The sequence below is a fragment of the Paenibacillus sp. J2TS4 genome (genome assembly GCF_018403245.1).
GTDB lineage: Bacteria > Bacillota > Bacilli > Paenibacillales > NBRC-103111 > Paenibacillus_L.
In genome coordinates this window covers 1-115343 of the sequence record NZ_BOSH01000007.1, presented here as the reverse complement: position 1 = coordinate 115343, position 115343 = coordinate 1, and the positions used below count along the sequence as shown (strand labels likewise).

Annotated in this window: 99 protein-coding genes, 2 pseudogenes and 2 riboswitches (1 of these 103 running past the window's edge); of the genes and pseudogenes, 65 read left to right on the top strand and 36 right to left on the bottom strand. The window is 48.2% G+C overall.

The genetic code is table 11. The features are described 5' to 3' along the window. From KJS69_RS16335 to KJS69_RS16320, 4 genes are all read left to right on the top strand, one after another. Nucleotides 1–1748 carry the 3' portion of an ABC transporter ATP-binding protein gene (locus tag KJS69_RS16335; RefSeq protein WP_213584850.1) on the top strand. Its footprint begins 19 nt before the window's first position, so 1748 of the gene's 1767 nt are visible here — the last part of the coding sequence; its start codon lies off the left edge, out of view; it ends in the stop codon at nucleotides 1746–1748. Next, on the top strand, nucleotides 1741–3807 hold the full coding sequence (locus KJS69_RS16330) for an ABC transporter ATP-binding protein (RefSeq protein WP_249730559.1): 2067 nt from the start codon (nucleotides 1741–1743) through the stop codon (nucleotides 3805–3807). The genes KJS69_RS16335 and KJS69_RS16330 overlap by 8 nt, the downstream gene beginning before the upstream one ends. 313 nt (nucleotides 3808–4120) lie before the next feature. After that, nucleotides 4121–5203: a glycoside hydrolase family 172 protein gene (locus KJS69_RS16325; protein ID WP_213584848.1), complete on the top strand. Its 1083-nt coding sequence runs from the start codon at nucleotides 4121–4123 to the stop codon at nucleotides 5201–5203. A 332-nt stretch (nucleotides 5204–5535) separates the two neighbouring features. Then, nucleotides 5536–8199: a DUF4855 domain-containing protein gene (locus tag KJS69_RS16320; RefSeq protein ID WP_213584847.1), complete on the top strand. Its 2664-nt coding sequence runs from the start codon at nucleotides 5536–5538 to the stop codon at nucleotides 8197–8199. 753 nt (nucleotides 8200–8952) lie between these two features. On the opposite strand, the gene KJS69_RS16315 is transcribed toward KJS69_RS16320, so the two are convergent. Next, nucleotides 8953–10071 carry a transposase gene (locus tag KJS69_RS16315; RefSeq protein ID WP_213584846.1) on the bottom strand — a complete coding sequence of 373 codons (1119 nt, stop codon included), beginning with the start codon at nucleotides 10069–10071 and terminating at the stop codon, nucleotides 8953–8955. Nucleotides 10072–10827: 756 nt separating this feature from the next. Beyond that, the gene (locus KJS69_RS16310) at nucleotides 10828–11700 is read right to left on the bottom strand and encodes an AraC family transcriptional regulator (RefSeq protein ID WP_213584845.1); all 873 of its coding nucleotides are present in this window, start codon (nucleotides 11698–11700) and stop codon (nucleotides 10828–10830) included. 222 nt (nucleotides 11701–11922) lie between these two features. On the opposite strand from KJS69_RS16310, the gene KJS69_RS16305 reads away from it, so the two are divergent. Both KJS69_RS16305 and KJS69_RS16300 read left to right on the top strand, forming a co-directional pair. Continuing rightward, nucleotides 11923–13914 carry a glycoside hydrolase family protein gene (locus KJS69_RS16305; RefSeq protein ID WP_213584844.1) on the top strand — a complete coding sequence of 664 codons (1992 nt, stop codon included), beginning with the start codon at nucleotides 11923–11925 and terminating at the stop codon, nucleotides 13912–13914. Between the two features lie 196 nt (nucleotides 13915–14110). Then, nucleotides 14111–14614, top strand: coding sequence for an LURP-one-related family protein (locus tag KJS69_RS16300; protein WP_213584843.1), 504 nt, complete (start codon nucleotides 14111–14113; stop codon nucleotides 14612–14614). 126 nt (nucleotides 14615–14740) lie between these two features. On the opposite strand, the gene KJS69_RS16295 is transcribed toward KJS69_RS16300, so the two are convergent. From KJS69_RS16295 to KJS69_RS16280, 4 genes are all read right to left on the bottom strand, one after another. Further along, nucleotides 14741–14920, bottom strand: a complete 180-nt coding sequence (locus KJS69_RS16295; RefSeq protein WP_213584842.1) for a hypothetical protein — start codon at nucleotides 14918–14920, stop codon at nucleotides 14741–14743. Nucleotides 14921–15243: 323 nt separating this feature from the next. Then, nucleotides 15244–16572, bottom strand: a complete 1329-nt coding sequence (locus tag KJS69_RS16290) for a nucleobase:cation symporter-2 family protein (protein ID WP_213584841.1) — start codon at nucleotides 16570–16572, stop codon at nucleotides 15244–15246. After that, a complete protein-coding gene (locus KJS69_RS16285) occupies nucleotides 16565–17179 on the bottom strand; it encodes a xanthine phosphoribosyltransferase (protein ID WP_213584840.1) in 615 nt (204 codons plus the stop codon). The genes KJS69_RS16290 and KJS69_RS16285 overlap by 8 nt, the downstream gene beginning before the upstream one ends. Before the next feature lie 200 nt (nucleotides 17180–17379). Next, nucleotides 17380–17480, bottom strand: a riboswitch (purine riboswitch). A gap of 253 nt (nucleotides 17481–17733) precedes the next feature. Next, nucleotides 17734–18495 carry an IclR family transcriptional regulator gene (locus tag KJS69_RS16280; RefSeq protein WP_213584839.1) on the bottom strand — a complete coding sequence of 254 codons (762 nt, stop codon included), beginning with the start codon at nucleotides 18493–18495 and terminating at the stop codon, nucleotides 17734–17736. Nucleotides 18496–18728: 233 nt separating this feature from the next. On the opposite strand from KJS69_RS16280, the gene KJS69_RS16275 reads away from it, so the two are divergent. The 9 genes from KJS69_RS16275 to egtB all read left to right on the top strand — a co-directional run bounded on the left by KJS69_RS16275 (nucleotide 18729) and on the right by egtB (nucleotide 29677). Further along, entirely contained in the window at nucleotides 18729–19826 is a 1098-nt protein-coding gene (locus KJS69_RS16275) for an extracellular solute-binding protein (protein ID WP_213584838.1), read from the top strand. 13 nt (nucleotides 19827–19839) lie between these two features. Beyond that, nucleotides 19840–20934 carry an ABC transporter ATP-binding protein gene (locus KJS69_RS16270; RefSeq protein WP_213584837.1) on the top strand — a complete coding sequence of 365 codons (1095 nt, stop codon included), beginning with the start codon at nucleotides 19840–19842 and terminating at the stop codon, nucleotides 20932–20934. 2 nt (nucleotides 20935–20936) lie between these two features. Next, a complete protein-coding gene (locus KJS69_RS16265; protein ID WP_374706649.1) occupies nucleotides 20937–21803 on the top strand; it encodes an ABC transporter permease in 867 nt (288 codons plus the stop codon). After that, a complete protein-coding gene (locus tag KJS69_RS16260; RefSeq protein ID WP_213584836.1) occupies nucleotides 21800–22606 on the top strand; it encodes an ABC transporter permease in 807 nt (268 codons plus the stop codon). Before KJS69_RS16265 ends, KJS69_RS16260 begins: the two co-directional genes overlap by 4 nt. 19 nt (nucleotides 22607–22625) lie before the next feature. After that, nucleotides 22626–23768, top strand: coding sequence for a M20 family metallopeptidase (locus KJS69_RS16255; RefSeq protein WP_213584835.1), 1143 nt, complete (start codon nucleotides 22626–22628; stop codon nucleotides 23766–23768). A 238-nt stretch (nucleotides 23769–24006) separates the two neighbouring features. Next, nucleotides 24007–25434 carry an NAD-dependent malic enzyme gene (locus tag KJS69_RS16250; RefSeq protein ID WP_213584834.1) on the top strand — a complete coding sequence of 476 codons (1428 nt, stop codon included), beginning with the start codon at nucleotides 24007–24009 and terminating at the stop codon, nucleotides 25432–25434. Nucleotides 25435–26650: 1216 nt separating this feature from the next. Beyond that, nucleotides 26651–26866 (top strand): hypothetical protein, encoded by a 216-nt coding sequence (locus tag KJS69_RS16245; protein ID WP_213585032.1) that lies wholly within the window; start codon nucleotides 26651–26653, stop codon nucleotides 26864–26866. A gap of 308 nt (nucleotides 26867–27174) precedes the next feature. Beyond that, on the top strand, nucleotides 27175–28263 hold the full coding sequence (locus KJS69_RS16240) for an FUSC family protein (RefSeq protein WP_213584833.1): 1089 nt from the start codon (nucleotides 27175–27177) through the stop codon (nucleotides 28261–28263). A 130-nt stretch (nucleotides 28264–28393) separates the two neighbouring features. Further along, the gene (egtB, locus tag KJS69_RS16235) at nucleotides 28394–29677 is read left to right on the top strand and encodes an ergothioneine biosynthesis protein EgtB (RefSeq protein WP_213584832.1); all 1284 of its coding nucleotides are present in this window, start codon (nucleotides 28394–28396) and stop codon (nucleotides 29675–29677) included. Nucleotides 29678–29837: 160 nt separating this feature from the next. Here the strand turns inward: egtB and KJS69_RS16230 are convergent, their stop codons facing one another. Further along, a complete protein-coding gene (locus KJS69_RS16230) occupies nucleotides 29838–30344 on the bottom strand; it encodes a GreA/GreB family elongation factor (RefSeq protein WP_213584831.1) in 507 nt (168 codons plus the stop codon). Between the two features lie 750 nt (nucleotides 30345–31094). On the opposite strand from KJS69_RS16230, the gene KJS69_RS16225 reads away from it, so the two are divergent. From KJS69_RS16225 to KJS69_RS16180, 10 genes are all read left to right on the top strand, one after another. Then, nucleotides 31095–32966, top strand: a complete 1872-nt coding sequence (locus tag KJS69_RS16225; RefSeq protein WP_213584830.1) for an SLC13 family permease — start codon at nucleotides 31095–31097, stop codon at nucleotides 32964–32966. 134 nt (nucleotides 32967–33100) lie between these two features. Next, nucleotides 33101–35458 (top strand): helix-turn-helix domain-containing protein, encoded by a 2358-nt coding sequence (locus tag KJS69_RS16220; RefSeq protein WP_213584829.1) that lies wholly within the window; start codon nucleotides 33101–33103, stop codon nucleotides 35456–35458. A 336-nt stretch (nucleotides 35459–35794) separates the two neighbouring features. Beyond that, entirely contained in the window at nucleotides 35795–36772 is a 978-nt protein-coding gene (locus KJS69_RS16215) for an ABC transporter permease (RefSeq protein ID WP_213584828.1), read from the top strand. A 14-nt stretch (nucleotides 36773–36786) separates the two neighbouring features. Next, nucleotides 36787–37671, top strand: coding sequence for a carbohydrate ABC transporter permease (locus tag KJS69_RS16210; RefSeq protein WP_213584827.1), 885 nt, complete (start codon nucleotides 36787–36789; stop codon nucleotides 37669–37671). Nucleotides 37672–37817: 146 nt separating this feature from the next. After that, nucleotides 37818–39341 (top strand): ABC transporter substrate-binding protein, encoded by a 1524-nt coding sequence (locus tag KJS69_RS16205; protein WP_213584826.1) that lies wholly within the window; start codon nucleotides 37818–37820, stop codon nucleotides 39339–39341. A gap of 416 nt (nucleotides 39342–39757) precedes the next feature. Beyond that, nucleotides 39758–41416, top strand: a complete 1659-nt coding sequence (locus KJS69_RS16200) for a cache domain-containing sensor histidine kinase (RefSeq protein WP_213584825.1) — start codon at nucleotides 39758–39760, stop codon at nucleotides 41414–41416. 13 nt (nucleotides 41417–41429) lie between these two features. Next, a complete protein-coding gene (locus tag KJS69_RS16195) occupies nucleotides 41430–42185 on the top strand; it encodes a response regulator transcription factor (protein ID WP_213584824.1) in 756 nt (251 codons plus the stop codon). 122 nt (nucleotides 42186–42307) lie between these two features. Next, complete coding sequence (locus tag KJS69_RS16190; protein ID WP_213584823.1) at nucleotides 42308–43906, top strand: extracellular solute-binding protein; 1599 nt, start codon at nucleotides 42308–42310, stop codon at nucleotides 43904–43906. Nucleotides 43907–43991: 85 nt separating this feature from the next. Next, on the top strand, nucleotides 43992–44891 hold the full coding sequence (locus tag KJS69_RS16185; protein WP_249730558.1) for an ABC transporter permease: 900 nt from the start codon (nucleotides 43992–43994) through the stop codon (nucleotides 44889–44891). 17 nt (nucleotides 44892–44908) lie between these two features. Continuing rightward, nucleotides 44909–45787: a carbohydrate ABC transporter permease gene (locus KJS69_RS16180; protein ID WP_213584822.1), complete on the top strand. Its 879-nt coding sequence runs from the start codon at nucleotides 44909–44911 to the stop codon at nucleotides 45785–45787. A 178-nt stretch (nucleotides 45788–45965) separates the two neighbouring features. Here KJS69_RS16180 and KJS69_RS16175 read toward each other — a convergent pair whose 3' ends face one another. Continuing rightward, nucleotides 45966–47078: a nitric oxide synthase oxygenase gene (locus tag KJS69_RS16175; protein WP_374706648.1), complete on the bottom strand. Its 1113-nt coding sequence runs from the start codon at nucleotides 47076–47078 to the stop codon at nucleotides 45966–45968. 256 nt (nucleotides 47079–47334) lie between these two features. Here KJS69_RS16175 and KJS69_RS16170 point away from each other — a divergent pair, with 256 nt between their 5' ends. Together KJS69_RS16170 and mazF are read left to right on the top strand one after the other, a co-directional pair. Continuing rightward, nucleotides 47335–47568, top strand: a complete 234-nt coding sequence (locus KJS69_RS16170; RefSeq protein WP_306434413.1) for an AbrB/MazE/SpoVT family DNA-binding domain-containing protein — start codon at nucleotides 47335–47337, stop codon at nucleotides 47566–47568. Further along, the gene (gene mazF, locus KJS69_RS16165) at nucleotides 47562–47912 is read left to right on the top strand and encodes an endoribonuclease MazF (RefSeq protein WP_249730557.1); all 351 of its coding nucleotides are present in this window, start codon (nucleotides 47562–47564) and stop codon (nucleotides 47910–47912) included. The genes KJS69_RS16170 and mazF overlap by 7 nt, the downstream gene beginning before the upstream one ends. 470 nt (nucleotides 47913–48382) lie before the next feature. Here the strand turns inward: mazF and serS are convergent, their stop codons facing one another. The 4 genes from serS to KJS69_RS16150 all read right to left on the bottom strand — a co-directional run bounded on the left by serS (nucleotide 48383) and on the right by KJS69_RS16150 (nucleotide 52437). Beyond that, nucleotides 48383–49672, bottom strand: coding sequence for a serine--tRNA ligase (gene serS / locus KJS69_RS16160; protein WP_213584820.1), 1290 nt, complete (start codon nucleotides 49670–49672; stop codon nucleotides 48383–48385). A gap of 203 nt (nucleotides 49673–49875) precedes the next feature. Then, on the bottom strand, nucleotides 49876–50010 hold the full coding sequence (locus KJS69_RS29990) for a hypothetical protein (protein ID WP_283777467.1): 135 nt from the start codon (nucleotides 50008–50010) through the stop codon (nucleotides 49876–49878). Between the two features lie 190 nt (nucleotides 50011–50200). Next, nucleotides 50201–51163, bottom strand: coding sequence for an acetylxylan esterase (locus KJS69_RS16155; protein ID WP_213584819.1), 963 nt, complete (start codon nucleotides 51161–51163; stop codon nucleotides 50201–50203). A 161-nt stretch (nucleotides 51164–51324) separates the two neighbouring features. Next, nucleotides 51325–52437, bottom strand: a complete 1113-nt coding sequence (locus tag KJS69_RS16150; RefSeq protein ID WP_213584818.1) for an RNA-guided endonuclease InsQ/TnpB family protein — start codon at nucleotides 52435–52437, stop codon at nucleotides 51325–51327. A 652-nt stretch (nucleotides 52438–53089) separates the two neighbouring features. On the opposite strand from KJS69_RS16150, the gene KJS69_RS16145 reads away from it, so the two are divergent. The 4 genes from KJS69_RS16145 (at nucleotide 53090) to KJS69_RS16130 (ending at nucleotide 60926) form a co-directional block, all read left to right on the top strand. Beyond that, entirely contained in the window at nucleotides 53090–54229 is a 1140-nt protein-coding gene (locus KJS69_RS16145; RefSeq protein ID WP_213584817.1) for a SpoIIE family protein phosphatase, read from the top strand. A 357-nt stretch (nucleotides 54230–54586) separates the two neighbouring features. Then, nucleotides 54587–58279: a response regulator gene (locus KJS69_RS16140; RefSeq protein WP_213584816.1), complete on the top strand. Its 3693-nt coding sequence runs from the start codon at nucleotides 54587–54589 to the stop codon at nucleotides 58277–58279. A 79-nt stretch (nucleotides 58280–58358) separates the two neighbouring features. Further along, a complete protein-coding gene (locus KJS69_RS16135) occupies nucleotides 58359–59180 on the top strand; it encodes a CheR family methyltransferase (protein WP_213585007.1) in 822 nt (273 codons plus the stop codon). Nucleotides 59181–59312: 132 nt separating this feature from the next. Then, nucleotides 59313–60926, top strand: coding sequence for an ATP-binding protein (locus KJS69_RS16130; RefSeq protein ID WP_213584815.1), 1614 nt, complete (start codon nucleotides 59313–59315; stop codon nucleotides 60924–60926). Here the strand turns inward: KJS69_RS16130 and KJS69_RS16125 are convergent. After that, nucleotides 60893–61684 carry an SDR family oxidoreductase gene (locus KJS69_RS16125; protein WP_213585006.1) on the bottom strand — a complete coding sequence of 264 codons (792 nt, stop codon included), beginning with the start codon at nucleotides 61682–61684 and terminating at the stop codon, nucleotides 60893–60895. The genes KJS69_RS16130 and KJS69_RS16125 overlap by 34 nt on opposite strands. A gap of 324 nt (nucleotides 61685–62008) precedes the next feature. Here KJS69_RS16125 and KJS69_RS16120 point away from each other — a divergent pair, with 324 nt between their 5' ends. Beyond that, a complete protein-coding gene (locus tag KJS69_RS16120) occupies nucleotides 62009–62266 on the top strand; it encodes a GlsB/YeaQ/YmgE family stress response membrane protein (RefSeq protein WP_213584814.1) in 258 nt (85 codons plus the stop codon). A 111-nt stretch (nucleotides 62267–62377) separates the two neighbouring features. After that, nucleotides 62378–62953, top strand: coding sequence for a hypothetical protein (locus KJS69_RS16115; protein ID WP_213584813.1), 576 nt, complete (start codon nucleotides 62378–62380; stop codon nucleotides 62951–62953). On the opposite strand, the gene KJS69_RS16110 is transcribed toward KJS69_RS16115, so the two are convergent. Continuing rightward, on the bottom strand, nucleotides 62935–63075 hold the full coding sequence (locus KJS69_RS16110) for a hypothetical protein (RefSeq protein WP_213584812.1): 141 nt from the start codon (nucleotides 63073–63075) through the stop codon (nucleotides 62935–62937). The two genes, KJS69_RS16115 and KJS69_RS16110, sit on opposite strands and share 19 nt — an antisense overlap. A 421-nt stretch (nucleotides 63076–63496) precedes the next feature. Between KJS69_RS16110 and KJS69_RS16105 the strand changes: the two genes are divergently transcribed. Further along, entirely contained in the window at nucleotides 63497–63739 is a 243-nt protein-coding gene (locus KJS69_RS16105) for a hypothetical protein (protein WP_213584811.1), read from the top strand. Nucleotides 63740–63836: 97 nt separating this feature from the next. On the opposite strand, the pseudogene KJS69_RS16100 reads toward KJS69_RS16105, so the two are convergent. The 3 genes and pseudogenes from KJS69_RS16100 to KJS69_RS16090 form a co-directional block, all read right to left on the bottom strand. Then, a pseudogene (locus KJS69_RS16100) lies at nucleotides 63837–64217 on the bottom strand (NUDIX domain-containing protein); the annotation flags it as partial. Between the two features lie 599 nt (nucleotides 64218–64816). Further along, on the bottom strand, nucleotides 64817–65731 hold the full coding sequence (locus KJS69_RS16095) for a S66 peptidase family protein (RefSeq protein ID WP_213584809.1): 915 nt from the start codon (nucleotides 65729–65731) through the stop codon (nucleotides 64817–64819). A gap of 431 nt (nucleotides 65732–66162) precedes the next feature. Continuing rightward, the gene (locus KJS69_RS16090) at nucleotides 66163–67041 is read right to left on the bottom strand and encodes an alpha/beta fold hydrolase (RefSeq protein ID WP_213584808.1); all 879 of its coding nucleotides are present in this window, start codon (nucleotides 67039–67041) and stop codon (nucleotides 66163–66165) included. A 125-nt stretch (nucleotides 67042–67166) separates the two neighbouring features. Here KJS69_RS16090 and KJS69_RS29705 point away from each other — a divergent pair. Beyond that, nucleotides 67167–67307 (top strand): annotated as a pseudogene (locus KJS69_RS29705) (MerR family transcriptional regulator); the annotation flags it as partial. 6 nt (nucleotides 67308–67313) lie between these two features. On the opposite strand, the gene KJS69_RS16085 reads toward KJS69_RS29705, so the two are convergent. Further along, nucleotides 67314–67622: a DUF2268 domain-containing putative Zn-dependent protease gene (locus KJS69_RS16085; protein ID WP_213584807.1), complete on the bottom strand. Its 309-nt coding sequence runs from the start codon at nucleotides 67620–67622 to the stop codon at nucleotides 67314–67316. Nucleotides 67623–67833: 211 nt separating this feature from the next. Between KJS69_RS16085 and KJS69_RS16080 the strand changes: the two genes are divergently transcribed. After that, nucleotides 67834–68751 carry a helix-turn-helix transcriptional regulator gene (locus KJS69_RS16080; protein WP_213585005.1) on the top strand — a complete coding sequence of 306 codons (918 nt, stop codon included), beginning with the start codon at nucleotides 67834–67836 and terminating at the stop codon, nucleotides 68749–68751. A 48-nt stretch (nucleotides 68752–68799) separates the two neighbouring features. On the opposite strand, the gene KJS69_RS16075 is transcribed toward KJS69_RS16080, so the two are convergent. Next, nucleotides 68800–68967 (bottom strand): hypothetical protein, encoded by a 168-nt coding sequence (locus KJS69_RS16075; protein WP_213584806.1) that lies wholly within the window; start codon nucleotides 68965–68967, stop codon nucleotides 68800–68802. 140 nt (nucleotides 68968–69107) lie between these two features. Between KJS69_RS16075 and KJS69_RS16070 the strand changes: the two genes are divergently transcribed. Continuing rightward, nucleotides 69108–69458: an STAS domain-containing protein gene (locus tag KJS69_RS16070; RefSeq protein ID WP_213584805.1), complete on the top strand. Its 351-nt coding sequence runs from the start codon at nucleotides 69108–69110 to the stop codon at nucleotides 69456–69458. A gap of 263 nt (nucleotides 69459–69721) precedes the next feature. On the opposite strand, the gene KJS69_RS16065 is transcribed toward KJS69_RS16070, so the two are convergent. Continuing rightward, nucleotides 69722–70168, bottom strand: coding sequence for a Dps family protein (locus KJS69_RS16065; RefSeq protein ID WP_249730556.1), 447 nt, complete (start codon nucleotides 70166–70168; stop codon nucleotides 69722–69724). Nucleotides 70169–70410: 242 nt separating this feature from the next. On the opposite strand from KJS69_RS16065, the gene KJS69_RS16060 reads away from it, so the two are divergent. The 4 genes from KJS69_RS16060 to KJS69_RS16045 all read left to right on the top strand — a co-directional run bounded on the left by KJS69_RS16060 (nucleotide 70411) and on the right by KJS69_RS16045 (nucleotide 72468). Continuing rightward, nucleotides 70411–70764, top strand: coding sequence for an STAS domain-containing protein (locus tag KJS69_RS16060; RefSeq protein ID WP_213584804.1), 354 nt, complete (start codon nucleotides 70411–70413; stop codon nucleotides 70762–70764). After that, nucleotides 70761–71213 (top strand): anti-sigma B factor RsbW, encoded by a 453-nt coding sequence (gene rsbW, locus KJS69_RS16055; protein WP_213584803.1) that lies wholly within the window; start codon nucleotides 70761–70763, stop codon nucleotides 71211–71213. The genes KJS69_RS16060 and rsbW overlap by 4 nt, the downstream gene beginning before the upstream one ends. Next, on the top strand, nucleotides 71210–71989 hold the full coding sequence (locus KJS69_RS16050; protein WP_213584802.1) for a sigma-70 family RNA polymerase sigma factor: 780 nt from the start codon (nucleotides 71210–71212) through the stop codon (nucleotides 71987–71989). Before rsbW ends, KJS69_RS16050 begins: the two co-directional genes overlap by 4 nt. 143 nt (nucleotides 71990–72132) lie before the next feature. Further along, nucleotides 72133–72468, top strand: coding sequence for a hypothetical protein (locus KJS69_RS16045; RefSeq protein WP_213584801.1), 336 nt, complete (start codon nucleotides 72133–72135; stop codon nucleotides 72466–72468). A gap of 150 nt (nucleotides 72469–72618) precedes the next feature. On the opposite strand, the gene KJS69_RS16040 is transcribed toward KJS69_RS16045, so the two are convergent. From KJS69_RS16040 to KJS69_RS16030, 3 genes are all read right to left on the bottom strand, one after another. Beyond that, a complete protein-coding gene (locus tag KJS69_RS16040) occupies nucleotides 72619–73182 on the bottom strand; it encodes a DUF1700 domain-containing protein (protein WP_213584800.1) in 564 nt (187 codons plus the stop codon). Then, nucleotides 73179–73526, bottom strand: coding sequence for a PadR family transcriptional regulator (locus KJS69_RS16035; RefSeq protein ID WP_213584799.1), 348 nt, complete (start codon nucleotides 73524–73526; stop codon nucleotides 73179–73181). Before KJS69_RS16035 ends, KJS69_RS16040 begins: the two co-directional genes overlap by 4 nt. Before the next feature lie 554 nt (nucleotides 73527–74080). Continuing rightward, complete coding sequence (locus tag KJS69_RS16030) at nucleotides 74081–74440, bottom strand: YtxH domain-containing protein (protein WP_213584798.1); 360 nt, start codon at nucleotides 74438–74440, stop codon at nucleotides 74081–74083. 761 nt (nucleotides 74441–75201) lie between these two features. Here KJS69_RS16030 and KJS69_RS16025 point away from each other — a divergent pair. Continuing rightward, nucleotides 75202–75495 carry a hypothetical protein gene (locus KJS69_RS16025; RefSeq protein WP_213584797.1) on the top strand — a complete coding sequence of 98 codons (294 nt, stop codon included), beginning with the start codon at nucleotides 75202–75204 and terminating at the stop codon, nucleotides 75493–75495. A gap of 131 nt (nucleotides 75496–75626) precedes the next feature. Here KJS69_RS16025 and KJS69_RS16020 read toward each other — a convergent pair whose 3' ends face one another. Then, nucleotides 75627–76289 carry a thiamine diphosphokinase gene (locus tag KJS69_RS16020; RefSeq protein WP_213584796.1) on the bottom strand — a complete coding sequence of 221 codons (663 nt, stop codon included), beginning with the start codon at nucleotides 76287–76289 and terminating at the stop codon, nucleotides 75627–75629. Between the two features lie 221 nt (nucleotides 76290–76510). Further along, nucleotides 76511–76705: riboswitch (cobalamin riboswitch) on the top strand. A gap of 221 nt (nucleotides 76706–76926) precedes the next feature. Between KJS69_RS16020 and metE the strand changes: the two genes are divergently transcribed. The 4 genes from metE to KJS69_RS16000 all read left to right on the top strand — a co-directional run bounded on the left by metE (nucleotide 76927) and on the right by KJS69_RS16000 (nucleotide 83779). Further along, nucleotides 76927–79221: a 5-methyltetrahydropteroyltriglutamate--homocysteine S-methyltransferase gene (gene metE / locus KJS69_RS16015; RefSeq protein WP_213584795.1), complete on the top strand. Its 2295-nt coding sequence runs from the start codon at nucleotides 76927–76929 to the stop codon at nucleotides 79219–79221. Nucleotides 79222–79358: 137 nt separating this feature from the next. Next, complete coding sequence (locus KJS69_RS16010; protein WP_213584794.1) at nucleotides 79359–79877, top strand: NfeD family membrane protein; 519 nt, start codon at nucleotides 79359–79361, stop codon at nucleotides 79875–79877. Nucleotides 79878–79903: 26 nt separating this feature from the next. Continuing rightward, nucleotides 79904–81469 (top strand): flotillin lipid rafts scaffold protein FloT, encoded by a 1566-nt coding sequence (locus KJS69_RS16005; protein ID WP_213584793.1) that lies wholly within the window; start codon nucleotides 79904–79906, stop codon nucleotides 81467–81469. Between the two features lie 450 nt (nucleotides 81470–81919). Beyond that, a complete protein-coding gene (locus tag KJS69_RS16000) occupies nucleotides 81920–83779 on the top strand; it encodes an ATP-binding protein (RefSeq protein WP_213584792.1) in 1860 nt (619 codons plus the stop codon). A gap of 68 nt (nucleotides 83780–83847) precedes the next feature. Here the strand turns inward: KJS69_RS16000 and KJS69_RS15995 are convergent, their stop codons facing one another. Then, a complete protein-coding gene (locus tag KJS69_RS15995; protein ID WP_213584791.1) occupies nucleotides 83848–85149 on the bottom strand; it encodes a polysaccharide deacetylase family protein in 1302 nt (433 codons plus the stop codon). Between the two features lie 36 nt (nucleotides 85150–85185). Continuing rightward, nucleotides 85186–86367: an MGDG synthase family glycosyltransferase gene (locus KJS69_RS15990; protein WP_213584790.1), complete on the bottom strand. Its 1182-nt coding sequence runs from the start codon at nucleotides 86365–86367 to the stop codon at nucleotides 85186–85188. Between the two features lie 648 nt (nucleotides 86368–87015). Here KJS69_RS15990 and KJS69_RS15985 point away from each other — a divergent pair. Further along, nucleotides 87016–88176: a Gfo/Idh/MocA family protein gene (locus KJS69_RS15985; protein ID WP_213584789.1), complete on the top strand. Its 1161-nt coding sequence runs from the start codon at nucleotides 87016–87018 to the stop codon at nucleotides 88174–88176. 282 nt (nucleotides 88177–88458) lie between these two features. Here KJS69_RS15985 and KJS69_RS15980 read toward each other — a convergent pair whose 3' ends face one another. Beyond that, complete coding sequence (locus tag KJS69_RS15980; RefSeq protein ID WP_249730555.1) at nucleotides 88459–88806, bottom strand: hypothetical protein; 348 nt, start codon at nucleotides 88804–88806, stop codon at nucleotides 88459–88461. 574 nt (nucleotides 88807–89380) lie between these two features. Here KJS69_RS15980 and KJS69_RS15975 point away from each other — a divergent pair. Continuing rightward, nucleotides 89381–90304 (top strand): YhcN/YlaJ family sporulation lipoprotein, encoded by a 924-nt coding sequence (locus KJS69_RS15975; RefSeq protein WP_213584788.1) that lies wholly within the window; start codon nucleotides 89381–89383, stop codon nucleotides 90302–90304. 201 nt (nucleotides 90305–90505) lie between these two features. Next, a complete protein-coding gene (locus KJS69_RS15970) occupies nucleotides 90506–91687 on the top strand; it encodes a class I SAM-dependent methyltransferase (RefSeq protein ID WP_213584787.1) in 1182 nt (393 codons plus the stop codon). A gap of 53 nt (nucleotides 91688–91740) precedes the next feature. Here KJS69_RS15970 and KJS69_RS15965 read toward each other — a convergent pair whose 3' ends face one another. The 6 genes from KJS69_RS15965 to KJS69_RS15940 all read right to left on the bottom strand — a co-directional run bounded on the left by KJS69_RS15965 (nucleotide 91741) and on the right by KJS69_RS15940 (nucleotide 98031). Beyond that, nucleotides 91741–92427: a response regulator transcription factor gene (locus KJS69_RS15965; protein WP_213584786.1), complete on the bottom strand. Its 687-nt coding sequence runs from the start codon at nucleotides 92425–92427 to the stop codon at nucleotides 91741–91743. Nucleotides 92428–92440: 13 nt separating this feature from the next. Next, nucleotides 92441–93646, bottom strand: a complete 1206-nt coding sequence (locus KJS69_RS15960) for a sensor histidine kinase (RefSeq protein WP_213584785.1) — start codon at nucleotides 93644–93646, stop codon at nucleotides 92441–92443. Nucleotides 93647–93793: 147 nt separating this feature from the next. Further along, a complete protein-coding gene (locus tag KJS69_RS15955) occupies nucleotides 93794–95131 on the bottom strand; it encodes a GerAB/ArcD/ProY family transporter (RefSeq protein ID WP_213584784.1) in 1338 nt (445 codons plus the stop codon). Further along, nucleotides 95112–95369 (bottom strand): hypothetical protein, encoded by a 258-nt coding sequence (locus tag KJS69_RS15950; protein WP_213584783.1) that lies wholly within the window; start codon nucleotides 95367–95369, stop codon nucleotides 95112–95114. The genes KJS69_RS15955 and KJS69_RS15950 overlap by 20 nt, the downstream gene beginning before the upstream one ends. A 3-nt stretch (nucleotides 95370–95372) precedes the next feature. After that, nucleotides 95373–96545, bottom strand: coding sequence for a Ger(x)C family spore germination protein (locus KJS69_RS15945; RefSeq protein ID WP_213584782.1), 1173 nt, complete (start codon nucleotides 96543–96545; stop codon nucleotides 95373–95375). Continuing rightward, a complete protein-coding gene (locus KJS69_RS15940; RefSeq protein ID WP_213585003.1) occupies nucleotides 96526–98031 on the bottom strand; it encodes a spore germination protein in 1506 nt (501 codons plus the stop codon). Before KJS69_RS15940 ends, KJS69_RS15945 begins: the two co-directional genes overlap by 20 nt. A 177-nt stretch (nucleotides 98032–98208) precedes the next feature. On the opposite strand from KJS69_RS15940, the gene cls reads away from it, so the two are divergent. The 10 genes from cls to cdaS all read left to right on the top strand — a co-directional run bounded on the left by cls (nucleotide 98209) and on the right by cdaS (nucleotide 107355). Beyond that, nucleotides 98209–99651, top strand: a complete 1443-nt coding sequence (gene cls, locus KJS69_RS15935) for a cardiolipin synthase (protein WP_213584781.1) — start codon at nucleotides 98209–98211, stop codon at nucleotides 99649–99651. Nucleotides 99652–99751: 100 nt separating this feature from the next. Continuing rightward, nucleotides 99752–100198 carry a MarR family winged helix-turn-helix transcriptional regulator gene (locus KJS69_RS15930; RefSeq protein ID WP_213584780.1) on the top strand — a complete coding sequence of 149 codons (447 nt, stop codon included), beginning with the start codon at nucleotides 99752–99754 and terminating at the stop codon, nucleotides 100196–100198. A gap of 311 nt (nucleotides 100199–100509) precedes the next feature. After that, entirely contained in the window at nucleotides 100510–101730 is a 1221-nt protein-coding gene (locus KJS69_RS15925) for a copper amine oxidase N-terminal domain-containing protein (protein WP_213584779.1), read from the top strand. 532 nt (nucleotides 101731–102262) lie between these two features. Continuing rightward, entirely contained in the window at nucleotides 102263–102598 is a 336-nt protein-coding gene (locus tag KJS69_RS15920; protein ID WP_249730554.1) for a MazG nucleotide pyrophosphohydrolase domain-containing protein, read from the top strand. Between the two features lie 53 nt (nucleotides 102599–102651). Then, a complete protein-coding gene (locus KJS69_RS15915; RefSeq protein WP_213584778.1) occupies nucleotides 102652–103542 on the top strand; it encodes a PhzF family phenazine biosynthesis isomerase in 891 nt (296 codons plus the stop codon). Between the two features lie 47 nt (nucleotides 103543–103589). Further along, the gene (locus KJS69_RS15910) at nucleotides 103590–104198 is read left to right on the top strand and encodes a transglutaminase-like domain-containing protein (RefSeq protein ID WP_213584777.1); all 609 of its coding nucleotides are present in this window, start codon (nucleotides 103590–103592) and stop codon (nucleotides 104196–104198) included. A 129-nt stretch (nucleotides 104199–104327) separates the two neighbouring features. Next, nucleotides 104328–104987 (top strand): stalk domain-containing protein, encoded by a 660-nt coding sequence (locus tag KJS69_RS15905; RefSeq protein ID WP_213584776.1) that lies wholly within the window; start codon nucleotides 104328–104330, stop codon nucleotides 104985–104987. A 128-nt stretch (nucleotides 104988–105115) separates the two neighbouring features. Then, on the top strand, nucleotides 105116–105688 hold the full coding sequence (locus KJS69_RS15900) for a DUF6886 family protein (protein WP_374706646.1): 573 nt from the start codon (nucleotides 105116–105118) through the stop codon (nucleotides 105686–105688). A 138-nt stretch (nucleotides 105689–105826) separates the two neighbouring features. Then, nucleotides 105827–106609, top strand: coding sequence for a pirin family protein (locus tag KJS69_RS15895; RefSeq protein WP_213584774.1), 783 nt, complete (start codon nucleotides 105827–105829; stop codon nucleotides 106607–106609). 116 nt (nucleotides 106610–106725) lie between these two features. After that, the gene (gene cdaS, locus KJS69_RS15890; RefSeq protein ID WP_249730552.1) at nucleotides 106726–107355 is read left to right on the top strand and encodes a sporulation-specific diadenylate cyclase CdaS; all 630 of its coding nucleotides are present in this window, start codon (nucleotides 106726–106728) and stop codon (nucleotides 107353–107355) included. A gap of 288 nt (nucleotides 107356–107643) precedes the next feature. Here the strand turns inward: cdaS and ligD are convergent, their stop codons facing one another. From ligD to ku, 3 genes are all read right to left on the bottom strand, one after another. Then, complete coding sequence (ligD, locus tag KJS69_RS15885) at nucleotides 107644–108528, bottom strand: non-homologous end-joining DNA ligase (protein WP_213585000.1); 885 nt, start codon at nucleotides 108526–108528, stop codon at nucleotides 107644–107646. A 122-nt stretch (nucleotides 108529–108650) separates the two neighbouring features. Next, on the bottom strand, nucleotides 108651–109568 hold the full coding sequence (locus tag KJS69_RS15880; protein ID WP_213584773.1) for an ATP-dependent DNA ligase: 918 nt from the start codon (nucleotides 109566–109568) through the stop codon (nucleotides 108651–108653). 2 nt (nucleotides 109569–109570) lie between these two features. Further along, nucleotides 109571–110404 (bottom strand): non-homologous end joining protein Ku, encoded by an 834-nt coding sequence (ku, locus tag KJS69_RS15875; protein WP_213584772.1) that lies wholly within the window; start codon nucleotides 110402–110404, stop codon nucleotides 109571–109573. Nucleotides 110405–110842: 438 nt separating this feature from the next. On the opposite strand from ku, the gene KJS69_RS15870 reads away from it, so the two are divergent. From KJS69_RS15870 to KJS69_RS15845, 6 genes are all read left to right on the top strand, one after another. Then, nucleotides 110843–111025, top strand: coding sequence for a hypothetical protein (locus KJS69_RS15870; protein WP_213584771.1), 183 nt, complete (start codon nucleotides 110843–110845; stop codon nucleotides 111023–111025). Between the two features lie 152 nt (nucleotides 111026–111177). Continuing rightward, nucleotides 111178–111357 (top strand): H-type small acid-soluble spore protein, encoded by a 180-nt coding sequence (locus KJS69_RS15865; protein WP_213584770.1) that lies wholly within the window; start codon nucleotides 111178–111180, stop codon nucleotides 111355–111357. Nucleotides 111358–112299: 942 nt separating this feature from the next. After that, the gene (locus KJS69_RS15860; RefSeq protein ID WP_213584769.1) at nucleotides 112300–112845 is read left to right on the top strand and encodes an RNA polymerase sigma factor; all 546 of its coding nucleotides are present in this window, start codon (nucleotides 112300–112302) and stop codon (nucleotides 112843–112845) included. Then, complete coding sequence (locus tag KJS69_RS15855) at nucleotides 112835–113359, top strand: hypothetical protein (protein WP_213584768.1); 525 nt, start codon at nucleotides 112835–112837, stop codon at nucleotides 113357–113359. The genes KJS69_RS15860 and KJS69_RS15855 overlap by 11 nt, the downstream gene beginning before the upstream one ends. After that, entirely contained in the window at nucleotides 113356–114888 is a 1533-nt protein-coding gene (locus KJS69_RS15850) for a tetratricopeptide repeat protein (protein ID WP_213584767.1), read from the top strand. The genes KJS69_RS15855 and KJS69_RS15850 overlap by 4 nt, the downstream gene beginning before the upstream one ends. 274 nt (nucleotides 114889–115162) lie before the next feature. Further along, nucleotides 115163–115343: DUF6444 domain-containing protein (locus KJS69_RS15845; RefSeq protein WP_213584766.1), on the top strand; the 181-nt coding region annotated here is incomplete at its 3' end.

Here is a 115343-nt window from a genome sequence, read left to right as displayed (position 1 = left end):
TGCAATGGTTTTTTAAGCAGCACTGGATGAAGTATATGTTAGCTATCACCTTAATGGCTTTGGTCAGTCTCGGGAATATGATTCCTCCGAGAGTTATCGGTCAAGTGATCGACTCGATCCGTATCTCCGAACTAACTCAGGCGGGACTGGTCTCTACCGTTAGTCTGCTTGTAGGCCTGGCTGTAGTTACCTACCTAGTTAACTACATATGGATGACTTCTTTGTTCGGCAATTCAATTTTACTGGAGAAAACAATGCGCAGCCGGCTAATGAAGCATTGGACTCGCATGACTCCTTCCTTCTTTCAACGCAACCGGACCGGAGACCTGATGGCGCTGGCTACGAACGATGTGCTGGCCGTAAGCCAGACCGCGGGGTTCGGCGTTCTAACGCTGGTGAATACGGTTGTCGGAATAACGGTCGTACTGGGGACTATGGTCGTGTTCACCAGCTACAAGCTGATGCTGGCGGCACTCATTCCGCTGCCGTTTCTGGCGCTTGCGATCAGCCGCTTGGGCAAGGCGATGAGACAAAGATTTCTGGCTTCACAGGAAGCATTCGGAAGGATGAACGATCAAGCCCTTGAATCGATCTCGGGTATGAGAGTCATCCGATCTTACGTGCAAGAGACAGAGGACGCGGCTTCTTTTCGTGAAGTAACGACGGATGTCATGAATAAAAATAGAAAAGTAGCGATCATCGGCGCCTTGTTCCAACCGGTTATATCGACGATTGTCGGGCTGAGCTATTCGATCGGAATCGGCTACGGCTCTTATCTGGTGTTTCAAGGCGACCTTTCACTTGGACAATTGGTTACGTTCAACATTTACTTGGGGCAATTGGTCTGGCCGATGATTGCGTTTGGAGAGTTCATTAACATTTTGCAGAGAGGCAGTGCTTCGGTTGACCGACTGGAATCTTCCCTCGCTCAGAAAGCCGATGTTCGGGAGCCTGCGCATCCGTTGGAAGCGAGCCATCCGCTAAATATAGAGCTGAAGAATTTGACCTTTCGCTACCCGGGATCCAACGTCAACAGCTTGAATGGAATTTCCGTTCGGGTCAACCAGGGCGAAACTCTCGGTGTAGTAGGTCGGACGGGAAGCGGCAAAAGCACTCTGCTTAAGCAGCTCCTCCGCCTGTATCCCGTGGAGCCTGACAGACTATTCATTAGCGGACATTCTATAGACGCGATCTCCATCGATCAAATCCGCAGTTGGGTCGGCTATGTGCCCCAAGAGCATATGCTGCTCTCCAAGACGATTGCCGAGAATATAGCGTTGGGGAAGACGGAGGCTGGGGAAGAAGAGATCCGTCGGGCGGTAGAGATGGCCTCGTTCACAGGCGATGTGGAACAAATGAAGGACGGGCTCCAAACGATTGTAGGAGAGAATGGGGTTATGCTTTCAGGGGGCCAGAAGCAGCGGCTTGCCATCGCCCGAGCGCTCCTCGTCGCGCCGGAGATATTGTTGCTTGATGACGCCCTGTCAGCCGTTGATGCACGAACCGAGAGTATCATCCTGCGTAATCTGCGCCGGGAGAGAGCGGACAAAACGACCTGGATAGCGACACACCGGCTCTCGGCTGTCAGCCATGCCAACTGGATTCTTGTGCTGGAGGAAGGCCGAGTGATCGAGGAAGGGACGCACGACCAGCTCATGAGGTTGGGCGGTTGGTACAGGCAGCAGTATGACAAGCAGCAATTGGAAGCGAGCTTGCTGGAGAATGGGAAGGAGGCGGAACATGAATAAGTCTAAATCATCTCTTACCGGGAGACTGTTCCGATATGCCCTCCTCTATAAAAAAACAATTATCATCGCATTGCTTATTCTGGTTGCGGCGACAGGCGCTCAATTAGCGGGCCCCTACATTGCAAAAATTATAATCGATCAGCATATCCAGGGGATCGAAAAGCCGTGGTATTCGGCCGATCCGGAAACGGTGCCGGAAGGGATTCAATCCGTACGTTATCAGGATAGGGCCTTTGTCAGGAGCGATTGGCTGAAGAGCGGACAACAGATCCCGGATTCATGGGAAAAAGCGAGCATATCGGTCATTGGCGCTTCCTTCTATCTCATCGTCGGTGAAATACCGGAAGGCGCGGTCTGGAATGTAGTTTCCGATGAAACAGTGGAAATTAGCACGGATGGGGTGACGGAATCCTATTCTGCCGCCAAACTCGGCAAGGATGACATTGCCCGATTCTACAGCTTCGATTTCAAGCCGGTGCTCTGGCTGATCGGTCTTTATATTATTCTTCTGCTGGCAGCCAGCGGGTTCACCTTCATTCAATCTTATTTATTGCAGACCGCTGCGCTCGGCATCATCCAGAAGATGCGTACAGATGTGATGAATCATATTCAGCGCATCCCTATCCGCTATTTTGACAACACTCCGATAGGTGCTGTCGTATCGCGGATTGCCAACGATACCGAGGCGATTAAAGAATTATTCATGAGCTTTATGGCCACGTTTGTCGTCAGCGGTGTCAATATGATCGGAATTATTGTCGCTCTATTTCTTTTGGATACGAAGCTGGCCTTTATCACCTTGTTGCTAATTCCGGTCTTTGTCGTCATTATGGCTGTTCATCTCCGGTTTTCCAAAGTCTACGTTACCATTATGCGCGCCAGATTAAGCGATATGAACGCCAAACTGAACGAATCGATTCATGTTATGCCGATCATCCAGGCTTTTCGCCGAGAGAAGAAGACGATCGAAGAGTTCGAGACACTTAACGAGGATCGATATGTGAATCAGAAGAAGCAATTCCGGGTATTTTCGTTATCGTCACGGAATGCCGTCGGCCTGATCATCAGTCTGGTTACGGCGGGGGTCATTTGGAAATTCGGAGGCGATTCATTACGGGCGGTTATTTCCTTCGGAGTGCTTTATGCCTTCATCGATTATTTGAGCCGATTTGCCCAGCCGATTATCGGCATTTTTGATCAATTGCTCAATGCCCAACGCGCCTTCGTGTCCGCCGAACGGGTATTTCACCTGATGGATCAGCCAGCCGAGAATGAAATCGTGGAGACGAGCAAGGAAACGATCAGGAGACCGGAAGGCCATGTCCAATTCGATGGGGTATCCTTCGCTTACAACGGGGACGATTATGTGCTCAAAAATATTACGTTCGAAGCGAATAAAGGAGAGACCGTTGCTTTAGTTGGACATACCGGCTCGGGCAAAAGCTCGATTATGAACCTGCTGCTCGGCTTTTACGAGACTAGCTTGGGGGCAATCCGCATCGACGGCCGGGATATTCGCGATTATTCCAAGCAGGAGCTGCGTAAGCATATGGGCATTGTTCTGCAGGATCCCTTCTTATTTACCGGCGACATTAAATTTAATGTCAGTCTATATGATCCGACGATCGGACCGGAGCAGGTGAAAAAAGCGCTGCGAGACGTAGGCGCGGCTTCCTTCGTCGAGCAGCTTCCGCAAGCGTACGATACTCCGGTAGTGGAGAGAGGAAGCACGCTTTCTGCCGGGCAACGTCAGCTTATTTCGTTCGCGAGAGCCCTCGCCTATAATCCGGCTATCCTCATTCTCGATGAGGCTACGGCGAGCATCGACAGCGAAACCGAAGGGCTCATCCAGCAGGCGCTGAAGGTGCTGAGCAAAGGTCGGACGACCTTCATTATTGCGCATCGGCTGTCCACGATTAAAGAGGCCGACCAAATTCTCGTGCTGCATCGCGGAGAAATCGTGGAGAGAGGAACGCACGAGGAATTAATGCAGAAGCAAGGGCGCTACTTCCGGATGTACCAGCTGCAAACCGGGGAAACGGCGGCGGGATCGGCCTAGGCGTAGATACAGACAGAGTGTATACATGAAATTTATCGTCGCCTTACCCGTACCGTCACGCTCATCGGGAGAAACGCGCGTTCAGATAGCGCATTTCCGTCGGGATAGGATGAATAAACTTAGAGCTTTTTCGGGGTCTGAAGACCCGGGAAAAGCTCTTATTTATTTGACGTGTGTCAGTTGTCATTATTTTTAAGTGATCAGTAGTTAAATATGATCAGAATCGGTTAACCATTTGCTAATTTGCGCTAAATCCATCGCCTTCTTTTTCTATTATGATTGGGAGCATAACATAGAATTTAGGAGGGTTCACATGCAGTCATTTAACGGGCTTGGGATGGGAATGGGCAATTTATCCAGGTTGTCGCGGGCAAAGACAAGATCCATCAGCGCTGAGAACTTTACCGGTGAAAAAGGAAAGGGAGGTATGGCTACCGAGGGAACTGGAAAGGATTTTGCAAAGGATTTGGGTCCCGGGTGGAAAATTTCCCCGTCCGTACATATTCCGGCTAACACTACATTTACGTTGGCGGAGATAGAAGGTCCAGGTGCTCTTCAGCATATTTGGATGACCAGCTTCCCGACGACCTGGAGAACGTGGATTCTAAGGATGTATTGGGATGGGGAAGATAAGCCTTCCGTGGAGGTTCCTCTCGGCGACTTTTTCTGCAATGGCTGGTGTGAGCGCAGCAACGTAAATTCGCTTCCGGTTGCTGTCAATCCGGCGGGGGGCTTCAATTGCTATTGGGAAATGCCGTTTAAAAAATCGGCCAAAATTACGATGGAGAACCGATCGAATGAGACAGCGATTTTATTTTACCAGATTGATTATACACTAACCGAAGTACCCGAGGATGCGGGATATTTCCATGCGCAGTGGCGCCGAAGCAATCCTTTGCCTTACAAGGAGGTCCATACGCTGCTGGATGCTGCGCAGGGGCAGGGTCACTATGTCGGAACCTATTTGGCTTGGCAATCCAATAATAATGGCTGGTTCGGGGAAGGGGAAATCAAATTTTACCTCGATGGGGATGAACAATACCCAACAATCTGTGGAACGGGAACAGAGGACTATTTCGGAGGCGCCTGGAACTGGGAGCAACCGCAAGGAGAATATGGCATCTATTCCACACCGTTCCTTGGTATGCATCAGGTGATCAAGCCGGATGGCCTTTACCGCAGCCAGCAGCGGTTCGGCATGTACCGCTGGCATGTGCTCGATCCTATCCGGTTTGCGCAAAATTTGCGTGTAACGATTCAGGCGCTGGGCTGGCGCTCCGAAGGAAGATACCTGCCGCTTAAGGACGATATTGCATCCACAGTTTTCTGGTACCAGTCAACGCCCTTTACAGACTTCCCGCCTCTTTCGGACAAAGATGAGTTAGAGGTCATTTAATTTCTTGGCGCCGAAACGCCATGAATGTAATTTTGCATCGGAAATATGGGCACATCCGATCAGACCATCTCCCTGTCAGGGCCGCAAGCGCGCCGGGTAAGGCGCGCCTTGCGAAACTTGACACGGTTAACCCTAACCGATTTTGCCGGCTTGAGCTTCATCCGTTCCTTCTTTTCGCAATGTCGAGTCAATGCCTTTCGCTGCCCCTTGGTTCTTGTAATTCGATAACACAATTATAGAACCTACAAGTACCTGTACTACAATGGAAGGAGGTGATCATTGACGTTTTCCCGTTTGTGTTGAAAGCGAATACAAAACATGGAGGTTTTGCAATGTCAATAAAAAAAGGATGGCTTCCTGCCGTAGTTTGTTGTTTGGCTATAGTGTTATTGTGGGGAGGTACCGTGCAGGCTTCCGCACAGGTGGAGCCAGCTTCAGGTCCGATTAACCTGGCTCACGGACTGATCCCTGAGGTGTTGAAACCTGATGCTAATATCATGTATCAAATGAACATCCCGGATTATGGTTCTCCGTCGAGTGAATTGTACAAGCTGACGGACGAGATTCCCGCCAATGTGAACGATTGGGGGGATTCCTCCTGGTTTAAATTTTATCGGGATTCCAAGCGGGAATTAATCTTTGAACTGGAACAGCTCAGTACGATTAACGAATTATCGATAGGCTTCGGGCAAAGAAGCGATGTCGGGATTGCCCCGCCGCTTAATGTCAGATATTATGCTTCCAGCGATGGGGATAATTACGTCTTTCTGGGTAAGGCGGAAGCTGATGCTCCGCTGTACTTTGAGAATGTGAAGCCGGGCCCTGACCATAAAGATATTCATCTAAAAAAATACAGGCTCGATAAAGTAGGTACAGAGCCCATGAATATTCAGGCGAGATTTATTAAAATCTCCTTCGTAGTCGATGTCAACTGTTGGGCTGACGAAGTCGAGATTTCGGGATATAAGGGGATTGTGAACGGAGCTCAGCCCCCTAAGGCACAGCTTGATCCGGACAATCCCGAAGTGAATCGCTTCCCGGCTCCGGGATCGAAGGAAGCCGCCTATATGTCCGATCAGTTCCTGTTTCCCACGGGCGCTTATAAAGATCCGGAAATCACCAATTGGACCAAAGAGAAGGTACTAAGCGTCCTGGGTTATCAGGATCTGAAGGGGAATTATACCGATTGGCTGTTCGATGATATTCTTTTTACAACGGTGGCTGCGATTATTACGCCTTCCGGGTTTGATTCCAACGGATTTGGCATCTTTGCGACTGAGGCCGATTATAATTCTTATTTGGATTTCGTCTTCCAGGAAGAAACCCAGCTCGGAGCCATTAACAAGGCGGCTGGCGAACTAAACGCTCTTTTGGGCACGGATAAAAAAGTTAGAATTAACTTTGCTATTCCGAAATTGACAGCCAGCTCCGATTTCGGGGATATATACGGAGACGGCCGTAAGGTCAGCCTTAAACCGGAAGATTTCGCCGATCAGGTGAGCGATTCCGATAGCGAAGCAGGCAAGATGGAAATGGCGCGGCTTGCTCTGGAGAACAAAAAAGCAGCCATTCGCTGGTATATTGACGAAGTAGAGAAAAGATTTGCAGAAGCAGGATATAACAATCTAACCTTAAACAGCTATTACTGGGTCCCTGAAAAAATATTTGACACGGGAGATTTTGAAGTGATTAGGGGCACGGCAAATTATTTGAAGAGCAAAAATTATTTTTTTACATGGGTGCCCTATCTGCAGTCGCAATCTCCTTATCTGTGGAGAGAGCTCGGCTTCACGGCTGCGTCCATACAACCCAACTATGCCTTTAACCTTTACAAAAAAGGGGTTCTGTCCGCCACTGCCGATATTGCCCGCAAGGTCGGTGCTTCCGTAGAGGTAGAGTATAATGATTATCATACGTTGGCCCAATATTTAAATTATGGCATTGCGGAAGGGCACATGAAAGACACGTTTAACGTTTATTATTTGGCCACTACGCCGATCGTGGACGGGGCCAACGCCTATCTTCCGCTCCATCCTAATAAAGCGGCGGATGGGACATCGATGATTAAGCGGACCGTGTATGATCGAATCTATGAATATGTGAAGGATTCGTATGTTAGAAGGTTCACCATGACGCTCGCAACCGATCTAAGCCAGCCGGATCGATTGTCGGTTGTGCCTAAGATCACGCTCGCCGATCATTTCACAGAGGGCCATTTTACAGTACTATACGATTCGGATAAAGTAGATTTTCAGTCGTATGAGCTTCCCCCTTCTCTTGTCGGAAAAGCACAGGTGACCGTGACTGCCACTACTCCAGGAGAGGTAAAGGTGACATTTAAGGTGAATCAGTCGGAGGATGCGCTTTACAGTGATTTGGCCCAAAAACAAGATCCTGTCTCAAGTGCCGTCGAGATGACCAAGCTGTATTTCAGCGCCAAAGAGGGAGTTCCCGCAGAAGAGATCAAACACCGGAACTTTATCATCGCACGGGAAGGAACGATGACCGATATCAATGGAGAGGTTTATCTAAACTGGGGTGAAAGCGACATCCTCCCCGGCTCGCTTGAGGAGCAAATTGTTCAGGCCGCGGAGGCTGTTCGCAACGCCGAGGCTTCCTTGACTCTCAAGGCAGCCGTAGACGCTGTAGAGAAGATCGGCAGGCTCCCGGAAGGTGGTAACAAAAGCAGGTTGAATGAACGCTTGTGGAAGGTTAAAGGGCAAATTGGCATCTCTCCCGTTTCACAGCTGCTGGATGGCTACGAGGTTTCAGGAGACATCCGCGAACCGCTGCTACACAAGCTTCGCAACCGCATCGAGCAAGCGGAACATCATGACAGCAAAGGGCATGGGCCGCAGGCAGTCAAGCAATTAAATGATTTTGTGAAACACCTGAACATGAATTCCAACCTCAAACAAGTATCTTCTGACGCTAAGGACATACTTAATGCGGAGGTTCAACGATTGATCCAACTATGGTCGGGACTAACTCCTTAACGTTTCCTTCATAACGATAATAAAAGCGACTGGATTGCAACAATCGACTTTGGTAATACGAATGACCATAGCACGGATTTAACTTAAAAAGCTGAATTAGGAATAAAATGCTCATACACGTACGACCATACAACAAAAGGAAACAACTAAATATGAACATGAACTTTCAATAGGGATATCTATTAACGAATGGCGCCTACTCAGCTTCCAGCTGTAGGCGTCAGTTTTTTGTTGCTCTAAATTTAAAATTAATACCTCTCCTTTTTTGAGCAATTTATTAAGTCACATCTCCTTGGTCCAACTTTCGTTATTTTGTCCATACCCTGCCCACATCTTAGCCCATATCTTATTAAACATTGTCCAGACCTTAGCTAAGTCTTATTCAAATCTTGGAGCAAACCTTGCTAAAATCTTTAACTCGCTTTGCCAAACCTTCACATTTATTGCCGATACTTCGGTATATATATTGCTTTTCGCGAGCTTCTGACTGTTATCCCCTTAGCTCAGAAAAATAGATTACTTCACGTCATCCCTACCAATTGAGTTCAATTCTCCTCTTCTGATTTGTACCACAACCATACCATTAGGTATAAATTTAAATAAAATTTGAAGAAATCTAACACAAAACTGGCATTTCAAAACTACAATACAAAGCCGGCGATCGAAAAATCACCTGCAACAACGACAAAAAACATCACTGGATAGAGAGTCACGTGAAGTAACGAAAGACTTGTAAAGGTTTCTGGGCTTCGCTCACAAAGGCCCGCATAAGACATTGGCCAGGGGATCGAATATGGGTCTGTTTTGCAATTGTAAATTTAGACGGAAACAGAATTCATCAAGGTAGTACTGTAAATATTTCGGTCCGATCCCGTTAAATGTTCGGTTTATCCACGATCTCGCTTTGCGGACATACTTTCGCAGGGAAGGAATACGGTGATGACGAAAAAGTCTTGTCTCAATCTTTACTTCCTCTGCATCTGAGCTAATGTGCTGCTCGGTGAATTGCTGACATGCGGCCGGTAGGATTGAGCCATGCTGAATATTTTGTGGGTGAATGGTTTTTATTTTAATTTGGTAAGGTTCAGTTCCTTTACCTAGGGAAGCAGCGACGAACACAGGCATCTGCTCCGGGTAAAGGTCTAAGAGCGAAGTAGCGTTATGGAATGGACGGTAGAAGGCCATTCCTCCCTTTATCATACCGGTTAGGGGCCGCCTGTTATCGGCCTGAGCTAAAGCTTGACGAATTTTGTGAAGAATCAACCACGCTGTTTTATAAGTGACATGGAGGAGTGAGCTTAACTGAACGGCATTCGTGCCTCGATCGGCATGCGATACCAGATGAAAGGCAAGAAACCATTTACATAGCGAAGTGCGGCTTCCTTCCATTACGGTCCCAGCGATCAGAGAGGTCTGGTGCCGGCAACTGCGGCATTCATAGAGTGGAAGCCGGCGGGAACGAATGACGTAGGCCTGCTTATGCTCACAACGAGGGCAGGAAAAGCCGTTAGGCCATTTCGCTTGATAGATGAACTGTGCACAGTCTTCCTCTGTCTTAAAACGATTCCGAAAGGCTTTTTCCTCTAAACGCAAAGATTGTTCGTTCCATTTGAAAATGCCATTCAACTCAAAATTTAACTTTACATCTGAATGTAAATGCAAGACTTTACTGATACCCGTATTCCAGTCTTGCTTTCGATGAGAATCTAAACCGGAACTCCAATCTAACTTTCTATGCAATTTTGAACTGAAAGTCGCATCTGATTTCCTGTGCAAACTTGAATTGGTAGATCTGCCCGATTTTCCTTGCAGGCCTGAACTGAAATTCTCAGCCAGCCTTACATCCGAAATATTGGAACCTAATAGAGCCATTGCATTCACCCTCAAAGAACGTGCGTTTTCATTTATCATACCAAACATACGTTCTTATTTCAAGCTTTCTTATTTGTCTATGTTTTAAGGCAAGTTAAACGAGCTTTCGAGCGCTTTGAGAGAAGAAACTTATAAAAACCATTAAAAAGTATATTAAATATCTAACTATGAGAGGAACATCGATCTTCTGACATAGTCGAAAGAAGGAACGAGGCTCTGAGTGAAAGGGATAGCGGTCGAAAGGCATGGATAAGGGGATTGCCCGGACTGAGAAGGAACTGGTGAAAGGGATAGCGGTCGAAAGGCATGGATAAGGGAGATTGCCCGGACTGGAAGGAACTGGTGAAAGGGATAGCGGTCGAAAGGCATGGATAAGGGGATTGCCCCGGCTGAGAAGGAACTGAGTGAAAGGGATAGCGGTCGAAAGGCATGGATAAGGGGATTGCCCGGACTGGAAGGAACTGGTGAAAGGGATAGCGGTCAAAAGGCATGGATAAGGGAGATTGGCCCGGCTGAGAAGGAACTGAGTGAAAGGGATAACGGTCACAAGGTTCTGGAAAAGTGAAAATGGCCCGGCCAAACGGAGAGTGAACTGAGTGAAAGGGATAGCGGTCAAAAGGCATGGATAAAGGGAATTGGCCCGGCTGAGAAGGAACTGAGTGAAAGGGATAACGCTCACAAGGTTCTGGATGAAAGGGAAACTGGCCCGGCCAAGAACGGAGAGTGAACTGAGTAAGAGGGATATTGGGAATGTCATTAAAGTTTCTTACTGCGGTAAAAGGAAGGGGGGACTCCTTCCAATTGCTTGAATGCCCGGCTAAATGCATGAATGCTTTGAAATCCGACCTCTTCTGCTATTTCGGTTAACGGGGTAGAGGTAAATTGGATCATTTCCTTCGCTTTCTCTATCCGCACTATCTGGTGATATTTGATAGGGGAGCTTCCGAAGGCTTTTTTGAATAGACGAATAAAATGATGATTACTCAGGTTTGCCATTTCCGCCAGCTTCTCCACATTCACCTCTTCATTGAAATGATGGTTCAAAAATTGCTTAACCTTGGTCAATTGCTCCCAATTGGAATGGATATGACTGTTCTGATTCCAATGATGTTCTCTCAGCAGGTAAATCCAAAGCTGGATGAATAACCCTTTGACGGAAGCTTGGCTGAAGGGTAGTCCCATATTAAATTCGCGGATGAGATCGAGCAGCAGTTTCTCGAAAACAAGCGGATTCCGCAGCCGGAAATGATTGGGCAGATCAAAAGGGGGCATAGAACAATCGTCTTCACGAAACCAAGAGCGCTCTAGCGGAGACATTTCTTCAATAGGTTTAAAAGAAACCTTGACCTCTGGACTGTCTGGCCGATAAAACAAATCAAAGTGGATATGCGGCTGACGGAGGGGTATGCTGCCTTTCACGGTAATGGAGTGTTTTTGTTTTGGTTTAAACAGAAAAATATCGCCTGGTTGACCATCGTAAACTTGATCCAGAACCGTTACTCTGGCTTCTCCTTCCTTAACATACAGCAGCTCATAATCGAAGAGATCCCTCTCCTTGACTTTCCAAGATGGGATGATGATGTTATCTAAGGCCACCCGGATATAAGGTGATAAGGCGTTCAAATCCATGGAGAACCCCCTCCCGTTTTTGCTGATTAAAATTATTGTAGGGGACGGGCTCCAAATTAGCAATATGCGTTAAATGATTAACGCTTCTGGATAAATACCTCAGAATCCCGAGGGAGTTATGATGAAAGAGAAGGAATTCTGAACAAAATCGATGCGAAGAGAACCAATGTAAAGATAATCCAAGTGAAGCAACCGATGTGGAACGAAGGGCGGCAGAAAAAGATGAATGAATTATTTCCTGAATGGCTTTGGTCCTGGATTAAGGTCAAGGATTGGCCGGATGGGTATGAGCTTATAGTAAACGCGAAAGAGAAGGGGCCTGCCATAGAGGGGGCCGGAGTCAGAGTAGCATCTGTAGAGTTGATTCGGAATGGATCGGCTGTCACCATAGATCGGGCGGGAGTAGAAATGACGCTGACCGACCCGCATATTGAATGTGTCTGGAAGCCTCATCTAGCTCCGGAAGAGGATTTAGTGATCGGGGACATGGTGTTTCGTTCTCCGGCGCTTGTTTTTGTCAATGGAAGCAAAATGCTCGCTCTTATTCCAGATCTGGACGAAATAGAGAGAGAAAGGCACGTTCCTCATAGGATGGATTATGTGGAGCTGGACCGCACCCTGTATTACGAGCTAGGACACTATGTGAAAATAGAACACGTGTATCATCGAAGGACACAAGAACCCTTTAGAATAGAGCCCGGTCAGCGATTGTTTCGCTTATATTTGGTGGAATGGCAGGAGGTTAAAGGGAAGCGAAATCTGGCTCCGGTGGCCGACTTCATGTGGGAAAGGTTTGCCAAACCGCGTATGCTCGTCGAGTTGGAATCAGCGTCGGGAGAGGAAAACTTTTTAGCCGGAATGGAAAAGTATGCTGCATACACCTACGATTGGGCTTTTAACCGGTGGGGAAGCATTGTCTGGCAATCGTTTATGTTGAATGGCGAGCCGGTAGGCGGATGCGTGTTCATTGTCCGGGCCGCGCAATCGCCGGGCGGCGGTCTGGAGAACCATTGGCGAGAAACGAAAAGTCTCTGGAACCAGGCCTGGTTCTGCAGTCTGAGAAGCGCTTACGGCTATCGCTTGTGGGGGGAGCGGTGGCGATCTCAGGAGATGGTGGACAAGTCGGCATTGGCCAAAGCCTTTGCTTTATCCGCCCCGCAGTATGACGGTCTGTTTCCGAATGTTTATTGTGCCGATGATAAGCTGCAGTGGGAGCAGGGAAAATGGGGTTTCTCCAACCGGCGACCTCCCGGGCATGAATCCTACGCTCATTTGCTGGATATGTCCTGGACCTGCTATTGGATGTTGAAATGGTACGGGGATTTGGAGAAGGACGAGCGCCTTCTTGAGTATACGCTAAAATATGTAACAAGGCTTCTTCAACTGCAGGAGCAGGACGGAAGCTTTCCAGCCTGGGTTCACATAGACAGCGGGGAAGCTTCTCCGTATCTGATGACCAGTCCAGAGACATCGATGCATATTTTGCTGCTGGCGCGATTATTTAGAATAACCGGTGAAGCCGCCTATCTGCAGGCTGCGGAGAGAGCGATGGCATTTATAAAGAGAGAGATTATCCCGTTCGGAAGATGGGAGGATTTTGAAACGTACTGGTCCTGTTCTGCGCCATGGGAAGGCAAGCAGCCTGGAGTGAGAGACCCAAGAAGCGGGCTGTATAATCAGTGCTCCTTCTCTATCTATTGGACGGCTGAAGCTTTCAAGGAGCTGTATTGGGCCACGGGAAGCTGTTCGTATCTCGAGGAAGGGGAGGCGGTGTTGGGTGAGCTTTCTTTGTATCAGGCCGTCTGGGATCCCCCGTATATGACCGTTCCGACTCTGGGCGGTTTCGGCGTCATGACCTCCGATGATGAATGGAACGACGCCAGGCAAAGCCTGTTCGCGCTGACTTATTACGATTACTACAAAATCACCGGCAAAGAACAGTACAGAGCGCGGGGTTTGTGGGCGATGCGGGCTTCCTTTTACATGATGTATTGCCCTGAAAATCCTGTGGTGAAAAAGCTTTACGAAAACCGATTTCCTCATTTTGGAGCAAAGGAATATGGCTTCTCGATGGAAAATGTGCATCACGGTCCCGACAGTGAGCAGATCGTTGGAGAGTTCACGATTTTTGATTGGGGCAATGGGGCGGCGTGTGCTTCATTAGCCGAGTTATGGTTTAAGAAGCAGGGGGAACATTTAAGCTTGGGGCAATAGAATCCGGATAGGGGGAATTATCGGTCGATGAGCTCGAAAATTATACAAGAAAGAAACGTTTTAGCTTTCTCATCGTATAAACTTATATCAAATATTGCAATTTGGCGAGACTGAAGAATCTATCTGGCTGTTAACGGTAAGTGGCAGCCGGGTCAGTTAACAGAGTGACTCTTTGGGAGCGTGAAGGGGGTACATTATGGAGAACAAGACGGTTTTCATTCGGGACAACTTTATGTCGGCAGGGGAGACGGAGATTACCGATGCAGAGGGGCAAGTGGTAGGACTACTGGATTTGCAGAGTGCCTTCACATCCAGTGTTCGCGTGCTCGATCAAGACGGCAGATTACAAGTGACCGGCGGATTCCGCTTTTTTTCCAACCGATGGACCGTGTCCGGACCCAATGGGGAGGAGAGGGGGACGGTGAGAATGAAAATGAGTTTGTGGAACAAAAGGTTCGTCTATGAAACCTCAGCCAAAACCTATATCATCACTTCTCCTGCCTTCTCAAGAAATTACGAGATTCACGACGAACTGGAGGCGCCCGCGGCTTCATTCGAGAGAGTGAGCGGCATGTTCTCTTCTGGGGCTTACCGGGTGGAAAATTCGGGCAAGCTTCCGACGGCGGAATGGATCGCTGTTGTTATGGGTGTCCACAATATACAAAAGCGCAATAATCATGCGGCCTCTTCGACAACATAAACGAGTAAAAAGCATAGTTCAAATTTGGATTATCACCTGAACAGACCATTTATCAAATGTTCCTTTCTTGGCGAGAGAGGAATCAAATGACGGAAAAGCCCCGGCATTCGCGGCCGGGGAAGATTTTCAACAGTTTATTTTGTTAAGCTCCATTCTGACCAGGCTGGTCAATTCTTCCTCATAGCCTCCGGAGACTCTGTATTTACGAATAAAGGTTTTCACAAATTTAACAGGATCTTTCGGTTTGTAGATTCGGGTCAGCTCAGCCAGGCTTTGCTTCACTTCGTTGTTCCCCTTCGCTGCCATATCCCATCCCTCCAATTGTCCGATTTATACAGCATACACAGACCGATATGTTTTTAGTCCCTTTTTGGTCCCAGGTGTGGCCATAAAACATATATAAACCATCGATCGGAGAGCGAAACATGGTAAATGTTTACATTCCGCCGATATTATAAGGCTATTTATCTCCGCGATCCTGATGAGCTCTCGGGGCTTCATGCGCATGCTTTTCTTCCTCGGAGGGCTCTTGCTCGGCTTTATAGCTGATCAGTTCCCAAGCCGTTGTACCCCATTGGGGATCGGCGGGAAAAATATCTCCCCGATTAAGAGACTCTATACGCCCCCATTCAAGGGGCAGTTGGTTCAGACGCAGCTTGTCCGGAAGGAGTTGGATCGCCCGAAGGACTTGCTGCAGCTTGTCTGCTGCGGCCCATATTAAAGAGGCCGTTCAGAATCATGGCCGTAAAGCTCCCTGCCACAATGCCATTGCTCGTCAAAATTTGCAGGCCGGCAGGCAGGCTGGAGAACAGGTCGGGGGCAACCGTTACTCCCAGTCCTACTCCAATGGAGCAGGCGACGATGAGCATATTTTCCTGGCGGTTCAGATCGACCGTACCGAGTAATTTGATCCCTGAGGATACAACCATACCGAACATGGCCAGCATCGCTCCGCCGAGTACAGGCACTGGAATGATGGTAGTCACTGCTGCGACTTTAGGTACCAGCCCAAGCAGGATAAGAATTCCCCCTGCTGCAATGATGACCTTTACGGTTTTTACCTTGGTCAATTGAATCAGGCCTACGTTTTGAGAGAAGGCGGTATAAGGAAGGGCATTGAATAATCCGCCCAATATCGTAGCCAATCCTTCGGCGCGGTAGCCTCCGGTAAAGTCTTTGGATTTTAAGTCTTTTTCACAAATTTTACCGAGTGCCAGATAAACCCCCGTTGATTCTACCAGGCTGACGATCGCTACCAGAATCATTGTAATGATAGCGGAAATTTCAAAGGTGGGCATGCCGAAATAGAAAGGCTTGACCATATGGAACCAACCAGCTTCCGAGACGGCAGAGAAATCAACCATTCCAAGAGCCCAGCCGACTATAGTTCCGGCGACCAGACCGAGAAGAATGGAAATGGCCCGGAAGAATCCGGTCACAAAGCGGTTTAACAACAAAATGAATATAAGCACCCCAAAGGATAGCAGCAGGTTGACGGTTTGGCCAAACGTTTCTTTACCGCCCCCCATATCCCGGATAGCAACCGGGATAAGCGTAAGTCCGATAATAGTAACGACCGATCCGGTAACGACCGGAGGGAAAAACTTAATCAGCTTTCCAAAGAAAGAGGCGAACAGAAGGACAAACAGTCCTGAAGCGATAATGGCACCATAAATGGCTGTAATACCATACTGGGAGCCAATGGCAATCATCGGACCGACAGCCGTAAAGGTACATCCCAATACAACGGGGAGACCGATTCCAAAGAAACGGTTTTTCCAGACCTGAAGCAAGGTGGCTACTCCACAGGTAAGCAGATCGATGGAAATCAGGTAAGAGAGTTGAGTGGGAGTAAGCCCCAACTGATTGGCGATAATGATCGGGACGATAACGGCACCGGCATACATGGCCAGCACATGCTGCAGACCAAGAGAAAGCAGCTTGGAAGGATTACGCATGACCATTGCTCTCCTCTGCGCTGAGAATTAAACGATCCTCTGCAAAACGGACTTGCCCCTCGGACAAAGACTGCACCCGAGCCAGGGATTCGACCCGGAAGCCCGCTTCAGTCAGCCTGGCGCTGCCGTTCTGGAATGATTTTTCAATGACAATGCCGATACCTACCACTTCGGCTCCGGCTTTCTGCACAATATTAGCCAGACCAAACGCAGCCTCGCCATGAGCCAGAAAATCATCGATAATGAGAACCTTGTCCTGTTCTTCGATAAACTTTTTGGAAACGGAGATTTCGTTAGTTACTTGCTTCGTATAGGAATGGACTTGCTCTATATGGAGGTTGTCCTGCAGAGTCAGCGATTTTTGTTTGCGGGCAAAGATTAAGGGCACATTAAGCAGCATCGCGGCCATGACGGCCGGGGCGATTCCCGACGACTCGATGGTTAATACCTTGGTTATTGGCTCCCCGCTGAATCGGCTGACGAATTCTTTGCCGATGGCCAGCATTAGCTGCGGATCGATCTGATGATTAAGGAAGGAATCGACTTTGAGAACATGGTCGGATAGAACTATTCCTTCGGCTAATATTTTTTCCTGTAGTTGTTTCATGATACCCTCCATCCAATTTCTTTGTTGGCTTGTAATTTAGGTGATATAAGGTAATTTAAAGTGTTATTCAGTAGCTGTCAAAGCATTCAGGGGCAATCGAGTTACCGAGCCGTACTTCATATGAAAAATAAAAAACTCGAGCGAACCAAACCCGACCTCTAGTCAGGCTTGTCCCTCGAGTGAATGGAAAAAACAACGACAAAACAGACGCATTCACTCGTAGTCCGGTCATTTCCGGTGACCGGGTAGAGACTCGCAGGCCAATTCCTGCCATTATACGAGCGGCAATTCAATTTTATGGTGTAAGTATACTCTATCCTTTGTCAAAAAGGAAGAGGGGGTTTTGCCGAAAGACGAACTATTAATTGTAAAAAAGTTGAAATCGTTCGCTTTTGTGAAAGCGCACACAGCTCCAACTAGGCTGAAATGAAGTGAAAGTACATACATCTATTTCGTCCCGAAAGTATCAATTGAGGGAAATAGAGTAAAAATGCACCTCATTGCTCTCGAAACCTTCTAGTTGGGCGAAAGAGGTGAAACGACTTGAACCCGGTCTAGACCGGGTGGTTATATCCAATGCCGGATGAGATGATGGCAGTAGTCTCCAGAATGCAATTGCGGAGAAAATCGGCCTGTGGAATAATCCGATCGGTCGGCCCGATCAAGCTGACCGAAGCAACCACTTGGGCAGCGGAGTCATAAATTGGCGCAGCGACACCGGTGACTCCGATATTTCTCATATTGGAGCTCATTTCGCTTCCTTCTGCGCGAATCTTGTTCAGCCTTTGCTTCAGAGCGGCGGGATCTATAATCGAATGTTCGGTAAACGCTTTAATCTCTTCCGAGAGGATCGAATCAATAAAGTCATCCGATTGGAAGGCGAGAATAGATCTCGAAGCGCTGGTAGCATATAACGGAAAACGCCGGTGTATATCGACCGTGAATCGGATAGGGTGCTGCGAATCGATCCGATAAACGTAGATGGCGTCTCTCCCGTCGATTACACAGAGACAGACGAGTTCTTTAGTTTTATCGGCCAGTTGGCGCAGGTAAGGGCGGGCGATTTCAACCAAATCATGGTTTTGCAGCACTTTGTTGCCCAATTCCAGAAGAGTATAGCCCAAGGCATATTGTTTATTGGCCGGATTTTGCCGGATAAAGCCCTCGCTTTCCAACGTGGCAAGCAATTTATGGACGGCTCCTTTGGAGAGATTAAGCATCCGGCTCAATTCGGAAACTCCTAATTCTTTGGGAGACTCGAGAAATAATTTGAGCAGTCTGCAGCTATTTTTGACGGATGACAAGTAATTTTCCATGGAAACCCTTCCTTTGTGAAATAATGTTCATGGCCAACATCAGACCTAGTTTATCACAAGAGCTCTCCTCTTGGACAGATGACCTGGGAAATGCTCCTTGTTTTTTGAAAACCGGTTTAATCAATTTTATTATTGAAATCGCTTTAAAGCCATGCTAAAATCCTAGTATACTTTTTCTATATAGTAAACGATGTTCACTATAGGTGAACGAACTTGAATTCAGGAGGTAGGGTATGAAGAAGAGGGTCGTAAGTATATTAGCTGCAGTAACGCTAATCGGTACATTGATGGCGGGTTGCGGAGCGAAGGACAAAGCGCCGGATGCGGCTGTGAGCCCGGATGGAGGGAATAAGCCGGAAGCCCAACTGGTCGTCGCGGGGAACGGGGCTACGGTAGAGAATTTGATGAAGGATGAAATTTTTAAGAAGTTTAACGAAAAATATCCAGACGTCAAATTAAGCTATGTTTCCGGCGTGTCTACAGAAATCGTCGCCAAAGTCAAAGCGCAGCAGGCCGCTCCGCAAATTGACCTTGTCATCATCGAAGGCGGTGAGCAAGAAACCGGCCGCAAAGCGGGTCTATGGGAGCCGCTCGTAGAGCAGGATATTCCGAATATGAAAAACGTAATGGACAATCTGGCCATTAGCGAGAACAGCGGGGTGACGGTTAATTTTACTCCCATGGGGATTTCTTATCAAGCCGAAGAGGTTAAAGCAAAGGGCCTCCCGATTCCGGAGTCCTGGAACGATCTGGCGCTCCCAGAGATGAAAGGGAACATCACTTTGACCGAAATCTCCAGCAACTTTGGCCGCTCAGCTCTCATTATGCTGGCTTACGCCAATGGCGGCAACGAGCAAAATATGGACCCGGGCTTTGAGAAGCTGAAAACGATTGCAGGCTACATGCCGACCTTCGCTAAAAGCGCCGCCCAATTGCAGCAGAATCTGCAAAATAAATCAGCAGTATATACGGCATGGACGATGGCTCGCAGTCTCGTTCAAGCGGATGCCGGGCTGGATCTCGAGTTTGTCATCCCGAAGGAAGGCGCGCCGATTGTTCCGAATGTCGCCTCCAAAGTTAAAAATGCCAAGAACACCGCAGCCACTGATTTATTCATCGACTTCCTGCTGAGTGACGAGGTTCAGACGCTTTACGGCACTAAATTGTACTATCATCCGGCCACCGAAGTTAAGCTTCCGGACGATATTGCCCAAAAGCTGGATTTTGACCGCAATAAAATTGTAAAAACCGACTATGAAGCGATCGGACAAAATATGTCGGCTTGGCTGGATCGTTTTAACAAAGAAATCGCTCCGGTAACCGGAAAATGAAACAGGTGATCTTTTGACTAAAAAATTAGATGTTGAACTGCTTCATATACAGAAAAGCTTTGGTGCAAACGTGGTGGTTGACGACTTTAATCTGGAGGTCGAGCAAGGAGAATGCATCTCCTTCCTCGGGCCTTCCGGGTGCGGAAAGACGACGACTCTAAACATGATTGCCGGCTTCCTCGAACCGGATGGCGGAGAGCTGCGAATTAAAGGGAAGCGGATGAACGGTGTCCCCTCCAACAAGCGGGATCTCGGCATGGTGTTTCAGACGTACTCCTTGTTTCCGCACATGACGGTGGAGCAGAACGTCGCCTACGGCCTCAAGCTGAGAAAGGTGCCCAAGCCGCAAATACGCGAGAGGGTGCAGAGAGTGCTGGAGATCGTTAAGCTCCCCCACGTAGCCGACCGCTATCCGAAGCAGCTCTCGGGCGGACAGCGTCAGCGGATTGCCATTGCCCGCGCGCTCGTTACAGAGCCTTCGCTGCTGCTCCTCGATGAGCCGCTCAGCAACCTGGACGCCAAATTGCGCGAGGAGCTGAGGGATGAAATCAAACGGCTGCATCAGGAAATAGGCGTGACGACTATCTTCGTCACTCACGATCAGGAGGAGGCGCTCTATCTGTCTGACCGGATCGTGGTCATTAGTCACGGGAAGATCGAGCAGATCGGCACTCCATGGGAAATTTATAACCAGCCGGCCACCGAGTTCGTTCACACTTTTATCGGGAAGTCCAATCAAATGAGCGGCAAAGTGCAAAGTCACAACGGGCAGACCGTTACCATTGCTTTGGATCAGGGAGATGTGGTTGTTGCTAACGCCCGTGGCAAAGCCTTTGCTGCTAACGAATCTGTATCGGTCTATGTCCGCCCGGAGAAGATGTTCCTCGATTTGGAAGGTGGCGCCGCCCGAGACAACCGTTTGCAGGGAACCGTCCAATTGACCTCCTTCCTGGGCTCCTTTACGGAATGTGTAGTGAATACCGGAGCAGGGAACCTGTCCGTTCGGCTCTCCGCGACGGAAGGGAATCGATCGATGGAAGCCGGCCGGCAAGCCATCGTACAGTGGGAAGCGGATGACACCTTCGTCTTTGCGAGAAAGGAGAGCTAACTATGGCTTCTTCTACAAGAGCGAACCGCCTCATGAACCGGGCGCCGTTATTGCTGTTAGCTCCCGCTATGATTATTCTGCTAGGTGTCTTTATCATCCCGATGATCTATATCTTTCTGCTTAGCTTTCAGGATGAGGAGCAGCAATTCACTATAGCCAATTATTTATTATTTGTGCAGGACCCTTACTATCTGCAAATTATGTGGCGAACGATCAAAGTCAGCCTGCTGACCGTCATCAGCTGTCTGGTGCTCGCCTATCCGGTAGCCCTGTTCATGTCCAAGGCCTCCGGCAAAGTTCGGGGATTCGTAACCTTTCTAATCATTTCCCCGCATCTGATCAGCGTTGTCATCCGCAACTTCGGTTGGGTCGTCATTCTCGGCGACAAAGGCTGGATCAACAATACGCTCATAAAGCTTGGAATTATCCAAGAGCCGCTGCGATTATTGTATAACGAGCTGGGGGTTATCATCGGTTTGACCGACGCTTTTATCGTTTATATGGTGCTGGCCATTGCGACCAGCCTGTACTCGGTAGACCCGTCCCTTCATAAAGCGGCCGGGATCCTGGGGGCATCCCGGTTTACAACCTTCCTGACGATCACTCTGCCGCTCAGCTTGCCGGGAATTGTGGCGGGGACTACGCTTGTGTTCAGTTTGTCGATGAGCGCGTTCGTCACTCCGGCACTGATGGGCGGAACGTCGGTGAAGGTAATGCCGGTGATCACCTATGAGAAAATTATGGCGACCTTGAACTGGCCGCTAGGAGCGGCGCTCGCCTTTCTGCTGCTGGGCTCCACCGTTGCCTTGGTAACTTTGTTTACGAGGCTGGTAGAGACGAAACGGTATAAAGAGGTGTTTTCCTCATGAAGAAATTGCGATTTTCCTGGTTGGGACTGGTCTCGTTTATGATATTGTTCGCGGTCATTTCCCCACTGCTCGTTATCATTCCGACCTCCTTTACCTACACGGCCTATTTATCTTTTCCGCCAGAAGGGTTTTCCTTTCAATGGTATAAGAGGATCCTGGATCGGCCGGAATTTATCGAAGCCTTCTTTTTCAGCCTGCAATTGGCTGCATTGACTGCGGTCGTATCGACGCTGATCGGATCGATTGCGGCGCTGGCGCTTCACAAGTACAGAATCCCGGGTAAAGGCTTTATCAACGGGCTGCTGCTTTCTCCGTTAACGGTGCCGGCCATTATTATCGGGATTGCGGCGCTGCTGTTTTTTACCAAAATAGGGTTGGGAGGCACCTTTGGCGGCTTGTTCCTGGCTCACATTCTGATTTCGATTCCTTATGTCGTCCGGCTGACGCTTACGGGGCTGAGCTCCTTTGACTATACACTGGAAAGGGCCGCTTATATTATGGGCGCCAAGCCCATCCAGGTATTCTGGGATATCACGCTCCCGCTCTTGCGTCCGGCGATCCTGTCGGGCTTGATCTTCTCGTTCCTCACTTCGTTCGATAATGTGACCGTGTCGCTGTTTCTTGTCTCCCCGAATACAACGACGCTGCCTCTGGCGATCTTTAACTATATGCAGGAGACTCTCGATCCGCTGGTCGCCTCTGTTTCTTCTGTAGTTATTTTGCTGAGTCTGGTGTTTATCTATCTGCTGGAACGGGTTTATGGGCTAGACCGGCTGTTCGGAACGAACAGTCAATCACACTAATGGAGTTGTCCTAATTTTTATGTCTTCAATCTTAATGAATCAAATGAATACCTACATGCCCGAGCTGCTGGAGCTGCTGGAGGAAAGCGTCAATATGGACTCCCCTTCGGAAAGCAAGCTCCACGGCGACCGGATGTCTGATTGGTACGCCGATTTACTCCGGCGTTTGATTGGCGGACAGGTGGATAGACTTGCTAATGAAACATATGGAGACCCCTTGATCTGTACTGTAGGGAACGGGGCTCGGCGGATCCTGCTAATCGGTCATTACGATACGGTGTGGCCGGAGGGAGAGGCGGTCAAACGGCCATTTCGCATCCATGAAGGAAAAGCGTACGGTCCTGGCGTATATGATATGAAGTGCGGGTTGTTGCAGGCCATTTTTGCCATTAAGGCACTTCAGGAGCAGGGCCGGTTTCCCGAAGACAAGACTTTGGTCTTCTTTATCAACAGCGACGAAGAGATCGGCAGCCCGACCTCGCGCCAACGAATGGAAGAGCAAGCGCGGTTGTCCGAGGTCGCTTTTGTATTGGAGCCTCCACTGGAGCCGACCGGAGCATTGAAAACATCGCGCAAAGGAAGCGGCCGCTACAAAATGGTCATCCAGGGCGTCTCCGCTCATGCCGGAGTAGACCCGCAGAAGGGCATCTCCGCGATTCAAGAGCTGTCCTACCAAATTCAACGCCTTCACGAGCTGACGGATTACAACTTAGGAACGACGGTGAATGTCGGCATCGTCCAGGGCGGAATTGGCAGCAATGTGGTAGCGGATCGGGCGGAGGCGGAAATCGATGTGCGGGTGCAGACAGCGGAGGAGGCCGAGCGGGTTGAGGCGGCACTGTTCGCGCTGCGTCCGATCATGCAGGGGACGCGGGTGACGCTGACCGGCCGCATGACCCGTCCTCCAATGGAACGGACGGAGCAGATCGCCGAGCTGTACCGGCTGGCTCACCGGATCGGAACCGAGGAGCTCGGGTTGACCATGAGCGAGGCGAGTACCGGCGGGGTAAGCGACGGCAATTTCACGGCGGCTTGCGGAACCCCGACGCTGGATGGACTGGGGGCCAGGGGAGATTACGCCCATTCGCCCGACGAATACGTAGTGCTGGAGGAAATTCCACGAAGATCCGCTCTGCTGGCGAGACTTATCGAGCTGTGCTAAAAAGCAGTACTAGAAGCTGTACTAAAAGTTGTGCCAGAAGGTGGGCTAGAAGCCGCAACTAAACCGGCAACTAAAAGAGGCAACTAAAAGCTGTGCTAAACAGCGAAGCGGGCAAGGGGAAACTGCTCAAAGGTTTTGGGCTGCACGCGAGTTACAAGCCGCGCGAAAGTGGCGTTGTCTGACGGAGATACAACCTTGGAAACGAGAGCAGATTAATGAGGTGAGGTGAAGTTAAGCTATGCAAAGAAAAGCGGCAGAAGCCAGTACAAGCATTGTCTTACGTCTGGAAATCGATAAGCAACAAACGTCCTTCGGACAGATCGCGACCGCGATTAGCGACACCGGAGGGGATATTATCGCGGTCGACGTTACCCGTGCAGGCAAAACAACGACGACGAGAGATATCACCGTTCAACTGACAGACGCCTCTCTTACCGATTCGATGGTGAAAAGCGTCGCTCAACTGCCCGGGGTCAAGGTGATCAACGTCTCGGACTCGACGTTCCTGCTCCACTTGGGCGGCAAGATCGAGGTCACGCCCAAGATCCCGATCAAAAACCGCGACGATCTGTCCCGCGTCTATACGCCGGGTGTGGCTCGCGTGTCGATGGCGATCCACGAGAACCCGTCCCGCGCCCATACGCTGACGATCAAGCGCAATACGGTGGCGGTCGTCTCCGACGGCACCGCCGTGCTCGGGCTAGGGGACATCGGTCCGCTCGGGGCGATGCCGGTGATGGAGGGGAAGGCGATGCTGTTCAAGCAATTGGCGGGCGTAGACGCCTTCCCGATCTGCCTGGATACTCAGGATACGGAGGAGATTATCCGGACGATCAAGGCCATCTCCCCGGCATTCGGCGGCATCAACCTCGAGGACATCTCGTCCCCGCGCTGCTTCGAGATTGAGCGGCGGCTCACCGAGGAGCTCGACATCCCGGTGTTCCATGACGATCAGCATGGAACGGCGGTCGTGCTCCTCGCCGGCCTGCTCAACGCGGTGAAGCTGGTCGGCAAGCAGCTCGCCGACTGCAAAATCGTGCTGTGCGGCCTCGGCGCCGCCGGCATCGCTTGCACGAAGATGCTGCTGGCCGCCGGCGCGCAGAACATCGTCGGCGTCGACCGCTGCGGCGCGCTCGTTGCGGGGACGACGTATGCTCATGAGGCGTGGAACTGGTACGCCGAGCATACGAACCCGCACCGCGAGGAAGGGCGCCTCGCCGACGTCATCGCGGGCGCCGACGTATTCATCGGCGTGTCCGGCCCCGGCGTGCTCCAGGTCGACGACGTGAAGCGGATGGCGCCGGACGCGATCGTGTTCGCGATGGCCAATCCGACGCCGGAAATCGCCCCCGAGGAGGCGGAAGGCTACGTGCGCGTGATGGCTACGGGGCGTTCGGACTACCCGAACCAGATCAACAACGTGCTCTGCTTCCCGGGCTTGTTCCGGGGCGTGCTGGATTGCCGGGCTTCGCGAATTACGGAAGGCATGAAGCTCGCGGCGGCACGGGCCATCGCATCGGTCGTCGGCGAGGATGAGCTCAACGAGCTGTACATTATCCCGAGCGTATTCAACCAGAGCGTAGCCGAGAAGGTCCGGGAGGCCGTCATCGATGCCGCCTACGACGAAGGAATAGCCCGACGGAGCGATTTCCGCGAGCCTAAGTAAGCCTTGCAGGATGTCTTGCGACATGCTTAATGAAGCTTGGGGGCGGAGTTTGTAATTAAGCCCTATAATGAAGCTCGTGATAAGGTGTAATAAGGCTTGTAACAGCTTATAGTAAAGCAAGTTAGCGGAAAGTTGCGAGCTAAGATACAAATTTACACAGCTACTATGCTGAAGAGATGCTGGTCTGCAATCAAGGAGAGCTGCATCCAGAACAGTCGCTTACCGGAAAGACTTCAAAGAGAAGTCCATTTTTCGGGGAGCGGCTGTTTTATTTTGAGGAGCGTTGTATTTCCGTTACAGGGGAAGTCGATGGGCTACCCTATCTTACGGGTAATTCCGTTCTGACAATGTTCCAATACCTCTTAGGTTAGCTTACCTTCTACCTTCTACCCTCTGCTCCTATGGAACTCTACATTCTGTTGCGGTATTCAGGCTACCCCCAGCTTATGGAAACTCTATGTTTCTATGATAGATTTACAGGGTAAAGATAAAGTATCTAAAAGTCTGGGGAATTAAGGCGCATAAATGCACTTCAAATTGCCGATTTTCGATGTTTATCTCATTAAGGTGCAGAACTGCCCTTTAATCTCTCCTTTTATGAAAAATCTCCGATTTTCGGTAAATTAGGGTGCACTTATGCACCCCGTTTTCCAAAAGCGAAGCAAAACCTGAAATCAAGTGCACTTTTACCCCTTATTTTCCAAGGCGCTGCTTGTACAGACCCGCAGCCTGAGCGGGGAGCCGGCATTGCGTCAAAGACAGGCAAAAATGCATGTCGATTGGCAAGAATCCGGCAAACATCGAAGAAGACGTGCAAAAGTGCATGTCAATTGCCATCAAAATCAGAAATTCGGCCGAACGGCCAAATTTACCCGCATTTTTGCGTTTCATTAGCCGATTTCACTGAATTTCTTCCAAATGACCTGCATATTTGCAGATAGCTGCAGCCATTCATCGGATTTCTAAATCTCCAGGTCCGGCAACAAAGAAGAAAGCTTGGAACCGGAGAAGCGCAAGCTGCAAACGGTTGTTGAAAGCTGCTTTTTAATAGAAAGGTAGTTGCTATGAATCCGCTTTTCACAGGAAAACAAACAATTCCGATTGTTAGGTACGAATGTCCTCGATAGGGAAGTAATTCCATAGAACTACTTTTGCTTCAAAGGACTAGGAGCAGCTTCATCTTAATATCTAAAATCTACTTAAGGAGGTTAGGACCATGGCTTCTTATAACAATGAAGATTTGAAAACGGTTATTCGCCAGGAGGTGCTTGATGAGCACAGAGGCACGACGAGAACGATTGAGGAAGTAGTGAATGGATCGATGGCTCCCGATTTGAAGGAAATGAAGGAGCACGGCAAAGCGATGGAGCGGATGAAAACGAACTCGGAGCTGAAGAACGACGGGCTGATTCCGGATCCGATTCAGGAGTAAAGGGATATTGGGAGTAAGGGACGTTCGATGAGGGCGCTGAATAATTCGTGTTTCACCTTACACTTTTGGCCATTCAGATGCAGCTCAGATGGCGCAGCCGACCGGCTGCTTTTTTGTGGCTTCCTGAAGGGCCTGGCCGCCTGTATTAACCGTCCAGGGGCCTAGAAATAAGGGTCAAAGGACGTAATGCCAAAAGCCCGCTTTGCCAAACGATCCCCAAATCGTATAATAGGAAGAAGAGCTTGAAGCTCTGGGAATAATAGGTAAATAAAAACTCTCCACAGACAGAAACAAGGGGGAACCTAACGATGGAACTGGGGGCGCGGGTGCTTAAAACCGGGGTCGCCGTCACTCTGGCACTGTACATCTGTGCGCTGATGGAATTAACTCCTGCTCTTATTGGAGCGGTTGCCGCTATCCTTACAATGCAGCCTTCCATATACCGATCCTGGAGACACATTCGCGATCAGGTGCGGACGAATGTGCTGGGTGCGGGGCTCGCCCTGTTGGCGGGGCTATTTTTTAGTAACGAGCCGATTGCGATTGGCATGATTTGTATTGTCGTCATCATGATTTGTCTTAAATTAAAAATGGAGTCCACCATCGGCCTGACTCTGGTAACCGTCATCGCTATTATGGATGTGGCGGGGGACGCGTCCGTCCACTGGTCTTTTGCCGTTAACCGGTTTCTAATCATTATGATCGGGATTGGCTCGGCCTTCCTTGTCAACATAGCTTTTTTTCCGCCTCAGCATGAAAAGCATTTTCTTAAGCAGGTTCAATCGGTCTTTAGCCGGCTTTCGCTTCTGCTCCGCAATTCCATATTCGATAAGATCAAGGAATCGGTCTACAAAAAGCAGAGGGAAGAAATGCTGAAGGCACTGCACAAGCTGGAGGACATCTATGAGATGTTCGAGGAAGAGCGCAAAAAGCTGGGCAAACGCGGCAAGCGCGGCAAACGGACGCTAAATGATGCGCGCCTGCTTCTCGTCTACAAACAAATGCTCCGAACGCTCAGAAAAGGATTAGACCTGCAGGAAACGATCGGCCGTTATTATGTTCATTTGGCGGACAGCTCCATGGATGAACGATTTGACCGGCAAATGGAGGAATTGATCAAGCATCATGAGCTGGTGCAGTTGAAATTTGAAGGGAAGCTTAAAGTGGAGGGAACGGTTCCGAATCGTTCGGAAGCGAGCAGCGAGTCCTTTTTACAAGAGATGATGAAAAACCGCTCGCTGGATGAAGAGCAGCTGTCTCGGGTCATCTTGGTGGCCGCTACGATGTACGATTACGGCTGTCAGATAACAAGGCTGGATCGGGTTGTCAACCATTATATGGACAAAACCAAGTCCGCTAAACCTTCCCGCGAGGACAAGCGAAGCGAAATAGAATAGAAATACTGGCCTTGTGTACAAGGACCACCTTATGGATGTAGATAACAACAGGAACAGATGCAGATTACGATTAGGGGCGGATGCCGCTAAAAAGAACGAGGAACTAGCTCTTAAGAGAAGGAGGAGGATTATGGAATACGCTAAGCGCACCGAAGCGAGCTTTGCGCCCGGAAGATGGCTGCAGGAGAAGTATGCGTTAATCCGGGCAACGACGGAACGGTTGGCAGATCCGCTGAAAGCGGAGGATTATGTAGTGCAAGCTATGGGGGAGGTCTGTCCTCCCAAATGGCATTTGGCCCATACGACGTGGTTTTTTGAAGCCTTCGTGCTGCAAAGATATATGGAACGTTACGAGCTGTATGATCACAGTTACATATCGCTTTTTCCTTCCGGATTATTCGGAGATTTTCATGCACCGCCTCAAGGATTTGGTCTGCGTCCGACCGTAGAGGAAATTTATCGCTATCGCCAGTATGTGGACCGCAGCATTATGGAGTTGCTGGGCACGGTTGATGAGGAACGGCTTGTGTGGATAACTCCTTATCTTGAGCTTGGATTAAATCATGAGCAGCGGCATCAGGAGCGGCTTGTGGCAGACATCAAGTACAACTATTCCGTCGATCCGTTAAAGCCGGTTTACCGGGAGCGCAAGGAGACCGGTTTGCGGGTCCTTCCTTATTTGACCTGGCATCGGTTCGAGGAAGGGCAGGCGGAGATCGGTAATGACGGGCCGGGTTTCGTCTTCGATAACGAACGGCCCAGACATAAAGTATGGCAAGGAGGATACCAACTGGCCTCGCAGCCGGTAACGAACGGCGAATATTTGCAGTTTGTGGAGGACGGAGGCTATAAGCAATCGAGGCTGTGGCTGGCCGAAGGCTGGGAGTGCGTGCAAAAGCACGGCTGGGAAGCCCCCCTGTATTGGGAGAAAAGGGACGGCGATTGGTGGAACTTTACGTTGTCCGGCATGCAGGAGCTGGAATTGGACGAGCCCGTCTGTCACGTGAGTTATTATGAAGCGGATGCTTACGCGCGGTGGGCCGGCCGCAGGCTGCCGACCGAGGCAGAATGGGAGATCGCGTTCGCACCGGTTCGGATGGAAGGGAACCTCGCAGAGTCCGGCTTCTTTCATCCAGCTCCCCCTAGCAGTTCACATGGTGAGCTACTGTTGCAAGGATACGGCGATGTGTGGGAGTGGACGATGAGTCCTCACCTTCCCTACCCGGGAAATAAGCGCTCCAAGGGGCTGCTCGGAGAATATAATAGCAAGTATATGAGCAATCGGATGGTATTGCGGGGAGGTTCCTGCATAACGCCCGCAGGCCATATCCGACCAACCTTCCGCCATTATCTCCTTCCGGAGCAAAGGTGGCAATTCAGCGGCATTCGTCTCGCGGATGATCTGGAGGAATAACCTGTGAGACAGTTAGTAACCCTATTATCCCCAGTCATTTTGTGTTTCTCAAATGCAGCGTGTTCCGTACAACCGAAAAGTACGGCGAGCAGGGATTGGACGTATAATGCTTGACTGTATAAGAGCCGTTCCTTGGACGGCTCCTCTTCACGAACAATGCTCACTTTCTTAATTCTTCTTCCTCAAACCGGATGTCGGAAATGATCGAATCGGTCATCGTCTCGCTTACTCCGGGCAAGGCCGGTAAATGAACGGTTTCATTTAGAGAAGCCAGCAGTAACTGCATACCGATTGGGGAGAGAAAGGATAAGTTTCCGGTGCTCGGATCCGCGTCATCAGGCAGGCAGATCTTGTACGTCTTTCTTTCGTTATCGGCAGGCTGCCGCAAAGTAACCGTACTCCCGATCAGCACCTTGGGAGGCAGGTCGGGTGAATTCCCCGCAAGCCCGAAGACAATTTGCTCCAGTTCGGATACGTACTGATCCATCCATGCGACAGTGGCGGATCGTTCTTGCGGTTCAGTAGAAGCAGACGGAAAATAGGTATCGAGCACACTCATCTGCTGCTCGTCAAAAAAGACTAGCTGATCGATCAGGCGGGTTCGAATTTGTTCTGCGGTTCGACTGTCCATGGCAAATCTTGGCGCGCAAGACCCGTGCTCCGGCATGGGAGGAAACGCCTCTCCTTTCCTGTAGAATAGAAAGTGGCACTAAAGAAAGGGATCGTTCCGTTCCGAAGGAAAGTGCCTCCGAAGCTTCAAACATCATACTCCTTCCCCAAAAAGTGAAGATGAGCTTCGTAGTGAAATCCGTCCGCACCGTAACACGGTCGGCGTCTAAACCCTCCTCTAAGCGCGGTCGATCCCCCTGACTTTGCTTCGAAAAAGGTTTATACATTACTTTTCGGGGACCCCGAAACAACAGATTCCTTCTATATGGATGGGCCATCGGATGGTAGGAATACAAAGCCAAAACTCGCCCTGGAAGCATCTTTCTTTCTCCACTCCACGATCTATGAATTCTTTAGTTCAATTTATATAAAACATCCGACAGTTTCGGACTTTTTTTTCATCATACCACCTTTTTGAATCTCCGTCGATAGTCCTGTATTTAAATAAATGGGAGGTACAATAGTCGCGTTATTTAACGGAAAATGGCTACCCGGCCATGACGGGATTATGGTAAACTCATGAAGGGCCCCCTTTCCAAATGGTGGGAAGCGGGGCTTGAATTTTGTCTATATTTCCTGGGAAATTGTCGAGGATTGTCTTTAAGCGTCACTCCGAAGCTGGTAGAAATCCGTGTTCGGCCATAACCGAGAACTTCACTTATGGAGTTACTTCACGAGGGGGCCTGGTTTGACCCCTACTATTAATTAATACACGATTAGAGATTTGAATCTGGGGAGGATGGCTTTTTTGAATGCGCAAATGATCGTGACCCTGCTGCTTTTGGGTGCCGCTTCGATTCTTTTTATTATCGGGAAGGTGCGCTCCGATTTGGTCGCGCTTTGCTCGTTGGTGGTCTTGGTGCTGCTGGGGATATTGACGCCCGGAGAAGCTCTGGCCGGCTTTTCCAACTCGGTTGTAGTGATGATGATTGGATTATTTGTGGTGGGGGGCGGGATTTTCCAGACCGGACTAGCCCGGATGGCCAGTCAGCAGTTATTGAAACTGGCCGGACCCCATGAAATGCGGCTGCTGCTGATGGTCATGGCCGTTACAGCGCTGCTTAGCGCGTTTATCAGCAACACGGGTACGGTTGCGGTTATGCTGCCGATTGTAGTCAGTCTGGCGGCCGAAATCGGGATGAGCCCGGCGCGTCTCCTGATGCCGCTTGCTTTTGCCAGCAGCCTGGGGGGGACCTTGACGCTTATCGGAACTCCGCCAAATCTGGTCATAAGCGAGACGCTGACCCGATTCGGATATGAGAAGCTGTCTTTTTTCGCCTTTACCCCTATAGGATTGGCAGCTTTAATTATCGGGATGATCCTATTAATCGGGTTGACGAAGCTGTTTCTCGGCACGAAAAATGCGGAGGGGGCGGACAAGGAACCCCGCCGGCGTTCGATGCAGGAACTGGCCAAACATTATCAGCTGGCCCAGAACCTGTTCCGGGTGAGAGTACGGCAGGATGCGGGAATAACGCAAAAATCGCTGCTTGATCTGGAGATTCCGTCCAAATACGGTGTACATATCCTGGAGGTTCGGCGAAAGCAGTCGCGTAAAAATCCATTCTTCAAGTCGCTTGCCCCAGAAATAGCCGGTCCGCGAACGGTCATTCAGCCGGATGATATTTTATACGTCCGGGGATCGATGGAGCAGGTGAAGCATTTTGCCGATTCATGCGGTCTCGAGCTGATGGACCCGCAGCAAACCGAACGGATGAACCGGAACGAAACCGGGACGCTTTTGTCGCAGGAGGGAGGAATCGCGGAAGTTCTGCTTACCCCCGATTCCAAATTTATTAATCAGCGTATCCAGGAATCCGGTTTTCGGGAGAAATACGGTCTGAATATACTGGGGATTATGCGGAAGGGAAAGTACATTCTGCATAATCTGAATGAAGAAAAGATGCGCTTCGGCGATGCCCTGCTCGTCCAGGGAGCTTGGCAGAAGATCCAGTGGCTTTCCCGGGAAACGACCGACTTTGTCGTTGTAGGACAGCCGATGGAAGAGGCCGGCACCATGACGAGGAATCATAAAGCGCCTGTAGCCGCAGGAATCATGCTGATGATGCTCATTCTGATGACGCTTGAAGTGTTTCCGGCAGTCATTACCGTCATGCTGGCCGCGATCCTGATGGTCGCTACCGGCTGCTTGAGGAATATGCAGGAGGCCTACAACACAATTAACTGGGAAAGCATCGTCCTCATTGCCGGAATGATCCCGATGTCGAGCGCTCTGGAGAAAACCGGGGCCGCCCAATATATTTCCGAAAGCTTGGTGCAAGGCTTAGGCGGATTCGGTCCACTCGTCCTGTTGGCAGGAATTTATTTTGTCACGTCGTTCCTGACCTTATTTATTAGCAACACGGCAACGGCGGTTCTCTTCGCACCTATAGCGGCAACGGCCGCCATCCAAATGGGAATCAGCCCTTATCCGTTCTTGTTCGCGGTTTCTTTGGCCGCCAGCATGGCATTCGCCACTCCGGTCGCTTCGCCGACCAATGCTCTGGTGATGGCGTCAGGAGGGTATTCCTTCGGGGATTACGTCAAAATCGGATTGCCCCTGCAGCTGTTGATCGGCATTCTTATGGTGCTGCTGCTTCCCGTCTTTTTTCCGTTTTGACGATGCAATGGGATGGAAGCTTTCAGACAGTACCAGATCAATAATGCAGCTGTATATTGTTAACACGATGCCCTTATCCTGAGCTTTTGAATTCAATAACATTTTCAGTGATAATGGTCGCGGAGGGAATTGACGTGAACATCATTCGTATGTACAGATCCCGAAAATATTTACGCCGGATTTTGCTGGCGGTGCTTACCATTCCTTTCGTTTTGGTGACGATTTTCTCTATTATTTTGTATATGAACTCCCGGGATACCGCTTTGAAAATCCAATCGGAAGCCGATCGGAAAATATTGGCGCAGATTAACTATAACATTATGTCCATGAATGAAATGGTGGAGAATCTGGCCAAATCCGTCTATCTGGACACCGATATGGTAGCTTTATTATACGGGCGGGACGAGAACATCTTCGAGCTGCCCTCCAAGATGCTGAAGCTGGAGAAGCTGGTTTCTTCCACGTCCTTTTTGCATTCGATTATTATTTATAACGCTAATACAGAAAAATACTATTCGACGGACTCCTTGTTCCAGCAGAATGCCAATGGGGAGAGAGAACGGTTCGACCGGTTCCTGCATACAAGCGATTCCGTCCGCCGCCTGCAGCTCATTCCTATCAGCTACGATAAAGATTCAAGCGCGGAAGGTAAAGTATCCAGCATCGATTTGTTCGGCTATTTAATGTACGGTTCGGAAGAATCCCCGGCGGATCACTCCTCCAGCATGGTTATTCTGGTCGTCAAGCCGGAATGGCTGTTCGACAATCTGGAGATGCTGAACGGGCTTAGCGGCTACGGGGAGAACAGCATTGTGATCGTCAATGATAGGGGCGAATATTACACCCGCAATCAGCTTCCGCCGGCGATTGATCCGGACGAATTAGGGGAAGCTCTGCTGACCGACCAGCCGGGAAGCTTCGGGCAATTTGTCCGCACGATCCAAGACAGCTCTCACCTGGCCAGCTACATGCATACGGATGTATACGGCTGGACCATTGTCAGCATACGGCCCTATGAGGCTGTGCTCGGCAGCATTTATCAAATGCGGGGGCATTTTATCCTCATCACCGTTCTATTCCTGCTGCTATCGCTCATTGTCGCGTTTCCGGTCTCACGAAGGCTTTACGGTCCTCTGGAGAACATTCTGAAGCAATTAAAGCAGGTTCCGCAGTCGATGTTTGCCGGAATGCGCACTGGAGTCCAGGACGAGATGAAGTATCTTTCCCAGCTGCACACCCATGTTTTCCGGAAAATGGACGAGTATGAACGGGACCGGGATGCCAAACGATCGATCGTTATCAATTATCAGCTGCGGAAGCTTATCCTGGACAGCACGGCCGAGAATGAGCAGACCTTCCGGCAATGGATCGCCGACGGGCAGCTCCGTATTGCCGAGTCCGGTCCTTATGTGCTTATCGTTATGAAAATCGATGACTACGAACAATATTTACAGCTGTCTTCCGCCGATAGAAGACTGCTCTCGTTCGCGGTCGGCAATATTTCGGAAGAATTGCTGTCGAGTCTGGCACCGGTGGAATTCGTCGATATGAAGAACGATCAATTCACCCTGCTCGTCAGCGGGGCGGGAATGGAGTCGGAGCTTATGGATGGGCTGGTCCCTGCTCTCGAGGAGGTTCAAGAGACCTTGCACCGGCTGTACCGCTTGTCTCTCACCGTGGCGATAAGCCAGCCCGCCGCCGATTATCGGGAATGGACTTCGCGATATGGTGAGGCTTTGCGCAGTGCGGCTTACCGGATGGTGTTCGGCAAGCGCTCGGTGATTACTCTGGAACGGATCCGGGAGAAAGCGGGCAGCGATACCTTCCCGAATACGGCCGATTTGGAGAAGAGGCTTACGGAAAACCTGAAGGCCATGCGAACAGAAGCTCTTGCCGCCGATTTGGACGAGCTGTTGGACCAGGCCGCCCGTTCCAATATCGAGAACATCCAGCATTGGATTCTTCACCTTCTTGTTGTCATTCGCGGCACAATTATGGAGATTAACAATAACCGTCTGCTTCCCGTCGATATGGACTGGCAGGACGGGTATCGCCGGGTACTGGACGCCGAAACGCTGGAGGAAGTCCGCGACCAGTTCCTTAAGATGTTCGCCAATCTGGAGGAGCATCGGCAATCCTCCAGTGAGGAGAAGAAGGATGCGCTGGTGGATACGATTCGCGAATTGATAGATACCCACTATATGGACATGGATCTCAGCCTGCAGAGCATTTCCTCCATGCTTAAGATGTCATCGGCATATGTCGGGAGGCTGTTCAAAGCCAATACATCCGTCACCGTAACGGAGTATATCCATAACGTAAGGCTGAACAAGGCTCTGGAATTGCTGGAAGGGGAAGATTACAGCATCAACGAAGTGATGGAGCGTATCGGGTATCGTACCCAAAGTCATTTCTTCAAGCTGTTCAAGAGCAAATACGGAACGACACCGCGGGAATACCGTTTGAAGAGAAGCTTGCTCGGGCACAATTAGAGGCGTTGCCATTAAATAGAATATAAAGCCGTCCGGACTTATGCCGGACGGCTATTTCCGGTTCCCCAAGGTTTCCTTGGAGTCATCAAGCATAAGATCAAAGGCTGAAAATCGTCGGCCTTTTTTTGTTTGGTGTTTAGACGAATGGATATGATTGCCGGCTAATTCCCTTGAAATAGCCGGCTTCAAGCCCCTAATTGTCGCTATTGAGCAGTAAAGTACAAAATGAGCAGTCCCTTTCAGAACAAAAGTACGATCTTTCCAGTTTCGTTTTCCGGGCGGCTCCGCTATAGTTCGTACAGAAGCTGAAATTTGCTTATGACTTGGGGTGAAATTATGGATAAACCAACATCAGGCGGAACGCCGCAAGCGGTACCACTGCGTTCCCGGCCCCGCGGCAAGCTGGCCCGAGAGTGGGAGCAGTTCAAAAGAAATAAAGAACTGCTTTTTCTTTCCTTGCCCGGAATTCTAATTAAGCTTGTGATCAACTATTTGCCGCTCATTGGCTTGATCGTTGCTTTTAAACAGTATCGCTTTGATCTCGGGATTTTTGGAAGTGAGTGGAACGGCTTAAACAACTTCAAGTTTTTCTTCTCTTCGGAGGCCGCTTTCCAAATTACCCGAAATACGGTTCTCTATAACCTCGGCTTCATTATTATTACAACCACGGCTGCACTCATTCTCGCCGTGCTGATGAATGAGGTGTCTGGACGGTTTGTGAAGGTGTACCAAACGGCTTTGTTCTTCCCATATTTCTTATCCTGGGTAGTTGTCGGTTACATTACCCTGGCTTTTCTGGAGCATGAGAAAGGGTTCTTGTACCATTTGTTCCTCTCCTTCGGGTGGGATCCGGTCCAATGGTATCAGGAGGCGGACAAATGGCCGTATTTGCTTAACGGAGTCCAGCTGTGGAAGGCGGTAGGCTTCTCCACGCTCATCTATTATGCGGGCATTATAGGTATCAATCCCACCTATTATGAGGCGGCCAAAATTGATGGAGCCTCCAAGTTCCAGATGGTCTTCCGCATTACGCTGCCGCTGCTGACGCCGCTCATTATCATTTTGTTTATCATCGCCGTAGGCGGGATGTTCCGGGCCGATTTCGGACTGTTCTATTTCATTCCGAACAACTCCAGCTTCCTGTATACGACGACCGATGTTATCGACACTTATGTTTATCGTTCGCTGCGTGATTTAGGCGATGTCGGAATGAGCGCCGCCGTTGGTCTGTATCAATCCGTCGTCGGGTTTATTCTAGTACTGTCGACCAACTATATCATCAAGAAAATCAACAGCGAAAACGCATTGTGGTAGAGGGGGGCTCGTGAATGTCGACTGACAACCCGAAATGGGCACAAGGAATCATTCATTTGTTTTTTATCATCATTACCTTGTGCATGGTGGTGCCGCTCCTGCTTGTTGTCTCTATTTCATTCTCGGATGAAGAAGCTTTGATTCGCGGCGGCTATAAGCTGTTTCCCGAGCAGTTCAGCTTGACGGCCTATCAAACCGTCTTTAAATACCCGGCGCAGCTTCTTATGTCTTACGGCGTGACGATCTTCGTCACGGTCGTAGGTACGGCCGCGGGCTTGCTGCTGACCGCGATGATCGGCTATACGATTTCCCGCCGGGATTACCGCTACCGCCGGATTACGACGTTTTATGTCTTCTTCACCATGCTGTTTAGCGGCGGATTGGTCCCGTTCTATATTATGATGACGAAGTACCTGCATTTGAAGGACACCATATGGGTGCTGATCATCCCTTATCTGCTTAATCCGTTCTATGTCATGATTATGAAGGGTTTCATGGATAAGATGCCGCTCGAAGTGATCGAATCGGCCAAAATCGACGGGGCCAACGAGTGGAAGATATTCTTCAGCATCATTCTGCCGCTGGCTACGCCGGCGCTGGCCACCGTAGGGCTGTTTATCGGCTTCACCTACTGGAACGACTGGTGGCTCGGCCTGCTGTTTATCGACAATGAGCAGCTCGTGCCTTTGCAGCTGCTGCTGTATCGGACAATGAATTCGATTGAGTTTTTTGCGACGAATGCCCAATACATTAGCGGCAATATCGATCTATCCCAATTCCCCAGCCTGTCCACGCGGATGGCCTTGGCGATTCTGGGAGCCGGTCCCATGCTCTTTGTCTTCCCATTCTGCCAAAAATATTTTGTCAAAGGGATGACGGTCGGATCGTTGAAGGAGTAATTTCTCGAGGATGTTTTATGAAACCGTATTGGCAAAAGAGCGGAATCCGCGATAAGGAGGTGATGATCGGGGACCGGATTCCGCTCGCAAGCTTCGCTTTCCCAAACGGTGTAATTATATAATCATTTAATAGGAGGTCATAAGCTATGTCTAACAGAAATAAATGGACATCAGGTTTGACTTTGCTGCTTTCCTCGGCTCTGCTTTTAAGTGCATGCGGAGGCGGCAAGGAAGAAGGAGGCACATCCGGATCGGGCTCCGATTCGTCGGATCAAGAATTGAAACCGGTTGAACTGAGCTGGTATTATCCCCAATGGAGCACCCAGCCGGATCTGAAGTCGGTAGAGGACGCCGTGAACAAAATCACCCAGGAAAAAATCAATGCCACGATCCGCATGAAGCCGATCGATGGCGGCAGCTACGGGCAAAAGCTGAACACCATGGTGGCTTCGAACGAAAAGTTCGACATCGCCTGGACGTCGTTCTGGATGTTTGACTATGCGCAGAATGCCCGTAAAGGAGCTTTTACCGAGCTTGATGGGGCTATGCTGGACAAGTATGCTCCGAATTTAAGGAAGACGCTTCCGGATGTCGTATGGCAGGCCTTGAAGGTGGACGGCAAAACCTACGGCATTCTCAACTATCAGACGATTACGAACAGAGAAGGATTCCTGATTCAGAAGAAATATGTCGACAAGTATGGCATTGATCCCGCAGCCATTAAAGAAGTGAAGGATATGGAGCCGTTCTTCGAGAAAATCAAGGCGGACGAGCCGGGAACGATTCCTTTCTCCATGACGCGCGGCGGCAAATTTGAAGTGATGAAAACATCCTTCAACAATCTGGAGTTTATCTCCAACCAAGCGCTCATTGGCATTTATCGCGACGACGCCGATCTGCGTGTCGTAGACATCGCGACTACTCCGGAGTATAAAGAATATCTCGAATTGATGCATAACTGGTATAAGAAAGGGCTGATCAATCAGGATGCCCCGATGCTCAAGAGCGACAAAGAAAATTTGAAAGTTGGCAAAGTGGCTTCCTTCTTCCATAACGTGCTGAAACCTGGCCGGGAGCAGGAGGAGAAAACGGCATTCGGCGGCAACGAAGTAGTAGCGATTCCAATTACGGAGCCGTTCGTCGGAACGAATACGATCATCCAATCCATGCAGGCTATCAGCAAAACGTCGGCCAATCCGGAAAGGGCGCTGATGTTCCTGGATCTGCTTAATTCCGATCCGGAGCTGCTGAACCTCGTCGCCTTCGGAATCGAGGACAAGCACTATACGAAAGTGGACGAGAACACGGTTAAACCGATTCCTGACGGAGGGTACGATCCTAACCAAACCTGGGTTTTCGGTAACGGATTCATCTCTTACCTGAGGGAAGGACAAGAACAGGAGATTCGCGACCAGACGCTGCAGGAGAACGAAGCCGCCCAGCCGTCCCCGATTCTCGGATTCACCTTCGATCCTCAGTCGGTATTGACGGAGATCGCCAACATCCAGGCGGTGGGAGATCAGTTCGGACCTCCTTTGAATACGGGTGCGGTCGATCCTAATGAAAAGCTGGAGGAATTCATCAGCAAGCGTAAAACAGCTGGCATCGGCAAGGTCGTAGAGGAAGTTCAGAAGCAGCTGGACGAGTGGAAAAAGCAGAACAAACAATAATTCGATAAATTTATAGGGCATAAAACATTAAAATCATTAAGAAACATAGGCATCATGAACGCAAGAATGTAAGTGTAAGCACCAAAGAAGCAGAAAAGCATGGGTATTAAGTAAGCAGAGAAAGCATAGCTTCAAGCAAGCATAGGCAGTACCACACCGCAGCTTGGCGAACAACCGCCGCTGCGGTTTTTTTTATCGCATCAGAGCGGGAACTTTAGGTTTACTTAAGCAGTGAAGTGATATGATTGAGCTTTTAAGTCTATGAAAAAGGAAGACTATAATGTCTACCCGGCAGTGATGAGATTATGGTAAACTTCATGAAGGTCCCCTTTCCAAATCGTGGGAAGCGGGGCTTCTTCCTGTATTAAAATAAATTTGCAGCTCCCATCAATTCAATGCAATGGAGTGGAAGCAACATGAGAGGCATGAAGCAAATGTCGGTTAAGCAGAAATTAACCCTTTATTTTATAGTGTTCTTCTGCGTGCCGTTTCTACTTATTGGATTTATATGGAATTTTGAATCGACCAGGACGATCGAACAAAGTGCAATTTATTTTAACGAGCAGTTAGTCCAGCGGTTGAACAATCAATTGGACGATTATTTTAGAGAAATCAAGGTGGACACACAGAATCTTCCGGGCCATCCGTTGATCCAACAGTTTATAAAGCTGGATCCAAACAATTCCTATGAAATGTATCAGATCAAAAAACGAATTAGTGATGAATTATACCCGGATATTAATTATAAGCGCAAGGATATCGTTTCTTTTTACATGTATTCTGTCAAAGGAGGCGTTTTTGGCGATTCCGCGCGTTACAATCTGGATCAAAAAATTCTTGATAGTTTGCAAGAAAATAGCTTTACCATAAACGGCATTGTAAGCACGAACTGGAGTGTAGTGCCGGCTTTTGTTACGGTTTCCCGCCTAATATATGACAATGTCACCTTTCAGCCTGCCGGCGTTATAGTATTCGTATTAAAGATGGATCCGCTATTATCCATTGCGGATGTAGAAACATTCGGCAAGGAAGGCTATATTACTATAGTTGACGCCGAGAACCGTTATATTTATCACCCGGATAAAGCTAAATGGGGGGAAACCCTTTCGGAAGAGCGGCTGGCTAAATTATCCTCTCCGCGAGGGCAATTTGTTGAGCATTCGATCAATGGGAAAAAGAACATCGTTTATAACGTCTCCCATTTTACTAAGCTGACCATAATATCCGAAGTGTCATTAAAACATTTGATTGGAAATTTGGCGGATTTAAGGACGATTACTCTGTTGATCGCAGCAATAATTTTGGTCTTGGCCTTTATTAACTTCAATAAGATGCTTCTCGAAGTTAAACGGCTTGTGGAAGTCATTCATATCTCCCGGCTGAAGGCAAAGGAGAGTGAGCTTAAACATAGAGATGCGACTCTGCAGGCTCTTCAGTCACAAATCAATCCTCATTTCTTGTACAATACATTGGAAGTTATTAATTCTCTTGCAGTTATTTCCAAAAATCGCTCCATCAGCAGTATGACGGTACGGCTCGCGAATCTGTTAAGATACAGAGTCGGAAATCCCCAGCAAATTATTCATCTGCGGGAAGAGATCGACCACGTAAGCAATTATACTAAAATACAACAAGAACGTTATGAAAAGCTCGAATTCAGCCTGGAGATAGAAGAGGAGATGCTGGATAGAGTGGCGTTGTTCCGCCTAACGATTCAGCCGATTGTGGAAAATTCATTCTTGCATGGATATGAAAATCATGGACTTCCTTCAACGGGGATATATATAACCGGAAAAGCCCATCAGAGCTATTATTCCCTGATTGTCGCTGATCGAGGTCGAGGAATGAGTCCTGAATTAATGGCAAAATACAATGAAGCTTTCGAATCGGTTTCGGAGCAGCAAATGCTGGATAGCCAGGTCAAGTTATTCTCGAATATTGGACTCTGGAATGTTCATAGCCGGTTGCGGCTAAGTTTCGGCGCTCCTTTCGGGCTGACGATCGTTCGTTCTAATGAGAAGGGGACCGAAATAGAAATCAAGCTTCCATATTATTCTCATGCAAATCTTCAATAAAGAGGCGATAACCATGCTTAAAGTTATGATCGCCGACGATGAGCGGCTGGTCAAAAAAAGTTTGCGGGTATTGATTGAAACGGAAAGCGAAGGCTTTGAAGTGGTGGTAGAGGCGGAGAACGGGCTGGAAGCGCTCCGACTGGCTGAGCAATTCTCCCCGGATCTAATCATTACAGATATTCGTATGCCGAGTATGGATGGGCTCGAATTGATTCAACAGGTGGGAGCGCGCCGAATGAATGCCGAATTCATCATCATTTCGGGTTACAGTGATTTCGCTTATGCGCAATCTGCCCTGCGCTACGGCGTCACGGATTATATTCTTAAACCGGTCGATTCCGATTATTTTCTTACGGTTCTGCAGAACGTCCGAAACAAGCTGCAGGACAAGCTTCCAACCCATACGGATGCGCTCCGGCTGGAAATAGAAGACCATCATTATCAGTCCATGATTAAGGAAGCCTTGGCATTCTTGGAGCAGCATTATGCGGAGCCGGAATTTTCCGTGAAGGATGCTGCCGCTTATTTTGGGATCTCTTCCAATTACTTCAGCACTTTATTCAAGAAGCTTACCGGAATATCCTTCACACAGTGCTTGACCCAGCTTCGCATTGAACAGGCCAAGAAGCATCTGCAAAAACCATTCATTAAAGTGTACGAAATCGGTCAGCTTGTAGGCTACGAGGATTACACCCATTTCTCCAAAACGTTCAAGAAATTAACGGGATGTTCCCCCTCTGAATACAGGAAAAGGTGGAAGGAGCATTAGGCTAAGAGCAAAACCCATAACTTCGGTATTAATTCCATGTTCACTAGTTCGACGGGTTGCTACAATTATTTCTACAAGGGCCTTTGCGATAATAGATGACATGGGAGGGGCATACAGAAGATATGGGACGTCGATCGAAATATATGCTGGTTACCGGATTGCTATCCGCAATGACTGTAGTGGCAGCTTGCGGCGGAGGATCCAATGGCCAGGCGGAAGGCAATACACAAGCAGGCAAAGAAGTGCCGGAGGGCGCAGGCGAGAAAAGAGAAATCAGCATTCTGCTGTCTCATAACAATTATCAATTCGCGTCCAGAGCGCCGGAAAGTGAGAAAGAGCTTTATTATAAAGAGCTCGAAAGACTGTCGGGATACAAATTATCGTTTGAATTTTTAGGCCATGCGGACGATTACAGACAACAGCTAGCTCTCCGCTTCGCTTCAGGCGAATTGGCTGATCTCGTACGCACAGCGAGTATCGATTGGGATGTGCATGCGGGCGCTGTGGATCAGGGGGTTTTCCTGGAATTAGGTCCATTAATTGACCAGTACGCCCCGAATTTAAAGAAAAGTATCCCGGAAGTAGCTTGGAATAGTCCCAAAGTTTCGAAAAACGGAAAAATATACGGTATCCCTTTATCGATCGGAGTGCCGGCTGACCGCATCATCATGTATCGCCAAGACTGGCTGGACAAGCTGAATATGGAAGTGCCGGAGACGCTGGAAGATTTCTTGGAATTTGCTGAGGCTGTCAAACAGAACGATATGAATGGAGACGGAGACCCCAACAACGAATATGCGGTTTCCCTTACGGACAACTTGGCCTGGAACGATGTCTTCAGCGGATCATTTGGAGTAAGACCGGGCGCTTGGCATATGCGGGACGGTCGTCTGGAGCCGGATATCATTCAGCCAGAAATGAAAGAAGTGATCGCTTTTTATAAACAAATGTATGATGCCGGTTACATTCATAAAGATTTTATAACAAAAAAGCAAGCGGATCGCACAGGCGATGCCTACAAAGGGTTATATGGAACTTGGGGGGCTGCCGTCTATCAGTACCCTGGAAACAGCAAGAAAGAGAATTACATTGATCAACCGGATGCCAAATTGACGATGGCCGCGCCGCCTAAAGGTCCGCGTGGAGAAAACTATCTGCAATTGGAAAACGACCAGATTTTTTTCGTGCTAGTCATTCCCTCTACTACGAAAAATCCGGAAGAAGTCATCAAGTTTCTGGAGTGGACCTACACGGACCCGGAAGCTGACAAGTTTTTCACTTACGGAATAAAAGATCATAACTATACAGAAGTAGACGGAAAAATTGTATTGGACCCGGAAGCGGAGGCTAACCAGGGAGGAACACTTGGTTTTGTCCGTGTTTCGCTCAATATGCGTGAACTCGGGGAAAACAGCGAGTCCGTTATCGCCATGCAACCGGATAGCGATGTTTTAATTGCAGGCTATAAGCTGTCGGAAGAAACAACCATTACGAATGATGCCATGTACTTATCGAAACTGGACGCTTTTGACGGACGCCCAGAGTTGTCTGTAGGATTTTCGCCGGGCAATTTGTTCTATGACACGTTTGTCAAGCTCGTTATGGGAAGAGAACCGCTTGATTCCGGATTTGATAAGTTTGTAGAGGAATGGAAGAGCCGGGGCGGGGAAGCAGCGATTCTAGAAGCGACTGAATGGTACAACGAATTTCATAAAAAGTAATAGCTATTAAAAGGAGGTCCTGGCCAAAGCAGAAAGTCGAGGCGGGGCTTCTTTTTATTTCCGTCTGAGAAAGGAGATTGGCATATTGATTCGTAAACCTAAATCGTTGGATCCTTATGTATTATTCCTAATCGCACTCCCGGGCTTGCTGCATTTTGTCGTTTTTAAGTATATTCCCATAGCCGGAAATGTAATCGCCTTTCAGGATTATAACTTATTTCAAGGTTTTATCCATAGCAAGTGGGTCGGGTTAAAACATTTCATCTTTATGTTCGATTACCCTGAATTTGCAATGGTATTTAGAAACTCGCTGAAGCTGGGCCTATACTCGATTCTGTTCGGGTTCCCGGCGCCGCTCATTCTAGCTCTGCTGTTAAATGAGATCAGGGTCAGTTGGTTTAAACGGATGACCCAAACGTTGCTCTACCTTCCGCATTTCTTGTCGTGGGTTATAGTAGGAGGAATTTTTACAGAAATTCTCGCCAACGGCGGAACCCTAAATTCTTTATTAAGCCGCTTTGGTTATGAACCTATTTCGTTTCTGACTGAACCGAAATATTTTCTTGGCATTTTGATCTCATCCGGTATTTGGAAAGAGGTCGGTTGGTCGACGATTATTTATTTAGCTGCGCTTACCGGCATTAATCCTAATTTATATGAAGCCGCGATGGTGGATGGAGCGGGACGGTGGCGCCAAATGTGGAGCATTACGCTTCCCTTGTTAGTGCCCGCCATTATCGTTTTGCTGATGCTTCGCATTGGGAATTTGTTAGATGCTAACGTGGAGCAGGTGCTGTTTTTCCTCAATCCGTTAGTCAGAGAAGTAGGAGAAGTGTTTGATACTTATGTGTATCGAGCCGGATTAACGGGCGGACAGTACAGTTATACGACGGCGATAGGTATTTTCAAAGCGGTCATTGGCATCGTCCTCGTCGTTTCTCTCAACCAGTTCAGCAAGAAAACGACTGGCGAAAGCATATATTAGGAGCGGAGGGATAGAACATGAACCTGCATAAATCGGAAAAATCGTTTCAATTCACAAACGGAGTGTTTATGATCTTGCTCTGCTTAAGTATGATCGCTCCCATGATTCATCTGCTCGCCATTTCGTTAAGCAATCCCATCTATGCGGAGGCCAGACTGGTTTATTTATGGCCCAAAGGATTTAATTTGGAGGTCTATAAAAATCTTTTTCAAATGAATGACATGTGGCGGGCGATGGGAGTAAGTGTCTTTATAACGGTAATGGGGACTTTACTCTGCCTGGTGCTTACCTCTACTCTCGCATTTACATTGACCCGGCCGCAAATGCCGGGACGCAAGTGGATTTTGCGGCTCATCCTGTTTACGTTCATCTTTCCGGTGCCTCTGATTCCGAGCTTTCTTGTAGTCAAGTCGCTGGGAATGATGGACACATTATGGGCATTAATCGTGCCTGGGGCTCTGGGTGCTTACTTCATCTTTATTACGAAAACTTTCTTCCAGGGGATATCATCGGAATTGATCGACGCAGCCAAGATCGATGGAAGCGGTGAATTGGGTATTCTCACACGCATCATCCTTCCCTTATCCACGCCTGTTCTCGCCACCATTGCGTTGTTTCATGCGGTAGGCCAGTGGAATGCGTATTTCGGCGCTTTGATCTACATTCGATCAGTGCACTTGTATCCGCTGCAGTTAAAGCTGCGCAATATGGTGCAGAATAGTGTGGCTGATTCTGGCTTGGACGGCGGCTATCAGTTGGATACAAGCATGATGCAAACTCCGGAGATGATGAAAGCAGGCGCTATTATTTTTTCTACCATCCCCATCTTACTTGTCTATCCGTTTTTGCAAAAGTATTTTGTGAAGGGAGCTTTTCTGGGATCATTGAAAGAGTAGCGAATAGAGCAGCCGGGACAGGAGAGGGGCCCGTTGTGGCCCCAAAAAAGGGCAGGCGGGTAGCGTAGCAGAAATAAAGCCGTTAAGCGTTAAACGTTAAACGCTGAGCTTTAATTCGTCCAGAATTTCGGCAAGAGGTCTGTGTGCCAGAGCCTGCTGGTAGACATAGACCACTTCTTCACTCGTAAGGCTTCGGCTGATAATAATAGTTAGGGGAGTCGACCCGATCCTCGTAGGTACTGTGAAAAATATCCGTCGTTGCCGGAGAAAGCGGCGGAATGAGCCAGGACCATCTTCCCGTAACGCAGCGTCCTTCCCTTTCCTCGATCTTCTGAAAGACTCCGAATTGTTGGGCAGCCGTATGATGATCGACAATGCTGACCTTGCTCGTTCGGAAAGAATGCAGCACAGCTACGTTCAACTCGACCAGCGCCCGATCCTTCCATAATGATCCGCTCGAGGAGGTATCCAGCCCCATGGCTTCGGCCACGCGAGGCAGCAGGTTATAGCGGGACTTGTCGGCCAAGTTGCGTGCTCCGATCTCCGTTCCCATGTACCAGCCGTTAAAAGGAGCAGCCGCATAGGAAATGCCGCCGATTTCCAGTCTCATATCGGAAATAATCGGGACTGCGTACCATTTGACTTCCATGCCTGAAAACAGATCGAGCTCCGGATGATGGATCGGAACCTCCTTGACGATCTCTCCCGGAAGCTCGAAGAGACGTGGCTTCCTGTCGTGACATTGAATGACCAGAGGCAGCAAGTCGAACGGGGTCCCTTCTCCTCTCCAGCCTAACGAAGTACAGATCCTGGTAAAATCGACCGATGAGGGGTCGCCGATCACACCGCCGTCCGGAGCTTCATAGCCCGCATAACGAAGCAACTGGTGGTTCCATAGGCGAACCGGCTCCTGATTGCGAACGGTTTGCTTAAATATAGTAATGGCCGAGCGGATTTCTCCGCCATGGGTAGCAAATTCGATATGACGCAGAAGTGCCTGATAAATGGCATCTTCAGAAGTTAAATTACGGGCATCGAACACCTGCAGCCGGTTCCAGAACAATCGGCCGATGCAGCGATTGGAGTGGCGCCAAGCCATTTTGGCCCCATGCACAAGCTCTTCATAAGTATGCTCATACGATCCGTCCCGGTTAATTTCATTCTGAACCTGCTGAATCCTCAGCTCCGTATCTTCCATGGTTTTGCCCAACTCGCGGTAGCATTGGCGGATGAACTGCTCGGCTTCCTGCTTTAACTGGTCTTCCATTTGATGTACTGCCTGGCTATCCATGGTAGCGTCTGCCTCCATCGCAAATTTCGTGCCGGCGTGTCTTGCCGCACCCACATTTTCTCATAGGCTATCGGATAAGCGCGGGCAAGTCAATGTCTGGCACAAAACTGTAACAAAGGGAGGATTAAGTTCAGGGCTCCGACAGGTGGTTTTATCCTATTTCGTGGGATATTTCGTTCTTTCTCGTATATACTATGTATATACGAGAAAGATGGACGGTGGTATAATGAAATCAAATGATAAGAAGGTGATAATCGTGAAAATTCAAAAATGGGGAAATAGTCTTGGTATCCGAATACCAGGATCGTTCGCAGAACAATTGAATATTAACGTAGGTTCAGAAGTGGAGCTGCTTTTAAGGAATACGGAGATGATCATACGGCCCATTCGTAAGAAGCCAGAGTTAAAAGACCTTCTATCACGAGTAACGCCAGAAAACAGACATCAGGAAATTAATTATGGAAAACCGGAGGGGAATGAAATTTGGTAGCAGCAGACATAAAGGAACGTCCGTTTCCGGAACGTGGTGATCTGGTCTATATCAATTTCAATCCACAATCTGGCCACGAACAAGCGGGTGAACGACCGGCGATAGTAGTATCGCCATATGAGTTCAACGTGGTAACAGGATTTGCCGTCGTTTGTCCGATTACCGATCAACAAAAAGGATACCCATTTGAAGTACCGCTGCCGGACCATTTAAAGGTAACAGGATGTGTTCTTGCAGATCAAGTAAAAAGTTTAGATTGGCGTGCCCGGCGAATGAAGTTTAAAGCTATCGCTCCATCTAATGTTATTGAAGAAGTACGAGATATCATCCATACATATATTTAAAAAAGCAATCCTTACTATTGTTCTTATGCCTCCCTTGTCTGTTCAAGAAACAAGAATATGGAAGAGATATGAAGAACGTATTTCAGGAGTTGTCACAAGTAAAAAGCGGGAGACTCTTGAAGGTGTCAAGAACCTTTTAGAGTGGAATTAAAAAGCTTCCCCGTTTTATTGCAAATTGTGAATATAAGGAAAAGATCATTACTGTAAGTAGTAATCTGGACATCCTCGATTTGTTTTCAAACTAACCTACCGGGTAACAATAATTCAAAATCAAACCCGGCTTCCGCGACATCGTTAGCCGTAACTGTCTGACGTCATAGATAATTAAGTGTATGTCCCTTTCGTTATATACATATAAACAAAGAAGAGTGCTTAATAGCACTCTATCTTTGCAAAAAGTTTTGATAAGTTGGCCGCTTAACTGCAGATTTCCCTTGGAAGTTTATTTGAGCATGCGATGGTCACATTTTCTATGTTGTCATGTTCGGCCGCAGCTCGCTGAGTCCGTTCATATATTTGCGGAGAGCCATGGGAAGGTAGACGCTGCCGTCCGCTCTTTGATGATTTTCCAATAGCGGGATGAGAATGCGCGGCGAGGCAACCGCCGTATTGTTTAAAGTATGGCAGTAGCGCGTCTTCCCATCATCGTCGCGATACCGAATATTCGAGCGCCGCGCTTGGAAGTCGAGCAGGCTCGAGGACGAGTGAGTTTCCCCATAGCTGTCACGGCTCGGCATCCACGATTCAATATCGTACTGCTTGTAATTTTTTTGGCTCATATCCCCGGTGCATACGGCCACGACCCGGTAAGGAATTTCCAGCAGATTCAATAAATCCTCCGCATTCTTCGTCAGCTCCTCTAACAGTTGTTCCGAAAGCTCCGGATCGTTCCGGCATAGAATGACCTGCTCCACCTTGGCGAATTGATGAACGCGGTACAGCCCTCTGACATCTCTGCCTGCAGAGCCCGCCTCCTTGCGGAAGCAGACCGAGACTCCGGCAAGCCGAACCGGCTCCGTCATATCGATAATCTCATCGCTGTAATACGAAATGAGAGGGACCTCCGAGGTGCCGACCAGCCATTTGCCCTCCGATGGGATTTCGTAGGTCTGATCCTGACCGAGCGGAAAAAATCCCGTATTCCGCATCGTCTCTTCCCGGACGATAAGCGGCACGTCCATAACCGTGAAGCCGCGCTCCATCAGCAAATCAATAGCAAGCTGTTGAACGGCCCTATGCAGCAGAAGCCCCGCCCCTTTGAGAAAATAATTGCGGGTTCCCGCCACTTTAACCCCTCTGGGCAAGTCGAATAAATCTAACTCTTCTCCAAGCACGACATGGTCCTTTATTTCAAAATCAAAAGCAGGAGGGCTTCCCACTCTCCTCAGCTCCACGTTGTCCGCATCGGACAGGCCGCTCGGCGTATCGGGCGATACCGGATTCGGGACGAGCATCAGGAGCGATTGATACCGCTGGTCAAGCTCCGACCAGACGGCTTCCAGTTGTTTTAACTCGAGATTGATCTGTCTGACTTCCTCTTTCAGCCGCTCCGCCTTGGCCTGATCGCCCGTTCTCATGCAGGCGGCGATTTGTTGGGAGCGTTCATTTCTGTCTTTCCTGTTATTTTCGAGTTCCAGCAGCTTTTGCAGCCTATGGCGGTCTACGTCCAACAAATCGTCCAAGGAAAGATGGATCCCTTTCTGGTCTGCGACTTGCTGAAGCTGGGCAGCGTTGTCTCTGATGTAACGAATGTCCAACATAATGATCTCTCCTTTTGAAAAAAAACAAAAAGCGCCCTCATCTTTGGGACGAGGAGCGCTGCTCGCGGTGCCACCCAACTTGACCGGCGTCCAGGGACGGCCGATCCATCTTGGTTCCGCGGTAACGGCGTGGGACCCGGTTTACTTAGAGAGGACAAAGACATGGCTTCGTGCGGCTAGTTGATTGGGCTTCTGCGATTAAGTTACAGCAGATGAAGCCTGGAATCTTCAAGCGAGTGGCCTTGCCTTAACGGCTTGGCTCTCACATGAAGCACTGTCCGACGCTCATAGATCTTGTCGCTCCGGTCATAAACGCCTCCGAGTTGGATGCTCTTCATTGGCATGATTCCGATCTTGAATTTGTTCTATTATATAGTATAACCGGTTTCTTTGACAATATAGCAAGGTAAATCATCTGAATTATTTAACCTTCTGCCGTTTCATGAAACGGTTGGATGGGTAATCAACAAAGACGGGCAGGGCTCCTGCCCCGAATAGAAGGTTGGCCTAAGGCCATGACATCTTCATTTAACCATGACCCAAATGCTTATGGATAAACCGCCTCACGAGTTCGCTGTTGTGGCGGTTGACGTTGTGTCCTCCGAACGGGTAGGCCTCGATGTGCTTATCCGCGGACCGAAGCCGATTATAGGCGGCGAAAATCGTCTCCGGGGGGCAAATCGTGTCCTTCAGTCCGACACTCATCAGGACGGGCTGCTTGATTCGTTCGGCTAAATGGACAATGTCAAAATAACTTAATGTCGTTAATATAGATTCCAGCTTGTCCGGGAACAGGTCGGCGAACGAGGCTAATTCCGACAGAGATCCGGTGGAATGCATAATCCCGTAATCCATATGGCACATATTAGGAACACTTGCCGCGCACAGCGATACTTTATCGCTTAATGCGGAAGTAATTAATGCCAACCCGCCTCCTTGACTTGCACCGGCCACGGCAATTCTGGAACGGTCAATTTCCGGCTGCCCGTACACCCAATCGATCGCTCTTAAGCTGTCGACGGTGATGGCCTTATAGTAGCTGCGGTCCTTGTCGAGAATTCCTTGGCTGATCCAGCCGCTGGTCATCCCCGTTTCACTCGGGAGGGTATTGCCGGTCTCTCCGCCTTGACCGCGGACATCTACCGCGAAGACGGCTAAGCCCATCATCAGCCAGAGAGCATAGTCCTCAGGCACTCCTTTGCTGCCATGGTAGCCGTGAAACCAGACTACGCACGGGACGGGAGAGTCGTTGCGAAACGGAGGGAGCAGGTACCAGCCGTGGATGGGCGTTTCGTCGAATCCGTGATAGATGACTTTATATACTTCAGCATGGAGCATATAGGGTGAATCCATTCGGACTTGCCGCGCATTTAGCGGCTGGCTGCCGATCTGCTTCAAGGTGAGCTCCCAATATTCGTCTAAATCGGAAGGTGCATAGGGCACGGATATATAGTTATGGAGATCGCTAATTCTTTTATCAATGGCATTCATAGAAATCGAACCTTTCTAACCTTAATATTTGGGATTGTCAACAACTCATGACTCAAGTCACGAGCTTGTAACTGCCCGGAAGTGAGTGCGGCGGTTAGCCTCCTTCCTTGGGGTGGCGTTACCATAGGCAGGTTGACTGCTGCCCGACTGCATAGGTATACCTATGCAGTCACTTCAGCGATGTACTGGATTCCAATGCGCTGAAGATTCATAGCGCCAATGCGATCATCATTCGAGCGATACCCGCACTTCTGACAACAGAAGCAGTGCCTCTTCTTATCCCGATTGGCTCTCTCTGTATGCTCACATTTGGGGCAGGCTTGTGATGTATAACGGGGATCAACCGCCATTACTTTGGCTCCATGGAGGTTGGCCTTGTACGTGATCATCTGGCGCAGCTGATAGAAGGACCAAGAAACGGTTTCATAACGATCCTGGACCCGAACCCGCTCTGTACGGTTTCGAACACCCGTTAAGTCTTCCAGTACAAACAACGTATGGGCCCCATATCGGAGGACGAGTGCCTTGGATATCCGGTGATTGATATCTGTCATCCAGCGGTTTTCTCGTCCCCCGATCCGCTTTAACTTACGGCGAGCAGAGGCTGTCCCTAGTTGCTGCAATTGCTTTCGCAAATGCTTGTACTTCGAGCGTTTATTCTTAATGGGTCTACCGTGAAAGAACGTACATTGACCTTGGGAGTCATAGCTGGTCACAACAAAGTTGATGCCCATATCTAATCCGACTACTTGATTCAAAGATGGATCCGAGACTTCTTCCACTTCTTTGGTCATTGGGAGATGTAAGAAGAACTTCCCTCGCTTGTGGACTAACTTGGCGGTCCCGAAGGACCAGGATCCATCGAAATACGTTTCCATGCCTTTCGATTCATAAGCCACCTTGATGCGGCCATGCACGGTATTGATGGAAAACATCCGTTGCGTAAACGAGTAATCTCGACGCCAAACGAGGTCGAGCTCCGGTTTCTTGAACCGGACGAATGTCCAGAGGTGGCGATTGCCGATTAACGACTTGTACCGAGCGATCACCGTTCGCATGACCGATTGAGCCATTTGAGATCGTAAGGAAAAGGTAGAACGCAGCTCCCGATACGTCAACTGATGCAGCTTCGTCTTGGAGAGAATTTTCTCTTCAAATACAAGCTTGGACAGGTGATCACTTGCCAGACGGTAAGCCCCTAGGGTCTGTCGTAACCATTCGATTTGTTCAGGAGTGGGTAAGATTTTCACTTTGGCGGTTAAAGTGATTTTCAAGTCAAGTCACCTTGCTTCACGTTAAGATTCGGCTAGGCTGTAAGTTACTCACCCTAATCCTACACACTCCATTATATCAAACATATGTTCCTGTTTGAAGCAGAAATTCAGAAATAAGTGTAAGATCACTTATCTAATCAAAAGAGGAGGAGTAAAGGGGTGTGACTAATAAGAGAAGGGCGTAAATTCCTCTCACGACTCAAGTCGCGAGTATCCTTTACGCAGATTATGAATCATTCATATACACAAATGTTAATTACATTGCTCCATGAGACCGGTCCCCTTGCACGGCTAGGTATTGGAGGCAACAGTGAAGCTTTTCCTTTCTTAGATTTTTTTAATGATCTATAATAAATTTCTTTTCCAGATGAAGAACTCCTTCCTATTAAATGGCATTAAAGAAAGTTTCCTTCTGCTCCAGAGGAAGGACCTCCAAAGCTTCATGAACTTTCGGACGGCAGGAATATAAGGCCAATCATGACCAGAGAGCGGTTCTTGCTCACTTTATGAACTTATGCATCGTGGACATAGGTTCCGGGCCTGGGTTACACTTATTGTGAAGGCCGACAGCGCTTTAGCATTAGGATAAGGATTCTGCGATAATATGGTTTTTGACTATAACAAGTATTTACACAAAGGAGTATCTCGCCTTATGAGTATTCTGGTTGTTGACGATAATCCGGTCAATCTGATTATCATCGAAAAAATTTTAAAGAACGAAGGCTACCCCGACTGTATTAAAGTGAACTCGGCACATGAATTGTTTGATTATTTAAAAATCGATTCCGACGAACCGATGGATTGCGACGTCGATTTAATTTTGCTTGATCTGATGATGCCGGAGATCGACGGCTTGGAAGCCTGCCGGAGGCTTCAAAAGGTTGAACGGCTCAAGGATATACCGATCATTATCGTGACGGCCTTAGGTGATTCCAATAAGCTGGCGGAAGCTCTTGATCTAGGGGCCAGCGATTATGTAATGAAGCCGATTAACAAGGTCGAATTGATGGCCCGTATTCGGGCAGCACTCCGCCTTAAGTATGAAATGGATTGGCACATAGAACGGGACCGTAAAATCCGCTATGAGCTGGATTTAGCCAAACAGGTGCAGCGAAGCGTCCTTAGTCTGCCTATCGATGACGAGCTCATTAACATTCGCGCGAACTATTATCCATCCTCGGAACTGGCTGGAGATATGTATTCCTGGTTCCCCATTGATGAGCATCGTTACGGCATCATTCTATTGGATACGATGGGGCATGGCATCTCCTCCTCTCTCGTCTGCATGTTTATTTCCTCGGTTCTTCAAGACACGATTACGGAATTAACCGATCCGGAGAAGGTGATTCATGAGCTGAATCGATATATGAGTCAGCTTTACAGCAAGGACCACTTTATTCACTACTATTTTACCGCTATTTATATGGTTGTTGATACCCGGAATAAGCAAATCGAATATGTTAACGCCGGTCACCCTCCAGCGGTAGTCTTTCATGATGGCGACCAAATAAGCAAGATGGATCGGGGCAGCTGTGCGGTTGGTTTCTTTGACAAGATCGAGATCGAGAAATCGGTTATTCGCTACAAGGATACAGCGCGTATTTTTATGTTTACCGATGGGCTTATGGAGGTTCTGGAGGAGGAAGGAATGGACGGCTTCCAAGCATTGACCGCCAAACTGGAGCAATGCAAAGATATGGAAATGGAAGACTTTGTCCAGTGGCTGGTGCCGGAGGAGCTTCGCAACGATCATGAGGACGATATGTGTCTCGTTATTGTTCGGACTAAGTAGAGAAGGAAATCAGTGTAAATCTATATAATGATTGAATAGCTTATGAAGTGGAGAAAGAAAGATGCTTTCAGGGCGAGTTTTGGCTTTGTATTCCTACCATCCGAAGGCCCATCCAAATAGAAGGAATCTGTTGGTTCGGGGTCCCCGAAAAGTACCTGGAATCGCTTCGAAGCCCATCTTCACTTTTTGGGGAAGGAGTATGATGTTTGAAGCTTCGGAGGCACTTTCCTTCGGAACGGAATGAGAGCTATTCTTTAGTTCAACAGATATACATTTATTTCGCTACGAAAGCCTCAGATCTCGAACGCCGAAAAGTGACGGGATTCTCCGCACCATTTAATAGAAGGGGGCTAGGCCATGAAGATAAGGACGAAGCTGTTTCTCGGATTCGGGGCGCTTATTTTTCTTATGTTTGCCCTGGCCGGGATCGGCATTAACCGGCTATCCTCAATCGATAAAAATATTAATGAAATTTATCAGAATCGCTACAATAAAGTGAAATTCACTTCTAATACGCGCACCGAAGTATTTACGATGAATAATTTGCTCGTCAATCTTATATTGAACGAGCCGCGGGACCGTGAGGCGCTGATCCGGGAAATTAACGAATCCTCGACCAAAGCGTTGACGTATTTGAATCAATTGGGGGAGCAATCCGAGACGGCGGAAGAGAAGCAATTGCTGGAAGCCGCTATAGAGAGCTTCGATACTTATTCCGGTTACAAGAAAGAAGCGATCAGTCTGGTATCTTCGGCCAAGCGGGGAGAGGCAGCCCAACTGCGGGAGACCGAAGGTAACAAAATATCAGAGGCGCTTCAGCAGAGGCTGGATGAGCTGGCCAAATATCACGAGCAGAGAATGGATGAGCAGTTTCTCGCTTCGCGGGCGAATAATCGTTCGACGCTGACCTTTACTCTGCTGCTCAGCATTGTCGGTTTATTACTTGGTCTGGGCATTATGTTCTGGATTATTTACAGTATTACAGGCGGCTTGAATAGGGTATCCAAAATGATTTCCAGCTTTGCCAGCGGGACTATCGATGCGAAAGAGCTTAAGCAAATATCGCCTAAGGATGAAATCGGAGAAGTGGCGGAAGCCTTCTCTGTTATGGCACTGGATTTGCAGGAAAAGACGAAGCGCGAGCGGGAGATGAACCGGGCTAACGAGGAACAGGCCTGGTTAAAATCCAATCTGGCCCAGATGACTACTCACCTTAATGGATTGGGTGAGCTGGAAGTGGTCAGTCAAGCGTTTATTTCCGAAGTGACCCCGATGCTGGGGGCGAGCTATGCCGTGATGTACTTGCTGGAGGGCGAGAATCAGAACAAGCGCTTGAAGCTTAGCGGTTCTTATGCCTTCCAGGAAGGGATCCATCCGAGCGAAGGTCTTAAGATGGGGGAGGGACTGGTTGGGCAATGCGCCCTGGACGAGGAGACGATTCTGCTTAAGGACGTTCCGGCGGATTATATTAAAATTAACTCCGGACTGGGCGAGATTACTCCGGTCAATCTGGTCTTTCATCCGATCCGTTACGAGGATGAGCTGATAGCTGTCGTGGAGTTGGCCTCGCTGAACGAATTTACCCCGCTGCAGCTGCATTTGCTTGAACAGCTCGGTGAGAATGTCGGCATCGTGCTTAAAGATATTATTGGTCGCAAAAGAGTGGAGGAATTGCTGCGAATTTCGCAAGGCTTGACGGAGGAACTGCAAGCGCAATCCGAAGAGCTTCTCTCCCAGCAAGAGGAACTGAAAGCATCCAACGAACGACTAGAGGAAAAAACACGGTCGTTGCAGCGTTCCGAGGAAATGCTGCAACGACAGCAGGAGGAGCTGGAGCAAGCGAATGATGAGCTTGTGCAAAAAACGCAGCAGTTGGAGCTGCAGATCGAACAAACCGAACAAGTGAACCGCCAAATCCAACAAACCAAAAATGAGCTGGAGCGGCAGGCGCTGCAATTAGCGCTAACCTCCAAATACAAATCGGAATTTCTGGCCAACATGTCGCATGAATTGCGAACTCCCCTGAATAGCCTGCTCGTTCTGTCCCAGCTGCTTGCGGATAACCGGGAAGGGAATCTGGACGAGAAGCAGGTCGAGTTCGCTGAGACGATTCATTCGTCCGGAATGGATCTGCTGCGGCTGATTGACGAGATTCTTGATTTATCGAAGGTAGAAGCCGGGCGCATGGAAGTTCAAATAGAGCCTTATTCTGTCGGGGAAATTGAAGATTATGTCCGCCGCAACTTCGCTCCGATAGCCAAGAAGAACGGCCTCGGCTTCCATGTCATCGTGGAGGAAGAGGTTCCGGGTGTAATAAAGACCGATCCTCATCGATTGCAGCAGATTCTGCGCAATCTTCTTTCTAACGCTTTTAAATTCACGAAAGAAGGAAGCATTACCTTTCATGTGAAAACGGAGGAGTCACCGTCCACGGATGCGGGCAATTCCGGAGAGCCGCTGATTGCCTTTTCGGTCATTGATACGGGAATTGGCGTTTCGGAAGAAAAGCGAGAGCTTATTTTCGAAGCGTTTCGTCAGGCCGATGGAACGACAAGCCGCAAATACGGGGGAACGGGGCTGGGCTTGTCTATAAGCCGCGAGCTGGCTCGTCTGCTTGGAGGGACCATCACACTGAGCAGCGAGGAAGGTCGAGGCAGCATATTTACTCTGTACTTGCCGGTCTCTTCACCGGAACAGCCCGTAAGCGAGCCGAAGGAAGTCGTTCGCGACATGATGAACGAGGTGGCCGTTTCGCGAAGATACGGTGAGCCTTCGGAGATGCCCGCCGGATTAATCATTCCTCCGGTGAAGCTGTCCGATCCCAAGCTTCTGGAATCGCCGGGGATCAACGATGACCGCGACCTCATTGAGCCGAACGACAAAGTCCTGCTTGTCATTGAGGACGATATCCATTTTGTTAGAATCATAATGGAGATGGCCCGCACCCGAGGATTCAAGACGATTGCGGCGCTGAGGGGAGACCAAGGCCTGGCCTTGGCGCGTAAATACCAGCCGGATGCTATCATTCTCGATATCCAGCTTCCGGTGGTCGATGGCTGGTCGGTGCTTAACCGGCTGAAGGACAGCTCGGAGACCCGGCATATTCCGGTTCATGTCATGTCGGTCGTGGACGAATCCCAGCAGGGCTTGACGATGGGAGCTATTGCTTATCTGAAGAAGCCGGCAAGCAAGGAGCGATTGGATGAAGCCTTCACCCATATCCAAACCTTCCTCGAGAAAAAGCTGAAGCATCTCTTGATCGTAGAGGAAGACGAGGAGCTGCGCAGAAGTCTGGTAGATCTGATCGGATACGAGGATGTCCAGATTACAGCTCTTTCCAGCGGTCAGGAGGCACTGCGGGAGCTCGATAACCGTCACTATGACTGCATGGTGCTGGATCTCGGATTGTCGGAAATGTCCGGCTTTGACCTGCTGGAGGCCATTCGCAACAAAGACCAGTGGAAGCAGCTTCCGATTATTATTTATACCGGCAAAGAGCTGGATAAGTCCGATGAAATCCGGCTTAAAAAATATGCGGAATCGATTATTATTAAAAATGTGAAATCACCCGAAAGATTGTTTGATGAGACGGCATTGTTTTTACACCGAGTGGAGGCCAACCTGCCGGAGGATAAACGACAGCTGCTGGAAGAGCTCCATAATAAAGAAAGTGCCTTTGAAGGCAAAAATATTTTGCTGGTCGATGACGATATCCGGAATGTGTTCGCCCTTTCCAGCGTCTTGGAGTCGTTCCATATGAATGTGAGCTTCGCTGAGAACGGGGTGGAGGCGCTTCAGGTTCTGGAACAAAAGCCTGAAATTGACCTGATTCTGATGGATATTATGATGCCGGAGATGGATGGATACGAGACCATGAGGCAGATCCGCAGTCAGCTCCGGTTCGAGAAGCTGCCGATTATCGCGTTGACCGCGAAGGCGATGAGAGACGACCGGAACAAATGTATAGAAGCCGGGGCCTCCGATTACATTATTAAACCTATCAATACGGACCAATTGTTGTCCTTGTTAAAGGTTTGGCTGTATAAATGAGGGGGAATTATTCATTCTTACCAATCGTTCTCAAGCAACCGGACGACCGGAGAGGGAGGGCTCTTCATTGGATCCGGACATGAATGAAGACCGGGAACGGATCGAAATCGAGCTGCTGCTGGAAGGAATCTACAGACTGTATGGTTACGATATGCGCAGCTATGCCTATAATTCCGTGAGACGCCGAATTTGGCATCGGGTTCAGGCCATGAAGCTGCAGACGATTTCGGCGCTTCAGGAGAAAGTGCTTCATGATCCGAAAAGCATGAAGCAGTTAATGAAAGACATGATGATTAATGTAACGGAAATGTATCGCGATCCGTCCTTATTTCTCACCTTTCGGGAGAAGGTCGTCCCGCTCCTTCATACGTATCCTTTTATCCGGATATGGCATGCCGGCTGTTCAACGGGGGAAGAAGTGTTCTCGATGGCCGTTCTGCTCCATGAAGAAGGACTCTATCACAAGTCAAGGATATATGCGACCGATGTCAACGAGGATATCGTCGATCAAGCGAAGACGGGAACCTTTCCCTTGCGCAAGATGCAGAAATATACCAAAAATTACATGCTGGCCGGCGGATCGGGGGCGTTCTCGCAATATTATTCAGCTACAGAGAGCACTGTCACCTTTCATCCGTTCTTGAAGGAGAACATCGTGTTTGCCCAGCATAATCTGGTCACGGACCGGTCTTTTAATGAATTTCATGTTATTTTCTGTCGAAATGTGCTTATTTATTTTAATAAGGAGCTGCAGGATCACGTTCACCATCTGTTTTATGAAAGCTTGGCTCCTTTAGGGGTATTAGTCTTGGGCAACCGGGAGTCTATTAATTTTACCCGGCATGCGGATTGCTACGAAATGTTGAACTATAAAGAGAAGCTTTACCGCAAGGTGAAGTAATTTCGATAGGCGGCGCCGAAGAGATTTGAAGCTTCGGAGGCACTTTCCTTTGAAAGGAAGGACTGCTTTCTTTAGTGCCGCTGATATAGAACAACAAAAAGATCAGGAACATCCGAGGATAGGAGGAAGTCCATGGAATACACGGATCCCATCAATATTTTGCTGGTGGACGACCATCCTGAAAATTTGCTTGCCCTGGAGGCCGTTCTTGTCGACAAAAATTATAACCTGGTCCGTGCCACGTCCGGGGAGGACGCTCTTCGCTGTCTGTTGAAGCAGGAATTTGCCGTTATCGTTATGGATGTGCAGATGCCGGGCATGGACGGCTTCGAAACCGCCCGCTTCATCAAGGCGCGTGACCGTTCCAAAGATATTCCGATCATTTTTATTACGGCCACCAGCAAGGAAGCGGAGCATTTTTTTACGGGATATTCTGTCGGAGCGATAGATTATATGGTCAAACCCTTCGTCCCCCAGACGTTGAGGTCCAAAATTGAGGGCTTCGTCAATCTGTTTATTAGCAGCAAAAAACTGCAGAAGCAGGCCAAGCTGCTGGAGGAGCAGACGAAGAAGCTGGAAAAGGCGAACAAGGAGCTGCTGTTGACGACACTCAGCTTGACCAAAGCGGAAGCCCAGGCGAGGGTCATCGGGGAGACGTCCATCGATGCCATGTTTACATTTGATGCCGGGGAGACGATTCTGGCGGTCAATCCTGCCGCTGTCGGCATGTTTGGCTATGCGGAAGAGGAACTGATCGGCCAGCCGGCTACATTGCTTATCCCTGATTTATCCTCCTTGGAAAACCTTGATCAACAGAGAGGGGGAGCAGGGCGCTACGTGACGGGGAAAATCAGCGAGATGAAGCTAACCAACAAGTGGGGCTCTTCCTTCCATGCGGAAATCCAGATCGGTGAGGCTTATATCGGTGCTGATCATTTATTCGCCTGCACGGTCAGCGATATTACGGAGCGGAAGAAAGCCGAGCAAGACTTGTTGGCGGCTAAGGAAGCGGCAGAGGTGGCATCACGGGTCAAGTCGGAATTCCTGGCGACGATGAGTCACGAAATCCGCACCCCCCTTAACGGAGTCATCGGAGTGACCGATCTCCTGCTGCAAACCGAGCTTAATCCCGAGCAGCAGGAGTTGACCGAAATCATTCGCAAGAGCGGAGACGCCTTGCTTGCGGTCATTAACGATATTCTCGATTTCTCCAAAATCGAGAGCGGCAAGATGGAGCTGGAAGAGGAGCCATTCGAGCTGCTCTCTTGTATTGAAGAAACCTTCAATATGTTCACGGCTCACAAAAAGGAGCTGGAAATGGCGTATTCCATCGATCCCGAGCTCCCTCAGTATTTGGTAGGCGATGTGACTCGATTGCGGCAAATCTTGATCAATCTGGTAGGCAATGCCGTCAAATTCACGGAAAGCGGGGGAATTTATGTTATAGTTAACAAGCTCCGCGATGAGGAAGGCCGGCTCGAAATCGAATTTACCGTTAAGGATACAGGAATCGGGATTGCTGAGAGCAAGCGCGAACTATTGTTCAAACCGTTTTCCCAACTGGACTCTTCCATGACCCGCAGGTATGGGGGAACGGGGCTTGGGCTTGCTATTTGCAAAAATCTTGTCGAATTGATGGGAGGCTCGATCCGTGTGGAGTCCGACGATGAACCGGGAGCCACCTTCATCTTCACCATTAAGGCCCTTCCCTTTTACTTGAGCAGAGATTCCGCTCCGTCGATATAGATAGCGGTGCCGGTAATATGGGAGGAGCGGTCGGAAGCGAGAAACAAGACGAGGTCGGCAACCTGTTCAGGGCATCCGGGACCCTGCTCAAGAGGATGGCGGCCTTCAGGATATTCGACGGGTATTTTAACGTCTTCGAGCTCGGAGGAGCGAATAGTGCTCTCGCCAATATTAGTCGAAATCGATCCGGGGCAGATGGCATTCACGCGAATTCTGTATTGAGCCAGCTCCAGCGCGGCCATTTTCATGAAGGCGACTTGACCTGCCTTTGAAGTGCTGTAAGCGCTCATTCCGATATTGGAAAACACACGGTTCCCATTGACGGAGCTCGTTATAATGATGCTTCCCCCCTGATTTTTCAAATAGGGGATAGCTGCCTTGACGGTATGGAACGTTCCGCTCAAATTGGTCCCGATTGTTCGATTCCAGTGCTCTATCGAAAGCTCTTCGATAGGGGCCAGCATGCCGTTAATGCCTGCATTGGCAAAGACACAGTCCAGCCGGCCCCATGATTTTACGGTTAATTGCGCGGCCCTATTCATTTCTTCCCCGTCAGCGACATCGGCTGGAATCGGGAGGGCTCGTCCCCCGTTTTGCTCAATCTCGTGGCATACCTCAGCCAGTTCCCCTTCGTGAAGGTCCACGGCGCCGATGCTTGCGCCAGCTTCGGCTAACTGGATCGCCGCCGCTTTGCCGATTCCGGAGCCAGCTCCAGTGACGAGCGCAACTCGTCCCGCCAACTCGGCGTCATTTTCCATCTCCGATTTCTTATTATCCATAATTACTCCTCCTCGTCTGCGATCTCTTTCGCATGATTCTTTCGTTTAAGTTCCTGCGTAGCCCGGCCCCAAGCATGGCTGCCACAAGCTTTCATCGTCCACACTTCATATAGTTCCTTCATCGGGCTTCTCCTTAGGTTGTCCCGTTCTATTCCATTACCCTCCAATCTTAAAAAATGAATCGCTTATATCGTTAGAGCTTCCTTTACTCTCCCGCCAGATATGGGAATCACTGGTTCATTATTAACGTCATAGGTTAAAAAATATTAGACAACTTAGAATGGATCAGGAAGGTGGTATGTTGTGACAATACTGCTGGTATTACTAGGTGTTGCGCTGATTATTGGAAGTGGTGGACATTGGATAGCAAAGCAAGAGATACCTGGAGGAATCGCGGCCACTATGGTCATAGCCTTCGCCGGAGCTTGGCTGGGGTACTTCATGGCAGGAGATTGGGGACCTACCTTATTTCGATTTCCGGTCGTTCCTGCTTTGCTGGGAGCGGCATTGTTTCTGGCCATTTTTATCGTCCTGTCTAAAATAACGAATAGATCGTCTTAATATCGCTTCAAGAGTTCCAAAGGGGCACTTTTTTTATAACAGATGTACAACGGATCGCAGAACTTTACAAAACGGTTGAAGGCCAACGGCAAAATGAGGGAGGGACGGGAAATGGGGAAAACGTGGAAAATATTATGCCTTATGCTTGGAATATGGTTGATAGGCAAGCCGACAGGAGGGATAGTTGCCGATAGTTTCGAGTATAGCGGGGATGTAACTTCTGTCGTGTCTTCCGCTGCTCCTGTTTCTCTGCCTCATGCCAATGGGGACAAAGCTGAAGAAAGCAGCTCGGAATCGTCGCCCTCCTTCCTGCCACTGGAAGAGGTCAATGGAATCACCCTCTATGACGATCGACAGAGCGTAGTAGAGCAATGGGGTGAACCGGAGTTGGTACAGAAGGATGATTTCTTCCCGGAAACGGAGATTTATGAGTATGCTCATATGGAAGTGGGTCTGGAGTCCGGGGTTGTAAATTATATCATGGTCCCCGCTGAAGCCGGAACTATTGTCATGGACCACAAGGAACTGGAGACAGACCTCTATTCGCTAACCGAGGCATTGGGAACCCCGGATTTTGTAGCGGAGGACGGGCTGGTCTATCAGCGAGGAGCCCACGTATTGAAGCTTTATAATAATGAAAAGGGAGAATTGACCGTCATTCGTTATTATCATCTGAGCGGCACTTGATGGGAAGCCTGCGGCGCTCTGCCTTGATCCTCGAGAAGCGCCAAATCGAGCAGCTTACAGAAAGCCTGCGATTCTGCAGGCTTTTGGGCCGTTTTGCTCCGCTTCCGCAGCAAAGCCTTCAAAAGTGCATCCTTTTTCTCGTTCCAGTGGAGAGCGGTTGGTTTTAACACGAAAATTAATGTATCATTGCAGGCTTTTCTTTTGAGTGTTCGAATTCGGTTCCAATAACTGTATTATCGCAGGAATTCATGTCCGCTAAGACTAGGAACGAGAAGGCGTTGGCCAACCCTTGATTGAAAGGGAATGATAGTGGCTGCGCAGCGAACGGATTCCTATTCCTACTCCTTAGAAAGTTCATTGCGGTTACTTTTCAGGGGATACTGTCTTTCCGAAATACTCCGCCAAGGGTTTTACTCATACTGGCTCCAATGGTTATGAAAAAGGGAACTTTGGCCAATAATGGAGAGTACAGTTCTAATTAAGGTTCTTTTCCATAATCAAGTTCCTTGGTGAATAAGGGAATGGAGAGCGGAGGTTGTTTCTGTGTCTACAGTTATTTGGCTGATAGTTTCCATAGCCTTTCTTATTGGACATACGTTGGAGACGGTGTGGGTTTATCGGGATGCCCGAAAATTTAAGGGGCAAAAATATGCTGTGGAGGCAGCTATATTTGTGTTCCTATTTCCAGTCGTCGGGCTGATTTTTTTGATGGCCGAGGCCGAGAGCACCGCGAGGAAGTCCCGGCCGGAGACGACGGCCGAAGGGATTCTGTTGGAGTCTACTTAACGGTACAACACCTCTTTTGAGGTATTATTCTGCCGCCTGTGCTTTAATTAAGCTGAAGTGATTCAGTGATGGGGATGAAATCACTAAATGATCCATGTTACAAACCAATATTGCTTTTATGTCCCTTATATTGACCGGCATCAGGGAAATCATTTAAGACAAGATTTTTAAATACATTCGTAAAGTTCAGATATTCTAGCTGCTCTATAGGTACAAATTTAATATCTGTTATGTTATTTTCATCATACAAATTGGAAGGTAAAGTTATTGTACCGCCTACTTTCTTTAAGTGGAAAAGAAAATGTATTCGAGATACCTGCTCCTCAGGTTTATCACAAACGTATAATAATCTTTGAATATCCACATCCAGTCCTGTCTCTTCGAACATTTCTCTTTTCATCGCATATTCCAGAGTCTCTCCTCTCTCAACTTTTCCCCCAGGCAAAGACCAAAATCGATTAGTATCCACTTTTTGTTTATGTTTTACTAAGTTCCATAAAAGGAAATAGACCGCCCTCCGACAAAGGTTTGCGGTCTATTTCACGCTTCCGATAGCCACCGCCTAAAAGCGGCTATTGCTTACTGAGAGTCGAGGTCGCAACTCGGCTCTCTTTTATATTCTAATCTTATCATCCGGCAAATATTCGTTCAAGGTAAATATGAATATTTACAATAAACTTATATGTTGTAAATCGATGGAGAGAGAGCCGCATGTAAACATGTAAACGGCTCTTTTTTTCATTAAACTTTTTTCAACAAACATAAGATATTCACTACGAGACTAGCGATCTGAATAAGAATATCCCAAGTCATACCGAATCCCTCCTTTTCGTGGCGCTGTGATAAGAGAACATTATTAGCCCTCTTACTTATTAAGCGCGGCGGAAGAAAAATGGTATAAAAATAGACGGGTATTGAATTGAATAGAAATGCAATATTATGGAGGTTTGTGATGACCTTTGGACAGTATGTGAGAAAGTGGAGACATGATCTAGGAATGGTGTAAAAGGAATAAGTACTTGGCATGTGATATCGGGAATTCTATCACGAACAGCCCGAATGGCGCTGATCCTTTTGCTATACTAACTGCTTGAGTGACTTCTCCGCAGTGTTTAACAACGAAGGGACACCGAGTGGAACCGCGATATTGACATCGCCATGGCCAATCCGGAAGCCTGACAGGGCAGGTTTGCCTATAGGGACGAGGTAATGCTCCAACACTTGCTGCAAGGATAAGCCGTTCGTGTGTTTGTTAGAATCGCAATCCGTGAAATCGCCAATGATAAAGCCTGCTGCCTCCCGCAGCTTGCCAGCCATTTTCAGCTGATTCAACATGCGATCTACACGATAAGGTTCTTCCTGCACATCTTCGAGTAATAGAAGGCAGTCCCGCGTATCCATTTCATACGGAGTGCCTATGCTGCTTGTTATAAGGGAGAGGTTCCCGCCAATGATCGGTCCCGAAGCTTCTCCTTCGACGAGAACGTGCAGTGGCGATAGTTCCTCCGTATAATTCAGAGGAACTGATTTAACGAGCTGTTCCATGCTTTGCCAGGTATGCGGGTGAAGGTTTTCCTTGGCAAGGCAGATAAGCATCGGGCCATGGTACGTGACCAGTCCTGACTTCATCCCTATGGCAGTATGCAGAAAAGTAATATCGCTATATCCCCAGAAAGGCTTCGGATTTGCTGCTATAAGCTCATAATCCAGCAAATCCGCCATCCGTGCCGTTCCATAACCGCCGCGAGCGCAGAGTATGCCTTGAACCGAAGAATCCGCGAACATGGAGTTCAACTCATCCGCTCTCTCCTGATCTGTCCCTGCTAAATATCCATACTGCTTGTGCAGCGTCTCGCCGAGCTTGACTCTAAGTCCAAGACTCTCCAGGCGTTTGACCGCTTTGGCCGTATCTATTTCTCCATAGCTTGCAGGCGCTGTAATGGCAATACAATCCCCGTATTGCAGCGCCTTGGGTATGATCCGGTTGCTCATTTAAACACCTCTCCGATTTATTTATATTCATGCCCTGCCCATCCATTTAGCGGAAAATCCGTGCTTGACTTCCTTTACCGCCAAACTAAATGGATTTTATGTAGGTAAATAAGCCAGATCAGACGATTTTCTACAATCTAACTGGAAATTATACAGCTAGTTCGGACCCAATTTAGCTAATCCATCTTAATCCCCATTTCTAACGGCAGTTTTTCCATTTAGTTCGGCTATTTAGCGAAAAAAGCAAAAACTAACTGTAGAAATTACATCTAGTCGGCTAAGGACTTTCTGTCAAGGACGATCCCCAAATCCGAACATCGGTCTTATGCTTTACTATGATCAACACACGAACCGGATCATGTTTCCGAATCAACAAGTAAGAGACGGATTTAATCCGGATATCTGTAAGATTAGGCTATCGATTTACTATATTAACGGGTTATATTCAAACTTTTAATCAACCAACGCTTTATCAATGACAGAACCGTTACAGGCTGCATAGCTTTGGTGTGATCCATATCATTTCCTTTTAAGATTTCTATATCCCATCCAAGGTGTTCTAATTCTTGTTTGTTTTTCTGAAGTATACCGATAATATCAACGGTTACATTGCCGAAGTTTTCTCCATAAACAATAGTGTCTTTCTCCCCGGCAAACGCCAATCTCGGAATATCTAATTTATGTTGAATTTCCCGATCATCAAATTCCATCAAATTTTCGTACATTGTAACAAACTGTTTAGTTTGATCCGTATCGATTTTTACCTGTATGTTCTCCCAATCAACCTTTTCTGGACTGATATGGTCTTGTTCATCAATAACAGAACAATTTTGATTACTTAAAGCTTGTTGGTATGTTTTATTTGTCACTACCATCATTTCTTTATATGGACCCTCTATTGGCGGAAAACCACCCATGATTAAGCTTTCTAGTCTGTCTGTCCGAATGGCTAATTGTAATCCAACTAAAGCCAACCAAGAGTAACCATAATAGCTAAACTTTTTAACGTTCATTTCATTAGCAATGGTTAGTAGATCATTTACTATGCTTTCAGGTGTGAGGTTCTCTGGGTTCGGATGTTGTAATCGGTGTCCTTCATAGTCGAAATATAAAATCTGGAACTTGTCCATGAGTCCCTCAACAAAATGTTTTCCTAATTCGGGGTCTACTCCCCACAACTTTAGGTTTTCGGCTTCTTGTCCGTATACAGATTCTTTAGCAACAGGAAGCATGATTGTTGTAGAGTCGGGGTTCCCAACTAAACCAACTTTTAGCTCTGATTCATCCGTAAGTTTTATATCCTTTTCCATTTTTATCCCTCCTAAAATGTTTATACAATCATCATATAACATTCATGCAATCTTTCGGTTTTCTGCTCCCCGACCTTTATATATTGGGGGTTTTATTTGAAATATGTTATTGTAACACTTAAAGTTTGGACACACAAAACTATGACAAAATCGAACGATCCTTTCAGTTGGCTTTGGAAAATCTGAATAATCAACTATTACTTCAATTGAAAGGAATCGCAGAACTGATAAAATATATACACTTTTGCCAAGAAATAAATACCTAAAATCATCTATCTCAATAACGGATATCCGCTATTCCAGTACAATTCTTCGTTAGAGAGGTTATGAGCCTCTATAATAGAGACGTTATGTGTTGAAAGATACTTCCGTACAATTCTTGCCCCTATTTCGTATGCTTTCACGCCAATATACTTAATATAGGCATCCGTTCCGACCTCATCCAAATTTGTTTTTTCCCAGAAGTCGTTTTCACCTTTTGAAGTAACAGGAGTAGGAGGAAACTTCGGGTGTGGGAATAATACTTCCGGCAAGACGCTGGCCAGTCCTTCAAAAATTAAAAAATCCCGAACAGGGCCCAAACATCATCCCCATGTTGCCAAAGACGATACAGCAAGATGGATCAAATAGGAAGTCATGCAGCGTGGTAAGCTAGGGATAGAGTTCCAATTTGGAAGGGGCCGCTGTCCAAAGTACTCTAGTATCGGGGCTTTCAATAACGTACAGATACTAATAAGAGATGAGCTGTGCCCGGCAAGCATTGATTTACGGAAGGAGGGGCAGCGGTGGATGATCTACAATGAGCATGTCCGGATGGTCAAAGGCTCCATCCGATTTATTGAAGAGAATCTGACGGAAGAACTGTCATTGGAAAGGGTATCACGCGAGGCCTCTTTCTCGATGTACCACTTTCACAGACTTTTTCAAGCTTATGTTGGAGAAACCCCCTCCGAATATATCCGGAAGAGAAGATTGGCCTGCGCCGCTGCCGAGTTGATTTCTACGGATCGCCGAATTTTGGAGGTAGCTCTCGAATTTCAGTTTGAATCTCAGGAAGCCTTTACCCGGGCTTTCAAAAGAGTATATCACATGACACCCGGCAAGTACCGTAAATATGTTCTTAGCTTACTAAATCGAGGGGAGAAGGAGAATCGAATGGAAGGAATCAAGCAGGAGCCTTATGGATGGATGCTGACGGGAAGTCATCCCCATCTTTACAGCATGGGAGTGGATCGGATCGTAACCCATCAAGGCCGTTCAGCGGGTTATTTAGTATCGGAATCCCACCAAATGGAAGGTTTCGCCACTATGATGCAAATGTTCAAAGCGAAGAATTATGTCGGCAAAAGGTTAAGATTCACCGGCTTCGCCAAATCAGAACGGGTGGATGGATGGGCGGGCTTATGGATGAGAATAGACGGGAAAGACGGAGACTTGCTTGGATTTGATAATATGGGCAATCGGCCGATCACGGGAACGACTTCCTGGAGTCCTTACAGCATTGTACTGGATATTCCGAAAGATAGTCAGGAGATAGCTTTTGGGGTATTGCTGTATGGGGCGGGGAAAATCTGGGTTGACAGTCTGCGGTTGGACGAAGTGGACGATAAAGTGCCTACAACCAATATCGAATCACCGGATGAGCTTCCGGATGGACCGGTTAACTTAAGCTTCGACGAAGCTCCGGAAGGGGAAAACGGCAAAATTTAAAAAACACGGAATTGTCCGTGTTTTTTGTTTGAGTCGGAATGACCAGTCTCATCGGAACATAGGGAAGACATAATTCACCAGGAAATACAATCCCCCGAAAAAAATAACGGTATAGGCCAAGTATTTTATGAAAGTGGCCGCGATCAAGCTGTTGTCGGTTTTCTTTTCTACATTCGTATTTTTTCTTTCGACATCGACATTTTTATGTTGATCCATAATTGCTGCTCCTTTCTGGTTAAGAGGCCGGCTTACTCGTCATTACCCGGTCCGGAAGGGACTGAAACGGAGGGGAAAGCCATGAAATTTGATTCTATTTTTGTTAAACTATAGGTCAATAAGTCGTTGAGGTGAATCCATTGTCTTCCAGAAGGTTCCACACCCAGTATAAGGAGACTGCGCACCGGATTACTCTCTATTTGTCTGGAGAGCTGGATCTCGCCGCATCCTCCTCCTTCCGCGTTATATCGGAAAGAGTAGCAAGCAGGAAAGAGAAGCCGCTGGTTATCAACTTGAATGAGTTGACTTACATCGACAGCTCAGGGATAGGCCAATTGGTATTACTATTGAAATGCCGCACGGAAATGAATGCTGACTTCTATGTGGAATCCATACCTTCCAAGATCCAAAGGCTGTTCGATATGACCGGACTTACCCGATTCCTTAAACCGGTGCCTCCTGAATCTGCGACAATACCGGGAGGGGGCTAGTCAGACTTCTCGCCAATCGAGTTATTTATCGATGCAGTGCCGATTTTCCGATGGTATGGATAATCGGCTTCTTTGCCATGTCTATGTTTTCGAATGACCTATACAGCTTCTTTCGGCAGCCGGAGCTACAAAATTGCGCAGAGCCATCATGCAAAAGAGGGGGATCTTTCCAACGGCGTTAACATGGAAAAAAACCGCCTTGATTAAAGGCGGTGTGAATCATACGTCTTTTATAGCTTCAGTCTGTTACGGCTTATAAGAGTCTATTTCAAAAAAGCATCCAGCATCCATTTATGCTTCTGCAAAGAGCCTTGAATAGCAATCAGCATATCTCCGGTCGGCTCGTCTTCTTCCTCTTCGGCCGTCTTAATTCCTTCCTGCATTTCATTAATGATCGTTTCAAAATCTTTAGAAACGGTGCGGATCATATCGGTAGGGGACTCCTTGCCTGTAGCTTCCTGGATGGAGGACATCTCCAGACATTCCTTCATTGTGGCGACCGGACCTTTGCCCAGAGACAGCAAGCGTTCTGCCAAATCATCCAAATGTTGGCCAGCCTCTGTATACAGCTCCTCCAGTTTTTCATGAAGCGTAAAAAAATGGCCTCCGGTAATATACCAATGATAATTGTGAAGCTTCATGTACATAACCGACCAATTGGCCACTTGTTGATTCAATACCGTCGTTACGGAAGTCATTGTTTTAGGCATATCGTTACCTCCTGAATATTAGAGTTGGACTTGCTTGACTGTTCTTTATTTACCCCAAAAACCACTTTTTTAACCATAATCGAATATACAAGTCTGTTCCTGATTAACTAACGATCGAGATTTGTGAAAATTATGTTTCAACCTAATGGTTTATAGGGTATATAATGAGTATTACAGATAACGCAGCGCCAGGCTGGATTAATGTCAGATTTTTAGCATGGACACATGGGAGGAATTTTTGTATGAACCAAGAAAAAAAGTTCAACATCTATAAGGAAGTGATGGCGGAAGAAATTGTCATCTATCTCAGCGGTGAACTTGATTTATCGGTAGCTCCCGAGATGCGTTCTGATTTGGAGCCGTTCATTAATCAAACCAAAAGAGCTTTGACCTTAAATCTGAAGGATTTGAAATATATCGACAGCACCGGAATCGGTATTCTCGTTTCGATTTTAAAAACCCGAGATGCGCTTAAGGCGCCTTTTGGAGTGGAAGAAATTCCCCCGAAAATTAAAAGATTGTTTGACATTACGGGGATCTCACAATACATTTGCCCGCTAGAGGGGTCATCGGAAAGGAAAGAAGAGATCATATGAAAGAATTACAAAACCACAATGTCACTTTAAAGGTTCCCGCAGATGCCGAATTTGTGGACATTGTCCGCCTAACTCTGTATGGTATCGCTTCTAAATGGGGTTTTTCTTACGAGGAAATCGAAGATATGAAGGTGGCTGTGGCGGAAGCGTGCAATAATGCTGTCCTGCATGCTTACCAGGGGGAAGAAAAGGGGCAGATGGAAATAAGGTTTGAAATGCGTGAGGACGGCATTCGCATCAGCGTCAAGGACGAGGGGGCCAGCTTCGATTACGAGCACAAGGAAAGCCAAGCGGAATCATTGCATGACAAATCGTTGAGCGAAATTAACGCGGGGGGCTTAGGTATTTTTATGATGCAGGCACTGATGGACGAAGTTCAGGTGCATACTGAATCCGGGACGGAGGTTATACTGACCAAATTTCTCCAAAGGAATGAGGAATTGGCATGAATTCGGAACAAGCCACACGCGATCCCAACGATATGATCAAAACTATAATTCTTTATCAGCAAACGGAAGACAATGAGATAGCCACGACATTACTTCTGCACTACGAGCCTATTGTCAAGATGGCTGCTGGTAAAATGTCCCGTAATCGCCCGGACCTATATGAAGATTTGTACCAGGTCGGGCAGATGTCTTTGCTGCGTCTTTTTAAGCAGTACGACAGTGAATTGGGGATCCAATTCGAGGCTTACGCGATGAAAAGCCTGATCGGGCATATGAAAAATTATTTGCGCGATAAGTCATGGTACATACAGGTTCCCCGCAGGATTAAAGAAAAGGGGCTGCTTATTCAGCAGGCTATTGATGAGCTGACGATGAAGCTGGAGCGTTCTCCGAGCGTCGATGAAATAGCGCAGTTTCTGGAGCTGACGACGGAGGAAACGATCGAAGTGTTAGCGGGCAGAGAATGCTACAATTATGTATCTCTGGACACTCCTCTGGCCAACGATGAAGGAAGCGCTACCATAGGTGATTTAATTGGCAGCGATACGGACGATTTCGGGACGATTGAGAAGAGGATGGACTTAACCGAGGCGCTCCTTTATCTAAAAGAGGAGGAAAAAAAGGTGCTTATGCTTGTTTTTAACGAGGATCAGTCGCAAAGAAGCATTGCCCAAATGCTGGGCATCTCCCAAATGAGCGTATCGCGGATTCAAAAAAGAGCGATCGAAAAGCTGAAAAAATATTTGAACGGGCAGCAGCAAAAATCGGATAAATAGCTGGAAACACGTCATCGATTGTGGCGTGTTTTTAGTTTGTCTATAGCCGTATGATGGACCTTTGCCCCTGTGATTCAAGCTCCCGGGTTCCGTGTAATAATCGATATCCCCAATAAATTCTAACCCAAAGGCGGTGGATAGTAATGGTTTCCGTACTATATAACATTCCTTGTTTTGATAGTGAAGTGATGGTTAAAGAAATAGATGAGGGTGCTTATGAGCTGGCCATTCAGTCGACTGCAAATCCGTTAGGCTTGGGAAACGCTCTGGAGACTTATCCTTCAAGGGAGCAGGCCGTTCGGGCGGCAGAGCATTTCTGCAAGTTATATACGCTGGCCAGAGAGCAGGGGTATTATTTGAAGGAACGGAGCTTCGTCAAGCCGGACCGGGAGCCGATCTGTCTGGCGGGCAATCTGAACTCGGATGGATTGGACAAGCTGTCCGCATGGCTGTCCACAAATAAGAATGCCGCCAAGTAATTCAAGAAGCAGTCTGGATTGCGGGAATCTTTCCTCTAGCAGCATCCTGTATAATGGGGCCGGGCTTGATTAAGCTCACGGATGGTTGCTAAGTGGAGAGAACGATCCTTCGTCCAGGCTGCTTTATAAGCACAAGCACATAAGCTGATTTTATATCCGCTGGATGGGCAGAAAGCTCCGATATTTGCTGGATAGGAACCTTAGATAGGAACGAAGGCCCTTCCAGCATAGGAAGGCCAGCAAGAACAGTATACCGCCTGCTATTCCTCCGACAATAAAGCTGTACTCGACGGGAACCTCGATTCCCGGGGCCACTTGCATCTGAATCCAGGTTAATCCCATCGTCCGGAGGATTCCGCCCAGCACGGCCACCCCTGCACTGAAGGCCAGTCCACCGGCCAGGACAGCGAGGATCGGAATGACGAACATACTGACGAAGCCTGACGAAATGAAGAACCCTATCTTCCGGAGCCCCTCCTGCCAGGTTAGGGAGCGACCGGGGCTCTCCGATACATAGTAATCCCCTATATAAGCCCTGGCCAGCTTGCGGGCATCCCCCAGCTTGTTTAGGAGAACCGACTCCGATTGCCCGTTTTTAATTCCTTCTTCCAAGTGGCTTTCTATTTCTCTGACAGCGTCCATACGCTCTTCTTCCGGCATCGGAGCCAGATGATTATACAAGGCTTCCAAATAGGCTCTTCCTTGTGGACTCATTGCACTTCCTCTCCTTTATGCAATTGAATATGATGAACCGATACGGCCAGCTTGTGCCATTCCACAGACATGGAGGTCAGCAATTGATGTCCGGCTGGGGTGAGACTGTAGTATTTGCGCGGAGGACCCGACTCGGATTCCTTCCAGTGGGATTCGATGTACTTTTCTTTTTGCAATCTTCGCAGCAAAGGATACAATGTCCCCTCTGTAACTGAAAGAGGTTCACGATTCTCCAATAGAGTAACTAATTCATACCCATATCTCGGCGCTTGACTAATAAGCAGCATAATGCAATATTCCAGAATGCCACGCCGCAATTGGGAGGTCCATTCCGACATATCCATAAGGGGTCCCCCTCTCTCTATAAGCTAGAATATCACAAGGTACTTTGCAGAGCAAGGTACCTTGTGATAGGAAAGAGAAGGAATTTTTTGAAGTCCGGGGATAAAAGTTAATAGAACCCGCACCCGGAATCGAAGCCCGCACCCGGACTCAAAACCCGGTCCCAAATCAGGACCGGAGTAAGACCCCGCAACCCGCCCCCGCAAAATGCGGTTGGAAATTACACATATGTTGCTCAGTGAAACAAATGCAGAAATGCAGGTCTTTAATGAGTTCTTGGTGGAAATCAGCGAATCACGTGCAAAAGTGCAGGTGAATTTAGCGATTTGGCCCGTTTTCCTCTTTTTGCGGGGAATGACGTGTATCTTTGCAGGTCTTTTTCGATTTTTAGCGAATTCTCTGTATATGACGTGCACAACTGCATGTCTTTACGTAAAATATGCCTTTTTCGAACGGAAAAAGCTTGCGAAGTCAGCTCTTCCCTTGCGGAAAGAGGGCTGAACCCCGCAAGCTGAAAGCCGGATGACCGGCTTATCGCTGTTCGGTTCATAAAGCATTAATGATGGTTTGGCTGATCGGCTTTCGACGAATTGTTCGCTTTAACGTCCTTCATGACGTTTTGCGTGGCTTCCTTCGTTTGTTCCATGACCTCGGAAGCTTGGGTTTTAGTCGCGGCCGCCGCTTGCTTGGCCTTGTCAAAAACTTCAGCCGTTTGGGTCGCTACGCTGCTAGCGATATCTTGAGTCTTGCGCCCGATTTGGGAAGCGGCCTTCCTGGTCCTGGTTGTTACGGTCCTGCAGCCCTTCGCAATATCTTGCCGCATTTCCGCACCGCTTTTGGGGGCCAATAGAAGTGCGCCTGCGGCACCTACTGCCGCACCGATCATTGTTCCTACCCATACACCATTTCTAGCCATCGCTTTCCTCTCCTTCGCCTTTATTGTTGTAGTAAATTCACCCAGTGCGTATGGAGAAGCCGGCGCAGCCAGCACTCCATTACCGGCCTTGCTTTTACCACTCTTGGGTCAAGCGGATGCTTGTCAGGATCAGGTCCTTCTCGCGAGTCCGGATTTTTCTCCCAATCCGTCAGGACGTAAGACGAGTTCAAGCGCTGCATAATCCCGCTTGGAGAACGAGATTATTGAACCAACAGCAGCCTGGAAAAAATCAAATCCGGCAACCGCCGGTCTCCAGCTTTCTAAGCTTAGGGTTACCCAACCCAGCTCAGGTCATGCTATAACCGGTTAATCCTGAAGTCTCTTTAGAGCTGCTTTGTCCAAGAGGAATAACTAACTTGTCCTATATATTATGTAAACCGGGCAAAATCGCTTGAAACAGAAGCGGCAAAATGGTTTATAATGATGGCGCAGGGTAAATAGAGATGTAAAGGCTGTTTTTACTGACCGGAATGGTTATTATCATTTGAATTGTCAATAATTACAAATAGACTATATAAATTGAACTAATGATTGAATAGCTCATGAAGTGGAGAAAGAAAGATGCTTCCAGGGCGAGTTTTGGCTTTGTATTCCTACCATCCGTAGGCCCATCCAAATAGAAGGAATACAAAACAAGATGTTTGAAGCTTCGGAGGCACTTTCCTTCGGAACGGAATGAGAACTATTCTTTAGTTTAGTTCAACATATATAGAATAGTTTGATAGGAAAGGAAGCTGGATATGGGTGTTAAGTTCGGAAGAGAATACGAGGAAATTATTGAGGATCTAACCGGTGCGATGTGCGGATTGAAAAACTGCAACGAGCTGTTTGAAATGAGCACGGAGGAATGGATGGAGATGAATGATCAGGAGCGCAGGGATTGTATAACCACCTTGGCCGATGATATTTTTTACGGACTGGGGGCCGAGCCGATGATGAGCTTCGGCACTTGCCAAATTGCATACGACCGGGGCAATCATTTGATCAAAATCGCAGAAGAAGACAAAGTAATTCATATTATTCGTCTCATCTGACAGAGACAGTAGAATGATTTACATGATCTAACTCATCTGAAGAAGCAGGGACCAGGGGGATTTGCAATATTCACCTGTTGAAGAAACGAAAACAGAAGGGTTCAAACCACTCTATATTGGAAGAAAGAGGATTAATTATCCTTGCTTCGGATGACTAGAAGCTTCCCCTTGGCCAATGTAATGCGGCCCACGCCGGCTGTCACGATATTGCTGATTCCCAGAGTCTGACCTATTTTCAGTGAGGCATCCTTCAATGGGTACAAAAAGCCTTCCAACGTAATGCCGTGGACCTCCTCCGAAAGAGGGAGAAGGGAAAGATATTTATATTCGTTAGGGAAGACCATTAATTCATCGTCGATCAAAGTTATTTCATTGCTGGCGTCGACGATTTTGCAGCGGATTCGCGCTTCCAGCCCTTGGACCAGCAGATGGAGGTTGGCCAGGGAATGATCCAGGCGGGTACCGGTCGCTCCGATCAGAATAATTTCGGAAGGCTTGAGGGCTAAAGCTTCGTTAAAGGCCATTTCTGTATCAGTATAGTCCTTCATGACCGGATCGCAATCCACCCAACGCTTACTGGCTTGGCGAACTTGCTCGGTATCCAGTTGCTGGAGGGAATCGAAATCGCCGATCGCCAGATCCGGTTCATAACCATGCAGGACGAGAAATTCCGCTCCCCTATCCGCTCCAATGTATTTATCCGCCCGTTCGATTTCCCGGATAGCCCAGTCTCCCAAGCTTCCACCGGCTACAATGATTACCTTATCGCCTTCTGGCGAAGATTTTGAGTTCAACGTTGTCCGATCCCCTTTATCACGATACTTTTCCAATGCCAATAAAGTACCATATTGGGGCAAGAATGAAAAGCGGTGCTCTAGTATTTAGCCGTTGAGCCGCGTTAAGGTTGACTTCGGCACCGCATGAAGCGCTATACTAGAAATATACAAGAATTCGTAGAATGTGTTGATTAAATATGCAATCTCTTGTATAGTTTTCAATAAGTCTCATTATTCCAATTGAATATGAGGGAATAGGTGCTTGCCGGCCCAGCTTGTGCAAGCTTAAAAGGGAATATCGGTGCAAATCCGAAGCGGTCCCGCCACTGTAACAGGGAAGTCATAGCTAATGATGTCACTGGTCTGCCAGACCGGGAAGGCTGCTGTGATGATGAACCTCAAGCCAGGAGACCTGCCTGTTCCAACAACACTAAATGAAACCTACGGGAGATAGGCGGGTGTTTATGACAGTCCAGTTGCCACAATAGCTGGGACATTTTCGCCATTCATTTTTCTTTAGGCGGAGATGTCCTTTTTTTGTTGCTTGATAGTTTGGTTCATGGAATGGCTATGAAGAAGTGATTGAATTCAACTGGAAGCAGAACGCTGTATCTGAATTTTTTCAGTTGAGATACGAAGGAGAGGAGATACGAAGATGGGTGGATCTATCAAAGCGGGTTTGACAAGCGGCAATCTGGGGTATCCACGGATTGGTGAGAAAAGAGAGTGGAAAAAGCATCTGGAGGCCTACTGGGGGGGCAAGCTGGAGGAAAAAGCTTTGCTTAATGAAATGAAAAACATTCGTCTTGAGCATTTGCGGAAGCAGAAGGAAGCAGGGATCGACTGGATTTCTGTGGGGGATTTTTCCTTCTATGATTCCATGCTGGACACAGCCGCTATGTTCGGCATCGTCCCGGAGCGGTTTGGACATTCGGGAGGAGCGGTTTCTCTGGCCACTTATTTCGCAATGGCGCGGGGAAATCAGTCGACTCCAGCTTGCGAAATGACCAAATGGTTTAATACTAATTATCACTATATTGTTCCCGAATTCGGTGATCGCTCCCCGGAGCTTGTGGAGAATCGTCTCCTGGCTCTGTACAAGGAAGCGAAGGAGACACTGGGAATAGACGGCAGGCCCGTTGTGATCGGTCCGTATACGTTCCTGAAGCTTTCCAAAGGGTATGAACGGGAACGCTTTAAAGAGGTGCTTGAATCCCTGCTGCCTGTTTATGCTCAGCTCCTGCAGGAACTGGAGCGGGAAGGGGTTCAATGGGTCCAGGTGGATGAGCCGGCTCTGGTCACTACTGTGCCGCAGGAAGAGATGAAGATGGTTCAGGAAAGCTATCAATACCTTCATTCCTCGGCTCCGAAGCTAGACATTCTGCTGCAAACTTATTTTGATTCCGCTGAGCATTATCCGGAATTGATTTCTTTGCCGGTGCAGGCGATAGGGCTGGATTTTGTGCATGGACGCAGCCGCAACTTGGCGTCGCTGGAGAAGCATGGATTTCCTGCAGATAAGGTGCTGGCAGCGGGAGTGGTGGACGGAAGAAACATATGGCGCAGCGATCTGGACGATCGGCTGGAACTTCTGGAGTCGATCTCCCGTTACGTCCCTTATGAGCGGATGATCGTGCAGCCTTCCTGCAGCTTGCTGCATGTGCCGATTAATTTGGAGGCGGAAACCGCTCTGCCGGCGGAGCTTAGAAACGCACTTGCTTATGCCGATGAGAAGCTGACCGAAGTCGTTGCGTTAACACAAGCGGTACGCGTGGGACACGAACAGGCTGACGTGAAGGAGAGCCTGGCGTCCAGCCGCAAGGCGCTGCAAGCGCTGAACGAATCGCCGCAAAGAGCTGTCCGCTCGGTCGAGGTGGGCCGGGCGGTTCTTGCCGCGAAGCCAAGGGCACCTTTTGCCGAGCGCCGGCAGCTGCAGCAGGAGGCGTTGGGGCTGCCGGTGCTGCCGACAACGACGATCGGAAGCTTCCCGCAAACGGCGGAGGTCCGCAGGGCCAGAAGGCAGTGGCGCAAAGGCGAGTGGAGCAAGGAGCAGTACGCCGCGTTCATTCGCGAGCAGATTGGCGAATGGATCGCCATTCAGGAGCAAATAGGACTGGACGTTCTCGTTCATGGCGAATTTGAGCGGACGGATATGGTCGAATTTTTTGGCGAGAAGCTGGCGGGCTTCGCCTTTACCGCGAACGGCTGGGTGCAATCCTATGGCTCCCGCTGTGTCAAACCGCCGATTATCTGGGGCAATGTAGATTTCGTGGAGCCTATGACCGTGGAGGAAACGGTATACGCACAATCTTTGACCAATAAGCCGGTTAAAGGAATGCTGACCGGACCCGTGACGGTCTTGAACTGGTCTTTCGTCCGCGACGATCTTCCCCGCAAGGAGGTCGCCGAGCAGCTGGCTCTGGCGCTGAGGAAGGAAGTCGAAGGCCTGGAGAAGGCCGGAATCCGGATGATTCAGGTCGATGAGCCGGCCGTTCGGGAAGGGCTGCCGCTCAAGAAAGAGGACCATGAGGAATATTTAAACTGGGCGGTGGAAGCCTTCCGCTTGACCACCTCCGGCGTGGAAGACAGCACCCAGATTCATACCCATATGTGCTATTGCGAATTTAGCGATTCCATCGACGCAATTCGTGAGATGGATGCCGACGTGATCTCCATTGAAACGTCACGAAGTCACGGAGAGCTGTTGGAATCGTTCGGGTCTGTTACGTATGATAAAGGCATTGGATTAGGAGTCTACGATATCCATAGTCCGCGAGTGCCTTCCGTGGAAGAGATGTCCGCTCTCATCCGGCAAGCCCTGCAAGTGCTGCCGCCTTCCCTGTTCTGGATTAATCCCGATTGCGGCCTGAAAACCCGCGCCAAGGAAGAAACGGTTCAGTCTCTGAAGCATATGGTGCAGGCTGCCCGGCAAATTCGAGCGTCTCTATAAGGCTGTCAGCTGCCATCCCTCGACAATTTGTTGGGGGATTTTGCAGCTTTTTGAAACATAATGCCCGGTAGTACGTATTTACTTACATAAACCGTTCAACGACCCGCATAATATGTTCACGAAAGAAGGGTGTTGGTATGCTGGAGCTATATTGGGGTTGCTTAATGTTCGGACTGCTGTTTGCTGTCGTTACTGTGCTGTTGGGCGACGTGATGAGCCACGCTCTGGACGGATTGCTGGATTTCCTGTCTGTCGATTTCCTGCAGCCTATGGTTATTGCAGGGGCGGTGACTCTATTTGGGGGAGCAGGCATTCTGCTAACCCGCTATTCCGGGTGGGCGGTCTGGATCATTCTCACACTGGCTGTCGGGGTAGCGGTCATCGGTGGAGCCATTATCTATTTCTTCTATGTGAAACCAATGAACAACAGTGAAAATTCCGTCGGCTATTCGATTTATGATCTTAAAGGGAGCCTCGGTGAAGCCATTATCTCCATTCCTGAAGATGGCTACGGAGAGGTGGTCATTAAAGTAGGGGCCGGCGTAAGTAATCACATCGCAGCAAGTTTCGACGGGCAGCTCATTCCGGCAGGGAAGAAAATCGTTGTCGTGGAGGTGAAGGAGCGGACGCTGTTGGTATCCCCATTTGATCCATAATAAGAATGAGAGGAGAAGAACCATCTATGAATGATATTCCAGATTTCTTAGTCATACCCGGTATTATCATCGCGGTTATTGTTATTCTAGGGCTGGCTTTCTGGGCCCGCTACAAAACGGTCGGACCCGATCAGGCTATGGTCGTGACAGGATCTTTCCTTGGCTCCAAAAATATTCAAGTAGACGATTCGGGACGCAAATTGAAGATTGTCCGGGGGGGAGGCGCTTTTATATGGCCGGTCTTTCAAAAGGCGGAGTTTCTGTCGCTTCTCTCTCATAAGCTTGACGTCTATACTCCCGAGGTCTATACGGAGCAAGGGGTTCCCGTTATGGCCGATGGAGTGGCTATCATTAAGATAGGCGGGACAATCGAAGATGTGGCGACCGCCGCAGAACAATATATGGGCAAGCCGATTGAGGCGCTCAAAGGAGAAGCTCAGGAAGTATTGGAAGGGCATCTGCGCGCCATTCTGGGGACGATGACGGTGGAGGAGGTCTACCGAAATCGGGAGAAGTTCGCTCAGCAGGTCCAGGGTGTCGCGGCCAAGGATTTGATGAAGATGGGCCTGCAAATTGTTTCTTTCACCATTAAAGACCTGAGGGATAAGCACGGGTATTTGGAAGCGCTCGGGAAGCCGCGGATTGCAGCGGTAAAAAGAGATGCGGACATTGCCGAGGCCGAAGCCATCCGGGATGCCCGGATTCAGAAGGCCAAAGCTTCGGAGCAAGGGCAAAGGGCCGAGCTGCTGCGGGATACAAGCATTGCGGAAGCGGAGAAAGAACGCGACTTGAAGGTCGCTTCTTACAAGCGGGAGCAGGATACGGCCAAGGCGGAAGCCGACCAGGCCTATCACATTCAGGAAGCAAAGTCCAAGCAGATGGCCGTGGAAGAGCAGATGAAGGTAGAGCTGGTCCGTAAGAATCGGGAAATCGACCTCCAAGAGAAGGAAATTCTCGTTCGTGAGAAGCTGTATGACGCCGAGGTGAAGAAGAAAGCCGACGCAGACCGCTACGCAGTCATTCAAGCGGCTGAGGCCGAAATGGCGAAAAAAATGCGGGAAGCGGACGCTCTCCAGTATCGGATTGAAGCGGAGGCCAAGGCGGTTGCCGAGCAAAAACGGGTGGAAGGTCTGGCGATTGCCGATGCAGAGCGCGCCAAAGGTTCGGCTGAGGCCGAGGTTGTCCGGCTGAAAGGATTTGCCGAAGCGGAGGCGAAGGAGAAGCTGGCCGAAGCATTCCAGAAGTTCGGAGAAGCAGCGGTCCTCGACATCATCGTCAAGATGCTGCCGGATTTGGCAGGCAAGATTGCCGAACCGCTAGGATCGATCGACAAGCTGACGGTGGTCGATACGGGCAATGGAGAAGGGGCGGCTCGCGTAAGCAATTATGTAACCCAGCTTATGGCGACCGCACCGGAAATGCTGAAGGATGTTTCCGGCATCGACTTGAACGAGCTGGTTCAGCAGTTGACAAGCAAGGGCAATTCATCCAAGGAGGCCCAATCGAATATGCGGCCCGCCTTGCCGGAGTCCGATGCTCCGAAGGCAGGGACTGCTTCAGATGTCGAATCCAAGCCGAGTGCACAAGAATAGCGTATCGGGATGGGAAGGAACACACAGTTGCGGGGGAATCCTGCGACTGTGTTTTTTTCGCACGATTTTTTAGTGATAATGTCGAAAAATGGGGAAATATTGACTATAGTTTAAGGAATGAGGAAGGATTTTGTAAAATAGTGTCGAATTTTTGGATGTAAGTATCCGTTGAGAAAAACTCCTATCGGAGTCCTTCGAGGATGAGCGACCGCGTTTAAAGGTTGTTTTTGTCGTCAAATAGAATTTGATGGGATTCAGGAAGCAGAAACTTGTAAATTCTATATGTGGTCATAAAATCAGCTTGTTCAAATAATAAGAATTTATAAGATTCACCCTTATTTATTATGCTTATCATTCATTGCGAAACGTTATTTCGCCTTCTAAAGGTCGGCGACAGCCGTTTACGCTTGGCATCCATTCCAATTACGATGGCAAGAGATGGTGTCTAACATGAGTTTATCGAATAAACTTTTTAGAATACTGATTTTGTTATTCGTTGCCTTGTGGTTCTGTTCTTCTTATGTTCATGCGGATCAAGAAGGGACCTCTTATTCCAGCATGGAGCTGACAGAATGGGAATATCATTGGGGAGACTTTCCGATAGACTCCTACGGGAATCTGATGTGGGAGAGCGGACCGGATTATAAAGGGATTCCTAACGACTACTGGCTTCCTGCTGAACAGACGGTGAATCCCCCCGATCGGGGAGAGCGGGATATCCTCTGGTTAAGGGCGAAGCTTCCGACGAAGTTGTGGAAGGATCCCAGCTTGTTAGTGAGGATTTACGAGAACTTCAGAATTTATATAAACGGTCAAATGATTTACCAATTTGGACAGATTGGCAACGCCCGGAACGTCTATCAAGGGACTCCCGAAAGAATCGTTCCTCTTCCTTCAGAACTGATGGGGGAAATGATTTATATCAAGGTGTATTCCAGCTCACAAAATATCGGGATTATCGAATATCCTACTCTGGCCGCAAGGTCTGATTTTATTCTGGGGCTGCTTAAGCAGCAGGCGGATCGGATTATCCTCGGCTGCTTCTACATTCTGGCGGGTCTGTTATCCTTGTATCCCTATTACAAGCTAAGGCTCAAGCCTTTCTTATCCTTCAGTATGTTTTCGGTCAGTTTTGGCCTTTATACTATATGCCGAACGACCATTATTTATTTTTATTACGATGCGCCGATGGTCTGGATGTATTTAGAGCTTATTTCGCTTATAGGCGGAACCGCCTCGGCTCTTCTCCTGCTGACACAATTATTTGAGGAATATGGAATATTTTGGTGGATGAAAGTCCTTTGCAAGATCCATCTGTTGTATGCTTTCGTTTTTCTGCCAGCGGCTTATTTCGGCGCGATTCATTGGTTGACCGGATTGTATTATTATCAATTGCTGCTTTTTGTGACGATGGCGGTGACTATCCTGTATTTAACGGTATTGTCCATCAAACGGAACCGGGAGGCGCAGATTGTTCTTTGCGGCACTGTTTGTTTCAGTGTAGCGGGAACGATTGATATTCTGGACAATATGCTTTTCCGTTCGCAGATCCCATCGATTTCCTATTTGGGAATGCTGGGGCTCGTTCTCTGTCTCGTCATTGTACTCATACGCAAATCTCTGCATTTGATTAACCGGCTTCGGAACACGGAAAAGCTGTCACTAGTCGGGCAATTGGCCGCCGGTATCGCTCATGAAATTCGCAATCCGCTTACCGTTATCTCCGGCAATCTTCAATTGATGAACCAGCAGCACAGCAGGGGAGAGATGGTTCCTCTAATGTTGGAGGAAGTCAATCGGATTAACGGAATTTTGAACGAATTATTGTATTTGGCGAGAACGCAGCCTCCTCATTTTGAAGAGAACGATCTTCTGGAAGTGCTTCATTCGGTCGTTGCCTTGTTCCAGGGCCAGCCATCGGAACCCCCTGTTTATATTTCCCTCCAGAGCGAGAAGGCGGCCGTTCCCGTCTCCTGTGACGCTAACCGGTTGAAGCAGGTGTTTATCAACATTTTGAAGAATGGCATTGAAGCTATGCCGGACGGAGGACGCCTGGACATTGTCGTTACGCCGACTGAGAAGGAGGGCGCGCAGATCCATTTTATCGATGAAGGGATTGGGATAGCGGCTAAAGAACTCCCGAGATTAAGTATTCCCTTTTATACGACCAAAGCCAATGGAACGGGTCTGGGGCTGGCCATCAGCCGCAAAATAATAGAGGATCATGGAGGACAACTAAGCTTGTTCAGCCGGCCGAACCAGGGGACGATTGTGGAAGTTCGCCTGCCGGCTTGTCCAACGATAGGATAAATTTGGATAAATCTCATATGTTAAATAATTTAAATAAAGGCGGTGCCTGGCAGGCGCCGCCGACGAAGTTAAGCGATATATCGATTTTGCAGCTCACGGGTGGAAATAGCAATAATTTTGGGGACGAGCAATTCCCGTTTCGTCTTTAATCTCTGCTTGCCTTGAGGATGCAGAATATACATCATCAGTTTGAGATAGTACTGCGTGGCGAAGGAGAATACTCCTTTGGGCAGATCAATCACGGTAAACCCTAGCTGACTCGTGCCGCGGTGGATCAGGCTGATTCCGTACAATCCCTTGACATCCTTGTACATGGGATCGGTCTGCAGGAGATGGACAATTTTCGGCAGCATCGCTTCGGTTCTGCGGATCATCTGGATAGCTAGCTGGACCGAGCTTTTGGATTGGCTGGACAACTGGAACAGAAGATCGTTGTTAAAATGTAATTCAGCGATTCGGTCTCCCTTGGAAATCACAACCCCGTCACTCAGTTGGATCGGTTGGTTTCCGTAATATTCCCGGCAGCGCAGCTGAAAGAGCGAATCTTCCTCCGAAACGGGAGTGATATGGAATAACCGGACAAAGCAACGCTCCCACAGCAACCAGCAGCTTAGCAAGAATCGTCGCACCCATCCAATCTCTGTCGCAGGGGAAGACGGTTTTCTTTCAGGCGCCGGAAACATCTGGTCGATCCGCACGAACTCGAAGGAGCGGTCCCACTGGGCCAGCGTCTCGCCCAACGCTTCCAGCATATAATGCGGTGCTTCGGGATCGGCCCCAAGCGTCTTGCCACTATCATGCAGAAGAATAACCGAACCGTCTGTCACCCGGGTGAGCAGCAGCTTTCTCAGCCTTTTTTTGACGGTTTTCACATTCCAGTCTCCGGCCATTAAGGACCACATGACAATAGAATATTGGCGCTTAAGCAGAAAATCCCCCAGATTGAGAATTCCCCACGGAGGCCGGTAAAAAGAGGGTCTAACACCGGTAATCCGCTCGACAATGTCGGCGGAATGATCGACGTGGCGCTTTCTTACCTTACCGGGAGTCATGAGCCAGTTAGACATATGAGTATAATTGTGAACCCCGATTTGATGTCCTTCCCGGTGGATTCTCTGAATCAGCTCAGGATGCTGCTCTGCCTTGGAGCCAAGCACAAAGAAAGTCGCTTTAATGTTATATAGTTGTAGTAAATCGAGCAGCTTAGGCGTGTAATTAGGATCGGGGCCGTCATCAAAAGTTAATGCCGCCTGTCTGGATTGTTTCCCTCTACGATGGACACCCCAACCGAAGACACGGGAAATAATCCAAGGAATAATCATATATAGGCCCAGAAAAGCGAGGCCCCCCCATAACAATTTTTCTCTCATTTCCCTTATCCCCTTCACTAAGGAAAATTGGACAGATTAACGGACAGCGTAGATAGCATCCGGAAGCTGATAAGCCGTCCATGCCGTCTCTGTCCGGATAATTTCGTCAACGGCATTCAGCGCTGCATTCTTAGCTCCGAATGTTCCGGCTTTGATTCTCATGTCACTCAACAATTGTGGATGACGCAGGGCGTAAGACAGTTGTGTGTGCAGCTCTTCTTCCTTCTTGGCTTGAATCGCTACGCCGGAGCGTACCCAATAAGCGGCATTGTCTTGCTCCTGGCCCGGCAGCGGTTTATAAAGCAGCATAGGAAGCTCTACCGCGACTGCTTCGGAAGTAGTCAGGCCGCCGGGTTTCGTAATAACAATGTCCGACAAGGCCATCAACTCGTGAACATAGTCAATATAGCCGGTCAATTTGACCCGATGCGGGGAATGTTTCGCGTCAAGTTCCAACTGCTGCTTCAGCTTATCATTATGCCCGCAAACGACGATAAACTGTACGGGAGTCGGGAAGAGCTGATCGGACCATAAGAGGGAAGTCAATTCTTTACCTATCATCCCCAAGCCTCCACCCATAACAAGAACGGTGGGAATGGTCTGATGGATTCCATGTTTAGCTCTTAGCTTATTACGGTCCATCTTCTGCGAAAACTGGGGGCGAACCGGAATGCCGGTAATCGATATTTGATACTCGTTCACGTTATGCAGCAGCAAAGCATCGCGGACGACGTCGGAGCCGACAAGATAACGATCCGTATAGGGATGGATCCAGTAGCTGTGATCGGTATGATCGGTAATGATCGTGACCGTAGGCACTTGAGTCAGTCCGTGGCTTTTAAGTACAGACATCGCTGCAGCAGCCGAAGGAAAGGTGCTGACGACAACGGTAGGCTGAACCCCTTCTAACAATTTTAACATACGGTCAAGGTCAAAGAGCTTGATTTTTTTAAATAATTGCGACAAAGAGTTGTCCGTCCGTGTTTTTTGAAACAAGAACCCATACATGTAGGGGAAACGCTTGACCCATTGGGCGTAGCAGTATTTACCGATATGATGAAGCTTGGGATGGGTCCATTCCATAAAATCCACAACCTTCACTTGCACACCTGGACCATAAAGCCTGGAAGCTTCCAGGATCGCTTTGGCTGCTTGCTTATGTCCATCTCCGAGTTCGCCGGATAGTATTAATATGTTTGGTTGCCGGTTTCCTTTCACTTTATGAACACCCCATTTGCAACGATTCTCATTAACCTAATTGTAAAATAGTTTTGGTGATTGCGGTATTGACTTAAGACCGTTCTTGAACTGGACTTAGGTCGGGCTGCAAAAGTCCTGGTGGATTCTTTGAATGTTCAACACTTGATAGGACATGACAACCTGGTACCCTCACTAACTTTATTCCTCTATTTATTATTTTAATACAAAATGGTTAAGGAATTGTCTATTAAAAACTAAATTTTTTCTTAAACTGTCCAGAATTTTAAGTAGACAACGCTGTTTTCTATAAATTATTTGCGAATGTATATACACGGCACTAAAGATATTATAGATCATGGAGTGGAGAAGGAAAGATGCTTCCAGGGCGAGTTTTGGCTTTGTATTCCTACCACCCGAAGGCCTGTCCAATAAATAAGGAATACAAAACAAGATGTTTGAAGCTTCGGGGGCACTTTCCTTCGGAACGGAATGATCGTCTTCTTTTGTGTATTTATATAGAGTTAAATATGTCGAATCGAAGTATGCGAAAGTTGGTTAAATTGCAATAAGGCGGAACTTTGCTTAACCCTCTCTTTGTTTAGAGGACGGTTTGGTTTATAATGTACTCATGATTCATTTATTATTTTATTGGACAGGAGGGTAACTATGGATAAAGTTCGATTTGGAATTATCGGCATCGGGAACATGGGGTCCTCCCACGCTAAATATTTGGCACAGGGCAAGATTCAGGGCGCCAAACTGACGGCCGTCTGCGACACCAGAGCCGAGCGGCTAAGCTGGGCCAAAGACAATCTGGGTGAAGAGGTTCGGCTTTATGACAGCGTTGAAGCGATGTATGCTTCGGGCGAGATTGATGCAGTTCTTATCGCAACCCCGCATTATGACCATCCTTCACTTGCTATTCAGGCCTTCGAGCATGGACTTCACGTTCTGGTGGAGAAGCCCGCGGGAGTTTACACGAAGCAGGTTCGCGAAATGAATGAAGCGGCCCTCAAAACGGACAAGCTGTTCGGAATTATGTATAATCAGCGGACCAACCCGCTTTATCAGAAGCTGAGGGACCTGGTTACATCGGGAGAGCTTGGGGAAATTCGCCGTACGAATTGGATCATTACGACCTGGTACCGCCCGCAAAGCTATTACGATTCCGGCGGATGGCGAGCCACCTGGGCGGGAGAAGGCGGCGGAGTACTGCTGAATCAGGATCCGCACCAGTTGGATTTATGGCAATGGACCGCTGATATGATGCCGACCCGGGTCAGGGCATTCTGTGCATTCGGTAAGTACCACAACATCGAGGTAGAAGATGATGTGACGGCTTATGTCGAATACGAGAATGGGGCTACGGGCTTATTCGTAACGACGACCGGGGAAGCACCGGGAACGAACCGTTACGAGGTGACGGGAGACCGTGGGAAGATCGTAATTGAAGACGATACTCTCACCTTCTGGAGGCTCAGAGTTCCGGAACGCCAATTCAATGCTGAATTCAAAGGCGGATTTGGGCAGCCGGAATGCTGGAAATGCGAAATTCCTATCGTCGGTAAAGAAACCGGTCATAGCGGAATTACGCAAAACTTTACGGACGCTATCCTTAAAGGAACTCCCCTATTGGCTCCCGGTGTTGAAGGGATTAAAGGATTGACGCTATCCAATGCCATGCATTTATCCTCCTGGCTGGACGATTGGGTGGAATTGCCGATCGATGAAGATTTATATTATGAGAAGCTGCAGGAGAAAATCCGCAATTCCAAATTTGTTAAAGTGACACAAGAGCAAACTATGGATACAGAAGGAACATACTAGTTGGATGACCTTTATATTTCATACAAGCTCGCTATGACTTAGAGGGACAATACAGCGGAACGATCCTGCTATTCTTTTTCAGTCCTTCTTTACACTTGTTTATGTTAACGTGTGCATTATTTTTGTTTTTAATCGATTGTCCATAAATTATTTTATAGACCGGGTTCCACTCTGGAAACCGGTCTTTTTTTATTTTGCATAAAGCTAAGGCCGCACAGCCTAAAGATAAGCCCATGTGGGGGTCTTTATTCGACGGCCCCAAGGGAGGATTGCTGCTGAAGACTATTGTCTATAGGATGGCTGAGAGTATGGACGTGAGCCCATGGTCTGCGTAGCGTAGGGTTGTTGTCCCGCTTGGCTCAGGCTGTGCATGATTTGCTCCAGGTCGTTGCACAACTGTTCTATATGCTGCATTTGCTGCATGGCCGTATGGTGACCTTGCAGAACGGTCTGGATGACTTGAACCGCATGGCGTTCCTTTTGGGCAATTTGCTCTAATTCCACCGCATTTTGCTGTTCCTGCTGCATTAATTGCTGATACGTCATACTGGCTTGTTCCGTTTGCTGCATCATTTGACGGACGGTTTGGCGGCATTGATTGATCTGTTGACTGGCTTGAAAAGGTTGCATAGCTATTCTCCTTTAATTAATTTGGTAACAACCTCTACTATTATCCATACCGTTGTCCAAAATTATGCCTGTTGCTAGTGTGGAAAAGTTTGCGGCTGGCCAGTGCGGGATCATCTTTAGCCTGGCGATGGATGACGTTAAACCTGAAGGTTAGCGCTGCTCGCACTTGGTCGGAGAGTCGCCTGCTTCAGTTTTCTTGCCGTTAAACAGGGGTTCCGTCAGCAAGGTCAGCTTCTCCGCAATTTTACCGTAGCCGAAGCCGGCCAGAAAAGCGACGCCGATTTTTGCTTTCTCGCTTGCGGATACTTGAATCGGCAGAATGCCGCTTTCCAGCAGGATAATAACGAAAATAGACGTTCCCGCACATCACGCGGGATAAATCCCATCCGTCCAGCAACTCTAAAAGTTTAAAGGCAAATTTTACTCTCGTCTTACCTACAGCATAATTTTATCGAAAAACCAAATGATAATAAGGCGAGCCAAACGCTTTCCAGAAAAGATACCTTAGTCCATTCATACACAGATGATGAACCATTGGATATGAAACTTAATAATGAAAGGCGGGAGAAGCAAAATGGACCATAAGCGGCGCCTGATCGAAGCCAAAATGCTGGTGTCTGTCGGACTCGCAATTGGCCTCTTATTGACTGGCTGCACAACAAGCCAGCAGCAAGCCAAAGGGTTCAACGGTTATCGGGGGAGGGAGTTCAAGCAGGAAATAATAGAAGAGAGCGTAAAAAAAAGACAACATCCGGGCATGCGCGAGCTGAGTAGAAATCAAGGAGAGCGGACTAATACAGGAATAATCTCCCCACATAATAATACAAGAATGGAATGGAGTTCTTATTTAGATGGTCAGCTTGCGGCGATGGAAGAGGTGCGTTCAGCCAAGACCGTCATTACGGATAGCTATGTTTATGTTGCTGTGGAATTGGAGGAGCAGGCTAAGCGGCTTGATGAAGCGAGAGCAGATGGCGGAACCGGAATGCTCAACCAAAGGGAAGAGCCTTATCGGGGGCAGATTCCTCCTAAAGTACACAGTGGAGTGGCTGGGAACGGGTATGACTTCGATGTCGATAGCTCGCGAAATTACAGAAATAGAAATGCAAACAACTCGATAAATGGGACTCTGGGCGCCCATCCGCGCGGAGAATTGCACTCCTCCAGCTCGGATTCCGATTTATCTAATATGCCAGTAGCCATCAGACAGAAAATAACGCTAAAGGTAAAAGAGCTGAGCAGCCCGGCGCTGCATCATGTTTTCGTATCGGCTAACGATGAATTTCGAACACAGCTTAATAAGCTGGAAGAGATGGGCAAGCAGGGGCAGACACATGACCAGTTGGTTCCGGCGTTAAATACACTGGCTACCCGGTTTTTCCCGGACCTGGAAGGGACAGGCTCTTATGGGGGCAGCTCAAGCGGCGGTAAGATGGGCCGGACGATAACCGGCAGCGACGGAATGTACAGTCCGAGCACAGGGGTTCGGCAGAAGTAATTTACAGCTCTAATTAATGGATACAAGCAGCAGGCCGGCGCTCCTCGCTTATTTTGAAGACATTCCCTTTCCGTACATTCGTGAAAAGGAGTGTCTTTACTTTTTATTGCGCGAGGTCTGGATTCATCGGCTGTTGTTGGGGAATCCTTGATTTGTAGTTTATAATAGGTGTAGCAACGAAAGAAAGAAGTGGAATCTTAAATGGACAACGTATATGAGCTGGCCGCTGAATTAATAGGTCAACAAGCCCTTCTCCAGGCTACCTTAAGCAACCGGCGGAGCAAAGTCTCAGGGCAGTCGGATAAAGTCAAAATAAAGCCGGTATTGATTAAAGGGGAACATAAATATCAATTTACATATCAGATGGGCCAGAAAGTCATTCATGAGAATATTGACCCCGATCAGGCCGCCAAGCAGTTGGCCGATTTGCTGAGCGAGCAGTTCAAGCAGGGACTGTGGCAGGCTAAAGGAGCAGATTACCAAATTCTGGTGAACAAAAAGGGGAAAGCGACCGTTTTGAAAAGACAAGCGACCAAGCAGGCCGTTGAGTTATCCCATAATCGGAAAAAACGTTATCTGCTTGAGGAAGGGACACCGGTTCCTTTTTTGGCAGAGCTTGGGGTGATGAATGGAAGCGGCAAGGTCCATGCGGCAAAATATGATAAATTCAGGCAAATTAATCGATTTCTCGAAATGATCGACGATGTCGTGAACGAGCTCCCCAAAGACCGTCCACTTACGGTTATCGATTTTGGCTGCGGTAAATCTTATCTTACCTTTGCTATGTATCATTATTTGGTCCACATCCGAAAGCTGGATATTCGGGCGATCGGCCTGGATCTCAAAGAGGATGTGATCACCCATTGCTCTGCTTTGGCGGAGCGGCTGGATTATAAGAATTTGAAGTTCTATGTCGGGGACATAGGCCAATATAACGAAGTGAGTCAGGTAGATATGGTAGTGACTCTGCATGCTTGTGACACGGCAACGGATGCGGCATTGGAGAAGGCGGTTCGTTGGGGGGCAAAGGTGATTTTGTCGGTTCCTTGCTGTCAGCACGAGCTTTTCACGCAAATAGACAGCCCTGTGCTCGCTCCAATGCTGAATCACGGCATTATCAAAGAACGATTGTCGGCGTTGGCGACCGATTCGGCCCGGGCAAGATTGCTGGAGTTGGTTGGCTATAAGACGCAGATTGTGGAGTTCATCGATATGGAGCACACCCCTAAAAACTTGCTCATCCGTGCCGTCCGACAGTCCGTCTCTCATGAGCAAATCGCTAAGCTGGCCGCCAGCTACAGAGAATTTACGCAGTTTCTTCACGTCACTCCTTATCTCGAAAAGGCTTTGAAGGAACGGCTGGAAGGAGTTCTTCCGGAATAGTCAAAGGCCGGAACTTTTTCCGGCCCTTGCTTGTCGCCTGGAGCCGGCAGACACTACAAAATCCCTTCGTCGCTTGCTTTTTTAGCTGCCTGCATCCGGTCGCGCACATCCAGCTTGGAATAAATGCTGGAAATGTAGTTTTTGACGGTGCCTTCCGACAAAAACAGCTTAATGGCTATTTCCTTGTTATTTAACCCTTCGGAAATACATTTCAGCACCTCCAACTCCCGCTCGCTAAGCCCGTAGGCCAGTGGAGGCTGTGCTTCCGCATGCGCTGCCGAAGGAATTCGTTGGGGATTCGCAGAGGAGGAGTCATCCCCTTTAATTTCGGTAATGAGCAGCTTGGCGATATCCTGGGGAATTAGCGTGCCGCCGTTGTGCACCCACTTAATGCCGGCTGCCAGCTCTCTCGGATGAATAGCCTTTAACAAATATCCTTCTGCTCCCGAATCCAATGCTTGAACGACGTAATCGACCTCCTGAAAAGTCGTCAGGATGATAACATGAATTTCCGGCCATTGTTTTTTGATCTTCCGTGTCGCTTCTACGCCATCCATTACCGGCATGTGAATGTCCATCAAGACGATCGTGGGCTTTTGGCTGGCGCACAGGTCGATAGCTACCTCTCCGTTCTCGGCAAGTCCGACCACCTCGATATCCGGGTCCATATCCAATACAATATGGAGACTTTCGCGGATTAAATCCTGATCGTCGACCAGTAATAAGCGAATCTCTTTCATCTGTTTCCCCCCTTTATGATTTGACGCTTGGCCGTGAATATGGAATGGTACAGATAACGGTAGTCCCCAGCCCTTTCAAGGATCGAATTTGCAGATTTCCCCTCCAAGCGGCCAGCCTTTCCTTCATTCCCGATAAGCCGAAGCCGGTTGTAATTTTATCGGAGCCCAGACCATCATCCTTAACCATCAGGCAGATTAGCTCGGAGTCATATTTCAGCTCGATAATGATAGATGTGGCCTGCCCATGCCGCTTGGCATTGGTGAGAGCCTCCTGCAGGCAGCGAATGATCGTCAGCTTGAGCTGTTGGGGGAAGTCTCCATCTTCATCATTAGCTTCCACCCGGACGGAAGTTCCGGTATGAATTGCAAATTCATTGGCCAGCCGCGATATTTGCTGAGCCAGCGGCGCTTTATCGTCTATCGGAGCAATTTGGTGAATGCTTTTGCGGACTTCCTGCAGCCCGGTGCGGGTCACGTCGCGGAGCACCTCCAGCTTCTCCTTGGCTTTATCCGGATGGGTTTCGATCAAATAGGAGACCGCATCCATCCCCATAATGACGGAAGTGAAGGTGTGGCCTACCGTGTCGTGCAGCTCACGGGCCAATCGATTTCTTTCCTCCAACAGAGTCAGGCTTTCCACTTGCCGGGCATACTGCTCCAAGGCGTCGTTTTGCTGGCGGATCAGGTCATACTGTTTGACGTTCTCTCCATAAAGCTGCTTCATTCCAAGATGGGAAGACAGAATCCGCTGCAGCCCCAGCCCGATGAGAAAGCTGATTCCGCTCGAAAAGAAAATCTGGATAAAATCCAAGACTCCGGGTTTGTCCAAAAGCCAAATGCCGGCGAAGGGGAAACCGATAATAAAAACAGGAACCGTCCACCAAATATTCATCCGATGAGCCAAAAAACCGACTATGACCAGCGGGTAGGAAAGAAACTCCATCGTTTCTGGAAAGCTTCTGTACGCATCAAGCTGAAAGATTCCGATTGTCAATAGGACAACCAAAGGAAACCAACCCATATGGACGTACCCCGGTCTCCAAAAAAGAATTGGAATCAAAAAAATAACAAAGACCAACAAGAAATTGCCCCACAAGGGGAGCAATGTCCATTGATCACTATTGTAATAGGCCCAGTAGCCTGCACTTACCCCGGCCGATAACAAATAAATTCCGAACAGCACCCATTCGGACCAGTGCCACTTTCTCAGTTGGATCATTATACCGTACCACCCGTGCCGTCGTTTTCTCTATTGTACTAGAAAAGCGGCGATAGCCATAGTGATTCCAGTCATAAATTAGCGGCGAAACGGTCACATGACTTGCTTACAGGCCGGATGAAGCCAGGGGCGCATAGTCTTCCGTGGTTAACTGGCCTCCGCCCGTTTTCTTTCCTTGACGGAACCCAGCAGTGCCAGCAGCAGACAAACTCCGTAGCCGATGGCGGCAATACCTCTGATCCAAGGTGAAAGGTGCCCAAGGCTCTTGCCCAGCAAGATGAGCAGCAGGGAGAAGAGAACAGAGCCATTGGTAAAGGTTATCCAAAAACGGAGAGGCTTGGGCGGCTTTTTTGCTCTGTTGCCCGAAAAGACCTGCTGGTTATCCGACGTTGGTTGGGGAACCGGTACAGAAGGATGGCGCTTCGCAAGAAAGAAAAGAAGCAGGAACAGCGGCGGCTGCACAGCTAAGACGTAGGCTGGATAAGAGAAGAAGGTGAATCGTCCCATCTCGACAAAGTTTCGGAAAGTAATGAGAATGGTCAGCAGCAGCATCCAGCCGGCCGAACGGGCAATGAGAGTCGAGTCTTTCTTGGACGTAAAAGCGGCAATGCCGATAATAAAAGCCGTAAAGGAGAGTACCACATTAATGATCGCCGCCGGAAAATAGATGGTGAAGGCGAACACATCGACCCGGTCCATGAAATCCGTAATGTTGATTTGGGCAACCAATGAATAGACCGGATAGTTCAGCTTGGCCAAAATGTCAGCTCCAAAAACACCAATAGCCGTAGCAATCATATACGTGAGACAGAACGCCGATAAGATAACTCCGAAGCGCAAGCCCGTCAATAAATGCTTGGCATTCTGAACGGTATGCAGGAAAGCGCCGAAGACGATCAAGTCTCCAAAGCGAATCGAATTTAGCATGCTTCCAAGGATGAGCTGAGCGGGAGTTTGCGTGAATAGCGGCTCCCATTGGCCCGTCGGAATTTCATTCACAAGCAGCAGCGGGAACAGCAGGATGATTACAAAGGCGAACGGAAACACAATTTCATTCACCCGTGCGGTCACCTCGACACTTGATTTTCCATAGTAGATCATAACTATCACGAACAGCATGATCAGAATTTCCGGCGGGGTTCTCTGCAGCAAGGTTGCCCTTAGGAAAGCTGTGGTGGCAAAGGAATCTCTTGCAAAAATAAACCAGATATTAAGGATGAACAAGGCGTTGATTAGCCCGCCTGCCCAACGACCGGCGATGATAAATGTAATCTCGAACAAATGCTTTCCGGGAAATTTCTTCGCAAGAGAATAGAAGAAATAACAAATCAGGAAAGAACACAGCAAGGAGACCGAATACGTAAAAATAGCGTCATGACCGGTGCTCCGAGCCAACTGCTGAGGATCGATAATGATCCCTGCGGTAATAATGGAGGAAGCAATAATCAATCCCATCTGCCGGCTGCTAATGACCTGTGTTGACATAATAAATCTCTCCTGTCCATGCTTTGACCCAGTAGTATACCGTATTGTTCAAGATCGATACCGGGGTCGGAGGTCTGTAGTTAACGAGTAGCGAAATAAACAACAGCAGGGTTACGGCATTAATGGTATAGTACATCACCATCATCGACTTGGATCTCGCTTTTTTGATTTTGCGATAATCGAGGATGATCCACATTAAATATCCAATGAGAAACAGAATTCGAAAGATCCCGGACATAGTTTACCCCCTTACAATGTTTTCAGAAATCAGACCGAATTCGGTAATGTCCACTTTAATATGAACCCGGAATTCCGCTTTCTTCAGCATTTCAGACCATTCGTTCTCGATGGCTTTCCAGGCTCTGGGGTTCTGACGGAAAACCTTCAAGCCGAAATCCGCGGAATCGGCCCCAGTATTCTGAATTTTTTTAATCGCTTCGTCTACTTGGGCTCTAATCTGGTCGGCCGCCATTTTTCTTGCCTTGGCCAAAACTTGTCTATTGGTCAGATCCTCTTTCGTTCTGTTCTCGCTTAAGGTGATCCTGGTATCAATATTCACATCGAATTCGACTCTGTCCTGGTTCAATGAAGGGGTGACGGTCGTTTGACTGCGCAGCACGTTAAATATAAGATCTTCCGAATGTTCCAAATTGGCGATGACGGTGCCGGGCTTGATATTATTTTTGAGCCAGGATAAGCCTACGGCCGCTTGTCTTCTCATAACATCCACCATTTTTTCACCGTGAAATTGCGCATAACCGAGCCATTCAATTTCTTGCGATTCCTTATTACCCTTTTCCTTCAATTTCTTGACTGCCATAAAAGGCAGAACCGGATCACTTCCGAGATGGCTCATGGATAAGGCCGTATCTTTGACGTTCGAAGAAATTAGATCCCCTTGCTTTACAATTTCCCGAATAGCCTCGCCGGAGAATCTTTCCAGCTTCGGTTGAGCCTTCATCAATTCTTCCCCCGTTCCTTCGGCGACGATCATATAGGAAGTAAGACGGTTCTCCGGCTTTCGGGTAATGACATCGAAGATGCCTCCGACTCCATGCTTGGCCGCCTCATCCCCGATAATGATGACCCGATAATGGCCGAATTTCAGTCTTCTGGACATTCTATCCTGAAGCTTGGTGTAGGCCTGAACGAAGGTGGGTCCGGTTTCCGAGTCGATATAATAGGCCTTGCTTCCTCCTGTCCCGCCTCCGCCTCCTTTAGCCCCTCCCAATTGACTGGCAAGAGGAACCTCTATACTCACCCGAAAATTCCCGTTTTCTTCCTTATCGACCGCTACAGCCATTACAATGGCAATATCATTGATCTCCAATCGATCCCAGCATCCGGTCAGCAGCAAGGAGACGGAGGCAAGCATTGCTAATACGCTTATTCTTTTATTCTTTCCCCTGGTCATCTTGCGTCCCCCCTTGACGGTTATTGGCATGCGGATGGGAAATGTGCTGTCCTTTTAAACCGTTATTCTGCTTGATCTCCTCCGGCAATTCCTGTCCAAGCCGGACCGGATTCTGCACACCCAGGAAGGAAGGGCGGGTCGTTAAATTCCATTGGGGGGAGCGAATGAGAGCATCTTTAAGATCGGACCATTTGGTCGGCCCTATCGGAGACAGATAGGGGACGCCAAAAGAACGTAAATTCGCCATATGTCCAAGGATGATCATCGTTCCTAACAAAATGCCGAAAATCCCAAAAAGGGAAGCGAGAATGAGCAGCGGAAAGCGCAGCATCCGGATCGCAATGGCTCCATTAAAATGGGGGATGGTAAACGAAGCAATCCCGGTAATGGAAACGACGATGACCATCGGAGCGGACACGATGCCGGCTTCGACAGCCGCTTGTCCGATAACTATGGCGCCAAGAATACCGACGGCCGAACCGACCGATTTAGGCAAACGAACCCCGGCTTCCCTCAACGCTTCAAAGATGATCTCCATGATCAAGGCTTCGATGACTGCGGGAAAAGGAATAGCTTCTCGGGCTGCCGAGACGCTTAGCAGCAGGGAGGTCGGAATCATTTCCGGATGAAATGTCGTAATAGCCACATATAAGGCAGGAGTGAACAGCGACATGAATAAAAAAAGATAGCGCAGCCACCGGAGCAGCGTCCCGATCTGGAATCGCTCGTAATAATCTTCCGCTGCCTGCATGAGCTGCAGGAAGATGGTGGGGGCCAGCAAAGCAAACGGGGTGCCGTCTACGAGAATGGCCACTCTTCCCTGCAGGAGCGCGCTGGCGACCACATCCGGCCTTTCCGTATACTGCATTTGCGGGAATGGAGAATAAGCGCTGTCCTGGATCATTTCTTCGATGTATCCGGACTCGATGACGGAATCGATGTCAATCAGCTCAATTCTCTGCACGACCTCATCGATCAGCGCAGGATCAGCCAGCCCGTCAATGTAGGAGACGACGAGGTTCGTATTCGTATGCTTCCCGACTACCAGCGGCTTCATCTTCAGTCGCGGGGATTTGACTTTGCGCCGGATGAGAGCTGTATTGGTTCGCAAATTTTCGATAAAGCCTTCTCGTGGCCCTCTAACGAGCGATTCGCTGCTCGGCTCATCAACGGAACGAGTCTCGGGTCCGCGGATGCCAAGCAGAATCGCGCGATCATGATTTTCTACGAAAATTCCTGTATCCCCGCCAAGAATCCCCAGCAGAAGCTCGCCGTAGTTGTCTGCGGTCTGGATTTGCGATACGGGCAGCGCCGTTTCCACAATCCGATCTATTTCGGATTCGTTCCCTTCCAAGATCATCAAGCTTCTAAGAGCGTCATCGAGCACGTCGGAAATGACCAGGCCATCAATAAATACGGCGAGGGCCTGGATATTTTTTTCGATAACAAAAGGACGGATCACGATGTCCGAGCAATCGTTGAACATTTCCTTCAGAATTCGCCGGTTCTCGTCAAGAGAGGCAGGAATAGGACTCTCTTTCAAGTCATTGACGAAATTATAGTCAAGAATATCCTCTGCGGCAGTTTTATTATTTTGACGTTTTTTTGGGTACACTGGATTACCACCTAGTCTTTAAAACTTCTATGTTGTCGAGGTGAAACTGTGATTTGGATATGCGTCTTTCTTCTAGTGGTTTATATTCAAACCGGAGCTATCGTGTGGATGGAATATCGCCACCCGGCCAAGGCCGTCGCCTGGCTGCTGGTTCTGTTTATTTTCCCCATTCTTGGCTTTATTATGTATTATTTTGTTGCCAGGCAGTTCAAGCATCGTCACCGTCGTTCATTGCGAGGTAATGGGAAAGGGTCTCATCTATTGGGTGCTTCTCAAGAAGAAGGGGGAAGAAGACAAGCGAATAGGGAAGGAAGGGACAGGTCTGTTATAGCGGGTCCCGAGTTGGATCCGCGTCTGCTTGGCCTGCTGCGCAATAGTCCCGGACCTGAGATGACCGGCAGGAATGAAGTGACTATACTGACTAATGCCGAAGAGGCTTATGAAGCGATATTAAAAGCCATTGAAGAAGCGGCCGATCACATTCACCTGGACTATTACACGATTCGCAACGATGGCATTGGCCAGAGATTTCAAGCGGCCTTGATTGCCAAGGCGAGGCAAGGTGTCGAGGTCCGCATCATCTACGATGGAATTGGCAGCTATGAGCTGGATGAGGGCTACATACAGGAACTACGTGAGGCAGGCGTTCAGACGGGCTGTTTTTTACCGGCCTTAATCGCGTTTATCGATAAGAGGATCAATTACCGCAATCATCGCAAAATTGTTGTTGTCGATGGAAGGATCGGTTTTCTGGGAGGAATCAACATAGGAGATGAGTATTTGGGCGGCAACCCCAAGTTGGGCTTCTGGCGGGACACTCATATGCGTCTTTATGGGGATTCTGTCCGTTCGCTGCAGCGAACTTTTATGGATGATTGGGAATTTGTCCGGGGCGAGCGCCTCGACTCGGGTCGCTACTTCCCCGAGCACCACTGCCATAGTATTCAATGGGTACAAATCGTCAGCGGGGGACCTGACGGGGAGGAGGATGCGATCCTGTCGGTTACTTTTGCGGCGCTGGGATCCGCCAGAGAACGGATTTATATTGCTTCCCCCTATTTCATACCCGATTCCGGAATCATTCAGGCTTTGAAGGTAGCCGCGATGAGCGGGGTAGATGTAAGAATTATTCTGCCGGGGGTGCCGGATACCCGAATCGTTTATTGGGCGTCCTTATCCTATGTCAGTGAGCTGCTGCAGGTGGGCGTCCGGTTCTATAAATATCAAAAAGGATTCATGCATGCCAAAGTCATCCTCGTAGATGAAATATTGGCTGCGGTCGGGACCGCGAATATGGACCTGCGCAGCTTCTTCAAAAACTTTGAGCTAAACGCTATCCTGTTCGAACGGTCAACCATTCGCAGGCTGGAAAGTGATTTTTTACAGGATGTCGAGGACAGCGAGGAAATCATTCCAGCCCCGTTCTATAACCGGCCTAAGCTGCAGAAGGCGAAGGAAGTCGCGGCCCGTCTTTTATCTCCGCTGTTTTAGCCTTGTGAGGGGAGGTGAGGCAGGTGAAGTTGACAACTACATGGAAGGACAATTAATATTATCTTATATTCAAGGTATTTAACAGGGAAGGTATTAACATATGGAACCCGTTCTGAACGAGCAAGAGCTGTCGTTAAAATTATTTGTTGTATTCTCCCGGGCTAACCGGGCGGTAACCGACCGGATCAAGGAGGATATTAAAAGCTACGGATTGAATCCGACGGAATTTGCCGTTCTCGAGCTGCTTTATCATAAAGGAGATCAGCCCATTCAAAATATCGGCAAAAAAATTTTACTGACCAGCGGAAGCATGACCTATGTCGTAGATCAACTGGAAAAGAAAAAACTGCTTATCCGCAAGCAATGCAAGGAAGATCGCCGGATCATTTATGCTTCCATTACGGAGGAGGGCCGGGCGCGGATGGATGATATTTTTCCAAAGCACCGGAAGGCGATTAAAGAGACCTTCAGCAGCTTGAACCCTGAAGAACAGCAGCAAATGATCCAACTGCTCAAGAAGCTGGGCTTGTCCCTGGACAATCATTAAATCCGCTGAATCAATCCGTGTGCTACTGGAATCAAGCTCGAGGCCTGCATTATGCAGGTCTATTTTACCATGTCTGAATGCCTGCTTTTCAGATCGAAGCAGGGATTTCAGCCTATATAACTCCGATATATTTCAGTTGACAACCTTTTTTTACCATTCAAAGGAAGAGGGGGCGGCTCCGTTATCAACTAATGGGAGCCGGCCCTTCTTTTTTTGGGCCTTCTTTTCTATTTACATTCCTGAAAGCTTTGCGTTAACTTATTAATCGAATGCTTAAGGGCACTGATTGGAAAAGAGGAGGATACAAGAAAATGAGTTTATCCAAAAGTATGCGTTCTTTGTTGGGGCTGTTCGTTGCATTAGCGATCATATTCAGTCTGGTGACACCAGCTCCAACGTCTGCAAACTCGGGCAGAAATATCGAGCTGCTGCGTTCTGAGCATAAAGTCATTGATGGCAAAATGAAAGTAACCGCGGACGTACGAGTCGAATCCAGCGAAGTCGTCTCGCTGTTGGTCACCGGTTACAACCAATTCGGTGAAATTATTGAAATCCAAAAGCAAGATGAGTTTATCATGGGGGGACACACTAAAGTATTCCAATTGACTATGGACCATGGAGAAGAGTTGACTAAGGTCGACATCGAAGCCTTGGGTCCGATTGAAGAGCCTTATAAAGTTTTGAAGGAAACGACGGTAGCTCATACGGACCATTTGGAAGGCATTATAGCGGTTAAAAACGGGAAAAATTCTCAGGTCATTAATGTTGTCGCTACGGGAACGAACACTAACGGCAAGGTTGTAGAAGTAAGAGGGACCACTAATTTTGTTATGGACAAACGCACCTCGATTTTTAAAATTAAGCTGGATGCCGTTAATGAAATTAATGACGTTAAGTTCACAGTACTTACCGATGATCAAACTTATTTGGTCGAATATGGAACCTATATTAAAGACGGAAAGATTGTATTGACCTCCGTTGTTAAAAATGGAGGGAAATCACAAAGGATAAGTGCCAGAGTAACCCCTTATACAGGGGACGGCAAGGAATTGGCGATTCAGACAAATACAAACTTTACTATGGATAATCGTCTGTACAATCTCAAAATGCAGATTAAAGAGACCAATGCAAGCAGCGTAGCCGTTCAATTCTATGATGAAACAGGAAAGCAAGAGATCGTTAAAAGAGGGACATTGGTAACGATTGACGGCAAAGGATTGGCTACCGAGCAGCCTCCCGTTAATTTGGCAGGCAACGTAGTTGTGCCGATGAGAGCTATCTTTGAAGCTATGGGGGCAGGGATCGAATGGGATCAGGAAACCCAGACGGTTACGGCCACTAGGGGAAGCAAGGAGATCAAGCTGCAGATCGGTTCGGATAAAGCCTACATCGACGGTCAGGAGAATAAGCTTAACGTTCCTGCGCAGCTTATCAACAACAACACGATGGTACCTGTCCGCTTTGTCAGTGAAGCTCTGGGCGCTGAAGTATTCTGGGATAATAATTCGCAAACGGTTCTCATAGTCCGATAACCTAATCTGGGATAATAATTCACGGACGGTGCTCATAGTCCGATAGATTAATGAAAAACCGGGAAGAGGAAACTCTCCCCGGTTTTATTAATAGATGGCTAATGGTCGAGAATAGGACAACTGTTGGTTCCGCGTTTCGCACAGCTAGGGGATCTAAGTGGATTTCATGCAGCTAATTTGCTCCATTTGAGGTTAAAAACGAAAACTAATGGAAAACCTCCATCCATTTTGTGCAAAAAGAAGGATATCAGCAAAAAACCTCCGTTTTAAATGTAGTTTTTCCATCTAGTCTTGTCCATTTTCCCCATTCGCTTCCATATACCTACATAAAATACAGTTAGACGCTATCCTTCTACTCGCACTTTTGTAGTATCGCAGTCGATAATAAGCGATGCAGATAAAGAGGACAGCCTATCATTTACTTTTCCAATTTCATATAAAAACGTTTGTCGTACTCTTTGCCGTATTGTAGAGTAATGATTAGAATTTGATCAGAAGGCTTGTCCAATCTATTTATGGAGGCGAGAACCTGTTGGAGACGAAGGAACTGACTATTGAAGGTCTGCAAAAATATATCCGTCGATTTGATCATAGGCCTGAACATCGACAGGCCTATTTTATGAAGCTGGTAGAAGAAGTAGGGGAATTATCGGAAGTGATAAGAAAAAATGCTAGAATGAAAGATAACGACACCATAAAAGGGACGATTGAGGAAGAGTTAAGCGATGTTTTGTATTATGTAGTCGCTCTTGCCAATGTATACGACATTAATCTTACGGACAGCTTCTGGATGAAAGATGAGCTCAATAAAATCAAATGGAGCAGACAGGAGTACGAGTACGCTGTAAATCAAGCAAAAGGGGAATAAGGTGAAGCCTAATCATACGTCGATATGATTCCATTAACGGGGGTTATTTTTAAATGAATGAAGTGAAGGTCTATCATTACGACGCTTTTTCTACGATTCCTAATAAGGGCAATCCGGCAGGAGTGGTTCTGGATACGGACGGATTAGCTGAGAAGGATATGCAGAATATTGCTAGACAGGCTGGCTTCAGCGCAACGGCCTTTGTTCTCGATTCTGATACGGCGGATTTCAGGTTGAAATATTTTACCCCGGGTCATGAAATCAACCTGTGCGGCCATGCGACAGTGGCTGCGTTATTCGCCTTAAAGCAGGAGGGCAAGGCAGGTCTTTATAATGTTATCAATATTGAGACTAATGTCGGCGTTTTACCGATTGAAATCATAAATGATAACAATGAAACCCGAATAAAGATGAAGCAAGAGAACCCTCAATTCATATCCTTCCATGGGGATGTTGAACGACTGTGTCATTCTATAGGCTTATCGGTAAGTGAGTTAGACTCAAGATATCCAATCGTGTACGGAAGTACCGGAATCTGGACCCTGCTAATCCCTGTGAAAAGCTTGGTTAGCTTTAAGCGGATGACCCCGAATAATGACGCATTTCCTAATATATTAATCGAGAATTCACGGGCATCGCTTCATCCTTTTAGCTTGGAGACGATAGACAAGAATGCGTTGATGCATGCGAGGCATTTTTCTTCCCCTTATTCAGGCACCGTAGAAGATCCGGTGACAGGGACGGCTTCCGGAGTCATGGGGGCGTATTACTTAACATACATAAAGCCGGGACTTCATAAGGCCGAGTTTATAGTCGAGCAAGGCCAGGAAATAAACAGGGATGGCAGAGTTAAGGTAGAAGTGTGCAGGGTTGCCCCACAGCAGATGGATATTTACATATCCGGAACCGCTGTATCGGTTAATGAATTTCATGTTATCATGTAAAGAAATAATCAAACCCTTGAGGTAAACAAGCAAGGAGGAGATGAGCTTTGAAATTACTATGCGAATCGGTTAATTTGTCTGACTATTTACAAGAAACGGAAGAAATCGATTTTGATCATTTGGTAATAAGGGAGCAGACAGCGCTATGGGCTCACCGGTCGTTGCCCGAATTAGATCTGGTTAAAGAAATCTTTGAATTTGTGCGTGATAAAATAGCCCATTCCAGGGATATTCAGAGCCCCCGAATTACCCGGAAGGCTTCGGAGGTCCTCGTATTCAAAGAAGGGATTTGCTACGCCAAATCCAACTTGCTAGCCGCACTTCTTCGTTCCTTTGGCATTCCTGCAGGATTTTGCTATCAACGGCTGACCATTGGGGATGAGCCGGAGACGGGGTACTGTATTCATGCCTTGAATGCCGTATACTTATCCAGCCTGCAGAAGTGGATTCGCCTCGACTCGCGAGGAAATAAGGAGGGTGTTAATGCTCAGTTCTCGACTGAGGAAGAAAAGCTGGCTTTTCCGGTGCGAGAGCAATACGACGAAGTCGATTACCCTACGATCTACGTCAATCCTAATCCCAAAACCATGCAGTGTTTAAAGGATAATACCGATGGTTTAGACATGTATTTTCACCACCTTCCAACGGAAATTTAGGTCTGGAGCCTTTCAATCAGTCATGCGAAGAAATAATACTTTTATAAACCGTAAAAACGAAACTTTTATTATTCTGAAGACGTATTACGGGGTGTTCAGGGTCCATTTGAATCAATGAGGAGGAATTTTATGAAAAAGAAATTAATCGCCTCGGTCGCCGGAGTATCTTTGCTGCTGGGAGCGAGTGTAGGTGCCTACGCGGGGGCAAACCTGGAAACGATCCAAGCGTATTTGAATCACACTTTGACGGTCAAGGTTGACGGGGTGCCTGCACAACTGAATGATGAGCAGGGGAATGCCATTCTGCCAATTACGTATGAGGGGAATACATATTTGCCAGTGCGGGCGATTGCCAATGCGCTGAAGGTAGCGGTAGATTATGATGGGGAAACCTCAACTGTACTGCTCGGGGAGAAGATGGACGGGATTTCCATCGCGGCTGAAAAATATGGCAATACTTATGTAACATCGGATCCCAGCCATACTACCTATAAGAACAAGAACTATAAAGATGTTTTTTACAACACAGGGGGCGCCAGCCTGATGCTATACCCTGACAAAAAGTATCAGAAATTATACTTGCAGGCAGCGGCACTGAACAAAGAAATCAAAGTCAGTATCTATGAAAGTGGCTCACTTAAGCTTCTCAAGGAGGAGAAGGTAACCATTGAGGATGGAATGAAAACGATTGAAGCCGATATTGGCGGTATTTCTGAAGTGTACATGGAGATCGATACGACTGGCGAGGGTGGTTTTATCATTCCTCTGACCACGTCCTATTACAAATAATTCCCTTCAGGTTTAATCTAATGAATAACTTGAAAATTTTATTTATGGCTGCTTCGGCAGCTTTTTTTTCTAAATTCTTAAAGTTGAATGACAAGGGAAATCACTGTTTTTAGAGAAAGGAAATCAAGTTGCAAACAAAAGGAGGCAAGCTTTTGCTTTATCATTTCAGCGAAGAAGCGGATATCGAGTTGTTTATTCCGAGAATCAAACAAAATCGGCCGGATATGCCGGCCGTTGTATGGGCAATAGACGAAGACCATGCCGTTAATTATTTTTTCCCAAGAGACTGTCCCCGGGTAATTTATCGGAGATCGGATAAGATGAGCATAGAGGATGAAGAACGTTTTTTCGGACAAACGGCGGCGGATATCATTATTGCCGTGGAAAACGGCTGGCTGCAAACGATACAGAACACAGTTCTCTTTAAATATGTTTTTTCTGAAGAAGATTTTGAGCTTTATGAACCTTTTGCAGGTTATTATATCTCCCGCCGGACAGTCGCTCCCGCAGCTGTGGAGCGCATGGATAGCTTACAGAACAAAGTGGCTGAGCTAGGTGTTGAGCTACGGTTTACCCCCAATTTGTACCCTCTGAGAAACGCTATCCTGAATTCCAGTGTAGATTATTTCTCCATTATCAGATTTCACAATGCTGCACCACCTTCAACGAATCCCCTACATAAGCTTGGCCAAGATCAATAGCCGCCATCCCATGAACCTACATCTCATATAACGAAACCGATGGAGCGGGGTCTCTCTCCATTTTTCAAACCTACAGTTATATAAATATATCTGCTATAATTATGTTAGTTATAAATATTTAATTTAGGAGGGCTAAAGATGCCGGCAAGTGCGGATATTCAAATTTATCCCCCGTCAATGCAAGGAACGGGGGCATTTGATGGCGGGGCTATTGTGGAGCAAAAGCCGATCGGCTTTAGGGGGGATGGAGCGGTCGTTCAGCGAATCGGTCCGTTGTTCTATTGGGCCTGGGCTCATACTAAAAAGGAAGGCTCTATTCCGTCACACCCCCATCAGGCGTTTGAAATTTTGACTTACGTGATTCAGGGTGAAGCCCATCACGGGGATTCGTTAGGAACGGACAGCTTGGTCGGTCCCGGGGGAGCACAGCTTATTCAAGCAGGATCGGGAGTTTATCATAATGAGAGATTTACAGGTCCGGACGGCGAAGTATTTCAAATCTGGTTTGAGCCGGAAATGCGGAAAGCGCTGGGCAGAACTCCCGAATACCATCAGTATGACAATGAACAGTTTCCGGTAGCGGAACGCAACGGGGTGAGGGTTAAGACGATCATCGGTGAAGGATCGCCGATTACCATTGTGGCCGACGCTAAAATGTGGGACGTCGAGATGAGCCCCCATTCGGTTCATGAAATTAGCCTGTCTAATAAAAGGGCGTTGTCCGGCCTGGCTATTCGCGGCTATGGGTCGTGCGTTTGGGAGACGGATACAGAAAGCAGGTTTCAACCTAAAGATTATGTCGTCGTCCAGACGGAGGAGCCAGGCAGAATAACTGTCAAAGCGGGTCCGGAAGGGCTGAGAATGACATGGATTGAAGTTCCCACAGAAGTAAATTATGCTTTATTTCCCAAAAAACGATAAGCCATCCATAACCAGACAAATGAGAGGTGGCGGTCGTTGGGACGGGAGTTGAATGCGGAGGATCGTAAACGGTCATACTGTCATAAAAAAGGTTGAACTTAAGGGATGTGATCTAGGTGACCACCGGGATTAGGAGTCCACAAGCGGACTGCGATTTTTCTCCGTTAAAAGAGCAGCTGAAAATCGATTTGCAGAAAATGATTGGCGAAATTGAAGGAAGTCTGGAAGTGCTTCATAACGAAGACCAATGCGTTCTGGGCCGAATCGAAACGATTAAGGAACGGCTAACGCTTCTCGAGTCCAAAGCGGCGACCTTCTATTTGAACTGCTACCTGGCCCCATTCACGGATAAATATGCCGATTTATCCATCTGTATACGGCACCTATCGGAACGGAGGCATGGTGCCCTGATTGCCGTCGAACGCAGAGAGGCGTTGGATGCGCTGATTCAACCGGGGACACCGATCGGAGCCTCCATTACGTATCCGCTTCTGGAGTCGATTTTTTACCCAGGCAATCCGCTGCATGACGGCGCCGTTCTCATTCGCGCGAATGAGATTGTTTCTGCCGCCAATGTGCTGCCTCTTTCCAAAGCGATCATCGGCGAACGCAAGCTCGGAACCCGGCATCGGGCCGCGATCGGCTTATCGGAGAGGACGGATGCGATCGTGTTGGTCGTCTCCGAAGAAACCGGCCGCTCTTCGTTTGCTTATAAAGGCCAACTGTATCCGGTAATCAGCCTATAATAACAAGCCCGTTTGGCCTGGCAATCGGGCTTTTTTGATAGAATTTATAAGTTTCGGGGCTCCCCGCAAAGTACTGTATAAACCTTTATCGAAGCAAAGTCAGGAAGCTCGACCGCGATTAGAGGAAGGTTTAGACGCCGACCCTGTTAGGGTGCGGACGGAATACACTTCGAAGGCTATACGTCATTTTGTGGGGTTATTTTACTGTCCGTTCTCCAAAACAGCAGGATCTGAGAAAACTGTTCGTTGCCCCTGAGCCTGGTGAAGCCGCCTTGACTCGAAGCGAGGTTAAGTAATCATCCGTAATACGTGATCCAGAGATTGAGGTTCGACTTGCTCAATCAAATCACCGTGCTGCTTCAGACGATCTTCTATTGTCAGCAGATTGAACTGGCTGATTTCGCAGTTTCGGCGAACCTCCTCCCACAATAGCGGGGTGGAGACAGTGGCATGTTTGCGTGCCCTTGGGGTATAGGGAGCTGACAAAGTTTTGCCGAACCAATGCTGCAAATAGTCGACATATATGAGATCGCCCCGATTTTTTTTCAGCCGTTCAATCGTAAACAGAGACGGATATTTCTGCACCAAATATTTGCCTAGAAATTCTCCGACGGTGCGAAGCTGCTCGAATGTATATTTAGGCATAATCGGGATGAAAATCTGTACTCCGGAAGCCCCGGACGTTTTGGGCACCGATTGAATATTCATCGCTTCCAGAGCGTCACCGATCAGACTGACAGCATACATAATGCGAGGCTCCTCCTCCAGGGAAGGATCGATGTCGAGAATCCATTCGGCCGGGAGCTCACTGCCAATCCGGTGAAAGGAAGAATGAAATTCCAGGCAAGCCAAATTGCCAAGCCACAGCAAGGTGGGCAAAGACTCGAGATTGACATACCGGATGCCTTGAAGCTCTGCGGTTTTAACAAAAGAGGGAGTCGGCTCCGGACAATTTTTTTGGTAAAACGACTTATCATGAATTCCGTGAGGATAGCGAATCGTCGTCAAATACCGGTCCCGGCAATATTTAAGCAGATAGGGCGACAGAACGATCAGCTTCTGCAAATAAGTAAGCTTGGAGATGCCTTTTTCAGGCCACAAAATTTTATCCGGATTCGTTACCGTAAGCTCATGCCCTTCAATTTGTACGATTCCTTTGGCGGCGGTTTTCATTAGTTCGGCGCACTCCAGTTTACCCTTGTGTGAAGCAAGCGCCTTCTCTCCTTTCCTTGTCACAGCTAGAGAGCTGCCAATAAAGCTGCTGCAGTCAGAACGCAGGTAGAGCGGAGCTTTGGCTAACTCCCCTTTATCCTGGGCCCAAAGGTGACGATTTTGGAATGGCGGAGCAGCCCGCCATCGGTAATTTCCTGTCCGGTGACGACCAAGGGGAATGACGTGCTCAGCCAGATGATCTGATCCCGTTTTAAATCCGATTGCAAGGAGGCAAAAGGGGACTGCGGACTTGCATCCTGCAGAGCGTACTCAAGCAATTGCCGCTTCATCTGTTCGTTCAATCCGGAGGACACCTTGCCTAAATACATTCCATCCATAATCATAACCAAACTGGCCAGACGCCCCTCTTTAATGGTGACTCCAACAACGGTTACTTCGAGCTGCAGCGCTGTTTTTTTCTTATACCAATCGCTGTGCATCTTGTCCTCGCGGTAAGGGCTGGTCAGACGTTTGCAGACGATCCCTTCCCATTGCCGCTCCTCTACCCATTGCCACAAAGCTGTTCCGTCCTCATAAAGATCGGTTACGAAAAACAGACCGCGATTATCCGGGAATTTAGCCTGAAGCCGTTCATGTCTTTCTCGATAAGGAAGGCCCGATAAATCTTCCGTTCCGTCTTGAAGGAGGTCAAACAGGACATATTGCACGGGCTGCCTGGCTCCGGCATCCGAGATTGTTTTTGAATTTCGCATCCGTTCCCTCTGCAGAACCTTCTGAAAGACGGGTCGCTGCTTAACCGGATCGAATACGACAGCCTCCCCATCGAGCACACAGGAGCCGCCAATTTCCGACAAAGCGGCAGTAAGCTCCGGATAGACGGTATTTTTGTTAAGCATTTTACGAGAATAAAGCTGAACTTGTCCCGAATGAATCTCGGTGATCAACCTTACACCGTCCCATTTCAACTGGTAGCCCCAATCCGGTCCCTCCGGCAATTGCTCACGCAAGATGGGGGCCATAGGCGCAAAAGGCGGCCGCATTGTCAGGAAACCGTCTCCTTCGACTTTTTGCCTCGTCCTTTGGCAGCTTTCGGCTGGCCCTCGGCTTTAGGCTTAACCGCTTCGAGACTGGCCTGCAGCGCCGCCATCAAGTCGATAACGTTAGTTTTAGGCTGTTCTGGCGCGGCCTTGACCTCTTTCCCGGCGATTTTTTGCTGGATTGCCTCCAACAGCGCGCTGCGGTAATTGTCCGTATATTTATCCGGCTCGAACGGCCCGGATAGCTGCTCAATGAGCATTTTGGCCATACCCAGCTCTTTGTCGTTAATATTTGCATTCTCCGGAAGGTTGGGGACCTGAGCGACAGAGCGGATTTCATCCGGGTAAAAAATCGTTTCCATCGCAATGCAATTATCGACGATGCGAATCGCGGCCAAGCTGCTTTTGGAACGGATAGAGACGGTTGCTATTCCGATTTTGCCCGTCTGCTTGATCGACTCCAGTAATAAATTGTAGGCGTTGGTACCGGTATCTCCAGGAGACAGGTAGTACGTTTTTTGAAAATAAATAGGGTCGATATCCTCCAGATTAACAAAATCCAAAATTTTGATTTCCTTATTAACCTCCGAGGAGAGCTTATCCAGCTCCTCCTTCTCAAAAAGGACAAAATGGCCAGGCTCATATTCGTAGCCTTTAGTAATTTCTTCCCATTCCACCTCTCGATCGCATGATTTGCACTTGCGTACATAGGAGAGCGGAGTAGCGCATTCCTTGTGAATATAGCGCATGCTTATGTCCTTATCTTCCGTGGCGGCGAACATTTTGACCGGGACGTTAACGAGTCCGAAGCTGATGGCTCCCTTCCAAAGCGTATGCATCGATAAACCTCCTAATAAATTGGATGGAAAAATCAAATAGTAAACCGTGATTGTTTAATATCAAGTATTCCCAAGCATGGCCGCTTCTAAAAGCAAAACGCCGTAAGTCGATACTTGAAGAAGCGTTAATTTTAGCTCATTCGATCCAATGCTCTAAATGCGTTATTTAAGAATTCGACCCGAGGCTAAAAAGCATGATTCACGTAAGCTGACCCAATGATCCGAGAGCGGACTGTACAGGTACATTTAAAACAACTCACCTATACCGGTTAGTATGTGTTGGGTGATCGGGATTATGAATGGTTCAGCGTGATTGGGGAAAAGTATACGAAATGCGGGAAAAGCCGGAACACACCATGGCTTGCCCAGCATAGGTCCAGTGGAAGCTCTCCTGAGGCATTAGCCGGGGGAGGAGACGGAAAGGGGGGAAGCAGAAGGATGAAAGACAAAAGGAAGCCAGATGAGCTGAACGAAGGCAAGGAAAACCGGTTCATGGATATTGACCGGATGATTAATGAAGGACTGGGCGGAGGCCAAGTGACAATTAATAATGGATGGATAGACGAATCGACGACCGATACGATGGAAGAACCGGAATCCTTCCTCGACCTGGAGGAGTAGGGGAAGTGAGCGACAGAGCAATGAAAAAGGTCAAACCCTTACCCTGACAAGAGGTTTCAGGTGTCGGAGCACTTTCCTTGAATCGGAAGGATAGCTTTCTCTCCTATGTCACCGGGATAAGGCAATAATGAGATGAATGGAGTGTGAACAGTATGGATTTACTTAGAGCGAAGGAAATATTGGATTCCGAGAATAAGATCAATGTCGAGCTGAATGGAGAACGGATTTGGATCGACAGCATTGATACCGAAAGTAACACGGCTAAAGTGCATAAGGAGCATCAGCCGGAAGACATGAAATTTGTCCCTTTGGAAGAGCTTCATGAGGTTTAAACCATTAAGCATCTAAGCGCGTTTCTCCGGCGTACGTTGCGGCGCTGGCTTGGGGATGTGATGGGCCGGACCGATATCGCTAGGGCTGAAGTTTCGGTGAATTAACTATCAATGGCTAAAGTTTTGCAGATTAAACATCAATCGCGTAAATTAACCTTAGTCCCCAAAGGGAACCACGGGTGTATCATGCCCCCTAAATCACCGAATGAGCGAATCGAAGTGCAAAAGTACCTCTTAATTTCGACATTAACCCCATTTTGGTAAATGAAGTGCAAAAGTACCCCTTAATTTAACGAAAACGTTCGATCTGTGGAAAATCGAGAGAATAAAGAGTACTTTTGCACCTTATATTCAAAGATTAGCAAGTAAAATTCAACAAAGTATCCCTTGTAAAGTTGGTCCCGTGCGATTGGCGGGATCATTAATTTTTAGAGAATTTTTTGGGGGCACTTCCAGCTTATTTTGGTTTTTGGAAAAAGAACAGGCGGATTCTAAATAGAGTGTGTGGAAAGAGTTTGTTACCTGCAAAATTGCGGGTCTTTGGAAGGTTTTAGTTGAAAATCAGCTAGAGACATGCAAATCTGCAGGTGAATTTATTCATTTGGCCGATTTTTGGTTTTTGGTTGGGAAAGACGTGTATTTTTGCACGTCTTCTTCGTCATTTGCCGAATTCTCGCAAATTAACATGCACTTCTGAATGTCTTTCAGTTTTTCAAGCAACTACTGTAATCGCAAGTGGGAAATAAGATGGTATGAAACTGTGGGGGACCGGACTGGGGCGGAAATCGATAGTTCCCTTAAACGCGGCCGATCCTTGAAGGACTTCGATAGGAGTTTTTTTCAACCCATACCAGAGCCTCGAAATAACGGACTAATAAATAAAGTGCAACCAAAAGCTCCCCTCCAATCGTCTATTATGTAGAAGGGGTGAAAAAGATAGAGATGAACTCGGAACAGGAATGGATAGAGAGACTGCGAAAAGGGGAAGGTTCCGCGTTAGCTTGGCTGATGGATCGTTATGGAACCGACATTCACCGGACCGCTGCGCTGCTCTTGAAGGATAGGCACCTGGCCGAGGACATCAGTCAGGAGGTCTTCCTTAAGGCGTACCAGAAAATAGACCAATACAGCGGGGAAGGGAGCCTGAAGGGCTGGCTCATCCGAATTGCCGTCCATCTTTGCCGCAGCAAAATGCGGTTGGCCTCCTGGAAAAGGCTGTTTTTCCGGGACCCGGCCGGGCAAGAAAGTGTCGGAACCGATTCGAACATAGATCAGATGATAATGGAGCAATCCATGTGGAGTTACATTCAGAAGGTTCCCTACAAATATAGGGAGGTGATCGTCCTGTATTATTACCATAGTCTTTCCGTGCGTGAAATAGGAGAGGTCACCGGAGATAAAGAAGGAACCGTCAAAAGCAAGCTCTCCCGGGGCAGAGCTCTGCTGAAGGACCAGCTGATACAAGGAGGTTGGACAGATGAAGGATAAGCGGACGGTGAATCATGATCATTCCAAAGCGGAGGAGAAAGACAGCCTAGCCGCAGACTATAGAGAGAAGGAAAATCACAGTTCGGTGCTCGAAAATGGTGGAAAGGAGCCTGAGCTTGCAACAGAAAAACCGGAAGTGGGACTCCCGGAGGATCGTAGGGAGCAGGCGAATTCGGTAAATCGTGCAGGGGTCCAAAGCACTCTTGTTTTGAACGATTCGCCAAGGATGAAAGAACAGCTGCAGAAGGAAATGGCTGGCATTGAGTTTACTGAAGCAATGAAAACTCAGGTGCTGCGGGACGCCAAGCGGAGCTTCTGGGAGCGGGAAGTGTATATCCCTCCCGCCCTGCTCGCAGGGGTGGTTGGGGTGTTCGTTATTTTCGGCGTGCTAGCCTTTACTCCGATAACATCGAATCCTTCGACTACCACGGTGTCCGCCGGGCAGAAGCTGATCGTGCTGAACAGCGGGGTTTTTTATGAGGAGCAGCTAGAGGCGGGAGGGAACCATCGATGACCGTCAAAGTAAAAACGATAGCCATCGCGGGGCTCATCTTCATTCTAATGATGATAGCCGCTGTAATGGTAGTTCCCGGCTTCTTGTTGAAAATGGAAAAGTACGACACTCTTCTGGCATGGTTTCCCAAAAGTCAGGAAGCTCCCGAAGCACTGTATTGGTCTGCTGTGGAAGCAGGAGAGAGGGGCAACCCCTTCAACCCTATGATGGACAGGGTACAAGTTTTTCCGAATTCCTCTTCTTATGTTCCTAACTCCTCCAGCTTTTCCCAATCTCAAGCCAGTTACGCCATTCATCAATGGGAAAGACTGCTGAGTGAATATCCGGATTATCGTCATGCGGAGCAAGCCAAAATAAATCTGGCGAGTATTTATTTCGCCCTGAGAAATTGGCCACAGGCGGAGCGGTTATATGAAGAATTGGCGGCATCCAGCGAGCAGGACTGGACTCGGCGGGAAGCCGAGAGCTATTTGCAAGCTCTCCAATCCAGACAGCCGCGAAGCGGGGAAGAACCTTCCTTAACGGGAAGAGTCATTGTGGGAGGCAAAGGCGTAGAGGATGTTCTGGTGATCCTGCGGGAGCATGAAAGCAATACGCATTATTCCAATCCGTTCGGATACTATCCGGTAGCGATGACCGATCAGGAAGGAATTTACCGTTTTTATGACCTGGATCCGGACGACTATGAAGTCGGGGTAGGGATCGGTAAGGAGATGATTAACGGGTTTTACCGCAACGGTCAGGAGAAGTCTCACATTTCCATCAGAGACGGCTCTACCGCTCGTTATGATGTCGCCTTCGTGCCGAAAGTAGAAACGGTCTCGCCGGTCAACCGGGAGTCGATCGATGGGGAGACGATTCGTTTTGAGTGGCAGCCTTATCCGGGTGCTTCCTATTACAGTCTGGGCATTACGGCTCTAGAGCGTGACCGTCAAGGGAAGATAACGGGAAACACCTCCTCTACATGGTTAAATGAAAAATGGGAAGGAACTTCCGCAGAGTATGAATTGGAGACGCTCCGTACTTATCCGCGGGGAATCAGTGTTTCGATGAGTCAGGATGAGGAATGGATCTCCGCCCAAAGTATATTGGGAGCCGTCTTTCCAGGGGGAGAATTCACTTGGTATGTGGATGCCTTCGACAGTGAAGACCGCAAAATCAGCAGCTCCAGCGGCTACTTCTCTCAGCATGACAGTTCGGTTCCTTTCTTTATTGTCAGCGACCAAAAGCAGTTGAAGGGAGACCGTTATGTGATACAGCAGAAATATGAAGAAGCGGTCGAAGCTTACGAAAAACAGCTGGACGATCCTTATGCGCTTCGCGCGCTCGGAATCTTGTGGACTATCGGATTTCGGTATGGGGAAGCAGGAGACAAGGCTAAAGCTCTCTCCTATTTGGAACGGCTGCCCAATCCTTCCCGCTATGATTATGAGCAAATGGCCCGGTTGAATGAAGAACTGGGGAATTTGGAGGAAAAAGAGCGGATTATGCAGGAACTGGAGGCATCGGAGGCTGAGAGAGAGGAATAAATCACTCTCCTGTTCTTTATCCTCCGGATCCCTTGGTTAGCCCATCCCGAGCGGCTCTTGCATTTCCTATATAATGGGATGCCGAATGACGGGGACCAATAAACGATCCCCTAAAGGGGGCGGCATAGACAATCCAGTGCGTGGTTAGCCCGGTCGTTTGTTACTACTTAGGTCTCTCGTCAACGGGAGATATTTTTTTTGGTGCTGGTAAGGAATTCCGGCCCCTCGTGTAGAAGTATATAAAACAGCGACTAAAGATCAAGGAGCGAACCACGTGAAACTAAGGCCGAATCAAGTGTTGACCATATGCAAAGGCGACAAGGAAATTGCTTCCGTTGTTCAATTTCTTCTCGATCAACAGGCCGCGCGCATTGAGCAACTTGAACATCGTGTACATGAGTTGGAACGGCAACTCGGAAGCAATAGCAGCAACAGCAGCAAGCCGCCATCGAGCG

Bases quoted from the DNA above. Each gene is read 5' to 3' on its own strand.
- KJS69_RS16330 (WP_249730559.1), top strand. From the start codon at position 1,741: ATGAATAAGTCTAAATCATCTCTTACCGGGAGACTGTTCCGATATGCC.
- KJS69_RS16325 (WP_213584848.1), top strand. From the start codon at position 4,121: ATGCAGTCATTTAACGGGCTTGGGATGGGAATGGGCAATTTATCCAGG.
- KJS69_RS16320 (WP_213584847.1), top strand. From the start codon at position 5,536: ATGTCAATAAAAAAAGGATGGCTTCCTGCCGTAGTTTGTTGTTTGGCT.
- KJS69_RS16315 (WP_213584846.1), bottom strand. From the start codon at position 10,071: ATGGCTCTATTAGGTTCCAATATTTCGGATGTAAGGCTGGCTGAGAAT.
- KJS69_RS16310 (WP_213584845.1), bottom strand. From the start codon at position 11,700: ATGGATTTGAACGCCTTATCACCTTATATCCGGGTGGCCTTAGATAAC.
- KJS69_RS16305 (WP_213584844.1), top strand. From the start codon at position 11,923: ATGAATGAATTATTTCCTGAATGGCTTTGGTCCTGGATTAAGGTCAAG.
- KJS69_RS16300 (WP_213584843.1), top strand. From the start codon at position 14,111: ATGGAGAACAAGACGGTTTTCATTCGGGACAACTTTATGTCGGCAGGG.
- KJS69_RS16295 (WP_213584842.1), bottom strand. From the start codon at position 14,920: ATGGCAGCGAAGGGGAACAACGAAGTGAAGCAAAGCCTGGCTGAGCTG.
- KJS69_RS16290 (WP_213584841.1), bottom strand. From the start codon at position 16,572: ATGCGTAATCCTTCCAAGCTGCTTTCTCTTGGTCTGCAGCATGTGCTG.
- KJS69_RS16285 (WP_213584840.1), bottom strand. From the start codon at position 17,179: ATGAAACAACTACAGGAAAAAATATTAGCCGAAGGAATAGTTCTATCC.
- KJS69_RS16280 (WP_213584839.1), bottom strand. From the start codon at position 18,495: ATGGAAAATTACTTGTCATCCGTCAAAAATAGCTGCAGACTGCTCAAA.
- KJS69_RS16275 (WP_213584838.1), top strand. From the start codon at position 18,729: ATGAAGAAGAGGGTCGTAAGTATATTAGCTGCAGTAACGCTAATCGGT.
- KJS69_RS16265 (WP_374706649.1), top strand. From the start codon at position 20,937: ATGGCTTCTTCTACAAGAGCGAACCGCCTCATGAACCGGGCGCCGTTA.
- KJS69_RS16260 (WP_213584836.1), top strand. From the start codon at position 21,800: ATGAAGAAATTGCGATTTTCCTGGTTGGGACTGGTCTCGTTTATGATA.
- KJS69_RS16255 (WP_213584835.1), top strand. From the start codon at position 22,626: ATGTCTTCAATCTTAATGAATCAAATGAATACCTACATGCCCGAGCTG.
- KJS69_RS16250 (WP_213584834.1), top strand. From the start codon at position 24,007: ATGCAAAGAAAAGCGGCAGAAGCCAGTACAAGCATTGTCTTACGTCTG.
- KJS69_RS16245 (WP_213585032.1), top strand. From the start codon at position 26,651: ATGGCTTCTTATAACAATGAAGATTTGAAAACGGTTATTCGCCAGGAG.
- KJS69_RS16240 (WP_213584833.1), top strand. From the start codon at position 27,175: ATGGAACTGGGGGCGCGGGTGCTTAAAACCGGGGTCGCCGTCACTCTG.
- egtB (WP_213584832.1), top strand. From the start codon at position 28,394: ATGGAATACGCTAAGCGCACCGAAGCGAGCTTTGCGCCCGGAAGATGG.
- KJS69_RS16230 (WP_213584831.1), bottom strand. From the start codon at position 30,344: ATGCCGGAGCACGGGTCTTGCGCGCCAAGATTTGCCATGGACAGTCGA.
- KJS69_RS16215 (WP_213584828.1), top strand. From the start codon at position 35,795: ATGGATAAACCAACATCAGGCGGAACGCCGCAAGCGGTACCACTGCGT.
- KJS69_RS16210 (WP_213584827.1), top strand. From the start codon at position 36,787: ATGTCGACTGACAACCCGAAATGGGCACAAGGAATCATTCATTTGTTT.
- KJS69_RS16205 (WP_213584826.1), top strand. From the start codon at position 37,818: ATGTCTAACAGAAATAAATGGACATCAGGTTTGACTTTGCTGCTTTCC.
- KJS69_RS16200 (WP_213584825.1), top strand. From the start codon at position 39,758: ATGAGAGGCATGAAGCAAATGTCGGTTAAGCAGAAATTAACCCTTTAT.
- KJS69_RS16195 (WP_213584824.1), top strand. From the start codon at position 41,430: ATGCTTAAAGTTATGATCGCCGACGATGAGCGGCTGGTCAAAAAAAGT.
- KJS69_RS16190 (WP_213584823.1), top strand. From the start codon at position 42,308: ATGGGACGTCGATCGAAATATATGCTGGTTACCGGATTGCTATCCGCA.
- KJS69_RS16180 (WP_213584822.1), top strand. From the start codon at position 44,909: ATGAACCTGCATAAATCGGAAAAATCGTTTCAATTCACAAACGGAGTG.
- KJS69_RS16175 (WP_374706648.1), bottom strand. From the start codon at position 47,078: ATGGATAGCCAGGCAGTACATCAAATGGAAGACCAGTTAAAGCAGGAA.
- serS (WP_213584820.1), bottom strand. From the start codon at position 49,672: ATGTTGGACATTCGTTACATCAGAGACAACGCTGCCCAGCTTCAGCAA.
- KJS69_RS29990 (WP_283777467.1), bottom strand. From the start codon at position 50,010: ATGAAGAGCATCCAACTCGGAGGCGTTTATGACCGGAGCGACAAGATC.
- KJS69_RS16155 (WP_213584819.1), bottom strand. From the start codon at position 51,163: ATGAATGCCATTGATAAAAGAATTAGCGATCTCCATAACTATATATCC.
- KJS69_RS16145 (WP_213584817.1), top strand. From the start codon at position 53,090: ATGAGTATTCTGGTTGTTGACGATAATCCGGTCAATCTGATTATCATC.
- KJS69_RS16140 (WP_213584816.1), top strand. From the start codon at position 54,587: ATGAAGATAAGGACGAAGCTGTTTCTCGGATTCGGGGCGCTTATTTTT.
- KJS69_RS16135 (WP_213585007.1), top strand. From the start codon at position 58,359: ATGAATGAAGACCGGGAACGGATCGAAATCGAGCTGCTGCTGGAAGGA.
- KJS69_RS16130 (WP_213584815.1), top strand. From the start codon at position 59,313: ATGGAATACACGGATCCCATCAATATTTTGCTGGTGGACGACCATCCT.
- KJS69_RS16125 (WP_213585006.1), bottom strand. From the start codon at position 61,684: ATGGAAAATGACGCCGAGTTGGCGGGACGAGTTGCGCTCGTCACTGGA.
- KJS69_RS16115 (WP_213584813.1), top strand. From the start codon at position 62,378: ATGGGGAAAACGTGGAAAATATTATGCCTTATGCTTGGAATATGGTTG.
- KJS69_RS16095 (WP_213584809.1), bottom strand. From the start codon at position 65,731: ATGAGCAACCGGATCATACCCAAGGCGCTGCAATACGGGGATTGTATT.
- KJS69_RS16090 (WP_213584808.1), bottom strand. From the start codon at position 67,041: ATGGAAAAGGATATAAAACTTACGGATGAATCAGAGCTAAAAGTTGGT.
- KJS69_RS16075 (WP_213584806.1), bottom strand. From the start codon at position 68,967: ATGGATCAACATAAAAATGTCGATGTCGAAAGAAAAAATACGAATGTA.
- KJS69_RS16065 (WP_249730556.1), bottom strand. From the start codon at position 70,168: ATGCCTAAAACAATGACTTCCGTAACGACGGTATTGAATCAACAAGTG.
- KJS69_RS16060 (WP_213584804.1), top strand. From the start codon at position 70,411: ATGAACCAAGAAAAAAAGTTCAACATCTATAAGGAAGTGATGGCGGAA.
- rsbW (WP_213584803.1), top strand. From the start codon at position 70,761: ATGAAAGAATTACAAAACCACAATGTCACTTTAAAGGTTCCCGCAGAT.
- KJS69_RS16050 (WP_213584802.1), top strand. From the start codon at position 71,210: ATGAATTCGGAACAAGCCACACGCGATCCCAACGATATGATCAAAACT.
- KJS69_RS16045 (WP_213584801.1), top strand. From the start codon at position 72,133: ATGGTTTCCGTACTATATAACATTCCTTGTTTTGATAGTGAAGTGATG.
- KJS69_RS16040 (WP_213584800.1), bottom strand. From the start codon at position 73,182: ATGAGTCCACAAGGAAGAGCCTATTTGGAAGCCTTGTATAATCATCTG.
- KJS69_RS16035 (WP_213584799.1), bottom strand. From the start codon at position 73,526: ATGGATATGTCGGAATGGACCTCCCAATTGCGGCGTGGCATTCTGGAA.
- KJS69_RS16030 (WP_213584798.1), bottom strand. From the start codon at position 74,440: ATGGCTAGAAATGGTGTATGGGTAGGAACAATGATCGGTGCGGCAGTA.
- KJS69_RS16025 (WP_213584797.1), top strand. From the start codon at position 75,202: ATGGGTGTTAAGTTCGGAAGAGAATACGAGGAAATTATTGAGGATCTA.
- metE (WP_213584795.1), top strand. From the start codon at position 76,927: ATGGGTGGATCTATCAAAGCGGGTTTGACAAGCGGCAATCTGGGGTAT.
- KJS69_RS16010 (WP_213584794.1), top strand. From the start codon at position 79,359: ATGCTGGAGCTATATTGGGGTTGCTTAATGTTCGGACTGCTGTTTGCT.
- KJS69_RS16005 (WP_213584793.1), top strand. From the start codon at position 79,904: ATGAATGATATTCCAGATTTCTTAGTCATACCCGGTATTATCATCGCG.
- KJS69_RS16000 (WP_213584792.1), top strand. From the start codon at position 81,920: ATGAGTTTATCGAATAAACTTTTTAGAATACTGATTTTGTTATTCGTT.
- KJS69_RS15995 (WP_213584791.1), bottom strand. From the start codon at position 85,149: ATGAGAGAAAAATTGTTATGGGGGGGCCTCGCTTTTCTGGGCCTATAT.
- KJS69_RS15985 (WP_213584789.1), top strand. From the start codon at position 87,016: ATGGATAAAGTTCGATTTGGAATTATCGGCATCGGGAACATGGGGTCC.
- KJS69_RS15980 (WP_249730555.1), bottom strand. From the start codon at position 88,806: ATGCAACCTTTTCAAGCCAGTCAACAGATCAATCAATGCCGCCAAACC.
- KJS69_RS15975 (WP_213584788.1), top strand. From the start codon at position 89,381: ATGGACCATAAGCGGCGCCTGATCGAAGCCAAAATGCTGGTGTCTGTC.
- KJS69_RS15970 (WP_213584787.1), top strand. From the start codon at position 90,506: ATGGACAACGTATATGAGCTGGCCGCTGAATTAATAGGTCAACAAGCC.
- KJS69_RS15965 (WP_213584786.1), bottom strand. From the start codon at position 92,427: ATGAAAGAGATTCGCTTATTACTGGTCGACGATCAGGATTTAATCCGC.
- KJS69_RS15960 (WP_213584785.1), bottom strand. From the start codon at position 93,646: ATGATCCAACTGAGAAAGTGGCACTGGTCCGAATGGGTGCTGTTCGGA.
- KJS69_RS15955 (WP_213584784.1), bottom strand. From the start codon at position 95,131: ATGTCAACACAGGTCATTAGCAGCCGGCAGATGGGATTGATTATTGCT.
- KJS69_RS15950 (WP_213584783.1), bottom strand. From the start codon at position 95,369: ATGTCCGGGATCTTTCGAATTCTGTTTCTCATTGGATATTTAATGTGG.
- KJS69_RS15945 (WP_213584782.1), bottom strand. From the start codon at position 96,545: ATGACCAGGGGAAAGAATAAAAGAATAAGCGTATTAGCAATGCTTGCC.
- KJS69_RS15940 (WP_213585003.1), bottom strand. From the start codon at position 98,031: ATGTTCAACGATTGCTCGGACATCGTGATCCGTCCTTTTGTTATCGAA.
- KJS69_RS15930 (WP_213584780.1), top strand. From the start codon at position 99,752: ATGGAACCCGTTCTGAACGAGCAAGAGCTGTCGTTAAAATTATTTGTT.
- KJS69_RS15925 (WP_213584779.1), top strand. From the start codon at position 100,510: ATGAGTTTATCCAAAAGTATGCGTTCTTTGTTGGGGCTGTTCGTTGCA.
- KJS69_RS15915 (WP_213584778.1), top strand. From the start codon at position 102,652: ATGAATGAAGTGAAGGTCTATCATTACGACGCTTTTTCTACGATTCCT.
- KJS69_RS15905 (WP_213584776.1), top strand. From the start codon at position 104,328: ATGAAAAAGAAATTAATCGCCTCGGTCGCCGGAGTATCTTTGCTGCTG.
- KJS69_RS15895 (WP_213584774.1), top strand. From the start codon at position 105,827: ATGCCGGCAAGTGCGGATATTCAAATTTATCCCCCGTCAATGCAAGGA.
- ligD (WP_213585000.1), bottom strand. From the start codon at position 108,528: ATGAAAACCGCCGCCAAAGGAATCGTACAAATTGAAGGGCATGAGCTT.
- KJS69_RS15880 (WP_213584773.1), bottom strand. From the start codon at position 109,568: ATGCGGCCGCCTTTTGCGCCTATGGCCCCCATCTTGCGTGAGCAATTG.
- ku (WP_213584772.1), bottom strand. From the start codon at position 110,404: ATGCATACGCTTTGGAAGGGAGCCATCAGCTTCGGACTCGTTAACGTC.
- KJS69_RS15870 (WP_213584771.1), top strand. From the start codon at position 110,843: ATGAAAGACAAAAGGAAGCCAGATGAGCTGAACGAAGGCAAGGAAAAC.
- KJS69_RS15865 (WP_213584770.1), top strand. From the start codon at position 111,178: ATGGATTTACTTAGAGCGAAGGAAATATTGGATTCCGAGAATAAGATC.
- KJS69_RS15860 (WP_213584769.1), top strand. From the start codon at position 112,300: ATGAACTCGGAACAGGAATGGATAGAGAGACTGCGAAAAGGGGAAGGT.
- KJS69_RS15855 (WP_213584768.1), top strand. From the start codon at position 112,835: ATGAAGGATAAGCGGACGGTGAATCATGATCATTCCAAAGCGGAGGAG.
- KJS69_RS15850 (WP_213584767.1), top strand. From the start codon at position 113,356: ATGACCGTCAAAGTAAAAACGATAGCCATCGCGGGGCTCATCTTCATT.